Origin of the sequence: Tsukamurella ocularis (assembly GCF_965138335.1) — a bacterium.
GTDB classification, from domain to species: Bacteria; Actinomycetota; Actinomycetes; order Mycobacteriales; family Mycobacteriaceae; genus Tsukamurella; species Tsukamurella ocularis_A.
The window spans coordinates 167395-282075 of sequence record NZ_CBCSDV010000002.1 but is presented as its reverse complement, the minus strand read 5'-3'; the positions used below and the strand labels follow the sequence as shown (position 1 = coordinate 282075).

General features: G+C 70.6%; 99 protein-coding genes and 2 pseudogenes (2 of these 101 cut by a window edge). 43 read left to right on the top strand and 58 right to left on the bottom strand.

Annotated elements, in window-relative coordinates; translation table 11 throughout:
- Positions 1–419, top strand: the 3' portion of a protein-coding gene (locus tag ACNAYW_RS04020) for a hypothetical protein (protein WP_415848460.1). The gene continues 181 nt to the left of window position 1, outside the view; the window shows 419 of its 600 coding nt (coding positions 182–600); its start codon lies off the left edge, out of view; it ends in the stop codon at positions 417–419.
- The gene (locus ACNAYW_RS04015) at positions 416–1003 is read left to right on the top strand and encodes a hypothetical protein (protein ID WP_415848459.1); all 588 of its coding nucleotides are present in this window, start codon (positions 416–418) and stop codon (positions 1001–1003) included. Before ACNAYW_RS04020 ends, ACNAYW_RS04015 begins: the two co-directional genes overlap by 4 nt.
- A gap of 26 nt (positions 1004–1029) precedes the next feature.
- Here ACNAYW_RS04015 and ACNAYW_RS04010 read toward each other — a convergent pair whose 3' ends face one another.
- Together ACNAYW_RS04010 and ACNAYW_RS04005 are read right to left on the bottom strand one after the other, a co-directional pair.
- The gene (locus ACNAYW_RS04010) at positions 1030–2289 is read right to left on the bottom strand and encodes an SPFH domain-containing protein (protein WP_415848458.1); all 1260 of its coding nucleotides are present in this window, start codon (positions 2287–2289) and stop codon (positions 1030–1032) included.
- Positions 2290–2314: 25 nt separating this feature from the next.
- Complete coding sequence (locus ACNAYW_RS04005; RefSeq protein WP_415848457.1) at positions 2315–2746, bottom strand: NfeD family protein; 432 nt, start codon at positions 2744–2746, stop codon at positions 2315–2317.
- Between the two features lie 68 nt (positions 2747–2814).
- On the opposite strand from ACNAYW_RS04005, the gene ACNAYW_RS04000 reads away from it, so the two are divergent.
- On the top strand, positions 2815–3693 hold the full coding sequence (locus tag ACNAYW_RS04000) for an alpha/beta fold hydrolase (RefSeq protein WP_415848456.1): 879 nt from the start codon (positions 2815–2817) through the stop codon (positions 3691–3693).
- Position 3694: 1 nt separating this feature from the next.
- On the opposite strand, the gene ACNAYW_RS03995 is transcribed toward ACNAYW_RS04000, so the two are convergent.
- The 6 genes from ACNAYW_RS03995 to ACNAYW_RS03970 all read right to left on the bottom strand — a co-directional run bounded on the left by ACNAYW_RS03995 (position 3695) and on the right by ACNAYW_RS03970 (position 9156).
- Complete coding sequence (locus tag ACNAYW_RS03995; protein ID WP_415848455.1) at positions 3695–4459, bottom strand: DUF4873 domain-containing protein; 765 nt, start codon at positions 4457–4459, stop codon at positions 3695–3697.
- Entirely contained in the window at positions 4456–5361 is a 906-nt protein-coding gene (locus ACNAYW_RS03990; protein ID WP_415848454.1) for an AurF N-oxygenase family protein, read from the bottom strand. The genes ACNAYW_RS03995 and ACNAYW_RS03990 overlap by 4 nt, the downstream gene beginning before the upstream one ends.
- A gap of 68 nt (positions 5362–5429) precedes the next feature.
- Positions 5430–6053, bottom strand: coding sequence for a TetR/AcrR family transcriptional regulator (locus tag ACNAYW_RS03985; protein WP_415848453.1), 624 nt, complete (start codon positions 6051–6053; stop codon positions 5430–5432).
- Positions 6054–6089: 36 nt separating this feature from the next.
- Positions 6090–6911, bottom strand: coding sequence for a DUF3097 domain-containing protein (locus ACNAYW_RS03980; RefSeq protein WP_415848452.1), 822 nt, complete (start codon positions 6909–6911; stop codon positions 6090–6092).
- Positions 6912–6922: 11 nt separating this feature from the next.
- Positions 6923–8041 (bottom strand): hypothetical protein, encoded by a 1119-nt coding sequence (locus ACNAYW_RS03975; RefSeq protein ID WP_415848451.1) that lies wholly within the window; start codon positions 8039–8041, stop codon positions 6923–6925.
- A complete protein-coding gene (locus ACNAYW_RS03970; protein ID WP_415848450.1) occupies positions 8038–9156 on the bottom strand; it encodes a phosphotransferase family protein in 1119 nt (372 codons plus the stop codon). The genes ACNAYW_RS03975 and ACNAYW_RS03970 overlap by 4 nt, the downstream gene beginning before the upstream one ends.
- Before the next feature lie 106 nt (positions 9157–9262).
- On the opposite strand from ACNAYW_RS03970, the gene ACNAYW_RS03965 reads away from it, so the two are divergent.
- Complete coding sequence (locus ACNAYW_RS03965; RefSeq protein ID WP_415848449.1) at positions 9263–10045, top strand: hypothetical protein; 783 nt, start codon at positions 9263–9265, stop codon at positions 10043–10045.
- 61 nt (positions 10046–10106) lie between these two features.
- On the opposite strand, the gene ACNAYW_RS03960 is transcribed toward ACNAYW_RS03965, so the two are convergent.
- The 8 genes from ACNAYW_RS03960 to ACNAYW_RS03925 form a co-directional block, all read right to left on the bottom strand.
- Positions 10107–11120 (bottom strand): ferrochelatase, encoded by a 1014-nt coding sequence (locus ACNAYW_RS03960; protein WP_415848448.1) that lies wholly within the window; start codon positions 11118–11120, stop codon positions 10107–10109.
- Entirely contained in the window at positions 11117–11959 is an 843-nt protein-coding gene (inhA, locus tag ACNAYW_RS03955; RefSeq protein WP_415848447.1) for an NADH-dependent enoyl-ACP reductase InhA, read from the bottom strand. Before inhA ends, ACNAYW_RS03960 begins: the two co-directional genes overlap by 4 nt.
- Before the next feature lie 119 nt (positions 11960–12078).
- Positions 12079–12804 carry a 3-oxoacyl-ACP reductase FabG1 gene (gene fabG1 / locus ACNAYW_RS03950; RefSeq protein WP_415848446.1) on the bottom strand — a complete coding sequence of 242 codons (726 nt, stop codon included), beginning with the start codon at positions 12802–12804 and terminating at the stop codon, positions 12079–12081.
- Positions 12805–12867: 63 nt separating this feature from the next.
- Positions 12868–13851 carry a VWA domain-containing protein gene (locus ACNAYW_RS03945; RefSeq protein WP_415848523.1) on the bottom strand — a complete coding sequence of 328 codons (984 nt, stop codon included), beginning with the start codon at positions 13849–13851 and terminating at the stop codon, positions 12868–12870.
- A gap of 1 nt (position 13852) precedes the next feature.
- On the bottom strand, positions 13853–14731 hold the full coding sequence (locus tag ACNAYW_RS03940; protein WP_415848522.1) for a DUF58 domain-containing protein: 879 nt from the start codon (positions 14729–14731) through the stop codon (positions 13853–13855).
- 107 nt (positions 14732–14838) lie between these two features.
- A complete protein-coding gene (locus ACNAYW_RS03935) occupies positions 14839–15903 on the bottom strand; it encodes an AAA family ATPase (RefSeq protein ID WP_415848445.1) in 1065 nt (354 codons plus the stop codon).
- A gap of 98 nt (positions 15904–16001) precedes the next feature.
- Positions 16002–17489, bottom strand: a complete 1488-nt coding sequence (locus tag ACNAYW_RS03930) for an NlpC/P60 family protein (protein ID WP_415848444.1) — start codon at positions 17487–17489, stop codon at positions 16002–16004.
- Between the two features lie 241 nt (positions 17490–17730).
- Complete coding sequence (locus ACNAYW_RS03925; RefSeq protein ID WP_415848443.1) at positions 17731–18381, bottom strand: Rv1476 family membrane protein; 651 nt, start codon at positions 18379–18381, stop codon at positions 17731–17733.
- 170 nt (positions 18382–18551) lie between these two features.
- Between ACNAYW_RS03925 and acnA the strand changes: the two genes are divergently transcribed.
- Complete coding sequence (gene acnA, locus ACNAYW_RS03920; protein WP_415848442.1) at positions 18552–21368, top strand: aconitate hydratase AcnA; 2817 nt, start codon at positions 18552–18554, stop codon at positions 21366–21368.
- Between the two features lie 105 nt (positions 21369–21473).
- Entirely contained in the window at positions 21474–22037 is a 564-nt protein-coding gene (locus ACNAYW_RS03915; RefSeq protein WP_415848441.1) for a TetR/AcrR family transcriptional regulator, read from the top strand.
- On the opposite strand, the gene ACNAYW_RS03910 is transcribed toward ACNAYW_RS03915, so the two are convergent.
- On the bottom strand, positions 22034–22819 hold the full coding sequence (locus ACNAYW_RS03910; protein ID WP_415848440.1) for a hypothetical protein: 786 nt from the start codon (positions 22817–22819) through the stop codon (positions 22034–22036). The genes ACNAYW_RS03915 and ACNAYW_RS03910 overlap by 4 nt on opposite strands.
- Before the next feature lie 68 nt (positions 22820–22887).
- On the bottom strand, positions 22888–23712 hold the full coding sequence (locus tag ACNAYW_RS03905) for a VOC family protein (protein ID WP_415848439.1): 825 nt from the start codon (positions 23710–23712) through the stop codon (positions 22888–22890).
- A 99-nt stretch (positions 23713–23811) separates the two neighbouring features.
- Here ACNAYW_RS03905 and ACNAYW_RS03900 point away from each other — a divergent pair, with 99 nt between their 5' ends.
- The gene (locus ACNAYW_RS03900; RefSeq protein WP_415848438.1) at positions 23812–25176 is read left to right on the top strand and encodes a cytochrome P450; all 1365 of its coding nucleotides are present in this window, start codon (positions 23812–23814) and stop codon (positions 25174–25176) included.
- Between the two features lie 13 nt (positions 25177–25189).
- On the opposite strand, the gene ACNAYW_RS03895 is transcribed toward ACNAYW_RS03900, so the two are convergent.
- The 6 genes from ACNAYW_RS03895 to ACNAYW_RS03870 form a co-directional block, all read right to left on the bottom strand.
- Complete coding sequence (locus ACNAYW_RS03895; RefSeq protein ID WP_415848437.1) at positions 25190–25951, bottom strand: YdcF family protein; 762 nt, start codon at positions 25949–25951, stop codon at positions 25190–25192.
- 191 nt (positions 25952–26142) lie between these two features.
- The gene (locus tag ACNAYW_RS03890) at positions 26143–27165 is read right to left on the bottom strand and encodes a glycerophosphodiester phosphodiesterase family protein (RefSeq protein WP_415848436.1); all 1023 of its coding nucleotides are present in this window, start codon (positions 27163–27165) and stop codon (positions 26143–26145) included.
- 55 nt (positions 27166–27220) lie between these two features.
- Entirely contained in the window at positions 27221–30625 is a 3405-nt protein-coding gene (locus ACNAYW_RS03885) for a DEAD/DEAH box helicase (RefSeq protein WP_415848435.1), read from the bottom strand.
- Positions 30626–30687: 62 nt separating this feature from the next.
- Positions 30688–34050 (bottom strand): Swt1 family HEPN domain-containing protein, encoded by a 3363-nt coding sequence (locus tag ACNAYW_RS03880; protein ID WP_415848434.1) that lies wholly within the window; start codon positions 34048–34050, stop codon positions 30688–30690.
- A 1-nt stretch (position 34051) separates the two neighbouring features.
- Complete coding sequence (locus ACNAYW_RS03875; protein WP_415848433.1) at positions 34052–36814, bottom strand: DUF1156 domain-containing protein; 2763 nt, start codon at positions 36812–36814, stop codon at positions 34052–34054.
- 132 nt (positions 36815–36946) lie between these two features.
- Complete coding sequence (locus tag ACNAYW_RS03870) at positions 36947–40351, bottom strand: helicase-related protein (protein ID WP_415848432.1); 3405 nt, start codon at positions 40349–40351, stop codon at positions 36947–36949.
- A gap of 170 nt (positions 40352–40521) precedes the next feature.
- Between ACNAYW_RS03870 and ACNAYW_RS03865 the strand changes: the two genes are divergently transcribed.
- From ACNAYW_RS03865 to ACNAYW_RS03855, 3 genes are read left to right on the top strand one after another with little or no spacing between them, the layout of a single operon-like run.
- A complete protein-coding gene (locus ACNAYW_RS03865; protein ID WP_415848431.1) occupies positions 40522–42024 on the top strand; it encodes a DUF3375 domain-containing protein in 1503 nt (500 codons plus the stop codon).
- A gap of 2 nt (positions 42025–42026) precedes the next feature.
- Positions 42027–42836: a DUF4194 domain-containing protein gene (locus ACNAYW_RS03860; RefSeq protein ID WP_415848430.1), complete on the top strand. Its 810-nt coding sequence runs from the start codon at positions 42027–42029 to the stop codon at positions 42834–42836.
- On the top strand, positions 42833–46195 hold the full coding sequence (locus ACNAYW_RS03855) for an ATP-binding protein (protein ID WP_415848429.1): 3363 nt from the start codon (positions 42833–42835) through the stop codon (positions 46193–46195). The genes ACNAYW_RS03860 and ACNAYW_RS03855 overlap by 4 nt, the downstream gene beginning before the upstream one ends.
- 27 nt (positions 46196–46222) lie before the next feature.
- On the opposite strand, the gene ACNAYW_RS03850 is transcribed toward ACNAYW_RS03855, so the two are convergent.
- Positions 46223–47188, bottom strand: coding sequence for a helix-turn-helix transcriptional regulator (locus ACNAYW_RS03850; RefSeq protein ID WP_415848428.1), 966 nt, complete (start codon positions 47186–47188; stop codon positions 46223–46225).
- Between the two features lie 150 nt (positions 47189–47338).
- Here ACNAYW_RS03850 and ACNAYW_RS03845 point away from each other — a divergent pair, with 150 nt between their 5' ends.
- The 8 genes and pseudogenes from ACNAYW_RS03845 to ACNAYW_RS03810 all read left to right on the top strand — a co-directional run bounded on the left by ACNAYW_RS03845 (position 47339) and on the right by ACNAYW_RS03810 (position 55308).
- Entirely contained in the window at positions 47339–48304 is a 966-nt protein-coding gene (locus ACNAYW_RS03845) for a cyclase family protein (RefSeq protein WP_415848427.1), read from the top strand.
- Positions 48305–48396: 92 nt separating this feature from the next.
- Positions 48397–49837, top strand: a pseudogene (locus ACNAYW_RS03840) (AMP-binding protein); the annotation flags it as partial.
- A 6-nt stretch (positions 49838–49843) separates the two neighbouring features.
- Positions 49844–50653: PIG-L deacetylase family protein (locus ACNAYW_RS03835; RefSeq protein WP_415848426.1), on the top strand; the 810-nt coding region annotated here is incomplete at its 5' end.
- A gap of 31 nt (positions 50654–50684) precedes the next feature.
- The gene (locus tag ACNAYW_RS03830; protein WP_415848425.1) at positions 50685–51296 is read left to right on the top strand and encodes a TetR/AcrR family transcriptional regulator; all 612 of its coding nucleotides are present in this window, start codon (positions 50685–50687) and stop codon (positions 51294–51296) included.
- 28 nt (positions 51297–51324) lie between these two features.
- The gene (locus ACNAYW_RS03825; protein ID WP_415848424.1) at positions 51325–52563 is read left to right on the top strand and encodes a glycosyltransferase; all 1239 of its coding nucleotides are present in this window, start codon (positions 51325–51327) and stop codon (positions 52561–52563) included.
- A 39-nt stretch (positions 52564–52602) separates the two neighbouring features.
- Positions 52603–53892 carry a prealbumin-like fold domain-containing protein gene (locus ACNAYW_RS03820; RefSeq protein ID WP_415848423.1) on the top strand — a complete coding sequence of 430 codons (1290 nt, stop codon included), beginning with the start codon at positions 52603–52605 and terminating at the stop codon, positions 53890–53892.
- Positions 53892–54488 carry a class F sortase gene (locus ACNAYW_RS03815; RefSeq protein WP_415848422.1) on the top strand — a complete coding sequence of 199 codons (597 nt, stop codon included), beginning with the start codon at positions 53892–53894 and terminating at the stop codon, positions 54486–54488. Before ACNAYW_RS03820 ends, ACNAYW_RS03815 begins: the two co-directional genes overlap by 1 nt.
- 25 nt (positions 54489–54513) lie before the next feature.
- Entirely contained in the window at positions 54514–55308 is a 795-nt protein-coding gene (locus tag ACNAYW_RS03810) for an SDR family NAD(P)-dependent oxidoreductase (protein ID WP_415848421.1), read from the top strand.
- A 36-nt stretch (positions 55309–55344) separates the two neighbouring features.
- Here the strand turns inward: ACNAYW_RS03810 and ACNAYW_RS03805 are convergent, their stop codons facing one another.
- The 4 genes from ACNAYW_RS03805 to trpB all read right to left on the bottom strand — a co-directional run bounded on the left by ACNAYW_RS03805 (position 55345) and on the right by trpB (position 60264).
- Complete coding sequence (locus ACNAYW_RS03805) at positions 55345–56973, bottom strand: ABC-F family ATP-binding cassette domain-containing protein (RefSeq protein ID WP_415848420.1); 1629 nt, start codon at positions 56971–56973, stop codon at positions 55345–55347.
- 114 nt (positions 56974–57087) lie between these two features.
- Entirely contained in the window at positions 57088–58278 is a 1191-nt protein-coding gene (locus ACNAYW_RS03800; protein WP_415848419.1) for a GGDEF domain-containing protein, read from the bottom strand.
- Positions 58262–59041: a tryptophan synthase subunit alpha gene (gene trpA / locus ACNAYW_RS03795; protein ID WP_415848418.1), complete on the bottom strand. Its 780-nt coding sequence runs from the start codon at positions 59039–59041 to the stop codon at positions 58262–58264. The genes ACNAYW_RS03800 and trpA overlap by 17 nt, the downstream gene beginning before the upstream one ends.
- Entirely contained in the window at positions 59038–60264 is a 1227-nt protein-coding gene (gene trpB / locus ACNAYW_RS03790; protein ID WP_415848417.1) for a tryptophan synthase subunit beta, read from the bottom strand. Before trpB ends, trpA begins: the two co-directional genes overlap by 4 nt.
- A gap of 181 nt (positions 60265–60445) precedes the next feature.
- Here trpB and ACNAYW_RS03785 point away from each other — a divergent pair, with 181 nt between their 5' ends.
- The 4 genes from ACNAYW_RS03785 to ACNAYW_RS03770 are packed head-to-tail and all read left to right on the top strand — an operon-like array spanning position 60446 to position 63862.
- Positions 60446–61159 (top strand): GNAT family N-acetyltransferase, encoded by a 714-nt coding sequence (locus tag ACNAYW_RS03785; protein WP_415848416.1) that lies wholly within the window; start codon positions 60446–60448, stop codon positions 61157–61159.
- Positions 61156–62070: an amino acid ABC transporter permease gene (locus ACNAYW_RS03780; RefSeq protein ID WP_415848415.1), complete on the top strand. Its 915-nt coding sequence runs from the start codon at positions 61156–61158 to the stop codon at positions 62068–62070. The genes ACNAYW_RS03785 and ACNAYW_RS03780 overlap by 4 nt, the downstream gene beginning before the upstream one ends.
- Positions 62067–62858: an amino acid ABC transporter ATP-binding protein gene (locus ACNAYW_RS03775; protein ID WP_415848414.1), complete on the top strand. Its 792-nt coding sequence runs from the start codon at positions 62067–62069 to the stop codon at positions 62856–62858. Before ACNAYW_RS03780 ends, ACNAYW_RS03775 begins: the two co-directional genes overlap by 4 nt.
- On the top strand, positions 62855–63862 hold the full coding sequence (locus ACNAYW_RS03770; protein ID WP_415848413.1) for an ABC transporter substrate-binding protein: 1008 nt from the start codon (positions 62855–62857) through the stop codon (positions 63860–63862). The genes ACNAYW_RS03775 and ACNAYW_RS03770 overlap by 4 nt, the downstream gene beginning before the upstream one ends.
- A 42-nt stretch (positions 63863–63904) precedes the next feature.
- Here the strand turns inward: ACNAYW_RS03770 and ACNAYW_RS03765 are convergent, their stop codons facing one another.
- On the bottom strand, positions 63905–64639 hold the full coding sequence (locus ACNAYW_RS03765) for a GntR family transcriptional regulator (RefSeq protein ID WP_415848412.1): 735 nt from the start codon (positions 64637–64639) through the stop codon (positions 63905–63907).
- 98 nt (positions 64640–64737) lie between these two features.
- Here ACNAYW_RS03765 and ACNAYW_RS03760 point away from each other — a divergent pair, with 98 nt between their 5' ends.
- Positions 64738–66165, top strand: coding sequence for a sugar porter family MFS transporter (locus ACNAYW_RS03760; protein ID WP_415848411.1), 1428 nt, complete (start codon positions 64738–64740; stop codon positions 66163–66165).
- Positions 66162–67061, top strand: coding sequence for an N-acetylglucosamine kinase (locus ACNAYW_RS03755; RefSeq protein ID WP_415848410.1), 900 nt, complete (start codon positions 66162–66164; stop codon positions 67059–67061). Before ACNAYW_RS03760 ends, ACNAYW_RS03755 begins: the two co-directional genes overlap by 4 nt.
- Here the strand turns inward: ACNAYW_RS03755 and trpC are convergent.
- From trpC to ACNAYW_RS03740, 3 genes are read right to left on the bottom strand one after another with little or no spacing between them, the layout of a single operon-like run.
- Positions 67058–67876, bottom strand: a complete 819-nt coding sequence (gene trpC / locus ACNAYW_RS03750) for an indole-3-glycerol phosphate synthase TrpC (protein ID WP_415848409.1) — start codon at positions 67874–67876, stop codon at positions 67058–67060. The two genes, ACNAYW_RS03755 and trpC, sit on opposite strands and share 4 nt — an antisense overlap.
- A gap of 40 nt (positions 67877–67916) precedes the next feature.
- Positions 67917–68618, bottom strand: a complete 702-nt coding sequence (locus ACNAYW_RS03745; RefSeq protein WP_415848408.1) for a TIGR02234 family membrane protein — start codon at positions 68616–68618, stop codon at positions 67917–67919.
- Positions 68615–70171 carry an anthranilate synthase component I gene (locus tag ACNAYW_RS03740; RefSeq protein WP_415848407.1) on the bottom strand — a complete coding sequence of 519 codons (1557 nt, stop codon included), beginning with the start codon at positions 70169–70171 and terminating at the stop codon, positions 68615–68617. The genes ACNAYW_RS03745 and ACNAYW_RS03740 overlap by 4 nt, the downstream gene beginning before the upstream one ends.
- A gap of 37 nt (positions 70172–70208) precedes the next feature.
- On the opposite strand from ACNAYW_RS03740, the gene ACNAYW_RS03735 reads away from it, so the two are divergent.
- Complete coding sequence (locus ACNAYW_RS03735; protein WP_415848406.1) at positions 70209–70667, top strand: peroxiredoxin; 459 nt, start codon at positions 70209–70211, stop codon at positions 70665–70667.
- Between the two features lie 40 nt (positions 70668–70707).
- On the opposite strand, the gene ACNAYW_RS03730 is transcribed toward ACNAYW_RS03735, so the two are convergent.
- The 7 genes from ACNAYW_RS03730 to hisH all read right to left on the bottom strand — a co-directional run bounded on the left by ACNAYW_RS03730 (position 70708) and on the right by hisH (position 74980).
- Positions 70708–71268 (bottom strand): hypothetical protein, encoded by a 561-nt coding sequence (locus tag ACNAYW_RS03730; protein WP_415848405.1) that lies wholly within the window; start codon positions 71266–71268, stop codon positions 70708–70710.
- A gap of 76 nt (positions 71269–71344) precedes the next feature.
- Entirely contained in the window at positions 71345–71695 is a 351-nt protein-coding gene (gene hisI, locus ACNAYW_RS03725) for a phosphoribosyl-AMP cyclohydrolase (RefSeq protein WP_415848404.1), read from the bottom strand.
- Complete coding sequence (gene hisF, locus ACNAYW_RS03720) at positions 71692–72468, bottom strand: imidazole glycerol phosphate synthase subunit HisF (RefSeq protein ID WP_415848403.1); 777 nt, start codon at positions 72466–72468, stop codon at positions 71692–71694. The genes hisI and hisF overlap by 4 nt, the downstream gene beginning before the upstream one ends.
- Positions 72469–72492: 24 nt before the next feature.
- Complete coding sequence (locus ACNAYW_RS03715) at positions 72493–73356, bottom strand: inositol monophosphatase family protein (RefSeq protein ID WP_415848402.1); 864 nt, start codon at positions 73354–73356, stop codon at positions 72493–72495.
- Positions 73356–74090, bottom strand: a complete 735-nt coding sequence (gene priA / locus ACNAYW_RS03710; RefSeq protein WP_415848401.1) for a bifunctional 1-(5-phosphoribosyl)-5-((5-phosphoribosylamino)methylideneamino)imidazole-4-carboxamide isomerase/phosphoribosylanthranilate isomerase PriA — start codon at positions 74088–74090, stop codon at positions 73356–73358. The genes ACNAYW_RS03715 and priA overlap by 1 nt, the downstream gene beginning before the upstream one ends.
- 9 nt (positions 74091–74099) lie before the next feature.
- Positions 74100–74354, bottom strand: coding sequence for a hypothetical protein (locus ACNAYW_RS03705; protein ID WP_415848400.1), 255 nt, complete (start codon positions 74352–74354; stop codon positions 74100–74102).
- Positions 74351–74980 (bottom strand): imidazole glycerol phosphate synthase subunit HisH, encoded by a 630-nt coding sequence (hisH, locus tag ACNAYW_RS03700; RefSeq protein WP_415848399.1) that lies wholly within the window; start codon positions 74978–74980, stop codon positions 74351–74353. Before hisH ends, ACNAYW_RS03705 begins: the two co-directional genes overlap by 4 nt.
- A gap of 56 nt (positions 74981–75036) precedes the next feature.
- Between hisH and ACNAYW_RS03695 the strand changes: the two genes are divergently transcribed.
- Both ACNAYW_RS03695 and ACNAYW_RS03690 read left to right on the top strand, forming a co-directional pair.
- Complete coding sequence (locus ACNAYW_RS03695; RefSeq protein WP_415848398.1) at positions 75037–75561, top strand: hypothetical protein; 525 nt, start codon at positions 75037–75039, stop codon at positions 75559–75561.
- Positions 75558–76733 (top strand): alpha/beta hydrolase-fold protein, encoded by a 1176-nt coding sequence (locus ACNAYW_RS03690; protein WP_415848397.1) that lies wholly within the window; start codon positions 75558–75560, stop codon positions 76731–76733. The genes ACNAYW_RS03695 and ACNAYW_RS03690 overlap by 4 nt, the downstream gene beginning before the upstream one ends.
- 2 nt (positions 76734–76735) lie before the next feature.
- Here the strand turns inward: ACNAYW_RS03690 and ACNAYW_RS03685 are convergent, their stop codons facing one another.
- Together ACNAYW_RS03685 and ACNAYW_RS03680 are read right to left on the bottom strand one after the other, a co-directional pair.
- Positions 76736–77677: an NADP-dependent oxidoreductase gene (locus ACNAYW_RS03685; RefSeq protein WP_415848396.1), complete on the bottom strand. Its 942-nt coding sequence runs from the start codon at positions 77675–77677 to the stop codon at positions 76736–76738.
- A gap of 507 nt (positions 77678–78184) precedes the next feature.
- Positions 78185–78949 carry an IclR family transcriptional regulator gene (locus ACNAYW_RS03680; RefSeq protein WP_415848395.1) on the bottom strand — a complete coding sequence of 255 codons (765 nt, stop codon included), beginning with the start codon at positions 78947–78949 and terminating at the stop codon, positions 78185–78187.
- Positions 78950–79408: 459 nt separating this feature from the next.
- Here ACNAYW_RS03680 and ACNAYW_RS03675 point away from each other — a divergent pair, with 459 nt between their 5' ends.
- The 7 genes from ACNAYW_RS03675 to ACNAYW_RS03645 all read left to right on the top strand — a co-directional run bounded on the left by ACNAYW_RS03675 (position 79409) and on the right by ACNAYW_RS03645 (position 89328).
- The gene (locus ACNAYW_RS03675; protein WP_415848394.1) at positions 79409–80890 is read left to right on the top strand and encodes an NCS2 family permease; all 1482 of its coding nucleotides are present in this window, start codon (positions 79409–79411) and stop codon (positions 80888–80890) included.
- A gap of 209 nt (positions 80891–81099) precedes the next feature.
- Positions 81100–82590 carry a xanthine dehydrogenase small subunit gene (locus tag ACNAYW_RS03670; RefSeq protein ID WP_415848393.1) on the top strand — a complete coding sequence of 497 codons (1491 nt, stop codon included), beginning with the start codon at positions 81100–81102 and terminating at the stop codon, positions 82588–82590.
- Complete coding sequence (gene xdhB / locus ACNAYW_RS03665) at positions 82587–85031, top strand: xanthine dehydrogenase molybdopterin binding subunit (RefSeq protein WP_415848392.1); 2445 nt, start codon at positions 82587–82589, stop codon at positions 85029–85031. Before ACNAYW_RS03670 ends, xdhB begins: the two co-directional genes overlap by 4 nt.
- A gap of 7 nt (positions 85032–85038) precedes the next feature.
- Positions 85039–85848, top strand: a complete 810-nt coding sequence (gene xdhC / locus ACNAYW_RS03660; RefSeq protein ID WP_415848391.1) for a xanthine dehydrogenase accessory protein XdhC — start codon at positions 85039–85041, stop codon at positions 85846–85848.
- Positions 85845–87128 carry a guanine deaminase gene (gene guaD, locus ACNAYW_RS03655; protein WP_415848390.1) on the top strand — a complete coding sequence of 428 codons (1284 nt, stop codon included), beginning with the start codon at positions 85845–85847 and terminating at the stop codon, positions 87126–87128. The genes xdhC and guaD overlap by 4 nt, the downstream gene beginning before the upstream one ends.
- Before the next feature lie 107 nt (positions 87129–87235).
- Complete coding sequence (locus tag ACNAYW_RS03650) at positions 87236–88510, top strand: DUF6986 family protein (protein WP_415848389.1); 1275 nt, start codon at positions 87236–87238, stop codon at positions 88508–88510.
- Positions 88507–89328 (top strand): bifunctional allantoicase/(S)-ureidoglycine aminohydrolase, encoded by an 822-nt coding sequence (locus ACNAYW_RS03645; protein ID WP_415848388.1) that lies wholly within the window; start codon positions 88507–88509, stop codon positions 89326–89328. Before ACNAYW_RS03650 ends, ACNAYW_RS03645 begins: the two co-directional genes overlap by 4 nt.
- A gap of 401 nt (positions 89329–89729) precedes the next feature.
- Here ACNAYW_RS03645 and ACNAYW_RS03640 read toward each other — a convergent pair whose 3' ends face one another.
- Complete coding sequence (locus tag ACNAYW_RS03640) at positions 89730–90452, bottom strand: aspartate/glutamate racemase family protein (protein ID WP_415848387.1); 723 nt, start codon at positions 90450–90452, stop codon at positions 89730–89732.
- A 10-nt stretch (positions 90453–90462) separates the two neighbouring features.
- Positions 90463–91999, bottom strand: a pseudogene (locus ACNAYW_RS03635) (NCS1 family nucleobase:cation symporter-1).
- A 245-nt stretch (positions 92000–92244) separates the two neighbouring features.
- On the opposite strand from ACNAYW_RS03635, the gene allB reads away from it, so the two are divergent.
- Positions 92245–93594: an allantoinase AllB gene (gene allB, locus ACNAYW_RS03630; RefSeq protein ID WP_415848386.1), complete on the top strand. Its 1350-nt coding sequence runs from the start codon at positions 92245–92247 to the stop codon at positions 93592–93594.
- Positions 93595–93620: 26 nt separating this feature from the next.
- Here the strand turns inward: allB and ACNAYW_RS03625 are convergent, their stop codons facing one another.
- The 4 genes from ACNAYW_RS03625 to hisD form a co-directional block, all read right to left on the bottom strand.
- Positions 93621–95525, bottom strand: a complete 1905-nt coding sequence (locus ACNAYW_RS03625; protein ID WP_415848385.1) for a M61 family metallopeptidase — start codon at positions 95523–95525, stop codon at positions 93621–93623.
- Between the two features lie 130 nt (positions 95526–95655).
- On the bottom strand, positions 95656–96270 hold the full coding sequence (gene hisB, locus ACNAYW_RS03620) for an imidazoleglycerol-phosphate dehydratase HisB (protein WP_068565414.1): 615 nt from the start codon (positions 96268–96270) through the stop codon (positions 95656–95658).
- 8 nt (positions 96271–96278) lie between these two features.
- Positions 96279–97394 carry a histidinol-phosphate transaminase gene (locus ACNAYW_RS03615; protein WP_415848384.1) on the bottom strand — a complete coding sequence of 372 codons (1116 nt, stop codon included), beginning with the start codon at positions 97392–97394 and terminating at the stop codon, positions 96279–96281.
- On the bottom strand, positions 97391–98737 hold the full coding sequence (gene hisD / locus ACNAYW_RS03610; RefSeq protein WP_415848383.1) for a histidinol dehydrogenase: 1347 nt from the start codon (positions 98735–98737) through the stop codon (positions 97391–97393). The genes ACNAYW_RS03615 and hisD overlap by 4 nt, the downstream gene beginning before the upstream one ends.
- A 177-nt stretch (positions 98738–98914) precedes the next feature.
- On the opposite strand from hisD, the gene ACNAYW_RS03605 reads away from it, so the two are divergent.
- Genes ACNAYW_RS03605 through ACNAYW_RS03595 form a run of 3 tightly spaced genes read left to right on the top strand, consistent with a single transcriptional unit; the run spans position 98915 to position 100473 of the window.
- Positions 98915–99628 (top strand): lysophospholipid acyltransferase family protein, encoded by a 714-nt coding sequence (locus tag ACNAYW_RS03605; protein ID WP_415848382.1) that lies wholly within the window; start codon positions 98915–98917, stop codon positions 99626–99628.
- Positions 99594–100055 (top strand): helix-turn-helix transcriptional regulator, encoded by a 462-nt coding sequence (locus ACNAYW_RS03600; protein WP_415848381.1) that lies wholly within the window; start codon positions 99594–99596, stop codon positions 100053–100055. Before ACNAYW_RS03605 ends, ACNAYW_RS03600 begins: the two co-directional genes overlap by 35 nt.
- Positions 100056–100065: 10 nt before the next feature.
- On the top strand, positions 100066–100473 hold the full coding sequence (locus ACNAYW_RS03595) for a VOC family protein (protein ID WP_415848380.1): 408 nt from the start codon (positions 100066–100068) through the stop codon (positions 100471–100473).
- Positions 100474–100488: 15 nt separating this feature from the next.
- Here the strand turns inward: ACNAYW_RS03595 and ACNAYW_RS03590 are convergent, their stop codons facing one another.
- From ACNAYW_RS03590 to nadA, 4 genes are read right to left on the bottom strand one after another with little or no spacing between them, the layout of a single operon-like run.
- Positions 100489–101553 (bottom strand): NAD(P)-dependent alcohol dehydrogenase, encoded by a 1065-nt coding sequence (locus tag ACNAYW_RS03590; RefSeq protein WP_415848379.1) that lies wholly within the window; start codon positions 101551–101553, stop codon positions 100489–100491.
- Between the two features lie 39 nt (positions 101554–101592).
- Positions 101593–102456 carry a carboxylating nicotinate-nucleotide diphosphorylase gene (gene nadC / locus ACNAYW_RS03585; RefSeq protein WP_415848378.1) on the bottom strand — a complete coding sequence of 288 codons (864 nt, stop codon included), beginning with the start codon at positions 102454–102456 and terminating at the stop codon, positions 101593–101595.
- On the bottom strand, positions 102453–103988 hold the full coding sequence (nadB, locus tag ACNAYW_RS03580; RefSeq protein WP_415848377.1) for an L-aspartate oxidase: 1536 nt from the start codon (positions 103986–103988) through the stop codon (positions 102453–102455). Before nadB ends, nadC begins: the two co-directional genes overlap by 4 nt.
- On the bottom strand, positions 103985–105040 hold the full coding sequence (gene nadA / locus ACNAYW_RS03575; RefSeq protein ID WP_415848376.1) for a quinolinate synthase NadA: 1056 nt from the start codon (positions 105038–105040) through the stop codon (positions 103985–103987). The genes nadB and nadA overlap by 4 nt, the downstream gene beginning before the upstream one ends.
- Positions 105041–105088: 48 nt before the next feature.
- Here nadA and ACNAYW_RS03570 point away from each other — a divergent pair, with 48 nt between their 5' ends.
- Positions 105089–105790, top strand: coding sequence for an NUDIX hydrolase (locus tag ACNAYW_RS03570; RefSeq protein ID WP_415848375.1), 702 nt, complete (start codon positions 105089–105091; stop codon positions 105788–105790).
- A 48-nt stretch (positions 105791–105838) separates the two neighbouring features.
- On the opposite strand, the gene ACNAYW_RS03565 is transcribed toward ACNAYW_RS03570, so the two are convergent.
- A complete protein-coding gene (locus ACNAYW_RS03565) occupies positions 105839–106789 on the bottom strand; it encodes an acyl-ACP desaturase (RefSeq protein ID WP_415848374.1) in 951 nt (316 codons plus the stop codon).
- Between the two features lie 166 nt (positions 106790–106955).
- Between ACNAYW_RS03565 and ACNAYW_RS03560 the strand changes: the two genes are divergently transcribed.
- From ACNAYW_RS03560 to ACNAYW_RS03550, 3 genes are all read left to right on the top strand, one after another.
- Positions 106956–107672: a hypothetical protein gene (locus tag ACNAYW_RS03560; protein WP_415848373.1), complete on the top strand. Its 717-nt coding sequence runs from the start codon at positions 106956–106958 to the stop codon at positions 107670–107672.
- Between the two features lie 89 nt (positions 107673–107761).
- Positions 107762–108895 carry an LLM class flavin-dependent oxidoreductase gene (locus ACNAYW_RS03555; RefSeq protein ID WP_415848372.1) on the top strand — a complete coding sequence of 378 codons (1134 nt, stop codon included), beginning with the start codon at positions 107762–107764 and terminating at the stop codon, positions 108893–108895.
- A 2-nt stretch (positions 108896–108897) separates the two neighbouring features.
- Positions 108898–109554, top strand: coding sequence for a CE1759 family FMN reductase (locus ACNAYW_RS03550; protein WP_415848371.1), 657 nt, complete (start codon positions 108898–108900; stop codon positions 109552–109554).
- 585 nt (positions 109555–110139) lie between these two features.
- Here ACNAYW_RS03550 and bsaP read toward each other — a convergent pair.
- Both bsaP and bioB read right to left on the bottom strand, forming a co-directional pair.
- The gene (bsaP, locus tag ACNAYW_RS03545; protein ID WP_415848370.1) at positions 110140–110358 is read right to left on the bottom strand and encodes a biotin synthase auxiliary protein BsaP; all 219 of its coding nucleotides are present in this window, start codon (positions 110356–110358) and stop codon (positions 110140–110142) included.
- Positions 110355–111362: a biotin synthase BioB gene (gene bioB, locus ACNAYW_RS03540; protein WP_415848369.1), complete on the bottom strand. Its 1008-nt coding sequence runs from the start codon at positions 111360–111362 to the stop codon at positions 110355–110357. The genes bsaP and bioB overlap by 4 nt, the downstream gene beginning before the upstream one ends.
- A 191-nt stretch (positions 111363–111553) precedes the next feature.
- Between bioB and ACNAYW_RS03535 the strand changes: the two genes are divergently transcribed.
- Positions 111554–112687, top strand: coding sequence for an acid phosphatase (locus ACNAYW_RS03535; RefSeq protein ID WP_415848368.1), 1134 nt, complete (start codon positions 111554–111556; stop codon positions 112685–112687).
- Here the strand turns inward: ACNAYW_RS03535 and bioD are convergent.
- The 3 genes in view from bioD to ACNAYW_RS03520 are tightly spaced (at most 4 nt apart) and all read right to left on the bottom strand, a layout consistent with a single transcriptional unit that may run on beyond the window.
- Positions 112665–113375 (bottom strand): dethiobiotin synthase, encoded by a 711-nt coding sequence (gene bioD / locus ACNAYW_RS03530; RefSeq protein ID WP_415848367.1) that lies wholly within the window; start codon positions 113373–113375, stop codon positions 112665–112667. The genes ACNAYW_RS03535 and bioD overlap by 23 nt on opposite strands.
- Positions 113372–114529, bottom strand: a complete 1158-nt coding sequence (locus tag ACNAYW_RS03525) for an 8-amino-7-oxononanoate synthase (protein ID WP_415848366.1) — start codon at positions 114527–114529, stop codon at positions 113372–113374. Before ACNAYW_RS03525 ends, bioD begins: the two co-directional genes overlap by 4 nt.
- A gap of 4 nt (positions 114530–114533) precedes the next feature.
- A protein-coding gene (locus ACNAYW_RS03520; protein ID WP_415848365.1) for an adenosylmethionine--8-amino-7-oxononanoate transaminase crosses the window boundary here: on the bottom strand, positions 114534–114681 show its 3' portion. 1124 nt of this gene lie beyond the right edge of the window; only the last 148 of its 1272 coding nucleotides appear in the window; the start codon falls outside the window, past its right edge; the stop codon is at positions 114534–114536.

Genomic DNA, 114681 nt, shown 5'->3' with positions numbered 1-114681 from the left:
CCGACGGGCACTGGAGCGTCGGGATCGGGACCGGGCCCGTCGAGACGCCGCTCCCCGCCCAGACCCGGGCCGGCCGCGGCCGGGCGTTCGAGGCCGCCCGCGAGGCGGTCGAAGCCGCGAAGAGTACAGCCGTCCCTCTGCAGGTCCGGGGCGTCGACGGTGCCGCGGCGGCCCGCGCCGAGGCGATCCTGTCGGTGCTCGGACTTATCGTGGGCCGCAGATCACGGGAGGGACAGGAGGTGACGGCGTTGCTGAACACGGGCATGTCGATCACGGCGGCCGCCGCGGAGCTCGGCATCTCGCGCCAAGCCGCGTCGCAGCGGGCCGCCGCGGCGGGCTGGTCGGTGGAGCCGGCGGGGCGCGCGCTGGCGGTGGAGCTGGTCACGCAGGCCGATCTCGGCGCGGGGGCGGCCCGATGATCGGGGTCGTGATCGCGCTGCTGCTCGCCGCGGCGGTCGCCGGCGTCCTCGCGGCGCGGCGGGATTCGCGCGGTACCGCCGGTCTGGTGTGGGCCGCAGTGCCGGCCGTCCTGCTCGCGGCCGCGGCCGCGGTTGCCCTGGCCGCGCCGGCGGCCACCGGCTTCGGCCTGGCGGCGGTGCGCGTCGCCGCGGTGCTGGCCGCCATGGCGGGCGGCAGCGCCCTGGTCACCGCCGCGTTCGCACTCGCCGGCGCCACCGGAGAGGACGAATCCGAGACCGATGCCGCGCCCCCGAGCGACGACGATCCTGCGCCCGACGGCGCGGACGGGCCCGGCGACGGACCCGTGCCCGCCTCGCCCCTGCGCGGCGGGCTCGCGATCGGGGTGTTGGAGCGCGCGGCGATCGCGGTGTGCGTGCTCGCGAACTTCGGCGGCGGCCTCGCGGTGATCGTCGCCGCGAAGGGGCTCGCCCGCTATCCCGAGCTGCGCCACCCCGGCGCGGCCGAGCAGTTCATCATCGGCACCTTCGTCTCGGTGCTGTGGGCCGTCGCCTGCGCCGGCGTGGCGGTGGCGCTCGGCCGCTGAACGGCGGCGGCGTCGCCGGCGCGGAGTCAGCCCTCCTGCGGCGGCACCTGTCCCGGCTGCGGCACCTCGGACGGCGCGAGGTTCTGCCAGCGGGTGTGCCCCTGGCCCAGCTGGCTCGCCGACTGGCCGGTGGGGAGCTGCGCGGCGGACTCCGCGAGGGATTCCGGCGACGACTCCGGCGCCGCGGACGCGGAGGACGCGATCGGCGCGTCGGGCACCTCGTCCTTCGTCACGACCACGGGCGCCACGGGCTCGGGCGTATCGAACCAGCCCTCCGTGTCGATGTCCGGCGCAGTGCCGGGCGCGTCCTCGGAGGGCTCGAACCGGAACACCCCGTCCGACCCGGGCGTGCCGAGGTTGCGCATGAATCCCTGGAGCGCCGCGTTGAAGTCGCTGGGCACCACCCACACCTTGTTCGCATCGCCCTGCGCCATCTCCGGCAGGGTCTGCAGGTACTGGTAGGCGAGCAGCTCGGGCGTCGGGCGCCCGGACTTGATGGCCGAGAACGTGGTCTCGATGGCCTTCGCCTCGCCCTGGGCCTCCAGGTACGCGGCGGCGCGGCGGCCCTCGGCCCGCAGGATCTCGGCCTGCCGGTCGGCCTCCGCGGCGAGGATCGCCGCCTGCCGCTCGCCCTCCGCCAGGAGGATCCGGCTCGCCTTGTCGCCCTCGGCCGACTTGATCGCGGCCTCCCGGTGGCCCTCGGCGGAGAGGATGGTGGCCCGCTTCTCGCGGTCGGCCTTCATCTGCTTCTCCATCGACTCCTGGATCGACGGGGGCGGGAAGATCGACTTGAGCTCGACCCGGGCGACGCGCAGGCCCCACCGGGACGTGGCCTCGTCGAGCACACCGCGCAGCTGGCCGTTGATCTTCTCGCGCGAGGTCAGCGTCTCCTCCAGCGTCATGCCGCCGACCACGTTGCGCAGCGTGGTCGTGGTGATCTGCTCGACGCCGACCACGTAGTTGCTGATCTCGTAGACCGCCGCCTCGGGCCGGGTCACCTGGAAGTACACGACGGTGTCGATGTTCACCGTGAGGTTGTCCTGCGTGATCACCGGCTGGGGCGGGAACGAGACCACCTGCTCGCGCAGGTCCACCCGCGCGCGGACCTTGTCGACGAACGGGATCAGCAGCGCCAGCTGGCCCGACACCGTGCGCGTGTACCGGCCGAGCCGTTCGATCACCGCGGCCTGGGCCTGCGGCACGAGCACCAGGGACTTCACCAACACGACCACCGCCGCGAGGATCAGTACGAGGAGTACGACCAGTCCGATTCCTATGCCCTCCATGGATCTTCCTCTCCTAGGTCTTCGGTCAGCTGTCGACCACGACGGCGACCGCGCCGTCGATCTCGACGATGGTCACCTCCACGCCCACGGCGATCGGAGCGCCGTCGTACGGCGTCCGCGCGGACCATTCCTCCCCGCCGATCAGCACGCGGCCGGCCTCGCCCGAGACGGACTGCAGCACAGTCGCCTTCATGCCGGGGAGCGATTCCAGGTACGACGGTGCCTCGCCCCGCCGGTTCTCGACGTACCGCCGCAGCGGGGGGCGCGCCAGCAGGAGCAGCAGCACCGACGAGACGGCGAAGACGACGCCCTGCGCCCACATCGGGAGGTCGAAGAGGCCCGTCGCTCCGGCGGTGACGAGCGCCCCACCGCCGAGCATGAGCAGGGTGAATTCGCCGGCCGCCGTTTCCGCCACGGCCAGCAGGATCGCGCCGATGAGCCAGAGCGCTGCTGCCATACCTCGATCCTGCCAGAAACCGGACATCGCCGACGAGCCCCGTCGGTGCGCGTCGCTAGCCTGGGCCCATGACACACACCCAGGGGCGGAGTCGGTACCTCACCACGCGGGACGGCCGGCGGCTGCACGCGGCGGAATCCGACGGGCCGGACGGCGCACCGACCGTGGTCTTCGAGGCGGGCGCCGCCGGCACCCGCTCGTCCTGGGGCGCGGTGCAGCCGCGGGTATCGGCCTTCGCGACCGCGGTCGCCTACGACCGGTCCGGGCTCGGTCGCAGCGAACCCGACGCCGCCGGCCGTACGTTCGGCCGGATGGCCGACGACCTGAACGACCTGCTCGACGGCCTCGCCGACGGCGACGACACCCGGTTCGTGCTCGTCGGCCACAGCCTGGGCGGGGTGATCGTGCGCCTGGCCGCATCGCGTCGGCCGGAGCGGGTGGCCGGGCTCGTCCTGGTCGACCCGTCGGACGAGGCGGCGGAGGACATGTTCCGCGGCAACGTCGAACGGCGGATGGCGATCACCACGGCGATCATGCGGGTCGCGGCGCGCACCCCGCTCCCGCGCCTGCTGGGCGGCATCGCGTTCCGCGGCGCCCCCGCGGACGTCCGGGCCGACCTCGCCCGCGAGGCGGCCACCCCGCGGGCCGTCGACACGATGGCCCAGGAGCTGAAGACCTTCTATCCGGAGCTGCAGTCGTGGCAGCAGGGCGCGCCGGACCTCGGCGACCTTCCCGTCACAGTCATCTCCGGCGCGAAGAGCGGGGGCCTCGGGAAGGCGGTCCGCGCACGGGTCAACGAGGCGCACGCCGGGCGCGCCGCGGCCTCGCCGACCGGACGGCACGTCGTGGCCGCGCACTCGGGACACAACGTCCCGCTGACCGACCCGGAGCTGATCGTCGACGAGATCCGTCGCCTGGTCTCCGGGCCGGCCGCCGAGAAGCGCTGAGTCAGAGCGGGTACGGCGGCGCGCCGACGCCGACGAGGCGGTAGGTGCCCCACACCGTCTTGTCGGTGACCATCGCCGGTGACGCCTCTCCCCCGCCGACGGACACCGTGACGCTCCCGCGGGGCATCTTCTTGAGCGCCGCGCCGATCTCCACGTCGTCGACCGTGCCGTACCAGTGGTAATTGCCGTCGAGCGGCTCGAGGTGCCCGGCCAGCCGGACGGGCGAGACGGCCTCGTAGTCGCCGGAGCGGAGCACCGCCTCTCCGGCGTAGACGCCCTCGTCGCGCACGTGGTCGTTGGACAGATCGATCGCGTCCCGATCGGGCCGCGACGGCACGCGTCGCCCCCGGTGGATCCACCGGGCGGTCACCGGCGGCCGAGACTGCAGGCGGGTCGCCGCCTCGGTGTACATCCACCGCAGCCACGCGTCGAGCGTGTCCAGCTGGTGCTTCGAGCCGTCGGTGAGCACCAGGTTCGGCACCCCGTCGACGAGCATGCCCAGGTAGGCGCGCTCGGCGTCCGCCGGCCCGACGGTGCCGGGCGGCGCGACCCGCGGGTCCAGCGCCGGGACCTCGATCGCGGCGGTGGTCCCCGCGAGCACGACGAGGTCGTAGTCCGTCACGCCCGCCGGGGTCGTCAGCGTCCAGGCGTCGCGGTCGGGCCGGAACCGCAGGTCCGCCACGTCCGACGGTGCCACGAGGGCCCCGTCGAGCCCGGGGACCCGCGCGCCGATGACGACGATGCGCGGCTGCTCCGCGGAGGTCACGCGAGGAACCCCGCCTTCTTCCACGACCACCGCGCGAACGAGCCCATGAGGCCGACGGAGTCGAGGAACCGGCCCAGGTCGCGGAACCCGTCCTGCTTGGCCTTGATGTGGTGCGGGTTGGTGATCGCGGCGCGGTACGCGGCCTTCGCGTCGAGGCCGGCGCGGGCGTACATGCGCGGGTTGGCGAACAGCATCCGGAACCCGAAGGCGGCGCCCGCGTGCAGGTTCCCGACGAGCAGCGTCTGCATCCGGCTCCGGTCGGCCACGCCGCGGCGCGCGCCGTCCCGGGCGTAGCCGATGTGCCGCGCCTCCTCGGTGACGTGGATCTGCATGAGCCGCGCGACGATCGGCTGCAGCTCCGGGTCGTCCTTGATCTGCCGCTGCTGCGCGTCGAAGATCTCCTCGCCGACCAGCGCGGCGATCCACACGGCCTGGCCGCGGATCACCGGCGCGAGAACGTACTTCACGACGCCCAGCTGCCAGCCGCGCAGGCGGAAGGGGCGCTCGCCGACGCGGTCGATGACCTTGCCGAACATCACCATGTGCCGGCACTCGTCGCCCATCTCGGTGAGCGAGTAGAAGGCGTCGCGCGACGTGGGGTCCTTGGCGAGCAGGTCACGCAGGAGCAGGCGGTTGAGCAGGTTCTCGAACCAGATGCCCATCGAGAGCAGGTTGACCATCTCGAGGCGGGAGAGGGCGATCTGCTCCTCCCGGGTCATGCCGTTCCATATGTCCGTGCCGTAGAGGGTGCACATGTGCGGCGGCAGGAAGTACTTGTCGGGGTCGATCGGAGCGTCCCAGTCGATGTCGACGACGGGCGCGTAGGAGCGCTTGACGGAGCCGCCGAGGAGCCGGTCGGCGACCGCATCCCGGGTGCGTTCGGGCAGAGTCGTATCGGTCATGTGGCGAACGTAACACCACTGCCGGACAGTTCGCAATGAACTGTCTATTCGAGCTGTTGAGGGGCGTGTCAGGGAGCGATCGTCGCCCGCACCGGGAGCACGAAGGCCTGGGCGTACCGGCGCCCCGCCTCGACGTTCGCGCAGCTCGGACCCCGATGCTCGGGACCGTCGGCGATGCCGTCGACGGGCGGCAGCGGGGTCAGCAGCAGCGAGTGCAGCTGCCGGACGAAGTAGTCGGCGAAGGCGTGCACGTCGGCGCCGTCGCGGTACTCGCCGCGCCGGATCTCCCCCAGGAAGAAGCGCCGCCCCTGCTGCATCTGCGGCGAGTCACCGGTGATGTACGGCAACAGCAGCGCGGGATTCGAGGCGAGCACGTGCTGCAGCGCGCGGTGTTCCCGCAGGTACGCGTACGCGTAGCCGAATCCGGACGCCAGCCGCTCGTCGTTGTCGGCGATCTCGTCGGCGAAGTCGTGGATCCGCCGGTAGAACTTGTCGAGCTCACTGGCGACGAGCGCCTCCACGAGCGCGTCCTTGCCGGTGAAGTGCTGGTAGAGCGTGGCCCGCGCCAGGCGGGCGCGCTTGGCGAGCGCACCCATCGAGATCCGCGTCAGGCCGGCCTCGTCGACCCAGTCGAGCGCCGCCCGCAGGATCTGCTGCCGGGTGTCGGGTTTCGTCGTCGGGGTCGATGCCACCTGCGGATTCTACAACTGCGACCGCAAGCGGTGGGGTCAGGAATCAGGTTCGGTGACGAAGTCCACGAGCCGCTCGACGGCCCCGATGAGCGAGGCGTCGAGGTCGCGGAACGAGGTGACCGCGCCCTGCACGCGGCGCCAGCCGTCCTGCGGGGCGCCCCAGCCCAGGCGCGTGCAGGTGCCGGTCTTCCAGTCCTCGCCGCGCGGCACGTCGGGCCAGGCGTCGATGCCCACGGACGCGGGCTTCACCGCGGCCCAGATGTCGATGAACGGGTGCCCGGTGACCATCACGTACTTGCCGAGCGACTGCGTCATCCGGGACTCCTTGGAGCCCTCGACGAGGTGGTCGGCGAGCACGCCCACCTTGCGCCCCGGGCCCGGCTGGAACTCGGCGAGCCGTGCGCCCAGGTGGTCGAGTCCCTCGAGCTGCTCGACGACGACGCCCTCGACCCGCAGGTCGTGGCCCCACACGCGCTCGACGAGCGCGGCGTCGTGGATGCCCTCGACCCAGATCCGGCTGGGCAGCGCGACCCGCGCCTTCACCCCCTCGACGCGGGTCGAGCCCGACGCGCTGCGCTGCGGGCCCGACGGTGCCTTCGCCCGCGGCTTCACCAGGGTGACGGGCTTCCCGTCGATGAGGAAGGCCGCCTTGCGCATCGCGAAGACGCGGACCGCGCCGCGGCCGTCCTCGAGCTTGACGAAGTCGCCGTCGTAGCTCTTGTCGAAGCCGACGACGGCGCCGCAGAAGCCGGTGGCCGCGTCCTCGACGACGAGGTCGCGGTCGGCCGCCACCTCGGGAACGACGCGCGCCTTCTTGCTCGCGTGCCCGGCGTAGATGTCTCCATAGCTGTTCGCCACGGCGGGTGATTCTACGGCGCGGGATCCACGTAGTGCTGGAAGCCGTAGCGCGTGTGCGGGCCGATGGCTCCGAACTCGAAGAGCCCCTCGCCCTCCTCGGTGCGCCCGTCCGGGTGCCGGACGGTGCACGTCGCGAGGTACTCGACCGGCACCAGCATCGTGAGGTTCACATCGAGCTCGGAGACGCGGTAGCGCCGCCCCTCGACCTTCTCCTCGCCCTGCCACATGCCGTGCCGCCAGTCCTGGTCGAGGCCGTAGCCGGTGCCGAAGCCGAAGTGGTTGGCCGTGGTGATGCGCACGTCGACGGTGGTGGCGGCACCGTCGGCCCCCGTGAAAACGAGCCGGGCCGCCCGGGCCTGGCGGGTGCCGGGCACGAAGTCGATGTCGTGCGCGACGTGGCCCAGCCAGCGCGGCGCGGAGCCGTCGTGCGGGATCCAGGTGGCGTCCTCGACGACCGGGCGGCCGTGGACGTCATCCTGGAGGACCACGCAGACCGCGGCGTCGGCGGTGGTCAGGACGGAGTAGATCCAGAAGAAGTTGCCGGCCTCGGTCACGCGGCGGCCGGGCGGCTCGGCCTCGCCGACGGGGCGCACGCCCCACGAGCGGTCGCGGTTGCCGCGCCAGGTGCTCGCGTCGAACCTCTCGCCGTCGACGGTGAGCTCGCCCGCCCAGGTGCCGACCTGCACGAACCGCTGGGTGTCGAAGGTGACGCGCTCGAGTTGGCGGTGGAAGTGCCGCGGCTCGAGGTGCGCGGGGCCGGTGCCGGTGAACTCGAGGTCGAAGGCGAGGTCGTAGTCCGCGCCGGGTTCGAGGGTCACGCGCAGCCGGCGCAGCCCGTCGAGCACCTCGACGCGCATCGGGCCGACCGTCGTGTCGGCGCGGTCGGCGCCGAGGGCCTTGGAGGCGCGGAAGACGATCTGGTCGTCGCCGTGCCGCGCGACGGCGAAGCAGTCGACGACGCCCAGATTCGGGTAGACGCCGAGCCCCAATACGAGGAAGGGGTCGTCGGCGGTGCCGTTGTGCGCGTTGAAGTAGTAGCGGTCGTAGAAGTTGCGGTCCGACGTCGCGGGGTGGCGGATCACCTCCGCGACCTGGTGGACGGGAAAGTCGTCGAACGGCGACAGCGTCATAGGACGGTCTCCCAGTACGTGCCGGCGAGCATCTTCTCGATGCTGGCGCGGTGCAGGATCATGTCGTCGGGGTTCTCCGGCGCCACCGCGGCGCCGAAGTCGATGGCGCGGGTCTGGATCCGGTACATGATCACGCCGTGCACGATGGCCGCGTAGGCGGTGTAGAAGTCCATGTCGCGCGGCACGTGTCCGGTGCGCTCGGCGTACCGTCGCTCGACGTCCGCGCGGCGCAGGAACCCGGGCAGGCCGGGGAGGCCGGCGAGCTCGGCGAGGTCCTGGAAGAACCGGTGCAGGTAGACGAACCAGCCGAGGTCCAGCTCGCAGGGGCCGACGGTCGCCATCTCCCAGTCGAGGACGGCGACGGGCGTGTTGCCCGCCGGGCCGCCGTACATGAGGTTGCCGATGCGGGCGTCGCCCCAGGTGAGCACCTGGTCGGCGTGCCCGGGCAGGTGCTGCTCCGCCCAGTCCAGCGCGCGGTCCAGCAGCGGCGCCCCGCCGTGCTTCTCCGCGGCCCAGTCGTAGAAGGCGCGGAGCCGCCGCAGGTGCGCGCCGAGCGCCGTCTCCCCCGGCTCGGGCAGCGGGATCAGGCCCGCCGCGGGCGCCGGCACGGCGTGGATCGTCGCGATCACGTCGACGGACGCATCGGCCAGTTCGCGCAGGTCCGCGTCGGTGGACTCGGGGCGCCAGGCGCCGAAGGTGTAGGGCATGACGTCGGGCGGCACGTCGCCGTCGACCCGCTCCATGACGAGGAAGGGTGCGCCGATCACGGCGGGGTCCTCCTCGACCCACAGGCACCACGGCGCCGCGACCCCGTACGCCGCGACGTGCTGCATCACGGCGAACTGCGCGGGCAGGTCGTAGGTCGGGAAGACGGGATCGGACTCCGGCCTGGGCGCGACGCGGATGACGAGGCACCGCTCGTCGTCGCCGAACCGCACGGTCGCGAGCAGCGTCTCGCTCGACATGCCGTTCCCCTCGGGCAGGTGGAGGTCGAGCACCTCCGCGTCCGGCTCGCGCGCGGCGAACCACTGCTGCAACTGGGCACGCACCTCGTCCGGCGTGCGCTGCGAGGACGCCGGGCGGGCCTGCTCGGCGAAGGTGTCCGATTCGGTCATGCAGGTCAGGGTAGATCCATGGGGCATTTGCTAGAACATGTTTCAGAATTCTCGCCCGCGGTCGCGCATGGGCCGCGCCCGCGCGGCGGGACTAGAGTGGATGCCCATGAGCTCCCCCGTCGCCACCCTCGCCCGTCGCGCCACGGCGGGGCCCGCCCAGGGCTTCGCGGTGTGGTCGGCGGCGTGGCTGGCGGGTTCGGCCGGCACGGATGAGCTGCTCGCGGCGCTCGGCGAGTGGGCGCCGGTGCAGTCCGTCGTCGACGGCGACGTCCCCGACCTGCTCGCCGAGATCCGCGCCCTCGAGCCGCACACCGTCCGGCTGCTCCTGCCCGCGCCCGGCGACGCGCGCGGCCTACCCGCGGGCACCGACCTGGAGCAGGCCGCCATGGCGCGCGGCGAGCTGGTCCTCTTCGACGGCGCGACGTCGACGATCGCCCTGGTGCCGACGCCCGAGGCCGGCGACGTGATGCGCTGGCAGGCCTTCCTGCACGAGCCCGCGCTCGTCGATCCCGACCCCATCTCGCTCGGCGCGGCGGAGCACGCGCTGCGGGACGCCGTGCGGGAGGCACCGTCGGCCCTGGCCAGCCTGCCGCCCGCGCCCGACGCGGCGTCGGACCCGCGGGGCGTGGTGATGGAGCTGACCCGCTACCTGGGCGCGCACCGGCTGCCCCGCGGCGCCACCGAGCGCGCGCACCGCGTGCTCGACAGCGCCGGGATGGTGGAGGCGATCCTCCTGGTCGCGGGCACCGAGAACCCGTACGCCGGACTGACGCTCGCGTCCGCGCAGGGCGGCGACGCCGCCTACCGCGACCTGTGGCGCACCGTCCGCGCCGCGCGCGTCGCCGCCGTCAACGCGGTGTGCCGCGACGAACTGCGCGGAGCGTTCTGAAACCGGCGTTCAGCTGCGACACGATCGAAATACTGCGCCGCGACTGAGCTGAACACCGGTTTCAGGAGCGGACCGGCCGCCGCACCGCGGGGCAGCAGCCCTCGACGCAGGCGGCGCCGTCGACGCTGACGCCGAGCCCGCTGGACCTGCCCGCATCCGCATCGTCCACGAGGTCGGCGACCATCGCCGCGAATCGCGGATCGTGGATCGGGGTGGCGGCGCGGGCGAAGGGCATGCCCAGCTCCCCCGCGAGATCGCGCGCCTCGGTGTCGAGGTCCCAGATCACCTCGAGGTGATCGGAGATGAAGCCGATCGGCACCACCGCGACACCGGGAACCCGCTGGTCCCAGAGACCCTTGACGTGGTCGCAGATGTCGGGCTCGAGCCACGGGACCTGCGGCGGCCCGGAACGGGACTGCCAGACCACGTCGTGATCCACTCCCAGCCGGGCGGCGACGTTCGCGGCCGCGTCGCGGACCTGCCGCGAGTACAGGTTCGACACGCCGGGCGGACCGGCGTTGACGTCCGCGGCCTCCGGGATCGAGTGCGCGGTGAACACCAGCCGCGCGCCGGCGGGCACCCGTGCCAGCGCCGCGGCCGCCGCATCGGCGAAGCACTCCAGGAACAGCTCGTGATCGTGGAACTGCGGCAGCTTCGTCAGCCGCGGCGCGCCCGGGCCCACCGCGGCGAGCGCGCGGGCGATGTCCTCGTCGTACTGCCGACAGCCGGAGAAGCCGCCCCACGCGGACGTGGCGAAGACGAGCGCATCCCGCACGCCGTCGTCCTTCATGCGCGCGACCGCGTCCTCGACCATCGGGTGCCAGTTGCGGTTGCCGAAGTACACCGGCAGGTCCCGGCCGCGCCGGCCGAACTCCGCCGAGACGGCCGCGATCAGCGCGCGGTTCTGCTCGTTGATCGGCGAGACGCCGCCGAACCGCAGGTAGTGCTGTTCGACGGCGTCCAGTCGCTCGGGCGGTACGCCGCGGCCACGCACGACGTTCTCGAGGAACGGTCGGACGTGGTCGGGGTGCTCGGGCCCTCCGAAGGAGAGCACGAGGAGCGCGTCGTGGGTCACGACTGCGCGTTGATCATTTCCTCCGGGAACCAGGTGTTGTGGCTGGCACCGCCGTCGACGTACACGATGGAGCCGGTGGTGCCGGGCAGCCAGTCGGAGAGCAGCGCGCAGATGCTCTTGCCCACGACCTCCGGGTCGTCGACGTTCCAGCCGATGGGCGAGGCGCCGTCCCAGTACTGGTTGAGCATGTTGAGCTTCTTGGCGTCGTCGGTCGCGGTGCCCGAGATCGCCTTCGCGGCCAGGGTCTTGATCGGGCCCGCCGCGACGAGGTTGGAGCGGATCTTCTTGGCGTAGCCGACCTCGCGGGCGACGTAGCGGTTGACCGACTCGAGCGCCGCCTTCTGCACGCCCATCCAGTTGTAGTCCGGCATCGCGGTGCGGGGATCGAAGTCCATGCCCACGATGGAGCCGCCCTCGTTCATGACGGGCAGCACGGCGCGGGCCAGCGAGGCGTAGCTCCAGGCGGAGATCTCGAAGGACTTCGCGACGTCGGGGCCGGGGCCCTCGAGGAAGGGCACCGCGTCCGGGCCCATCAGGGTGCGGGGGGCGAAGGCGATCGAGTGCAGCACGCCGTCGATGCCCTCGGGCGCGAGCTCGCGGACCTTGTCCGCCAGGCCGCCGAGGTACTCCTCGTCGGTGATGTCGAGCGGGATCGCCGGCGGCACCTCCTGCGGGAGGCGCTTGGCGATGCGGTCGATGAGGCGGAGACGGTCCGGGATGCCGGTGATGATCACCTTGGCGCCCTGCTCCTGGGCCACCTTGGCGGCCGAGAACGCGATGGAGGCATCGGTGATGATGCCGGTGATGAGGATGGTCTTGCCTTCGAGCAGTCCGGTCACGGACGTGCCTCCTTCAGTGTGTTCGTGCTGCGTGGCTGGTTCGACGGTGCGCCGTCGGCGTCGGTCCGCAGGGCCTCGTGGCCTGCTGTTCGGGGCCTAGCGGCCTGCTGTTCGGGGGCCTAGTGGCCCATGCCCAGGCCACCGTCGACGTTGATGACGTTGCCGGAGACGTACGACGAGTCGTCCGAGGCGAGGAACGAGACCACGGCCGCGACCTCCTCGGGCTGGCCCATGCGCTTGGCGGGGATGGCCTGCTTGACGGCGGTCTCGGTGTACTCGGCGGGGAGGTCGCGGGTCATGTCGGTGTCGATGAGGCCGGGCGCGATCACGTTGGCGGTGACGTTGCGGGCGCCGAGCTCGCGGGTGACCGACCGCGCGAGGCCGATGACGCCGGCCTTCGAGGACGCGTAGTTGGCCTGGCCGGGCGTGCCCATGAGGCCGACGACCGAGCCGAGGTAGATGAAGCGGCCCCAGCGGTTCTTGAGCATGTCGCGGGTGGCGGCCTTGGTGACGCGGAAGGCGCCGGTGAGGTTCGCGTTGACGACCTTCTCGAAGCTCTCGACGCTCATGCGCATGAGCAGGGTGTCCTCGGTGATGCCGGCGTTCGCGACGACCACCTCGACGGGGCCCTGGTGCTCGGCGACGGTCTTGAACGCGGCGTCGACGGACTCGGTGTCGGTGACGTCGCACTGCACGCCGAACAGGCCCTCGGGGGCGCCGGAGCCACGGTGCGTCACCGCGACCTTGTGACCGTCGGCGGCGAGGCGCTGCGCGATCGCGAGGCCGATACCGCGGTTGCCGCCCGTGACGAGGACGGACCGGGGCGTGAATTCAGATGTCGACATGGGTGCCAACCTATCAATCACGCTCGCGACCCGGGAAATCTCCGGCCGCGCGAGTCGCCGCGGTCACGGCAGGCGCCGGTTCAAAAGCACCGCGCCCGCGGCGCCGAGCACGAGCAGCCCGGTGCCCCACAGCACCCAGATCCTCGAGTTGTCGCCCTTCTGCATCTCCCACCCGATCTCGTCGCGCAGGGTGCCGTAGGCCTCGTTGAGGTCGTTCAGCGACGAGGCGGAGAAGAACTGGCCGTCGGAGAGCTCCGCGATCTTCTTCAGTGATGCGTCGTCGACGGGGACGGGGATGTTCTGCCCCTCGATGTCGACGGTGCCGTTCGGGGTGCCGAAGGAGATGGTGGAGATGGGGATGCCCTCCTCCTTCGCCTTGCGGGCGGCGGTGAACCCGCCGCGGGGATCGTCGAGATCCGTGGGCACGGTCTGCTTGCCGTCGGATTCGAGGATGATCCGGGCCGGCGGCGCGGCGTCCTTGCCGCCGAGCACGTCCCGGATGTTCTTGATCGACTGGATGGCCGCGTAGATGCCCTCGCCGGTCGCGGTGCGCTGCGCCAGGTCGAGGTGGTCGATCGCGTTCGTCGCGAGCGACCGGTCGGGTGTCGGCGAGACGAGCAACTGCGCGGTGCCGGCGTAGGAGACGATGCCGAGGTTCATGCCCTGCGGGAGCTCGCCGACGAACTTCTTCGCGGCCTCCTTGGCGGCGTCCAGCCGGTTGGGGCTGACGTCGGTGGCCTGCATCGACAGCGAGACGTCGACGACGAGCACGACGGTGGCGCGGCTGCGCGGCACCTTGCGCATCGCCTGCGGCCCGGACAGGGCGACCATGAGCAGGACGAGGCCGATACTCAACAGCGCGATCGGCACATGCCGGAAGCGGTTGGGCCCGGGCGGCGCCACCGAGTCGAGCACGGACATGTTCGCGAACTTCAGCGCCCGCTTGCTGCGCCGCCGCTCGTTGTAGACGTACCCCGCCAGGATGGCGAGCACGACGACGATGCCGAGCAGCCAGATCGGGGTGGCGAGCGAGGTCAATCCGCCCATGTCAGGAAGCACCAGCCAATCCACGTCGACGCGCGGCGACGAACCGCACGATGTCGGCGAGCCAGTCGCGGTCGGTGCGCAGTTCGAGGACCGGCGCACCGACGCCGCGCAGCGTGCGGGCCACCTGCGTGCGGTGCTCCTGCGCCGCGGCGGCGAACCGCCGCTGCAGCTCCGGGGTCACGGTCAGTTCGCGCACGGCACCGGATTCGGCGTCGCGGAGCGCGATCTCGCCGACCGCCGGGAGCTCGACGTCGCGCGGATCGAGGACCTCGACGGCCAGCACCTCGTGCCGCGCGGCGATGCCGCGCAGTTCGCGGACGTAGTCCACGTCGCCGAGGAAGTCGCTGATCACCACGACGAGGCCGCGGGGCTGCTCGGGCCGGCGCAGGGCGTCCAGCGCGACGCGGAGGTCGCCCCGGGTGCCCTCGACCGCGCGGGGCGCCGTGGCGACGGCCTTGAGCACCTTCTGCCGCTGTGCACGACCGGATTTGGGCTGCACGCGCACCAGCTGCGCGCCGTTGGTGACGAGGCAGCCGACGCGGTTCGCGGCGCCGCTCACGAGGTGCACGACGGCGGCCGACGCGGCGACGGCGAGGTCGCGCTTGGTGCCGCCCGTCGAACCGAAGTCCATCGACGCGGACAGGTCCACGACGATCCAGGTCTGCAGCTCGCGGTCCGCGATCATCTGCCGCACGTGCGGGTGCGTGGTGCGGGCGGTGACGGACCAGTCCATGAGGCGCACGTCGTCGCCGGGCGTGTACGGGCGCGACTCCCCCGGTTCGGAGCCGGGGCCGGGGAGCAGGCCCTGATGATCGCCCTTGAGGACGCCGTCGAGCCGACGCCGGACGAGCAGCTCGAGCATCTTCAGCGACGCCTGCATGCGGGTCTCGTCGACCTCGCCGCCGGCGAAGCTCGGGAGCGGGCTGTGCCGGGTCCCGGGGCCGGCCGGGGTGCCGTGGTGCGGGCCCGGGGGTGTGGCCGGCATCGTCAGCCCTGCGGCTGCTGCGCGGGCACGTACTGCTGCGGCGCGGCGGGCGCCGCCGACTGCGGCACGGGCTGCCCGACGACCTGCGGCAGCGCGACGGTCTGCAGCACGCGGTTGATGGCCTGATCAGCGGTGACCTCGTCGGCGAGGGCGTCGTAGCTCATGACCAGGCGGTGGCGCAGGACGTCCGGGATGATCTCGACGACGTCCTGCGGGACCACGTAGTCGCGGCCGCGCAGCAGCGCGAGGGCGCGGGCGGCCGCGACGATGCCGAGGGTCGCGCGGGGCGAGGCGCCGTAGGTGATCCACGAGGCCACGTCCTCGAGGCCGAACTCGCGCGGGGTGCGGGTGGCGGCGATGACGCGCACCACGTAGTCGACGAGCGCGTGATGGACGAAGACCTCACTCGCGGCGCGCTGCAGGCGCTGCACCGTGGCGGGGTCGAGGACCTGCGAGGCGACGGGCGGGACGGTGCCCATGCGGTAGACGATCTCCCGCTCCTCCTCGATGGAGGGGTAGCCGACGACGACCTTGAACAGGAAGCGATCGCGCTGGGCCTCGGGGAGCGGGTAGACGCCCTCGTTCTCGATGGGGTTCTGGGTCGCGAGCACGAGGAAGGGATCGGGCATCGGGTAGGTCTGGCCGCCGATCGAGACCTTGCGCTCGGCCATGACCTCGAGCAGCGCCGACTGCACCTTCGCGGGCGCGCGGTTGATCTCGTCGGCCAGCAGGAAGTTCGCGGAGACCGGGCCGATCTCGGTGTCGAACTGCTCCTTGCCCTGCCGGTAGATGCGGGTACCGACGAGGTCGGAGGGCACCAGGTCGGGGGTGAACTGGATGCGGGAGAAGGAGCCGCCGACCACGGTGGCGAAGGTCTCGACGGCGAGCGTCTTCGCGACGCCGGGGACGCCCTCGAGGAGCACGTGGCCCTTGGCCAGCATGCCCACCAGGATCCGCTCGACCAGCTGGTCCTGGCCCACGATCACGCGCTTGACCTCGTAGACCGCCCGCTCCAGCAGCTTGACCTCGTCGCTCGAGGCGGTGTCCTGCCCCTGTGAGTGCGTCACGCAGTGTCCCCTTCGTCGTCGTTCCCCCGGCCCCGCGGGGCCCGTCCGATCCCGGACCGCGGCGGCCCGTTCCCCCGAGCGTACTGAATCGTCCGCGGTCAGCTGTTGATCACGCGGACGCCCTGCGAGAGGAACGTCGAAGCGTCGAAGGGGGCGATGCGCACCGCGCCGCCGGACTGCGGCGACTCGAGGATCTGGTTGTTGCCGAGGTACATCGCCACGTGCTGGGTGCCGCCGGGCCCGCGGAAGACCATGTCGCCGCGCTTGAGCTGGCTGATCGGCACCTTGTTGCCGGTCGTGTACTGGTAGCCCGAGTACTTCGGCAGGGCGATGCCGACCGCGGCGTACATGTACGCCATGAGGCCCGAGCAGTCGAAGCCGACGCGGTTGTAGTCGCCGAAGCTGTCGGCCACGCCGCCGTCGCGCACGCCCTTGGTCGCGCCCCAGGCGTTGCCGCCACCCCAGGCGTACTGCACGCCGATGACCGACATGCCGCGCTGGATGACGGTCTCGATCATCTGGGCACCGCTCATGCTGCCGACGCCGGGCACGGCCTGCGAGGCCGGGGCGGTCGGCTGCTGCGTCCCACCGGACTGCCCGGTGATGGCGCCGAACGGGTTGCTGAACAGCGAGGAAGCCTGCCCGACGATGCCCTGCGCGAAGGTCCGGGCCGCGGCCAACGGATCGGCGCTGTCGACGGTGCCGGCCTGCGCGGCGGGAGCCGCGGGCGCGGCCGCCTGCGCAGCGGGGGCCGCGGGCTGCGCCGCGGGCGCCGCCGGGGCGGCGATCTGCTGGGTCTGCTGCTCGTCGACGACGTACTGCGCGTAGATCCGCTGCTGCGCGGCGCGGTTCTCCGCACTCTTGGCCTGGTCGAGCGCGCGCTGCGCCAGCTCGCGCTGCGTGCTGAGCTTCGTCTGCTCCTGCTGCTGGGTGGTCAGCGCCGCGACGGTCTGCGTGATGGAGTCCTCGGCGGTCGTCTTGCGCTCGGCCGCGGCGGCCGTCGCGGCGTCGGCCTGCACCTTCGCCGCGCGCGCGGCGGTGCGGGAGGCCTCGGCGCGCGCCTTGGCGGCCTTGAGATCGCCGAGGGCGACCTTCTGCTTATCGGCGACGATGCGCAGTGTCGTCGCCCGATCGACGGCCTCGCCGGGATCGTTGCCGCCGAGGGTGTTGACCAGCGCACCGGCGCTGTTGCCCTGCGCGTACGCCGCGCGGACCACCTGGTCGAACGCGGTCTGCGCGGTCGTGATCCTCGCGTCCGAGTCCTTGACCGCGGCCTCGGAGACGGTGATCGCTCCGGAAGCCGCCGTGGCGGCGTCGCGGGCGGACTGGAGGTCGACGACCGCGCGGTTGACCGACTGCCGCTTCGTCGCGACGTCGCCGCGCAGGTCCGCGATGCGCTGATCGGCCTGTGCGATCCGGTCGACGAGCGCTGCGACGACGTTGGCGGGGTTCGCTTCGGGGCCGTTGGGCTCGGCCAGGACCGATCCCGCACCCGCGACGGAGCCGACCACCAGCGAGCCGGTGGCGACTGCCGCGAGCAACGACCGCGCAGCGAGAATCGTGGCGGGGTGTGCCGTACGCCTCAAGGTGTCTCCCTCAACTCAAGACTCGTTCAGACCCGATGAGTACGCATGGGCCACACGCACAACATTGGCTTCAGTCGTACCGTACGGCACTTTCACAACAATAGAAAACACGATTCACAAATTACACAGGTGTGAGCTTCTCATCAGACGCCCTGACCAGGGCGGATCACCGTTCGATGAAACGCTTCCGAAACGGACAGCAGCCGGGAATTACACAGCTGGAATTTCGAATGAATGTGCGCTATTCGTTCGATCGAACAGCGGAGCCGCCATTCTCTTCGGACGCGCGGACCGTCGAATCCGGGGACTCCACGCCGACGGCGGCCGGAGCGCGGTCCGCCGCGGCGGCCTTGCGAGCGGCGTCGACCGCGCGGCTGCGGCGACGGGTCACCACCCGCGCCCAGCCCGCCAGGGCGGCGACGACCAGCACCAGCCCGACGGTGAAGCCCGCCCACGGGAAGGTCGCGTCGTTCGCGACCGTGGCGAAGTCCTCGGCGGCCTTCGGCGGGTTGTTGAGCGCGAGCCGGCCCGTGTAGCCGTCCTGCCCCTTCTCGATCTGGTAGCGCGAGAGCTGCGTGGAGTACCCGGCCACCTGACCGGGCGACATCACCAGGACGGTCAGCGGATGCTCGGCGTCGGCACCCATCTGCCTGCCGAGCTCGGTGCCGAGGTCGCGCAGCGAGGTGTCCGGGTTGTAGTCGTGCGCGAGGACGACCACCTGGAAGTTCTCGATCCCCTGGGCCCGGGCGTCCTTGACGACCTGCACCAGCTGCGGCACCGAATCGGCGTGCGCGGGGTTGAGCACGGCGACGCCGTCGGCGGCGAGATCCGCCTGGAGCGCGGACAGATCCACGTCGGTCGGCACTTCGGTGAGAATCGGCAGCGGGCCCATGCGCCTCACAGTACGACACGCCCGCGGGCACGCCCGGAACGAGGCACAATGAGCTGCGTCGGGAGAGTTTCAGCCCAATGAACTCTCACAGGACAAGCGTACTGTATTATCGACTTCAGGCACCGACACAGCCCGTCGGTGCACACCACAAAACGTTGAGTGGAGCTGACGTGAGCAAGAGCATCGATTCCTTCTCGTCGCGCGGCACGCTCGAGGTGGGCGATCAGTCGTACGAGATCTTCCGCCTCAGCGCCGTGCCCGGCACCGAGAAGCTGCCCTACGCCTTGAAGGTCCTCGCAGAGAACCTGCTGCGGACCGAGGACGGCGCGAACATCACCACCGATCACATCAACGCCCTGGCGAACTGGGATCCCTCGGCCGAGCCGAGCGTCGAGATCCAGTTCACGCCGGCGCGCGTGATCATGCAGGACTTCACGGGTGTGCCCTGCATCGTGGACCTCGCCACCATGCGCGAGGCCGTCACGGCCCTGGGCGGCGACCCCAACAAGGTCAACCCGCTCTCCCCCGCCGACATGGTCATCGACCACTCGGTGATCCTCGACGTCTTCGGCACGGCCGACGCGCTCGAGCGCAACGTCGACCTCGAGTACCAGCGCAACGGTGAGCGCTACCAGTTCCTCCGCTGGGGCCAGGGCGCGTTCGACGACTTCAAGGTCGTCCCCCCGGGCATGGGCATCGTCCACCAGGTCAACATCGAGTACCTGGCGCCGGTCGTCATGACCCGCAACGGCCAGGCCTACCCCGACACCTGCGTCGGCACCGACTCGCACACCACGATGGAGAACGGCCTGGGCGTCCTGGGCTGGGGCGTCGGCGGCATCGAGGCCGAGGCGGCCATGCTGGGCCAGCCGGTCTCCATGCTCATCCCCCGCGTCGTCGGCTTCAAGCTCACCGGTGAGATCCAGCCGGGCGTGACCGCGACCGACGTGGTGCTCACCGTGACCGACATGCTGCGTCAGCACGGCGTCGTCGGCAAGTTCGTCGAGTTCTACGGCAAGGGCGTCGCCGAGGTGCCGCTCGCCAACCGCGCGACCCTGGGCAACATGAGCCCCGAGTTCGGCTCCACCGCGGCGATCTTCCCGATCGACGGCGAGACCATCAACTACCTGCGCCTGACCGGCCGCACCGACGAGCAGCTCGCGCTCGTCGAGGCGTACGCCAAGGAGCAGGGCATGTGGCACGACGCCGACCACGAGCCCGCCTACTCCGAGTACCTCGAGCTGGACCTCGGCACCGTCGTGCCGTCGATCGCCGGCCCGAAGCGCCCGCAGGACCGCATCCTCCTGTCGGAGTCGAAGGTCGCCTTCCGCAAGGACATCCACAACTACGTGGAGGAGCAGCACCCGGCTTCGCACACGCAGCTCGACGAGGCCGTCGAGGAGTCGTTCCCGGCGTCCGACCCCGCCGCCCTGTCCTTCGCGGACGACGGTGCCGTCAACGTCCAGTCGGCCGCCACCGGCGCCGAGGGCCGTCCGTCCAAGCCGGTCACCGTGACCGGTGAGCGCGGCACCTTCGTGCTCGACCACGGCGCGGTCGCGGTCGCGGGCATCACGTCCTGCACCAACACCTCGAACCCGTCGGTCATGCTGGGCGCGGCCCTGCTCGCCCGCAACGCCGTCGAGAAGGGCCTCACCACCAAGCCCTGGGTCAAGACCAACATGGCCCCCGGCTCGCAGGTCGTCAACGACTACTACGAGAAGGCCGGCCTGTGGCCGTACCTCGAGAAGCTCGGCTACTACCTGGGCGGCTACGGCTGCACCACGTGCATCGGCAACACCGGCCCGCTGCCCGACGAGATCAGCAAGGCAGTCAACGACGAGGACCTGACCGTCGTCGCGGTGCTCTCGGGCAACCGCAACTTCGAGGGCCGCATCTCGCCCGACGTGAAGATGAACTACCTGGCGTCCCCGCCGCTGGTCATCGCCTACGGCCTCGCGGGCACGATGGACTTCGACTTCGAGACCGACGCGCTGGGCAAGGATCACGACGGCAACGACGTCTTCCTCAAGGACATCTGGCCGTCGGCGCAGGAGATCGACGACACGATCAAGAGCGCCATCAACCAGGACATGTTCCGCAAGTCCTACTCGACCATCTTCGCCGGCGATCACCGGTGGCAGAACCTCGCCACCCCCGAGGGCGACACCTTCCAGTGGGACGAGAACTCGACCTACGTCCGGAAGGCGCCGTACTTCGACGGCATGACGATGGAGCCGGAGCCCGTCTCCGACATCTCGGGCGCCCGCGTCATGGCGCTGCTCGGCGATTCGGTCACCACCGACCACATCAGCCCGGCCGGCCCGATCAAGCCCGGCACCCCGGCGGCGCAGTACCTCGACTCGCACGGCGTGGCCCGCAAGGACTACAACTCGCTGGGTTCGCGGCGCGGTAACCACGAGGTGATGATCCGCGGCACGTTCGCGAACATCCGCCTGCAGAACCGGGTGCTCGACACCATCGGCCTCGAGGGCACGCAGGGCGGCTACACCCGCGACTTCACGCAGGAGGGCGGCCCGCAGTCGTTCATCTACGACGCGTGCCAGAACTACCAGGCCGCCGGCACCCCGCTGGTCGTCCTGGGCGGCAAGGAGTACGGCTCGGGCAGCTCGCGCGACTGGGCGGCCAAGGGCACCAGCCTCCTGGGCGTCAAGGCCGTGATCGTCGAGTCGTTCGAGCGCATCCACCGGTCGAACCTGATCGGCATGGGCGTGGTCCCGCTGCAGTTCCCGAAGGGCGAGTCGTGGAAGTCCCTGGGCCTCGACGGCACCGAGACCTTCGACATCGCGGGCATCACGGAGCTGAACAACGGCGTGACCCCGAAGACGGTGCACGTGACCGCCACCAAGACGGACGGCACGAAGGTGGAGTTCGACGCGGACGTCCGCATCGACACCCCCGGTGAGGCCGACTACTACCGCAACGGCGGCATCCTGCAGTACGTGCTGCGGAACATGGTCCGCGGCTGATCGCTGCAGTCTCGACCAGTGACGGCGGGTCCGGCCCCAGCGGCCGGGCCCGCCGTCCGCGTCGCGGACACCGACTACCGTCCCCGTTCGATCAGGAGCTTCCACATGCCCAAGGTGAGCGACGACCACCTCGCCGCGCGGCGCCGCCAGATCCTCGACGGCGCGCGGACCTGCTTCGCCGAGTACGGGTACGACGGGGCCACCGTGCGGCGCCTCGAGGCCGCGACCGATCTGTCCCGCGGTGCGATCTTCCACCACTTCCGTGACAAGGACGCGCTCTTCCTCGCGCTGGCCCGCGAGGACGCGGAGCGGATGGCCGACATCGCCGCCGAGGAGGGCCTGGTCCAGGTCATGCGGGACATGCTGAGCCACCCGGAGCGTTTCGACTGGCTGGGTACGCGGCTGGAGATCGCCCGGCGGCTCAAGAACGACGGCGACTTCCGCGCCGAATGGACCGAGCGCAGCGCCGAGCTCACCGACGCCACCCTGCGCCGGTTGGAGCGACAGAAGCAGCGCGGCCGGCTGCGCGACGACCTGCCCACCGATGTCATCCTCGGCTACCTGGACCTGGTGCTCGACGGGCTGGTCACGCATCTCGCGTCGGGCCGTCCCACGGCGGGCCTCGAGGCCGTCCTCGACCTGGTCGAGGAGAGCGTGCGCCGTCGCTAGCGCTTCACGACGGCCGAGATGATCGTCGCGATGCCCAGGCCCAGGATCGCGATACCCGCGAGCAGGGTGAGGTAGAGCCCGATCCCGGCTGAGACGTCGACCAGCTTCGAGTAGGTCGACGTCAACTTCACCACGTTCGCGAGGTCGTAGCCGGCGAGGCCGGTGATGACGAGGCCGGCGACCGTGGCCGTGATCCCGGAGATCAGCCGGAGCGGCACCCCGGACGGCGGGACCAGCGCGGCGGCCACCGCGACGCCGGCGGCGATCAACGCCACGAACAGCGTGATCCAGCCGTCGCTGCCGTCGATCCCCGACGCCGAGTTGCGGATCGACGAACCGCCGATCTTCGCGGACGCCGTGGCCCACGGCAGGAAGGCACCGAGGATCACGAGCGCTCCGGCGCCGGCGATGAGGAACTGCAGGATCGTCCCGAGTCCGCCCCGCGCGCCCGACGGTGCGGCACCGCCCGGCCCCGTCGGACCGGGCGCACCGAACTGCCCCGGCTGCCCGTACGGACCGGGTTGCCCGCCGTAGGGCCCCGGCCCGCCGAACTGCTGCTGACCGAACTGCGGTGGTCCCGGCGGGGCGTACTGCGGTCGCCCCGGCTGCCCGTAGCCGGGCTGCGGCGCACCCCACCCCGGGCCGGGCTGCGCCGGTGCCCGATGCTGCTGCGGATTGCCGTACGGCGCTCCCTGCGGCGACTGCCCGGGATACGACGACGGCCGACCGCCGCCCTGCGGGGAGGGGCCGCCCGGCGGGTATCCACCCTGGTTGTAGGTCATGCGGCGAGCGTAGCCCTGCACACCTTGTGATCCGGTTGCCGTCGCCTGAACGTGATCCTCGGTTCCGCCTAGCGCCCTTCCGGCGGCGTCGCGTACAGGAAGACCGCGCCGCCCGGGTCCTTCGCCGAGCCCATGGTCGCCCACGGCGTCACCTCGGCGGCGCGGAGGATCTGCCCGCCCGCGGCGACGATGCGCTCCTCCGCGGCCGCCGTGTCCTCCACGGTGAGGTACACCTGCCAGAACGAGGGCATACCCTCCCCGAAGACGCCGGAGTCGAAGAGGGGTGCGGCGTCCATGATTCCGGCGACCGCCTCCCGGTGCCCGTCCGTCCCGGCGAGGACCTGGCTGTAGCGATCGGGGCCGAAGGAGCCCTCCTCTCCCCCGCTGCCGATCTCGTCGAGCTCCCAGCCGAAGACGGAGCGGTAGAAGGCCTTGGTCGCGTCGTAGCTGCGACTCATGCAGTCGAACCAGTACGGAGTGCCGGGCACGCCGCGCTCGACGAAGCCCTCATGCTTCCCCGGTTCCCAGATGCCGATCGCGGCGCCGACGGGGTCGATGACGAAGGCGAAGCGGCCGAGGTCCGCCACCGGCACGACCGGGACCACGAGCGAGGCGCCGGCATCGGTCGCCGCGCGGAGCGACTCCTTCGCGTCCGCGACCCGCAGGTAGGTCGACCAGACGTCGCCGGGACCACCGCCGCCGTCGGGCGGCGACATCACGCCTGCCACGAGGTTGCCGTTCGCCCGGAAGTTGCGGTATCCGCCGAAGTCCTCGTTGGGTGGATCGGCCTCCCAGCCGAAGACGGTGCCGTAGAACTCGACCGCCGCGTCGATGTCGGAGGTCATGAGGTCGATCCACACGGGTGCGCCCAGCGGGGCGTCGTACGCGGTCATGGCGACAACGGTGGCACACCGGGCCGACAAGTTCCACCCTTCCCGGCACATCCGGTTGCGATCGCAGTTCGCGCCGTGCGCTCCGATTACAGTGAGCGGGTGACGAACCCGCTGCCGACACCGCCCCGCCGCCTGCCGATCCTCGGCGACGTCCTTACCGTGACGCGACACAATCCGGTCACGGCCGAGGCGTCGATGTTCGGCGAGTTGGGCGTCCCGGTCTTCGAGCGCGTCGTCGGGCCGAGCAGGCTCGTCATGGTCGGCGGCGGCGCAGCCGCGCACGAGGTGTGCGATGAGGCTACGTGGTCGCACGCCACGCTCGGTCCGGCGCAATACTTCCGGCGATACGTCCCCACCGGTCTCTTCACCGCCGCGAACTCGGACCCGCTCTGGCACGCCGCGCGCGAGGTCCTCACCCCGGCGTTCTCCCGCGAGGCCATGATCGGCTACCACTCGACCATGCGCGACGTCAGCGACGGCGTCATCGACCGCTGGTTGGCGCACGGCGCACTCGACGACGTCACAGCTGAGACCACGAAGCTCACCGTCGAGATCATCGGCCGCATCGGCTTCGGCACCGACGTGGGCGTGCTGGAGGGCGATCTCCGCGACAGCGAGACCTACCGCTCATTGGAGACCGTCCTGCAGTGGGGCAACGACACGGCGAACTCCATCCCGGTCGTCGGCCTTCCCCGGAAGATCCTCCAGACGCGCCGCACTGACCGCGCGGCCGCGCAGCTGCGCGGATTCGCCGACGACCTCATCGCCCGGCGCCGAGCCGACGGGGCCACCGTCACCGACGGCGCCTCGATGCTCGACCGGATGCTGTCCGTCCCGGACTCCCACGGCGACCTGCTGCCGGACGCGAACATCGCCGAGAACGTGATCACGCTCCTCATCGCCGGACACGAGACGACCGCGGCCCTGCTCAGCACCGCCCTGTTCTACCTGGCCCGCACCCCGGAGCTGCAGGAGACGCTCCGCGCGGAGGTCCGCGAAGCGACGTCCGACGGCTGGTCCTACGAGGGCGTCAACCGCATGCGCGGCATCGCCTCGGTGCTCCAGGAGTCGCTGCGCGTCCATCCGCCGGCCCCTGCGATCTTCCGGATCGCCAAGCAGGACACGACCGTCGGCGGGCACCCCGTCGCGCGCGGATCGGTGGCCCTCCTGGTCCTGATCGCAGTCCACACCGATGCGTCGGTGTGGGGACCGGATGCGGACCGGTTCGACGGCCTGCGATTCACCACGAAGACGCCTCCGGGGGTGTTCCACCGGCCGTGGGGCGTGGGCCCGCGCAGCTGCATCGGGCGGCAGTTCGCTCAGCACGAGGCGGCGGTAATGCTCGCGCGCCTCCTCGACCGCGCCCGGCTCCTGCCGGGCGGCGGTCCCGCGGACCGTCCGGAGATGCTCGAACGCGGCCTGATGCGGCCGGGGCCGCACCGCGTCGTGCTCGAGCCGCTCTGACGGCACCGCCGGGCTAGATCTTCGCGACGCCCCGGGCGTCCCGGTAGACGCCCGCCACACCGCTAGCGGACATCGGCCCGGACTGGATCTTGGCGTCGGAGGCGACGACCGCCTGCAGGGTGATGCCCGCGACGAGGAAGTCGGCGACCGAGCGCCGGGTGTGGTCGGCGGAGGTGACCAGCACCGCGCCGTTGCCGAAGCCGTTCTGCCGCATGAGGACCGCCGTGTTGATGGCGTTGCCCTGGGTGGAGCCGGCCTTCTCCTCGGTGTAGATCCGCGTGCCCGAGACGCCCTGCGCCAGCAACCACTCTTTCATCGCCGCGGCCTCGGTCTTGCCCGCCTTGGGCGCGCCGCCGGTCACGACGATCGGGAACGCCGGGTACGCCTGCGCGACGGCGAGGCCCTTGGTGAGCCGCTCGACGAGGATCGGCCGCATGGCGCCGTTGTCCTCCAGGCCGAAGCCGAGGATGACGATCACGGTCCCGGGGGCGACGCCGCCGGGCACCTGATCGGCGAGCGGGAACGTGAGCGCCTTGTTGACGTTGGTCATCAGCGCCACGACCTTCTGCGCCTGGTCGATCGGCATCTGGTTGACGGCGGCCTGCGCGCCCGCGGTGTCGCCCGCGGCCTGGCGGTCGATCGCCTGGTCGGTCAGGGACGCCGTCGACGTCGTGGTCGACGGTGCCGCCCCCGCCGTCCCCGTCGCCAGGGTGGCGGCGACCGCAACGGCGGCCGTCAGCGAAACGATCGAGCGGAAGAAACCAGAGACACGCATGTTGCCCTCCGTGACAAATGAGTCTATCGGTGGAAAACTACACCACTGAGCCGTGTGTTGCACACGTGAATGTTGAATCGTGCCGGAGCCACGCGCGCCGGCACCGTCGCCGGGGCGCGGAGCCTCGGTGGATTCCGGCGGTGCACTACGTGCGTGTCGTCGCCGACACGCACCGAAAGTGCCGGTCCGCCCTACGACGAGGCGGGCAGCGCCATCCCGAGCTCGCGGAGCACCGCGCGGGCGCGATCCGGGTAATCGGTGATGAGCCCGTCCGCTCCGTCGCGCAGCAGTGCGCGCATCGTCGCGGGGTCGTTGACCGTCCACGGGACGACCCGCAGCCCCAGGTCGTGCGCGCGGCGGATCAACGCCGGCGTCGTGAACCGCACGAAGTCCGGGTCGCCGACGCCGCCGTCCTGCGGGTCGCCCTGCACCGGCGAGACCGCGGTGAGCCCGGGGATGGTCGCCTTCGCCGCCCGCACCCAGTCGCCGCCGTAGGCATCGACGTCGAGCCCGAGCCACGGCGACGCGCCCGGCTTGCCCGTCTGCAGGAACTGCTCGCCGTTGGTGAGCGCGATCAACCCGACTCCCGGCAGCAGCGGGCCGATCTCCCGCAGAGCCGTCCAGTCGAAACTCTGGATCGTGACCTGCCGGGCGAGGCCGGAGCGCGTGATCTCCCCCGCCACCGCGCGCACGAACTCGCCCCGCGGCGCCGTCTCCGACGGTGCCCCCGCCTCCACCTTCGTCTCGATGTTCATCCGCACCGGCGAGCGCCGGGCGCGGACGAGGTCGAAGAGCTCGCGCAGTTCGGGGATCCGGGCGCCCGCCACGACCCGCTGCGTCGCCGCGACCTTCTCGTACCCGCAGTTCATCGTGCGGATCTGCGCGTACGTCAGGTCGCGGACGTACTTGCCGACGTACGGGAACTGCGGGTCCCCGGGACTCGTGGGCGCGGTGTCCGCGCACTTGCGCGGATCCACCTTCCGGTCGTGCGTGATCACGACCTTCCGGTCCTTCGTCACCTGCGTGTCCAACTCCAGCGTCGTGACGCCGAGCCGCATCGCCGCGCTGAAGCCCTCCAGCGTGGACTCCGTCTGCAAGCCGAGCCCGTCGCGGTGCGCCTGCAGGTCGACGGTCCGCGGCGCCGCCCCGGCATGCGCGGTCCCCGCCAGCAGCGCAAGAGACAGAGCGATGATCAACGGACGCCGCAGCTTCATGGTCTGCAGGCTATGCCGCGGCCATGAACCCCACCTGACCGCGAGGTTGCCGTGGTCATTCTGTTTTCAGGGGTATCCGGCTCGCAGCCCGAACAGCGCGCTGCATAGCGCCTGACGGCACTGAGATCTGGATCAACCTAGCAACTCGTTCGATCAACTCCTCCTCAGCGAGCGACGTCTCCCCGGTCGACACGATCCTGCAGTACTGCGCGACCTCGTTCGGCGGAACGACGTCGATCGTCCGCGGTCCAAGCTCACGGGCGACAACCATTGGTTGCGTGGGGAGTCTGAAGGTAAGTGGCTTGTTCCCGGATTGCCCGAGGGGATTGTCGGAATTGATCAGCCCGCGACGCTCAACATCCGAGATGGCCCGATTGATGAGGCGAGACAGCTCATCGCGCGACCTATGGCTCGATACAAGTTCTTCATACAACTGGTGGATTCGCCACCCTGTCATAGGACCCTCCGCGGCAACGATGGCCACGACATTCTCCGCGATCACATGCGCGGATGACGTAGCAATATCCGGCAAGGATCGGCGAAAGACCGGGTAGCGAGCTAGCGTCACAGCCGTCGCCGGTGGATGGCGCGGCGTAACCTGAGGTCGCGTTGGCATCTGCGTCGACACCGAGCCGCGTTCTCGAAGAGGAAGCGCCGGCCGCCCACCACCGGCAGGTCCTTGGCGCGTCCCGAGGTCCGACGCTGCGCGTCTCCGCGCGGATGCATCGGACTCGTCCGCCTCGTCCGGTGAACGCGTTGCCTCGCTCGTGTCGTCAACTCCTGGACTCGCCCCTCGGGACGCCGACTCAGCGTTCTTCCCCTGCCCGAACAGCCGTTCGCGCTCCTCCGCAATGATGTCTCGCGCGAGTTCCGCCTCGGTGACGTCGTACGCTTCGGGCGCGCTCGCTGCGGTTTCACTTTCCCGCGCGAAACTCTCGAACAGTTCTTTCTTGCGAGCGAGAATTTCTCGGACGCGTCGATCTACCCCCTCGTCCGACAACAGTCGGTGCACCTGGACCGATTGCAGTTGCCCCATCCTGTGAGCGCGTGCAATTGCCTGCCACTCCGTCGTCGGTTTCAACTGCGGTTCACAGATCACCACCACGGATGCGGACTGAATGTTCAGTCCGACACCACCTGCAACAATCTGCGCGACGAGCACGGCACCGCCATCGGCGGTGGAGAAGTCGTCCACCATCGCCTGGCGCTTGCCCGCAGCGACCGATCCCGTGAGCGGACCGAAGACTCGACCGGGCAACTGGCCGTGCACATCGTTGAGGACGTTCAAGAAGTGGGAGAACACAATTACGCGGCGGCCGTTGGCTTCTGCCTCGCCGACAAGTTCGATGAGGCGCTGTATCTTGGCCGACTTGCTTCCTTGTTTCATCGCGGCCTGGCGCATCCCCATGAAGTTCCTGTCGCTCACTGCGGAGCGGTAGGCAGCAGCGTCCGAATCAGACATAGCGACCCACTCGTTGACCTCGACGAGTTCCGGGAGCTCCGTCAGGACGTCCTCTTGATTGCGCCGCAGGTAAGCGGGGGCGACCTGACGACGGAATCTGGTGGGAGTGTATTCATCGGCATTCACGGTGAGATCGGGGCGAAGGTATCCGACGAGGTTGCGAAACTCGTCCAACCGGTTCTCGAGCGGTGTTCCCGTAAGAAGAATCGCACGTTCACATGAATCGAGAATTCGGGCGACTCTACGAGATCTGAGCGTGCTGGGGTTCTTAATGTAATGCGCTTCATCGACCACGACGCAGCCGAGCTCCGGCACCGAGACGTTCTCGGTCAGCCACGGAAGGGTTTCGAACGTGGTTACCGCAACGCCTCCGACACGGAGCCACTGCTTAGCCGCAGCGCTGCGGTCCGAGCCGTGAAGGCGGTACGCCGAGAGCTTCGACTTGGTTCCCACCTCGCGCACCCAGTTCGTCACCACTGCGGCGGGACATATCACGACGAAATGGTTGTCCCCTTTGGCACGCAGATGCGCCAGGACCGCAATGGATTCCACTGTCTTCCCAAGGCCCATCTCGTCGCCGATAATCACTTTGCGCTGAACCAGCGCAAAACGCGCGGCGAAGTTCTGGTAGCCTCGCAACGAGGCGACGAGGTGGCCTGCTTTCAGCTCAAACCCGCGGATAGCCTCCACGATTTCCTGAGGCAGCTCACCCTGTGCCTTCTCATCGTCTTCTGTGATGAATCCCAGTTCAGCGAGAAGAGCAAAGTAGTCGGCTGGACGTAAGAGGAAATCATCCCATGTATCCCCGATCAGCGCGGTGCTGTCGGCGTCGGCAATCGCATTTGCCACCTGGATGACCTCACGAACCGCGTGGTCGAACTCCGCGACCGTGGATGATCCGGACGGCACGACGACGGCGTGTGTGGTGTGCGAGTCCACGGCTGCGGCGAATGGTGCCAACCCGACAGCTCGCTCGAGCAAATCGGGGGACGCACTTGCTCGACGTGCTGCATCCCACCCTCGGAGTCGACTCAGAAGGGTTGTGAGGAGGGTCGTACGGTTGTTGATATCAATTCGTATCGGCATCTCTTCGAACGTATTTTGACGCAGCGTCTGGGCTGCGCCGCGAATTCGAGTGGCCGATGTCGCACCGATCCCATCAAGCTGCTCCAACCGTTGCTCGTTCCGGAGCACTGAGAGTACATCGGTGATACCGTTCTCGGTAAGTACGCCGACCCGGATCCTGTCCCTGCTCGCCTCGCGAAGACGATCAACCGACATTTCGGCGAGCATCCGGTCGGTTTCGGCATTCCTTACAGAATTGCCAGCTTTCAGCGCAGCGCTGCGACGCTGGGCCTCGTCACCGGCCGCTCCCTGGATCACTGCCACGGCCTGAGGAAGTTCCACGAAGGACTCAACTGTCTCGACGACCGCGTTCCTGCCCTGTTCGGGAAGGATGGGTGCGAGGCCCACCCAAGGCTCGAGAGCATCGGCAACACCCAATGCACGAACCCGAGGATCGTCATTCGGCCGAGCTCGATCAATACTCGACCGCAACCCGCTCGTAAGGAACCATGCGCGGTACTCCGGCAGGAATCGTGCAGCCTGGTTGGCCTTGTCGCGTGTGCCACCGAAAAGCAGCAGACGACCGAACCCTGAGCCCTTTCGGAGGTCGGCAACAGCTTGCCCCACCTCGCTCACCAGGCGGTTAAGTTCCCGCTCGACCTCGACCGGGATCGCGGGCAACGCGTTCCCGGCGGCGATCGACCGGATCGACTCAAGAGTGTCCGGGCGAATTGGAAGGACGTACCAGCGGACCCCATCGCCCCCGCCGGCCCGTACCACCCGCTGTTTCAATGAAGTCGCTGCACGGTTGGCAGCGACGATTACTTGCGCTCTAGCATCGATCATTCCGCGTGCATCGTCGACCCAGGCCTGAACCTCATCGGCGATTGATGACTGCTCGTCGTTACCCATCACTTCCGGACGGACTTCCATTTCCTATTGACAGAATGTTCAATGCCGCACTGGCAAGCCACAACAGTTGTTCACACGGAAGCTCAGCTTTCCTCAAACCCGGACTGATCAAATTTGAGCGTCCTCGCGTTCTCTGCAACGGTTCGGACACGATTCTCGTTGAACCCCTCTGTGTCTGTCGCTTCGATCTCGATCCGCACCGTCACACTGGTGTTCTCGCCGGAACGAAGGTGCGCGAGAACCTCCTCGGCAACGTTCTTGAACTCAAGCGCGATCTTGTCCGAGTTGAGCGTCTTGACTCCGAAGTAGCGTGTAGGCCAGGCGATATCGACCTTCCCAGGGGCAGGTTCAGGAGTCGGACCTGGCTCTGATCCGGGTTCCACATCTCCGTCGCCGCCGGCCCCTGGCATCTGCGCGTTGGCTACCTCGGCTAAACGCTGCTTCTCGGCAACGTCGGGACGAACCAGAAGTAGAGAGTCGGTTGCGGGAGGCGAACTCTCCTTGTCGTCCGGCGTCCATAGGCCAACGTACCGACCGGCTTCCTCGTCGTAGCTGGCAGCGAGGGCGAAAGCGTCTGTCTGCCAGATCATCGGCAGATCGACAATTCCTGCATCCAGAACAGAGCGATCGCGCAGACGCGGCATGTACGGGTACTGCGAGTAGAGCCCCCACAGCGAACCCAGCGAGACGTGGCCGTCCTTCCAGATCTGTGGCACCTTACCGATCGCGAGCCGAATGGTCGCAGCCGCGTGGCGCGTCGACAGATCGCCGTCGTTCCCAAGTCGACGAGAAACTCGGTCTGCAAGCGAGTCGGACTGCCCTTCGACCTTGGTTTCCCGGATGACAAACGGCGCGCCGGGGTCCGGCTGGGCCGGCACAAGTGCCCACGTGAACGTCTGGAGCAGGCGGGACGTCACTGTCTGGTCGGCCTGAGTCGCCCGCTGCGACGCCTGGTTCTTCTGGTTTTGCGTCAGATCGAGATCGGACTCGTTCAACAGGACGTGCTTCCAGCCGAGGTAGTCGCGCGTCGCGTTATCGAGCTCTTCGAGCCGAGCCTCGTCAGCCGCGAGATACACCAAAGCGTTGCGGTGCGTGCGGTTCGAGCTACCGCGGCGTTCGGTCGCCTGGTGAGCGAACTCTTTGGCCGGCGATTCTGCGCCCCGCTTGTTGGCGACCTTAGGGTGCACGATGACGAGGCGCGCCTCGTCGGTATCGGGGATGTCAGCGGTGGACTCAGGGCACACGTGAACGCCGGCCAAGTCGCCACGCTTGCGGCCCTGGTCCTGAAGCCGTCGGACGATCTCAGCCCAGACGTCTTCCTTGTGAAGGCGTTCGGCCTGATCCTTCGCAGTACGGGTTATGTTCGGCTGGACGTCGTACCAGTACTTGCCCGAACCCGAGTAGAAGTACGTCGCGCGATCACCGAGCTGGGTCAGCGCGGAATGGAAATTGCCTGGGACATCGCCCGGAATCGCGGTTCCGAGGAACACTCGCTGCGTGCCGATGCCTTTGTGCACAGATCCGGGCGCGATCGTCGGAGCGGCGCCGAAGAACACGGTCCGGGCCAGCCGCTTGGTCAGGGCCCGCTGGCCGAAGAGCGGCTTCTCCTTGTCGATGCGAGCTGGTTCGGAGTTCACTCCGTCGACGTCCGCGTCGATGATCGTCTTCCAAGAGTCTTGAAGATACTGCGTGAGTTCGGAGTTCACGTTTGACGTGGCGAGTGGAATTGATGCCGGCATGATCAGCGGCGACTGGTCTTCACCGGTCCACAACGCATGAATGACCGTGCTCATCAGCCGCAGGACGCCGCGAGTGCGCTGAAAACGTTCCAACGACGACCACTCTTCGTAGAGGGTGTCGAACAGCTCTGGGTGGATCGGGTACGTCTGCTTGATCCGATGTTCGTAAGCAGCGTCACGTGCTTCACGCGGGAAGTCGTCGGAGTACTTGCGATACATCTCGACGTACGCCCGAGCCGTCGCACCTATCGCTGCGAGCGCGGTCGCGTCGGGCTGCTTGAAGAGCCGTTGCTTGACGATGTGATACGCCTCGTCGGACGACGCAGGGCGCCACTGGTCCGCGACGCGGCGAACGACGTTCTGGAGGCGCTTGAGTGCCTCCAGTCCGTTCTGGCCGCCGACCTCTTCAGCGTTTCCAGCCACGATTTTTTCGTTGGCGTCGCCAGTCTCCGAAGCAGGGATCGAGATGGCGAGAAGGACGCCCTTGGAGCCTTTGGCTGCCTCCGTAAGAGACTGGGCGAACGTGAACTGGTCGTCGAAGGTACCGCCGGCGAGGTCGTCACGGCCCACGAGCGAGCGCGCGTAGGCAACCCACTCGTCGATAAGGATTACGGCCGGTGCGTACGCGGTAAGCAGCTCGTGGAGGGCATCGCCGGGGTGGGTCCGGTCCCTGTCTGCCTTGGCCACGACCGCGTAGGCCTCGGGCCCTCCGAGCTGCCAGGCGAGCTCGCCCCAGATCGTGTTGACGTGGGTGCCGTCGTCCTTGGTCACGCCGGACGGGCTAAAGTGATTGCCGACGACCGCGACACGGTTGATCCTCGTCGCCGAGTAGCCATTCGCGGTCAGGAGTTCCTGCGTCTCCTGCGGGAAACGGCTGACTGGCAGGCCCGCAGCCACGTGCCACAGCGAGAGCATCGAGTGGGTCTTACCGCCGCCGAAGTTGGTCTGAAGGTTGATGACCGGTGAGGCGTTGTTGTCTCCAGCGAGACGACGTACCGCCCTACCGATGAGGTCCCGCAAACCCTCGGTCAGGTAGGTCCGGCGGAAGAATTCGACCGGGTCGGCGTAGTCGGCGTCGACCTCGCCGCCGGTCGCGACCTTGTAGAGGTCGGCGGCGAACTCAGAGGCGTGGAAGTTTCCGGTGGCGACGTCGTCATGAGGCTGAAGAACTTCGCGCCATGGACGCAGGCCAGCGGCTTCGGGGTTGTCAACGGCGGCCTTGAGAACCTTCTTGTCATCCTTGTCAGCCGTGACACGGCGAAGATTCTGTCGAATGCCGCGAACCTCGTCGGCTTCCTTCGCGGCACCGATCAGCTTCAGCAGTCGTTCGCCGGTATCGAGCGCCCGGTAGGCATCGTCGTCCGTGAAGGTACCGTTGTGCGCCCATTCATTGCGCACCTCGCGGAGTTCGCTCGCGAAGGTCTCACCGGTACGACCGATGGCCTGATTGAACGGGTACCAGCGGGGCTTGAACCCGGCAGTGATGTTGCCTTCGGTCAGGATCCTGAACTGGACCTGCGGATCCAACGCGTCGTAGGTCTTCGTCGACGGAGCACCGTTCTTGCTGTCCTTCGCCTGCACAAGCTTCGTCCAGACGGCACCGAGCGCAGGATCACCCTGGCCTACGACTGTGGAGATGAAGTCATCCAGTGCAGGTGCGAGCACCTGGAACATACGGTCAATGCGGTCACGGTTGCTTAGTGCCATGTCAATAGTCTCCCTCGTCGAAGTCGAGTGCACCCTGCTGCGCAGACGCCTCATTCACGGACCGTGCCACTTCGAGGATCTCGGGCCAGGTTGTGACCAGTGTGTTGAAGCTGAGCGCGTCCTTCGTCCACCCGTTGCCTTCAGCAATACGGAACAGGAGGTGAGCAAGCTCCTTGACCAGGTCGGCCTCAACCGCGCCATCGGGACGCCCCAGTGCGCTCTCGAGAAGGTCACCGGCTGGCGCGATTCCGTCTCGCTCCAGCACCTTTATTGTGTGGTGGAGCACCTCCCAGTTGCTGGTATGCAGGTCTTTGAGAACGTCATAGTCCCAGGCCAGGTCAATCGGCCTGATCAGCTGCACGTTGCCAGCGCGACTCGTAAGGATTGCGTCGCGGTCCATGGCTTCTACGCTGGTATTGCGAGCACGGGCGAGGTTGTCTGCGTCACCGAATTTGCCCACGCCATAGCCATACTGGCGATACCAGGCAACGGCGAATCGAGACGTCGGATCGAAATCACCCTCTTGCTCGTTTAGGACCTGATCCAGGATCTCGTTAATCCGAATTAGAGCTGAACGTACAGCCATTGGCGAACCATCGGCCTCGATGACACTCGAGTAGCGACTGAACACCGCCATCCCAGGACCGATAGCGGCCTGAGGCAAGTCGACCGGCGCAACCTGCCCCTGCTGAAGTCTCCGCAGGGCGTCGGGCAGCTCTGCCGTCAACGCATCGATCAGACCGCGGCGATCTGTGGTCGGCGCGTCAGCTGGCCTCGGGCGCAGAGAAAGAACGATAGACGAGGCCAGCGCGTTGGACCCAACATCCCGAGACCTACCCCCGCGCTCACTGCGAAGTGGCCACGTGGAGGTGATCTCCCAGCCCGATTGAATCATGCCATCAAGGAGGGTCTCCCAACCGGTTGAGGCCTCACCGCTCTCGTCAGCCTCGGACTGTTTGAAGGCATAATAGACGGTGATGGGTAGATCGGCATGAGCTGCTGCCCTGGCATGGGAAAAGACCTCGCGGAAGCCTCGCTCAAAGAACGCCTCGGCGCCCTTCCTTCCCTCATGCCGATAAGGATTTGCGACCAATTCCTCGACCTTCGGAACGAGCATGGTCGAGAGCAAATCGGGATAAACGCTTCGGAGCGAGCGTCGAAGCCAGACATAGAAGAAGTCCGAGAGGTCGGAGTAGTCGATGTTGTCATAGTAGGGCGGATCAGTGCTAACGACGGCACCGTCGAAGCTGCGACTCGTCGCTGATATCTGCGAGACCGTCGCCGGCACGGACCCGACGAGCGCTTCCATCCCCTGACTCACCACCTGTACGCAGCGTTCCCAAGACCCCCCAACCGAACAGAACGGGTTCACCTCGGGATAGTCCCAGACCATGGGGATGGCCTGGAGTGCGAAAAGGTTCTTCGGTCGGTCTTCCTTTGGATACCAGACCGCCAAAGTGTTACTGAAGTCCGCTAGTTTGTCCACTGCGAACGCAAGGAACGTCGCGACAGCATCAGCGTATAGGTCCGATCCTCCGTCGACTTTTACCTGTTTCCTCGCCTCTGAGATGAGATCACTGAAGGTCGTCAATGCGACCAGTTGCCGGTTAGAAAAAAGGTCCGACCACTGGGTCATTCCATACGCCTGAACTCGGAAACCGAGCGCTTCGTCGGGCAGCTCAGCGTCAGGCACATCGTCGGGGCGCTCAATGGCGGCGCAAGCCTCGTGTTCCGGCGTCACCGGAAGGTAATGTCGCTGCCGGTTGCCTTCAGCAACCAGCGCGGTAAGTTGGGCGCCGATGCGCCCCTTCTTGCCTTGCTCCCGCACATAGGCGAGCGGGGCAACTGTCGAACACGCCACACATCTCGCTCCCGACTTCGAGGCGGTGCCGTCTTCCGAGCCAGACGGTCCCCCACCTTTCCCTTGACAAACCGAAAACGTCACCCGGAGTCCGGAGGAATCGGCCGCGTCGACTACCACAGACGGGGAAAGAAATACTTCTTTGCCCCTTTTCTTACTAAGCCACCACGAACGCGCGAGCGGCATAGTAATCGCGCACGCCGGGTTCGGGCACCTAACTGTCCGCACCCACATCCAAGCAAGGACCGTCGCGGGTGCTCCGTCTCCGAGCTCGACAGCAGGAAAGTGGTGTCCGATCCGCTCTACGGCTCGATCACGAATCCAAGAACCGTACGCGCGGACGTCCGCAGCAAGGCCGTCCGCTCCTGTCCAGGTTCGAATCTCCGAGTCTGCCATGCCAGGGAAGACGGGTGGGCACCCTTTGAAATTCGGCGGAATTTCAATCAAAGCCTTGTTGAGGAGGACCGCAACGGGGTTGAGATCCGATGCTTCAGCCTCCAGGCCGAGCCTCTGGGCCTCAAGGGGAATGGTGCCTCCGCCTGCGAACGGATCAAGGATTCGCGGTGGTCGACCGGCGGTCGACTTCAAGATCTCTCGATGCGCTTCCGCGAGGAGACGCTCGTCCCTCGCATTCTCCCACACGACCAGGCGCTCGAGAATTGAATGGAGGCGCTCCCGTTCATTGCGTTGCTCCGACTCAGTCGGGAATTCCTCCGGCAATGCCGACGGATCGTCGACAAGTTGCGCAAAGATTACGGCGCGGGCGGCGGCCAGCGGACGTTGAGCCCACCACTTGTGAACCGACGAAGGGTTGCCACGGTAAATGTAGTTCTCGCGTGTTGACTCACGGTTGATCGCCTCCAGCGGCAGGGCCACCTCAATCAATTTTCGCTTGTGCACCATAGTTCCTCGTACCTCTGAGCCCGAGACGTCGGGCGACCTCGCCGGCAATGCGGCGCGTATACCTATGCATGAACTTACCGTGGGGTTCCGTCCGCTTGAGAGGAACGCGACTGGTCCGTGGGATCAGGAGCATCAGAAAGGCGCTTCTCCCTTAGTCCAGGTTTTGACCCAGTCACCCCGGATGCCTGTGGCCTCGAAGTCGCCGAGGTCGGTCGTCGCAAATGGGTCGCCGTGGTAGCGGACCTCGTCGTACTGCGCGCCGCGAGGGTCAACCCGGACGAGCGCCAGCCGGTAGCGCGGAACAGCGTTCTTACCGGTCATGACCTCGTTGTGGGTCACGAAGAAGTCTCTCGAACCCTCGATCCGTGCCTTGACCTCGATCCGGTAGGTGTCACCGTTTGAATCCGTCGAAAGGATATCGAAACCGGGGTTGTTGAAGGGTTGCTCGATAGGTTTGCGGCCGAGTTCTCGCTCCCGTGCCATTACCAGTTCGACACCGCGGCGTTCGACCTCCTTCGTCTCTTTGGCGTGCATCGGCGCCATGGCCGGGATGTCAGTGTCGAGCTGGCCGATTGGCAGCACCAGGGCCGCCGTAACGATGCGCGGCGGCTTCGTCGACATCAGCCGCTGCTGGTCAAGCAGCGCTAGGCGCTTGCGCAGCCGGCCATCCAGCTCCACTGCTTTGCGGTTGAGGCTATCGGACGACTCCTTGGGCTTGTCGCCCTTCTGTTCCTTCTCCGAAGCGACTGCAGCATCAAGCAGGAGCCGTTCACTTTCAGAGCTGAGTCGATTTGTGACTAGGTCGCGGGCCTTGTCGAGCTCGGCGAGTCGCCGCGGCTGTACCTCTTTGAGGTACTCCGGCAGCTGGTTGGCAATGATCCAGCTCAGTGCCCTGTCCTCGGCATCGCCGAGCCACTGAAGTCCGCGGGCCGCAGCAGGCCCAGTTGGCGCGGCGACGCAGTCGAGGTAGGGCGCGGGGCCGGCCTGGCTGACGGTTCCGAACGAGTCGACGTACGCATATCCGAACCGCTTCGCCACAGTATCACCCGTCGCGTCGGTGACTTCTTCGACGACACCCACGAGGAGTTGTGGCTCTTCGAGCGTCGATGAGACAAGCACGGTTCCCTGGTTGAGAGCGCCGCCGAAGCTACGGATCGCCTCGGCCATGACGGCGTCGTGCAGCGGGTGGCCAGGTGCAAGTAGGTCGGCGCGGCTGAGGTCGCCGGGTTGGGCGTGGCTGAGGTCGAAGGTGACCCGGTCGTACTTGGTAGCTATCGGACCCGTGCCCGCCGAACGGATGCGCTGCGGGACGTTTGCGATCTCGTATCGACCCCGCTCGCGCTTGACGATCCGGCCGCCGAGTTTGGTAAACGCTGCCCTGAAGGCGAGTTCGATGTAGTGCGGCTGGAGCCGCCGTGCGCGGGCCTCGTCCATCGCCGCGCGAAGGGCATGCAGGTCGGCGTCAGCGATGTGCTCTGAGGCGAGCGCGCGCTCGTCAAGGAGTCCTTTGAGTCCTTCGCCGACGGAGGCGTCGATGACGTCGTGCATCTTGGCCTTCACGTCAGCCCGTTCGCCGTACTTAATGGCATCAAGGAGCAGGCTGCGTAGCGGCGTTTCGCTGAAAGCTTCGCCGAGGACGTCGAAGACCTTGCCGCCGTATGTCTCGCGCATTTGGTCGAGCTTCTCCAGCAGGCGCGTGAATACCTCGCCCTCGCGGGTGTTCGCGGCGACGAGGTTCCACAGCCGGCAGACCTCCTCCTGCCCGATGCGGTGAACGCGGCCAAAGCGCTGCTCAATGCGGTTAGGGTTCCATGGCAGGTCATAATTGACCATGAGGTGCGCAGCCTGAAGGTTGAGACCCTCCCCTGCGGCATCTGTGGCGAGAAGAAACTGACAATCGCGATTCTTCGTGAATTCCTCGGTTATCTGGCGGCGATCCTGGCGGCGTACGCCTCCGTGGATTGCCCGGACCGCTTCGGGCCTCCCGATCAGTGAGCCGATTCGGCCCTGCAGATAGTCCAGGGTGTCGCGATGCTCGGTGAAGATGATGAATTTGCGCGGCGAACCGTTCCTGTCTGTGAGAAGGGCGTTGTCCTGGAGAATGTTCGATAGTTCGGTCCACTTGCGGTCCGTGCCAGCCTCGCGAACCAGACGAGCGGTCTTGATGAGGTCGGCTAGTTCGAGGAGTTCCGCGTTGAGTTCCGCGACGGTCTGGGACGCGGTCGCTGAGTCCATGACGTCTTCCTCGAACTGCTCGAGTTCTTCAGCGTTGAACTCACCCTCGTCGATGTCTGTGATGTCGAAGGTGGGCTCGGAGTCCCTATAGGTGCCGTTCTCGATCTCGAGTTTCTTACGCTCGAGGCGATCCGCGCGACGGACGAGGCTCTTGTAGATCGCCTCGGGGCTCGAGGCGAGGCGGCGCTGGAGGACCGTGAGCGCGAACCCCACCGTGTTCTTACGCTTGCCACCAATGCGCTCGGCACGATTCATGCCCTCGCGAACGTAGTGGGTAACGTCCTCGTAGAGGTCATATTCGAGCGCGGTGAGCTCGTAGGGCACAGTTTCTGCGATGCGCTCAGGAAAGAGCTTCTTACCCTCGAACGTCAGGAGCTCCTCCTTCACCATGCGCCGCATGATGCCGCTGACATCCGCGCTCGTCTTCTGCTTGCCCTCGAAGCGGTCGCGGTCGATCAGGGTGAGGAACAGCTGGAAGTCCTCCTCCTTGCCCGAGTGAGGCGTTGCCGTCATCAGGAGGAGGTGGCGGGTGATCTGGCCGAGGATCTCGCCGAGAAGAAAGCGCTTGGTCTTGCGCAGTTCCCCGCCGAAGTAATGGGCGCCCATTCGGTGCGCCTCGTCGACGATGACCAGATCCCACTCGGTCTCCTTGAGCTGCGCCTGGAGTTGCTCATTGCGGGAAAGTTGATCCATCCGAGCGATGAGCAGCGGGTTGGACTCGAAGACATTGAAGTTGGCGTTTGCGTCGATAAGCTGGTTGGTCAACAAGTCGAAGCGCAGCCCGAACTTGAAGAAGAGTTCGTCCTGCCACTGTTCGACCAGTCCTCCCGGAGCAATGATCAGGCACTGCTTCACGTCGTCACGAAGCAGCAACTCCTTGATGTAGAGGCCAGCCATGATCGTCTTGCCCGCGCCCGGGTCATCGGCGAGTAGGAAGCGGAGCGGCGTGCGTGGCAGGAGTTCGCCGTACACGGCGCGGATCTGATGTGGCAGCGGCTGGACGTCGCTGGTTGCGACGGCAAGCATAGGGTCGAACAGTCCCGCGAGGGAGATTCGCTGAGCCTCCGCGACCAGCTTGAAATCACCCGCGTGGGCGTCGAACGCGCGGCTGCCGCTCTGGGCGATGCTCAGCTTGCCCTCATCCTTGCGAAACACGACCTGCTGGCCGAGGCCACCTGATGCAGTCTTGTACGTCAGCTCAAGCGCGGACGTGCCGTGCCACTGCGCCGCGATCACGGTGATCACCTCGGCGGGTATGAGACCGTCGATCCGCAGACCGGCTTTCAGCTCTTCAAGCTGCACGATTGAACCTCCTGATTACTCGACCCGAACGCTACCCGGCACCACCGACATATTGGACACCGCCAGGACAGACTGAGGACTTGTTCCGCAAGCCGCGGGCAGGTGCCGTCCATGCCATCCCGGTGTCCGTCGATACACTGGACCGTCGCATACGCAAGGGGAGGTACACGATGGCGCAGTCGGCCGCGCAGCTGTACGCCGCGTTCACGGACAACGCCGACAACGACGTCGCGCTCCGGCTCCTCCGCTCCCCCCACGCCGTCGCCTACCTGGCGCTGATGGCGGCGCGGCTGGGCACGGGCCCCGTCGACGCGGAGGACCTGGGTGACGCGCTCACCGTCGACCTCCAGTCGCTCGCGCACCACTTCACCGAGCGCGCCCGCCCCGTCCCCGCCGGCGCGGACGTCCTCGACCAGTGGGTCAAGCACGGCTACGTCTCCCGAACCCTGGACGAATCGGATCGCGAGGTCATCCAGCTCACCCGCGGCGCCACGACGGCCCTCGGCCAGGTGCAGGCCGTCTCGCTGGACCGCAACGTCGCCACCGAGACCGCCCTCGAGCTGGTCACGGCGCGCCTGTCCGCGGTCGCGGTCACCGTCAGCGCCGATCCGGACGATCACCTCCGCGCCCTGGACCAGCAGATCGCCGAGCTCACCCAGCGCCGGGAGGCACTGCGCCAAGGCCTCATCCCCGAGTACGACCGGGACAAGGTGGTCGACGACCTCAAGATCGTCAGCTCGCTCGCCGAGCGCATGCCTGCCGACATCCTGGGCTACGGCGAGAAGCTGCGCGAGCACACCCGCGCGCTCCTCACGCACGGCCTCGACGCCTCCGACTCCACCGAGGCCGAGGCGTACGCGAAGACCCTGCAGCGCCTCTTCGACGGCCACGACGAGCTCGCGAACACCCCCGAGGGCAAGGCCTTCGACGCCTTCTACACGCTGCTCTCCGACCACCGCCTGCGCCGACAACTGGAGACCTCGGTCGCGTCCGTGGTCACCGAGGTCCAGCTGCCCGACGACCTCCGAGACTCCCTCACCGGCTTCCTCGACCGCATGTGGATGCAGGTCCAGCGCGTCGACGAGATCCGCGGCCAGGTCTATCGGCGCATCAACACCTTCGTCAAGGACGGCGACTTCCTGCAGTACCAGTCGCTGCGCGCCCGCATCACCGAGGCGCAGCGCGCGGCCGTCGACGCCTTCGACGCCGCGTCGGCCGGCCGCGACACCGGCCTCGCGGTGCCCATGACCGCGGTCGACACCAGCTCCGTCGGCGCGCTGCGGTTCCACGACGGCATCGTCACCCTGCCGCCCGAGGTCCGCGAGACCTCCGGCGAGTTCACCATCGACCCCGCCCGCCTCGTCGGCCGTGAGGCGATCGACTGGGACGCGCTCGCCGCCGCCGTCAACGAGGCCGTCAGCACGTCCGACGGTGCCGACATCACCGAGATCCTCGCCACGATCGACGCGCCCCGCGCGGGCGACGTGGTCGGCGTCTGGTCGCTCGGCGCGCGGTACGGCACCGTCGACGCGGAACGGTCCGTCACCGTCGTCGCGCACACCACACGGGGGCCCCGCGAGCTGACGGTGCCGCACGTCGCGTTCGCCGCCGCGCTCCCGCCCCTGACCCCCGCCTCGGCCGCGCCCGAGCCGACCACCCTGTTCGAGGAGTGACCGTGACCGACGAGACGCAGCTCGACGAGACGCTGGACGTGCCCGCCGACGAGGGCCTGCCGGAGATCGACCTCGCCGACTTCAGCATCGCCGACGACGAGGCCGTGAAGTCGCTCCGCGGCGCCGACACCGCGCCCCGCTTCGACGGCGACACCTCCGCCCTGCCGAACTCGGTCTGCTACGCGCTGCAGGAGCTGATCGCCGCGCCGCACGTCTCGGCGCGGTCGAAGAACTGGGCCGTGATCGAGGCCGAGGAGACGCTGCTGCGCAGCCGGCTCTCCGAGCTGAACCTGCTGCTGGAGATCAACCGCGAGACCAAGCACGCCTTCACCCGCCAGGTCAGCGAGAACGATCCGCGGCAGCGGAATCTGCTGCGCGCGCAGAGCCTCTCGCTCGCCGCGTCGGTGCTGGCGCTGTTCCTGCGGCTCAAGCACCTCTCCAGCCCGGACGAGACCGCGGTCGTGGAGCGGCAGGAGATGATCGATCACCTGCTGACCTTCCGCCCCGCCCGCGACACCGACGAGGCCGGCTTCGTGAAGAAGGCCGACGCGGCGATCAACCAGCTGGAGACCCGGCGGCTGATCCGCCGCGTGGGCACCAGCGACCGGTACGCCGTGCACTCGGTGATCGCCTCCCTGCTCACCCCCGAGCAGGTGGACCTGTACACCGCCGCGTACCGCGACCTCGCCAGCACCGATCAGGACCTGGGCGAGGCGGCGGCGCCCGTCGACGGGGCGGACGAGCCGGACGGCGAGGACGGCACCGTCGAACCGGAGGCCCAGCGCGAGAACGAGACCGAGGAGCAGCAGTGACCCGCAGGCATCTCGGCCAGTACCGCCTCACCCGCCTGCAGGTGGTCAACTGGGGCACCTTCGACGGCTACAAGGACTTCCCCATCGACGAGCGGGGCGTGATCCTCACGGGCCCCTCGGGTTCCGGCAAGTCCTCGCTGATGGACGCGCACTCGGTGGTGCTGCTGCCGACCTACGACCAGTCGTTCAACGCCTCCGCCGACATGACGGCCAAGGGCGCCAAGCGGGCCGCCCGCTCCATGGCGGACTACGTACGCGGCGCGTGGTCGGTCAACGACGACGAGCACCAGCAGTCCAAGGTCCAGTACCTGCGCGGCGACTCCGCCACGTGGTCGGCGGTCGCGGCGACCTACGACAACGGCGCGGGCAACGTCACGACCGCCGTGGCCGTGAAGTGGTTCCCCGGTTCCGGCACCGACGGCGCCTCGCTCAAGTCCTGGTACCAGATCCACTCCGGCGGCTTCGACCTGCTCGACCTGCAGGACTGGGCGACGGCCGGCTTCGACACCCGCGGCTGGCGCGCGCGGCACAGCGGCGTCGAGTCCTTCGACACCCAGGCCGCGTACCAGGACGCGCTGCGCCGCCGCGTGGGCATCGGCACCTCCAGCGCGGCGCTCGCGCTGTTGGGCAAGGCGAAGGCGATGAAGAACGTCGGCGATCTCGACGCCTTCATCCGCACGTACATGCTCGACCGGCCGCAGACCTACGCCCGCGCCGAGCGGCTGGTGGAGAACTTCACCCAGCTCGACGAGGCCTACCGGGCCGCGGCCCGCGCCGAGGCCCAGGAGAAGGTCCTGCGGCCCATGCCGGAGGCCTACGAGACGTACCGCTCCGCCACCGTCGGCACGACGCGGGCGGCCGACCTGCTCGGCGCCCCCGTGCGGTCCTACCTGCGCGGGCACAAGCTGCGGCTGCTGCAGGAGCAGATGGACCGGATCGAGGGCGAGCGCGCCGCCACGGACGCGCAGATCGCGCGCTGGGAGGACCGGGCCGAGGAGCGCAAGATGCGCTACAACGACCTCCTGCACCGGCTCCGGCAGGAACAGGGCGAGGTGGGCGTGCTCGAGGCCGAGCTGCAGTCCCGCGAGCTGCAGACGCAGGCCCGGCAGCGCGCCTACGAGCGGTTCGCCGCGGCCGTGGAGAAGCTGGGCGAGCGCGCACCCGAATCGGCGGAGGAGTTCGCCGCGCTGCGCGAGCAGATCCCCGGCATCCGCGACCGCGCGACCGAGGCCGCGGAGGCCCTCGCCGCCCGGGTGCACTCCGCCTACACCGACGAGTCCGACGCGCGCCGGGCCGTCAAGTCCGTCGACGACGAACTGTCGGTGCTGGACCGGCGCGCCTCGCTGCTGCCGCCCGCGCTGCTGGACCAGCGCGACGTGATCGCCCGCGCCACCGGCGTTCCCGCGGAGGAACTCCCGTACGCCGCGGAATTGATCGACGTGAAGCCCGCCGAGCAGGCGACGTGGGCCGGCGCCGCCGAGCGCGTGCTGCGTCCGCTGGCCACGACGCTGCTCGTCCCCGCCGCGCACCAGCGGGCCGTCGCCGACCACGTCAACGCCCACCGCGTGCAGGGCGTGCTCACCTACCAGGTGGTCGACGGTGCCGACGCCACCCGCCCGGAGCCCGGCTCCCTCGCGGCCAAGCTGACGGTGGACGAGTCGACCGAGGCCGGGCGGTGGCTGGCCGGGGCGGTCGCCCGGGCCGCGCGGCACACGTGCGTCGACTCCCCCGCCGAGCTGGAGCGGCACGAGCAGGCCGTGACCCCCGAGGGCCTGGTCAAGGGCGCGGGCGGCCGGTTCCGCAAGGACGACCGCCGGGCCGTCGCCGACCGCTCGCAGTGGGTGCTGGGCACCAACACGGGCAGCAAGCGCGAGGCGCTGCAGCGCCGCCGCGACGAGCTGGCGGCCGTGCACGCCAAGGCCGCCGAGGCGTCCGCGACCCTGCGCGACGACCTCGCCGAGCACAAGGCCGTCGCCGACAGCGCCGCGGGGGTCCTCGGCTACTCGTCGTGGGCCGAGCTGGACCACTGGGCGGCGCGGGCCGAGGCCGAGGAGCTGGCCGACCGGATCTCCGACGCCCGCTCGGGCAACGCCGACCTCGGCGAGCTGGAGCTGCAGGCCGACAACGCCTACGGCGAGCTGGCCGAGGCGCAGACCCGCATCGGCGCGCTCACCGAGACGATGAACCGCGCCGGCACCGAGTTCGACGACCTGCTCGCCGAGTTCGAGAAGATCGACGCCGAGAGCGCGCCGAAGCTGTCGGAGCCCGACGAGGACTTCCTCGCCACGGCGCTCTGGCACCTGCTCACGGCCGACGAGGCCAAGCCCCGCCGCCTCACGCTGGACACCTTCGGCGAGGTGCGCGCCGACCTCCGGGCCGAGCTGGAGCGCCAGCAGGCCGCGGCCACCGCGGAGCGCGACGCCGCCGAGGCGCGGATCGTCCGCACCGCCGAGCAGTTCCTCCGCGAGTGGCCCGACGCGTCGACCGAGCTGTCCGCCGACGCCGCCTCCGCCCCCGATTTCGTCGCGGTCCACGAGAACCTCGTCGCGCACGGCCTCGCGGCGGCGACGGAGAAGTTCCGCCGGCTCATCACCACGGACGTCAGCCACTCGGTGTCCAACCTGTTCAAGGAGGTCGACGACACCCACCGGGCCATCACCCGCGGCATCGCCGACGTCAACGCGGGCCTGCGCCGGGTCGAGTTCAACGAGGGCACGTACCTGCAGATCGCGTACGCCGCCCGCCCGACGCCGGAGGCCACCGAGTTCGCGAAGCTCGTCGACGACATGGTCCGCGACGCACCCGCGGCCAAGCGGGCCGAGCCCGCCGCGATGGCGGCGCAGTTCAAGCGGATCCGCGGGCTGGTGCTGCGCCTGACCGGCGACGACCCGGAGTCGCGCCGCTGGACCGAGAACGTCCTCGACGTGCGCACCGGCTACTCGTTCTACGGCCGCGAGAACGCCGTGGGCGCCGAACCGGACGCCCCCGCGGTGGTCACCTACCGCAACACCGCGACCAACTCGGGCGGCGAGCAGGAGAAGCTGGTCGCGTTCTGCCTCGCGGCCGCGCTGAGCTTCGCCCTGGGCAGCCACGGCATCGACGGGTCCAACGAGCCGGCGTTCGCGCCGCTCATGCTCGACGAGGCGTTCAGCAAGTCGGACGAGCGGTTCTCCGCGCAGTCGCTGCGGGCCTTCGAGCAGTTCGGCTTCCAGCTGCTCATCGCGGCCCCGATCCGCATGGTCGGCATCGTCGAGCCCTTCATCGGGCAGGTGATCCTGGTGGACAAGCAGGTCACGCCCGACGGTGCCCGCTCCGACGCCCGGTACGCCACGTTCGGCGAACTCGCCCCGTCGCGCTGACCGGTCCGCGGACCCCGCGCGAACCCGTCAGTGCCCGCGTCGGTCCGCGGTCGCCGCGCGGTGCGCGCGCGGCGACCGCCCGAACCGGCGGCGGAACGCCGTGCTGAAGGCGCTCGCGGAGCCGTAGCCCACGGAGTCGGCGATGAAGCCGACCCCGCGCGCGGCCCATCTGGGGTCGGCCAGCCGGTCGCGGGCCAGCTCGAGACGCTCGCCGCGCACGGCGTCGGAGAACGTCTCGCCCGTGCGGGAGAGCACCGCCTGGATGTGCCGAGCCGACCAGCCGACGGCCGCAGCGACCCCGGCGAGGCTGAGGTCCGGCTCGGTGGCGTGCGCGCGCACGTGGCGGAGCACCGCGGCCCGGACCTCATCGTCGGCGGTGCCGGCACCGTCCGCCTCCCCGCTCGCGGCGAGGCAGAACAGGTCCACGGCCCGGTCACAGGCGGCGTCGAACTCGGCGGCGGTGAGCTGCTCCCGCTCATCGATCAGCGCCGCCGCCAGGTCCCGCGTGACGCGGCCGAGGCCGCGACCGCCGCGCAGCCGCACGCCCTCCTTGGCGACCGAGCCGAGCGTCCGGGAGACCCGATGCTCGGGGATGAGCAGGGCCAGCGCCGAGGCGTCGTCGTCGTGCGCGAGCACGAAGGGCGAGTCGATGGAGACGAGCACCATCTCCCCCGGCAGCAGGGCGCCCTCCGTCACATCGCCGCCGACGTGCAGCGCGCCCTTCAGGGGCATGAACAGCTCGTAGTGGCCGCGCGGGTCGTTGCGGATGCCGCGGGCGTCGCGGCGCACGTGCTCGCGCTGGCTGGTCCAGGAGACGAGCTGGTACTCCTCGGTGCGCTGGCGCAGCACGTCGCCGCGGTAGCCGTCGCCGTCGAAGGAGATGTCGAACTCGCCGTGGACGCCGCTGCACCAGTCGCGCCACGCGCCGTGCGCGCGGGAGCCGGTCAGTCGCCGCTCGGCCCCGGTGACCAGGCCGTCGATGGTGTACGGCACGCCCTGCTCCTCCCCTCCCGCGGCGCGTGCGCCTGCGCGAAAGAACCGTGCGCGCGGGCGAACGTTCCGCCGTCGCGCGCTTCCTACCTTCGATTGTGACACGCGTCACCACCGGGCCGGGCCCGGTGCACCATCGACGGAGGAGAACCGATGACCGAACAGACCGTGACCGCGCCCGCCCTCGGCGACCTGCTCGCCGAGGCACCGTCGAACTGGGGCAAGTGGGGCCCGGACGACGAGGTCGGCTCGCTCAACTACCTCGGCCCCGACCAGGCGATCGCCGCCGCGGCGCTGGTCCGCAGCGGCAAGGTCTTCACGCTGCAGCGGCTGATCGGCGACCCGAAGGGCGACCCGGTGTGGCCGGGACGCAGCCCCGCGGTCCGCACGCAGATCATGGACGAGGCCACCTGGGACGGCGCGGAGGCACCGCAGTTCCCCGGCGGCCTGCACTACGCGGACGACAAGATCGACGCCTTCCTGCAGGGGTCCACGCAGTACGACGCCCTGGGCCACGTCTGGTACGACGGCAAGCTGTGGAACGGCTTCGACGCGCGCACCACCGTCGGCGGGATGGACGTCGCCAGTGTGGAGCCGATCGCGCAGCGCGGCGTCGTGGGCCGCGGCGTGCTGCTCGACATGGCGCGGTTCCGCGGCAAGGAGCACCTGGACACCGCGGAGACCTTCGACCACACCGACCTCGAGGCGTGCGCCGCCGCGCAGGGCGTGGAACTGCGCCCGCGCGACGTGCTGCTCATCCGCACCAACTACCTGCAGCTGTTCTTCGAGCTCGGCGACGCCTTCTACGAGGGCTTCTGCGAGCCGGGCCTGCAGTACAGCCCCGAGCTGGTGCAGTGGTTCGCCGACAACGAGATCCCGAACCTGGTGACCGACACCATCGCCAACGAGGTGACCACCGACCAGAACAACGGTGTCGCGCTGACGCTGCACTGCGCTCTGATGCGCAATCTCGGCGTGGTCTTCACGGAGATCACCGACCTCGAGGCCCTGGCCGCGGACTGCGCCGCCGACGGCGTCTACGAGTTCATGTACACCGCGGCCCCGCTGAAGATCGCCCAGGGCAGCGGCGCGCCCGTCAACCCGGTCGTGGTGAAGTGACCGCGACGACGGGATCCGCGCAGCGGCCGTGGCTGGGCCGGTACGCGTCGCTGCCCGCGGAGGTGGACATCGCCTTCGACAGCGCGCTCGACATGTTCCGGGCGGGCGTCGCGAGCCACCCCGACCAGGCGGCGATCCGCTACTTCGACGGGACGATCACCCGCCGCGAGCTGGACGAGCTGACGGACGCGCTGGCGGCGGGGCTGCTCGCCGAGGGCTTCGCCCCCGGCGACCGGCTGGCGCTGTACCTGCAGAACGTGCCGCAGTTCGTGATCGGCATGATCGCCGCCTGGAAGGCCGGCGGGTGCACGGTGTCGATCAACCCGATGAGCCGCGCCCGGGAACTGGAGAACCTGCTCCTCGACTCGGGTGCGACCGCCCTCCTCGCTCTCGACGACCTGTACGAGGACGTCGCGCGCGACGTGGTGCCCGGCACCGCGGTCCGCACGGTGTTCACCACCAGCGGGCTCGACCTCCAGAGCCGGGCCGATCCGCGACTCTTCCCGGCGCCCCGGCGCGCGACACCGGACGGGGCGACGGACCTCCTGGAGTTCGTCGCGGCGCACCGCGGCGAGGCCCCGCCGCCGGTCACCCTCGCGCCCGGCGACACCGCCTTCCTCACCTACACCTCGGGGACGACGGGCAAGCCGAAGGGCGCGATCAACACCCACCGCAACGTGGTCTTCACGGCCACCGTCTACCGGGACGCGGCGACGTTCGCGCCGGGGCCCGACGCGGCGGTGCTGGCGATCGCTCCCCTGTTCCACATCACGGGCCTCATCGGGCACATCGCGCTGAGCCTCCTCGCCCCGATGCCGATGATCCTGGCCTACCGCTTCGACCCCGCGGTGATGCTGGAGACGATGCGCGAGCACCGCCCCACGTGCACGATCGGCGCGGTGACGGCCTTCAACGCGCTGCTCAATCACGCCGACTACGACCGGGACGCGTTCGCCTCGCTCACGTCGGTGTACTCGGGCGGCGCGCCGATCTCCCCCACCGCCGCGCGCCGCTTCGCCGAGGCCACCGGCCGGCCGCTGCACAACGCCTACGGGCTCACGGAGACGACGAGCCCGATGACGCTGTCGCCGTTCGGCGTGGAGATCCCCGTCGACCCGGACTCCGGCGCGCTGTCGGTGGGGCTGCCCGCCCCGTCGACCGTGGTGCGGATCCTCGGGGACGACGGTGCCGACCTCCCGCTCGGGGAGATCGGCGAGATCGTCGCGGAGGGGCCGCAGGTGGTCGCGGGGTACTGGAACAAGCCCGAGGAGACCGCGGCCGGAATCCCCGGCGGCGCGCTGCACAGCGGCGATGTGGGCTTCATGGACGAGCGCGGCTGGGTGTTCATCGTCGACCGCAAGAAGGACATGATCAACGCCTCGGGCTACAAGGTGTGGCCGCGCGAGGTCGAGGACGTCCTGGCCGAGCATCCGGCCGTCCGCGAAGCGGCGGTCGTCGGCGTGCCCGACGAGGTCCGCGGTGAGACCGTCCGCGCCTTCGTCAGCCTGATGCCGGGCGCGGAGGCCGCCCCGGNGGCGNGCCCGGCGGCGGTGGAACTGCTATACAGAGCGCATGGCCTCGGTCGTCGCGCTCAACGCCCACCCCGACGACGAGACGCTGCTCGCGGGCGGCACGCTCGCGCGGTTCGCGCGGGAGGGGCACCGCGTCGTGATCGTCGTCGCCACCGACGGGATGATGCGCGGCGACGACGAGGCCGAACCGCGCCTGCGTCTCGACGAATTGTCCGCGGCCGCCGCGGAACTCGGTGTCCACGAGGTGCGGTGGCTGGGCTACGCCGATAGCGGGCACGGCGGGGAGCTGTACCCGGACCCTCCGGGACGTGTCCGGCTGGTGCGCGCCGGCGTCGAGGAGCCCGCGGAACGACTCGCGGACATCCTGCGCGAGACCTCCGCCGACCTCCTGCTCGGCTCCGACGAGGCCGGCGGGTACCGGCACCGCGACCACCTGGCCGTGCACCACATCGCCCGCCGGGCGGCGGAGCTGACCGGCGTCCGGCTCGCCGAGGCGACGGCGCCGCGCGAGTCCATCCTCCGCATCCTGGCGCTGGCGGTCCGTCTCCGATTCCTGCGCCCCGAGCACCTCGACCAGGCGCGCACCTGGTTCACGCCCGCGGCGGAGATCACGCACCGCATCGACGTGCGCAGGCACGTCGCTGCCAAGCAGCGCGCGCTCGCGGCGCACCGCTCCGAGATCGCGAAGCCCGGGGCCGTCCCGCGGATCCTGCGGCTGGTGCTGCGCCTGCCCGCGTGGACGCTCGCTCCGCTGTTCGGCACCGAGTACTACCTGGAGCCGGCGGGCGCCACGTCGCCGGTGGACCGGCTCCTCTGACACCGTTGATCAAGTGATCTACAATTAGATCATGCGATCTACGGAGACCTTCACCGAGCAGGCCCGCCGCGCCCAGATCACCGCGTGCGCCATCGATGCGATCGCCGAGCTCGGCTACGCCCAGGCCTCCGTCCGCAAGATCGCCGACCGCGCCGGCGTCGCGATGAGCGTGGTGCTCTACCACTTCGGCGACAAGGACAGCCTCATCACGGCGGTCGTCTCCGAGTGCTACCGCACCCTCTTCGAGACGATGGTGCCCGCCGTCGACGCCGCGCCGACCGCCGCCGGCAAGCTCGAGGCGCACATCCGCGCGCACCTGGGCTACCTGAGCACGCACCCCGCGCACCAGCTCGCGATCACCGAGATCGGCAACGGCTTCCGCGGCAAGGGCGGTATCCGGCTGTGGGACCTGCCCGTCGATCCCGAGCACGACGGGGCCCGCGCACGCGTCGAACTCGAGGCGATCCTGGGCGCCGGCGTCGAGAGCCGCGAGTTCCGCCCGCTCAACCCCGCGTCGCTCGCCTCCGCCATCCGCGGCGCGATCGGCACCGCCCTGTTGCGCCGCCTCGTCGACCCCGCGTTCGACGTGGCCGGCTACGCCGACGACCTCGTCGACGCCTTCCTCCGCGCGTGCGCACCCTGACCCGCATCCCGGCCCGGAGCGAGGCACCATGGCCCACGTCCTGATCGCCACCTACGGCTCGCGCGGCGACACGACGCCGCTCGCCGGGCTCGGCCTGCGGCTGCAGCGCGCCGGCCACGCCGTCACCATCACCACGAACACCGAGCTCGCCGCCGAGACCTCCGCCCTGGGCCTCGACGCCCGTCCCGTCGACGTCGATCTGGGCGAGCCCTCGGCCGAGCCCTCACTCGGGGACGCCATGGCGCTGGTCAAGCCCTCCGGAATCGGGCGACTGAGCCGCAGCCTGCTCGACGCCGTCCACGACGTCCCCGCCGACGTCGTGCTCATGACGCCCTTCGCGGAACCCGCGGGCCAGGCCCTCGCCGAAGCCCGTGGGGTCCCGGGGATCCCGCTGCGGCTGCAGCCGATCTCCGCCACCCGCGCGTTCCCGCCGAGCCTGCTCGCCGCGCGGTCGGCGGGAGGTGTGCTCAATCTCGCGGCCGGACGGGCGGCGGAGCGCGCCGTCGATGCGCTGTACAACGGCGTGACCGCGGGCCTGCGCCGCGACCTCGGGCTCCCGCGGCGCTCGGCCCGCCGACTCCGGCGCGACCGCGCGGCGGCGCGGCAGCCCATCCTCGGCGGCTGGTCGCCCGCCGTGCTGCCCCGCCCCGCCGACTGGCGCCCGGGGATCGACGTCACCGGCTACTGGTGGTCGCCCGAGCCGGCGGGCTGGGCACCGTCGGCCGAACTCGCCGCCTTCCTCGAGGACGGCCCGCCGCCCGTCCTCATCGGCCTCGGCTCGCTGATGGTCCCGTCCGCCGAACGCGACCGGCTCTCCGCGGTTCTCGACGAGGCCCTCTCCCGCGCCGGCGTGCGCGGGATCGTCCAGTCGGGCGGCGCCGGGCTGCGCGTCCCCGAGCGGGAGGGCGTCCTGAACCTCGGCGCCGTCCCGTACTCGTGGCTGTTCCCGCGCGTCGCCGCCGTCGTGCACTCGTGCGGCGCCGGCACCGCCGCGTCCGCCCTCCGCGCCGGTGTCCCGACGGTGCCGCTCCCCTCGCCCGGCGCGGATCAGTTCTTCTGGGCGAATCGGGTGCACGCCCTCGGCGCGGCGACCGCCCCGATCCCGCGGACGAAGGTCACGGTTTCCGACCTCGCCGACGCGATACGTACCGCCGTGGACGATCCGCGGTATCGCGCCGCCGCCGGCGCCCTGAGCAGCGCGATCGCTGTGGAGGACGGCGCGTTCGCGGTGCTCGCGGCGGTGGAGCGGGCCATAACGATCTCGTAACAGGGCTAACGGAATCCGCGCCGCGTCGCGATCTCCCTCATGCCGGCGGACATCGCCGCAGGGGGAATCGACAACGAGGAGGCCGCGATGCGGAACCCGAACCGGAGGAACCGGATCCGAAGCGCGCTGACGCTGCCGGCCGTGCTCATCCCGATGCTGGGCCTGGTGCCCGCCGTCGCGGGGGCCGAGCCGACCACACCGGCGCCGGCGCCCGTCACGACGCAGGCGCCCGCCACCACGACGACGACCTCGCCGCCCGCACCCACGTCGCCCCAGAAGCCGACGACCACCACGCCGGCCCCGACGCCGAGCACCCCGGCGACCACCCCGTCACCGACGATCACGCTCCCGACCACGCCGCTGCCGACCACCACGACACCGCGCCCGCCCGGCCGCCTCACCACGGCCGCGGTCCAGATCATCGACGCGAAGACGCAGGGTATCGGCGTCCCCGGCGCCACGGTGCGGGTGCAGGGCTGCACCGGCGGCCCCGCGGCGACGCTCGCGCACAGCGGCGCCACGACGGTGACCGGCCCCTGCGTCCGCGCCACCGTCGAGAACGTGCCGACCAACTGGCACCTCGTCGGCCCGTCCGTACAGACCAGGACGTCGAACGCGGGGCGCGTCGACTTCCTCTTCAGCCTCGAGCGCGGCGGCATCGTCCCGCCGACCTCGACCACGCCGCCGCCGAACCGGCACGTCCGCTTCACCCTGGCCGCACGCGATCAGGACGGCCGCGGCGTCGCCTCGGAGTACGCGGTCGCGGAGTGCGACACGTGGCGGCCGCTGGGCGGCGCGCGCACCGACAGCGCCGGGAACGGCGGCGGAACCTTCCCGCGCGACTGCGTCAGCGTCGTACCGACCGCGTGGCCGTCCTCGTGCGTCCTCCTCGGGCCGAACGCGTACGCCCGCGTGGAGGGCAACGGCGTCAACCGCCTCGCGTTCCGCTTCCGCTGCGGCGTCACGATCCCGCCCGGCGAGGTGGAGACGAACGGCACGCTGGTCAAGACCGACCGCATCACCGGCGCACCGCTCCCGGGCGCGTCGTTCGTGATCTCCCGCTGCGGCTCCGACGAGGCCGTCCGCGCCGTGACGACGGGCGAGAACGGCGTCGCCGCCTTCTCGCTGCCGTCGGGCTGCTACCGGGCGATCGAGACCGCCGCCCCGGCGGGCTACGTCCGGGACGCCGCGGCCGTCGCCTTCGAGGTCCGCCTGACGCCGCAGTTCCAGGTCCGCGTCACGAACTCGAAGATCGGCGCCGGCCCCGTGGTGCGCAACCTCGAGACCCGCGTCCCGATCGCGTCGATCCCGTCCGGACGGACCGCCTGATGCTGCGCCGCACGGGGTCCCTCGGCGTCGCCGCAGCGGCGGTGCTCGCCCTCGCGGGCTGCGGGAGCACCGTCGAGGGGACGGCGGCGGCACCGTCGTCCGACCCGAGCGCGCAGAGCGATCTGCGGCCCCCGGTCAGCGCGACCGCCGCGGAACCGACGGCGCCGGTCGCGGTCACCGTCGACGGGGCGCAGGCCCCGGTCGACGCGGTCGCGACGGACTCGCAGGGCGCGCTGTACCCGCCGACCGACGTGAACCGGCTCGGTTGGTGGGTGGATTCGGCGCTCCCGGGATCCGGGGCCGGGTCGGTCGTCGTCACCGGCCACGTCGACGACGCCCGGCAGGGCGCCGGCTACGCCCGGCGCTTCTCCGGCCTCGCCCGGGGCGCCGAGGTCACACTGACGGGCAAGGACGGGGCGGCCGTCCGGTACCGGGTCACCCGGACCGCCTCCGTGAGCAAGGGCGTCCTCCCGACGGACGACCTGAACCGACTCGACGGCCCCGAGACCCTGATCCTCGTCACGTGCGGAGGGAGGTTCATCGGCCCGCCGCTGGGGTACGAGAACAACGATCTCGTCTACGCGGAGCGCGCCTGACGCCTCCGCGGTTAGGGTCGAAGGCATGGAGATCGATCTCAGCGGACGGACGGCACTCGTCACCGGATCCACCCAGGGGATCGGGCTCGCCATCGCCGCCGGACTCGCGCGGGCGGGAGCGCGGGTGGGCATCAACGGCCGATCGGAGGGCCGCGTCGGCGGCGCCATCACCGCACTGCGCGAGCAGGTGCCGGGCGCGGAGCTCGTCCCCGTCGTCGCCGACGTGACCGTCGAGGTCGAGGCCGAGCACGCGGTGTCCGAACTCGGGCCGGTCGACGTCCTGGTCAACAACCTGGGCGTCTTCGGCGCCGAGGATCCGCTCGAGGTCACCGACGAGGAGTGGCGCCGCTACTTCGACGTGAACGTCCTTGCGGCGGTGCGGCTCACGCGCCTCGTCCTGCCGGAGATGATGGACCGCGGCTGGGGCCGCGTGCTGAACATCGCGAGTGACTCCGCCATCGTCATCCCCGCCGAGATGATCCACTACGGGGTCTCCAAGACGGCCCTGCTCGGCGCCTCCCGCGGCTTCGCCAAGGCGGCCGCGGGCACGGGCGTCACGGTCAACTCGGTGATCGCCGGCCCGACGCACACCGGCGGCGTCGAGGACTTCGTCTACCAGCTGGTCGACAGGAACCTGCCGTGGGACGAGGCGCAGCGCGAGTTCATGCGCCTGCACCGCCCGCAGTCGCTGATCCAGCGGCTCATCGAGCCCGAGGAGATCGCGAACATGGTCGTCTACCTCAGCTCGCCGCTGGCCTCCGCCACGACGGGCGGCGCCGTCCGGGTCGACGGCAGCTACGTGGACGCCATCCTGCCCTGACGGGCGCGCCCGACGGCATCGTCGGACGGGACGGGGTCACGCGAGCTCGATGAGCTCCTGGTACTCCTCGTTCCAGTGATCCTCGGTGCCGTCGGGCAGCAGGATCACGCGCTCCGGGTTCAGCGCCTCGGCGGCACCCGGGTCGTGCGTCACCAGCACGACGGCGCCCTCGTAGGAGCGCAGCGCCTCGAGCACCTGCTCGCGGCTGACCGGGTCCAGGTTGTTGGTCGGCTCGTCGAGCAGCAGCACGTTCGCGGCCGACGAGACGAGCCCGGCCAGCGCGAGACGCGTCTTCTCACCGCCGGACAACGTGCCCGCGGGCTGCTCGAGCTGCGGGCCGGTGAACATGAACGCGCCCAGCAGGCCGCGCAGGTCCTGCTCCCCCGCGTCGGGTGAGGCGTGCCGGATGTTGTCCCACACCGAGGCCTCGTCGTCGAGTGTGTCGTGCTCCTGCGCGAAGTAGCCGATCTTCAGGCCGCGGCCCGGTTCGAGGCCGCCGGTGTCCGGCGTCTCGACTCCCGCGAGCAGCTTGAGCAGAGTGGTCTTGCCCGCGCCGTTGAGCCCGAGCACCACGACGCGGGAGCCCTTGTCGATCGCGAAGTCGACGCCGGTGAAGATCTCCAGCGAGCCGTAGGTCTTGGTGAGGTTCTTGACCATGAGCGGCGTCTTGCTGCACGCGGCCGGCGCGGGGAACTTGATCCGCGCCGTCTTGTCCTCGACCCGCACGTCGTCGAGCTCGTTCATCATGCGTTCGGCACGCCGGAGCATGTTCTGCGCGGCGACGGCCTTGGTCGCCTTCGCGCCCATCTTCGCGGCCTGCACCCGCAGGGCGCCCGCCTTCTTCTCGGCGTTGGCGCGCTCGCGGCGCCGGCGCTGCTCGTCGGTGGCGCGGGCGTCGATGTACTTCTTCCAGCCCATGTTGTAGACGTCGGCCTCGCCCCGCACCGCGTCGAGGAACCACACGCGGTTCACCACGTCGGCGAGCAGGTCCACGTCGTGGCTGATCACGATGAGCCCACCGTCGTGGTTCTGCAGGAAGGTGCGCAGCCACCCGATGGAGTCGGCGTCGAGGTGGTTGGTGGGCTCGTCGAGCAGCAGCGTGGTGTCGGACTTGCCACCGGAGCCGTCGGAGGCCGCGAACAGGATGCGAGCCAGCTCCACGCGGCGGCGCTGACCGCCCGAGAGGGTGCGCAGCGGCTGCTCGAGCACGCGCTCGGGCAGGGCCAGGCTGTTGCAGATCCGCGCCGCCTCGGACTCGGCGGCGTATCCGCCGAGCGAGGAGAACCGGTCCTCGAGGTTGCCGTACTTGCGCACGGCGGTGTCGAGCTCGTCGCCGACCAACTCGGCCATCCGCACCTGCTGCTTGGCCATCTGCGCGACGATCTGATCGAGTCCGCGCGCCGAGAGCACCCGGTCCTTGGCGAGCACGTCCAGGTCGCCCTCCCGCGGGTCCTGCGGCAGGTAGCCCACGTCGCCGGAGGAGATGATCCGCCCGGCATAGGGCTCGCCCTCGCCGGCGAGGATCCGCATGGTGGTGGTCTTGCCTGCGCCGTTGCGGCCGACGAGGCCGATCCGGTCGCCCGCCTGCACGCGCAACTGGTCGCCCGGCGCGGTCAGCAACGTGCGGACGCCGGCGCGCACTTCGAGGTCGGTCGCGGTGATCACAACGGGCCAGCCTACCGCCCCGGGCGCCCGGTTCTCACCTCCGTTTCCCGGTGGGTGATGCCGGTCACCGTGCTGATCGGGGCCGTCGCCGGTCGGCGAGGGAAGGCCGCCGTCTCACCCGGGCTTGGTGGTGAGGTCGCGCACGATGAGCGAATCCGACGACGACCTCTTCGCCTGGTAGAGCAACTCGTCGGCGATCTCGGCGAACTCGGCGAGGCGGCCGCGGTCGCGCGCGGGGGCGATCACCACGCCGACGCTCCCCGGGATGCGCATGTCCTCGGGGTGCGTCCGTTCGCCGAGGAGCGAGCGCACCTCGGCGACGGTGTTCGCGGCGTCCTCGGGCCCGTCCCGGAACGCGAGGAACCCGAACTCGTCACCGCCGTAGCGGCCGACGACCATGCGCGGCACCGTCTTGAGGAGGGCGGTGACCTCCTGGAGCAACTGGTCGCCCGCGCCGTGGCCATAGGTGTCGTTGTACTGCTTGAAACCGTCGAGGTCCAGCGCGCCGACCAGCACGAGCGCGTCCTCGCCGGCGCGGCTGGCCATGCGGTGACTCGCCACGCGCATGGCGCGCCGGCTGTACGCACCGGTCAGGCCGTCGACGTTCCACTCCTCCGTGATCGTGGCGACACCGTGCCGCCCCGCCTCCACGATCACCTGGATCACCACGGGAAGGCCGACCACGGTGGTGATCGCGGGCGTGGTGTAGACGTACAGGTCCAGGAGCGTCCGCCCCTCGGCGAGGATCGCGTAGCCGGTCAGTCCCCCGATGAACAGCAGTGCGTACACGCAGTGCAGCAGCAGGATCCGCCAGCCCAGGAGGAAGCCCGCGTACAACCCCATCATGGCGAGGTGCAGCGTGCCGCAGATCCGGGCCGTCGGGTCGGAGAGGATGCCGACGCCGACGCTGAGCAGCACGTCGGAGACCACCAGGAACCAGGTCGCCTGGCGCACCGTCGGCCACCGCCCCACCAGCCATCGGATCCCGAGCAGGAGGCCGAGGACGGCGACGCTCATGTGCACGATCCGGGCCGGTACCCCGTGCGGGCCCATCGGGTTGAACTGCATCACCAGTGCCAGCGGGAACATCATCATGGCGAGCAGGCCGATCGCCACCCGAAGGGCGCGGTCGGCTCGCAGGTAGCCGATCGCCATCCGGACGTACGAGAACTCCTGCTTTCCCGCGTCGCGCCACTGCCCGACGTCGGACAGCTCGCGCCAGGCGCGCCGAACCAGCCGCACCCAGGACGGGCGCCGCCGTCCGCGCCGCGCTGCCGCGGCGGAGGTCTCAGTCTCCGCGGACACCGGCGGCGAGCTCGGAGGTCAGGGAGCGCACGGCGTCGAGCGACTCACCCGCGGGCGTGACCAGGGCGGACCCGACGATCACCGCGTCCGCGTAGGCGGCGATCTCGGCGGCCTGCGCCCGCGAGCGCACGCCCAGCCCCACCCCCACGGGGATGTCGGAGACGGCGCGGATCCGCGCGACCAGCTCGGGAGCGACGTTGTCGACCGTGTCCCGAGCTCCGGTGACGCCCATCGTGGACGCGGCGTAGAGGAAGCCCGACGAGGCCTTCGTCGTCAGAGCGAGCCGCTCCGGCGTCGACGAGGGCGCCGCGAGGAAGATCTTGTCCAGCCCGTGCCGGTCGGCGGCCTCGATCCATTCGCCCGCCTCCTCGGGGATCAGGTTCGGCGTGATCAGGCCCCTGCCCCCCGCAGCGGCGAGGTCCCGGGCGAACGCCTCGACGCCGTACTTGAGCACGGGGTTCCAGTACGCCATGACGACCGGCGCTCCGCCGGCGCCGGCGACGGCCTCCGCGTAGGCGAAGATGTCGTGCACCCGGATGCCGCCGCGCAACGCGTCGTCGGCGGCGCGCTGGATCACGGGGCCGTCCATCACGGGATCGCTGTACGCGACGCCGAGCTCCACGATGTCCGCGCCGGCCTCGACCATCGCGACCACGGTGTCGATGCCACCCTGCTTCGACGGGTAGCCGCACGGGAGATACGTGACGAGTGCGGCGCGGTTCTCCGCCCGGCACTGCTCGAAGACCGGTGCCAGTGCACTCACTTGTTCTCCCCCTCGTACTCCGCGTTGCGCAGTTCCGTGTTCAGGTCCGCGCCGACCACCTTCTGGCCGACGACGTCACCCTTGTCGTCGAGCAGGCCGAACCAGGTTCCCGCGGTGTCGACGTCCTTGTCGCCACGCCCGGAGAGGTTCACCACGATCACGGCGTCCGGGCCGAGTTCGCGGCCGAGCTGCAGCGCGCCCGCGACGGCGTGCGCGGACTCGATCGCCGGGATGATGCCCTCGGTCCGGCACAGCAGCGCGAACGCGTCCATCGCCTCGGCGTCGGTGATCGGCACGTACTCGGCGCGCCCCGACTCCTTGAGCTGCGCGTGTTCCGGTCCGACGCCGGGGTAGTCGAGGCCGGCCGAGATCGAGTGCGATTCGATGGTCTGCCCGTCCTCGTCCTGCAGCAGATACGAGTAGGCGCCCTGGAAGGCACCCGGGCTGCCGCCGGTGAAGGTCGCGGCATGGCGCCCGGTCTCGACGCCGTCGCCCGCGGCCTCGCACCCGACGAGGCGCACGCCCTCGTCGGCGATGAACGGGTGGAAGATCCCGATCGCGTTGGAACCGCCGCCCACACAGGCCACGACGGCGTCGGGCAGGCGGCCCTCCGCCTCGAGGATCTGCTCGCGCGCCTCCATGCCGACGATGCGCTGCAGGTCCCGCACCATCAGCGGGAACGGGTGCGGGCCCGCGGCGGTGCCGAAGCAGTAGTACGTGGTGTCGGCGTTGCTGACCCAGTCGCGCAGGGCCTCGTTGATCGCGTCCTTGAGGGAGGCCGAGCCGGAGGCCACGGCGATCACCTCGGCGCCGAGAAGGCGCATCCGGGCGACGTTGAGCGCCTGCCGATCGGTGTCGACCTTGCCCATGTACACGACGCACTCGATGCCGAGCAGCGCACAGGCGGTCGCCGTCGCGACGCCGTGCTGGCCCGCGCCGGTCTCCGCGATGACCCGCGGCTTGCCCATCCGCTTCGCGAGCAGCACCTGGCCGAGCACGTTGTTGATCTTGTGGCTTCCGGTGTGGTTGAGGTCCTCGCGCTTGAGGTACACCCGGGCGCCGCCGGCGTGCTCGTTCAGCCGCACGCACGGGTACAGCGGCGAGGGCCGTCCGGTGTACTGGCGCTGCAGTCGGTCCAGCTCCGCGAGGAACTCCCGGTCGGAGCGGACCTTCTCGAACTCCGCCGTGACCTCCTCGATCACCGCCATCAGTGCCTCGGGCACGTGCCGTCCGCCCCAGGCACCCCAATGACCGGTCCCGTCGGGCTCGAAGGCCGATCGTTCGGACAATCCGGTGCTGGCTTCTGGGAGGCTCACAGCAACGATTATCCCCACTCCGTCAAAGTGGAATCACGCCGACGCCAAACATTCCGCGAATCCCATTCCGCGACGAATGTTTCCGGGCATGACCACCACGCTCGGCCACGTCCTCGACGATCCCGTCCGGGCCTCGCTGTACGGGGCGCACGCCCGCTTCCGGATCGGCGACGGGCCCGTCGTCCGGTACCGGCCCGACGTGGCGCGGTTCGTCGGGCACCCGCCGCGGCCGACCGCCGAGGACTTCGCCGCGCTGGCCGGCCTCGCGGTCCCCGGCACGCCGCTCTCCCTCCGCGGCGTGCGCGGGCCGCTCCCCGCGGGCTGGCGCGTCGTCGACGAGGTCCGGCTCGTGCAGTACGACGGTGCCGGTCTCGCCACCGCGCCGGATCCGGAGGCCGAGACGCTCGGCCCGGCGAACACGGACGAGATCCTGCACCTGGTCGCGCGCACCCGCCCCGGACCGTTCGAGCGGCGCACCGTCGAACTGGGCCTCTACCTGGGGCTGCGCGACGATGCGGGGCGCCTCATCGCGCTCGCCGGCGAGCGCCTGCGGCCGCCCGGATGGACCGAGATCAGCGCCGTGTGCACCGCCCCGGAGCACCGCGGCCGGGGCCTCGCGGCGCGCCTCGTCCGCGCCGTCGGACACCACATCCGTGCCCGCGGCGACGTCCCCTTCCTGCACACCTCCGCGGACAACACGGGCGCCCGCGGGGTCTACGAGCACCTCGGCTTCCGCCTACGCGCCGCGCTCCCCCTGCTGCTCGTTCAGCCGCCACCCACCGACCCGACCGGAGCCTCATGACCCTCGCCCTCACCCGGCCGCAGCCGGCGACCTCCGACCCCGAGCTCGCGGTGCTCGCCGAACTGCCGGTCCGCCACCGCGTCCAGTGGGGGCGGTGGCTCGCCGTCGCGATCGCGGTCGTCCTGTTCGCGCAGCTCGCGACGTCCGCGGTGACCAACCCCCGCTACGACTGGCCCACCTTCGGCGCCTACCTGTTCAGCCCCACGGTCCTCGAGGCGCTCTGGTTCACGGTGCAGCTCACCGCGATCGGCGCCGTCCTCGGCTTCCTGCTCGGCGGGGTGCTCGCCCTCGCCCGCCTCTCCGGCAACCGGGTGCTCGCCGCGTTCAGCTTCGGCTTCGTCTGGCTGTTCCGATCCGTGCCGCTCATCGTGCAGATCCTGTTCTGGGGCTACCTCGGCGCGCTCTACCCGACGATCGGCCTGGGCATCCCGTTCGGCCCGACCTTCGCGGACGCGCCCACCAAGGACCTCCTGTCCCCCTACACCGCTGCGGTCGTCGGCATCGTGCTGCACCAGGCGGCGTACGGCTCGGAGATCGTGCGGGCCGGCATCCTCGGCGTCTCGCCGGGCCAGCACGACGCCGCACGGGCCCTGGGCATCCCGCCCGCCGCGCACCTGCTGCGGATCACCCTGCCGCAGGCCCTGCGCACCATCGTGCCGCCCGCGGCGAACGAGGTGATCGGCCTGCTCAAGGGCACGACGGCGGTCTTCATCCTGGCGCTGCCGGACCTGTTCTACCAGGTCCAGGTGATCTACGGCCGCAACGGCCGGATCATCCCGCTGCTGCTCGTGGCGGTCGCCTGGTACGCGGTGCTCACCACGGTCCTGTCGATCGGCCAGCACTACCTCGAGAAGCGCCTCGCGCGCGGCTACGGGGCCTCCGCATCCGCGAAGAAGGAGAAGTCCGCATGACGAGCACCGCGCCGCGCCCCCGCCTGGAGGCGGTGGGCCTGACGAAACGCTTCGGCCACGACGAGGTGCTCCGCGGCGTCGACCTCACAGTGGCACCGGGCGAGGTGGTCTCGATCATCGGGCCCTCGGGATCCGGGAAGTCGACCCTCCTGCGCCTGATCAACCACCTGGAGGAGCCCAGCTCCGGAGTGGTCCGGGTCGACGGTGACCTCATCGGGGTCCGGCGCTGCGGCGATCACCTCGTCGCGCTGCGCGAGCGGGAGCTGCGCCGCCAGCGGGCCCGCATCGGGTTCGTCTTCCAGCAGTTCAACCTGTTCCCGCACCTGACCGCGGCGGAGAACGTCGCCCGGCCGCAGCGTCTGACACTCGGACGGAACCGCTCCGAGGCGGAGGACCGCGCGCGCGAGCTGCTGGAGCGGGTCGGGCTCGGCGCGCACGCCGGCCACTACCCCGGGCAACTCTCCGGCGGCCAACAGCAGCGCGTCGCGATCGCCCGGACCCTCGCGCTCGATCCGGACCTGATCCTGTTCGACGAGCCGACGTCCGCGCTCGATCCCGAGCTGGTGGGCGAGGTGAACGCCGTGATCGCCGAGCTGGCGGCCGAGGGCCGGACCCTCGTCGTGGTCACCCACGAGCTCGCCTTCGCCCGCCGGATCTCGGACCGCATCGTCTTCCTCGACCGGGGCCGCGTCGTCGCCGTCGGTTCGCCCGCCGCCGTGCTCGACCGCCCCGCCACCGACCGCACCCGCACCTTCCTCGCCCACTGGACCGCCAAGGAGACCGCATGACCATCCGCACCACCGCCCGCCACCGCCTGCCCGCCCTCGCCGCGGCCGTGGCCCTCGCGGGCGCCGTCCTGGCGGGCTGCGGCGGCCAGACCACGGAGTCGACCACCGCGAGCGTCACCGGCACGGCCGGACAACAGCTCAACCTGACCAGCAAACAGGACCGCATCGCGCCCGCCAAGAACGAGGCCGCGGCGGCGCTGCTCCCCCCGGCGATCCGCGACCGCGGCACGCTGCGCGTCGCCCACGGCTCGGGGGCCGGCAACGCGCCGTTCTACTTCCCCGCCACGGACGACGAGCGCGTCTTCATCGGCGACGAGTCGGACATCGCCCACCTCATCGCGGGCGCCCTCGGGCTGAAGCTCGAGGAGTCCAACACCTCGTGGGAGGGCCTGTTCCTGGGCATCGACAGCGGCCAGTTCGACCTGGGCGTCTCGAACATCACCGTCACCGAGGCGCGCAAACAGAAGTACGACTTCGCCACCTACCGCAAGGACGACCTCGCCGTCGAAGTGCAGGAGTCCTCGACGTTCACCTTCACGGGCGGGGACTCGTTCTCCGGGAGGACGGTGGCCGTCGGGTCCGGCACCAACCAGGAGCGCATCCTGCAGCGCTACGACGCCGACCTGCGCGCCGCCGGTAAGCCCGGCATCACCATCAAGAACTACCAGGACAACACCGGCGTCTACGCTGCGCTCGCGTCCGGGCAGATCGACGCCTACTTCGGCCCGAACCCGGTCTCGGCCTTCCACGTCGCGCAGACCAAGGGCACCCCGAACGCGACCAAGATCGTCGGCCGGGTGTCCGGCGCCGGTTCGACGCTGCAGGGCCTGATCGGGGCGACGACGAGGAAGGACAGCGGCATCATCCGCGCCGTGCAGGCCGCCCTGGAGTCGACGATCCGCAGCGGCGACTACGCGAAGGTCCTGCAGCGCTGGGGGCTGGAGGCCGAGGCGGTGCCCGCCTCGGAGATCAACCCGCCGGGTCTGCCGATCACCGACAAGTGACGCTCGGCGTCCCCATCGTTCCGCCGGCGCGGCCGCGACGTCCTACGTCGCGGCCGTGTTCGTCGCGCGGGCGACGAACTTGAACCGGTCACCGCGGTAGATGCTGCGCGTCCACTCGAGCGCGAGGCCGTCCGCGTCGCGGCCCAGCCGGTGCACCATGAGCAGCGGGTGGCCCGCGGTGACCCCGAGCAGCTCCGCCTCGGACGGCGAGGCGAGCGCCGTCTCGACGGTGTCCTCCACGCCGGTGATCGACCGCGCGTACTGCTCCCGGAGCACCTGGTAGAGCGACGCCTGCTCCTCGAGGCGGGCGGCGAGGCCGCGGAGCGGGCCGCGCAGGTGCGCCTCCTCGATGGCGAGAGGCTCGTCGTCGACGATGCGCAGCCGCGTGACGCGGTAGACCCGTGCCCCGCGCGGGAGCTCGAGCGCGGCCTGGGTCTCCGCGTCCGCGGTGACGTGGTCGCACGAGAGCAGGCGCGAGCTCACCTGCTTGCCGTCCACGCCGAAGTCCTCGCTCAGCGACGTCAGCTGCCGGACCCGCACCACCTTGGGCGGCGCGACGTAGGTGCCGCTGCCGTGCTCGCGGCGGAGCACCCCCTCGGCGGACAACTCCGCCAACGCCTTCCGCAGCGTCGTTCGCGAGACCCCGAGCTGCTCCGCGAGGCGGCGCTCGGCGGGCAGCGTGTCCCCGTGCCCGAGGTCGCCGATGCGGCGCTGCAGCTCGAGTTTGGCGCGGAAGTACCGCGGCGGCTCGGTGTGCGACGTACGAGGGAGCGTCATGTGGTCCACATTACCTCTTGACGCCGAAAGTGGTCTATGCCACTCTTGGTCTACTTCAATTGGTATAGACCACTTGGAGTCGACTTCAAGGAGATGACATGAGCAGTACGCAGGCTGGGAGATCGAGCGCGGTCCTCGTCGGTGTCGCCGCAGCGAGCCTCGGCGTGATCTACGGCTACGACACGTCGAACATCGCCGCGGCGAAGGACTTCATCCGGGCGGACTTCGGGCTCGGCGACGGGATGACCCAGGCCCTCGCCACCGTCGTCGTCGTGGGCGAGATCCTCGGTGCGATCGTCGGCGGCTGGTTCGCCAACAAGATCGGCCGCCGTAAGGCGATGATCTCGGTGGGCGCCGGCTACACCCTGTTCGCGCTGTTCGGCGCTCTCGCGCCCACGGTCCCGCTGTTGTTGGTCGCGCGGTTCCTACTCGGCCTCACCGTCGGCGTCTCGGTCGTGGTGGTCCCCGTCTTCGTCGCGGAGTCCGCCCCGGCGAAACGCCGCGGCGCCATGCTCGTCGCGTACCAGTTCGCCACGATCGTCGGCATCATCCTCGGCTACATCCTGGGCTACCTGCTCGCCGGGATGGGCACGAGCTCGTGGAAGTGGATGCTCGGCATGGCCGCGGTGCCGGCGATCATCGTGACCCTGCTCCTGGTCCGGCTGCCCGACACCGCCCGCTGGTACATGACCCGCGGCCGCGAGCACGAGGCCCGCGCCGCCCTCATCTCCGTCGAACCCGATTCGACCGCGGCCGACATCGAGGCCGAGCTCGACGAGATGCGCGCGCAGCTCTCCGACGAGTCAGGTGGCAAGCTGAGCCAGCTCTTCCGCCAGCCCTACCTGCGCGCCACCTTCTTCGTCGTCGTCCTCGGCTTCTTCATCCAGATCACCGGCATCAACGCGATCATCTACTACAGCCCGGACATCTTCGCGTCGATGGGCTACGAGGGGAACTTCGGCAAGTACATGCTGCCGGCCTTCGTGCAGCTCTTCGGCCTGCTCGCCGTCGTCATCTCGATCTTCACCGTCGACAAGTTCGGCCGCCGCCCCATCCTGCTCGGCGGCATCGGCACCATGATCCTGGCCTTCGCCGTGATGATCCTCGCCTACCAGATGGCCGACGGCGACTTCAAGAACCACGAGACCGCGGGCGTCGTCGGCTTCGCCGGACTGGTCCTCGTCGTGATCGGCTTCTCCTTCGGCTTCGGCTCCCTGGTCTGGGTCTACGCCGGTGAGGCCTTCCCCGCCCGGCTCCGCGCGTACGGCTCCTCGGCGATGCTCACCTCGGACCTCGTCGCGAACGCCATCGTCGCCCAGATCACGCTCACGATGCTCAACAGCCGGCTGCTGGGCGGGACGGGCACCTTCGCGGTCTTCGGGGCCCTCTCGGTGGTCGCCTTCCTCTTCGTGCTCAAGTTCGCGCCCGAGACCAAGGGCCGCAAGCTCGAGGACATCCAGTACTACTGGCAGAACCACGGCACCTGGCCCACCGACGCCCACAAGACGGAGGCCGCGTCCCAGTGAGCACCGCGGTGATCGGCCTCGACATCGGAGGCTCCAAGACGCAGGCGGTCCGCGCCGAGAACGGCGTCGTCGTGGCCGAGGCCCTCGCAGGCAGCGCGAACATCTCCTCCGTCGGCCGGGTCGAGGCCGGTCGCCAGCTCGACATCGCACTCGGCCGGCTGGGTGTGCACGACGTGGGCGCGGTGTGCGCGGGTGCCGCCGGGGTGGAGACCCCGGCGGGGGCCGCGACGCTCACCGCGCTCCTGGCCGAGCGCATCCCGGGTGCACGGATCCGGGTGGTGCACGACAGCCAGCTGATCCTCGCCGCCGCCGGCGTGCGCGACGGGGTGGCGGTCATCTCCGGCACCGGCGCCGTCGCCTGGGGCCGGGCCGGCGACAGGCACGCGCGGGCGGGCGGCTGGGGCTACCTGCTCGGCGACGAGGGCAGCGGGTACTGGGTGGCGAAGGAGGCGGTGCGCCGCACCCTCATCCGCCTGGACCGCGAGGAACCCGCCGATCACCTCGGGCAGCAGCTCGCGGCGGACTGCGGCCTCCAGGACCCGGACGAGTTGCTCGATCACTTCTACGCGCAGCAGGAGCGGCGCTACTGGGCGGGCCGGGCCCGCGTGGTCTTCGAGCTCGCCCAGTCGGGCGATCCGGTGAGCACCGACATCATCGATCAGGCCGCGATCGCGCTGACGGACATCGCCGCCTCCGTCGCGGAGCGGATCGGCTCCACGGGGCCCGTCGTGCTCGCGGGCGGCCTCGCGGTGCATCAGCCCGCGCTGCAGCGGCGAGTGCGGCACCACTTGGGAATGCGCGGCATCTCCGACCTGCGCGTACTCACGGTGGACCCCGTGCGCGGCGCGATCCAGATCGCCCTGCGCGAGCTGGAGCGCCGGGGCGCCAGGGACTAGCGCGCCGGGCGCGGGCAGCTGGGGTGCGAGCCGGCGGTCACGAGGTCGGCGACGGCCGTCCGCGGATCGCCGGCCGTGACCAGGCCCTCGCCGACGAGCACCCCGTCGGCGCCCTGGCCGGCGTAGGTCAGCAGGTCGCGGCTGTCGCGCACGCCCGACTCGGCGATCTTGATCACCGAGGAGGGCAGCCCGGGCGCGATCCGCGCGAACGAGTCGCGGTCCACCTCGAGGGTCTTGAGGTTGCGCGCGTTCACGCCGATGACGGTCGCACCGGCCTCGAGTGCGCGGTCCGCCTCGTCCTCGGTGTGCACCTCGACGAGGGCGGTCATGCCGAGCGACTCGATCCGGTCGAGCAGGGAGACCAGCACCGGCTGTTCGAGCGCCGCGACGATGAGCAGCACGATGTCGGCACCGTGCGCGCGCGCCTCGTGGATCTGGTACGGCGTGACGATGAAGTCCTTGCGCAGCACCGGGATCCGCACCCGCTCACGCACCGCGTCCAGGTCCGCCAGCGAGCCCTTGAAGCGGCGCTCCTCGGTGAGCACGCTGATCGCCCGCGCTCCCCCGGCCTCGTACTCGGCGGCGAGCTCGGCGGGATCGGCGATGCCGGCCAGGTCGCCCTTGGACGGGCTGGCGCGCTTGACCTCGGCGATGACCGCGATGCCGGGCTCGCGGAGCGCGGCGGTGGCGTCGATCGCGGGCGGGGCGGCCTTGGCGGCGGCCTTGATCGCGGCCAGGTCGATGAGGGCCTCACGGGCCGCGAGGTCCGCGCGCACACCCTCGATGATCGAGTCGAGAGCAGTGGGTGAAGTCACGGCTGCGGGCCTTTCGTGGGTCGTGGAGCGTGCTCCAACATTAGCCCTCGGCCCGCGGGCGCTCGGGTCCGGCCCCCTCGCCCGCGCCGGGACGGTCGCCGCCCGCCGCGGTGGGGTCGTCGCCGCCGTCGAGGGCGTCCCACAGGTCGCGCTCGGAGGCGGGCTCCGCGCCGGCGTCGTCGAAGACGCGCTGCTCGAGTTCCGCGCGCCGCGCCGCGGGCGAGACGTACTTCGAGCCCATGCCGCCACTGCGCAATCCGCGCATCAGCAGGGCCGCCGCGAGCACGGCGAGGAGGGCGCCGAGGAGGGCGACGGACGGTCCGGCCGCAGTCGGGTCGACCTGCGAGATGTAGTCCTTGTTGCCCATGACGGCGGTGCCCGCGTCGCCGTTCGCCGGGGCGTCGCGGAGGATCTTCTCGAGGTAGCCGATGTCCGGTTCCTGCGTCAGCACCGTGACCGCGGGATAGGCGGCGCCGATCGCGGCGACGGCGACGATCACGGCGACCACGCCGCGGGCCCAGTTCTTCAGGGCGAGGGCCGCCGCGATCGCGGCGAGGAAGACCAGCCAGAGCGCCGAGAGCGCGGGCGCCCAGGTGCTGCCGGCGACGTCCATCGTCCGCTCGGGCGAGAGGCCGTCGGCGATGGTCACGCCCATCCACGACATGCGGCCGGAGCCCCACACGGCGCCCGCGGCGCCGGCGAGCAGCACGGCGGCCACGGCGAGGTTGCGCTTGGCGTTCATCGGGCCTCCTCCGACACGGCGCGCATGGTGTTCGCGGCGGCCACGGCCTTGAGCGCCGCGAGGGCCTTGTTGCGCGACTCGTTGTACTCGTACTCGCCCACCGAGTCGGCGACGACGCCGCCGCCCGCCTGGACGTACGCGGTGCCGTCCTTGAGCACCGCGGTGCGGATCGCGATCGCGGTGTCGGCGTCGCCCGCGAAATCGAGGTAGCCCACGATGCCGCCGTAGAGCCCGCGGCGCGTGATCTCGGCCTCGTCGATGAGCTCCATGGCCCGCACCTTCGGCGCCCCGGTGAGGGTGCCCGCGGGGAAGCACGCGGCGACGGCGTCGACCGCCTGCCGGCCTTCCGCGAGGTCGCCGGAGACGGTCGAGACGAGGTGCATGACGTGGCTGTACCGCTCGATGCGCCGGTAGTCGGTCACCCGGACGGTGCCCGGCGTGCACACCCGGCCGAGGTCGTTGCGGCCCAGGTCGACGAGCATCAGGTGCTCGCTGTTCTCCTTCTCGTCCGCCTGCAGGTCCTTCTCCAGCAGCAGGTCCTCCTCGGCGGTGGCGCCCCGCCACCGGGTGCCGGCGATCGGGTGCGTCGTGGCGGTGCCGTCGGAGACGGTGACGAGCGCCTCGGGGCTGGAGCCGACGATCGAGAAGGCGACGGAACCGTCGGGCGCGGGGACCTGGACGAGGTACATGTACGGGCTGGGGTTCGAGGCCCGCAGCACGCGGTAGACGTCGATGGGGTCGGCGTCGGACGGCACGGAGAAGCGCTGCGAGGGCACCACCTGGAAGGCCTCGCCGGCCTCGATGTCGCCGACCAGCTTCTCGACGATCGCGCTGTACTCCTCGACGGTCCGCTGCGCCGTGACCTCCGGCTCCGGTCGGGTGAAGGAGGCCACGGACGACGCGAGCGGCGCGGCCAGCGCGGCCTCCATCGCGTCGAGCCGGGTGACGGCGTCGGCGTACGCCTCGTCCACCCGGTCGGCGGAGCCGTCCCAGTTCACCGCGTTGGCGATGAGGGTGATCGTGCCCTCGTGGTGATCGATCGCCGCGAGGTCCGTGGCGAGCAGCCACACCATCTCGGGCAGGTGCAGGTCGTCGACGGTGGTGTCGGGCAGTCGCTCCAGGCGCCGCACCGCGTCGTAGGCGAGGTACCCGACCATGCCGCCGTTGAGCGGGGGCAGACCCTCGATCCGCTCCGAGCTGAGCAGCCGGAGCACCTCGCCGAGGGCCTCGATCGGATCGCCCCCCGACGGTGCGCCGGCGGGCGGCTTCCCGATCCAGGCGGCGGCCCCGTCGACGACGGTGAGCGCCGCGGGCGCGGGCGCGCCGACGAAGGACCACCGGCTCCACGACTGCCCCGCGGCGGCGGACTCGAGGAGGAAGGTCCCGGGGCGTCCGCCGGCGAGCTTGCGGTACGCCGAGAGCGGGGTCTCGGCGTCGGCGAGCACCGTGCGGATCACGGGCACCACGCGGTGCCGGTCCGCGAGCGCGCGGAACTCGTCCAGGCTGGTGGTCGCGCCGTCGGGCTGCAGGTTCGACTGCTGTGCGGTACTCATCGTCTGTCAGTATCCCAGCGCCGGTAGGTTCGTGGCCATGCGCATAGGCCAGCAGGCCCCCGAGTTCGCACTCCCCGACCGCACCGGCACGATCCGGACCCTCTCCGAGCTCCGCGGCGACGGCCGCGCCGCGGTCTTCTTCTACCTCACCGCCGGTCTACCGGTGTGCGTCGCCGAGGTCGGGCGGTTCCGCGACGCGGGCGAGGAGTTCGACCGCCGGGGGACGGCCCGGATCGGCATCAGCATGGACCCGCTGGTGCGGACGCAGGCCTTCGCCGACGTCATGGAGCCCGGCTTCCCGCTGCTCACGGACGCGGACGGTGCCGTCGCGGCCGAGTACGACGTCAAGCGCGGCAAGTTCGCGGTGGCGCCGGTGCGGCGGCAGACCTTCCTCATCGACGCGGACGGGACGGTGCTCCACATCGTCGTCGGCGAGTTGCGGGCGGTGGCGCACGTCGAGGAGACGCTCGCCTTCCTCCGCACGCTCAGCGCCTGACGCCGGCCCCGCGGGCCACCGGGCCCGCAGGTCGGCCGGGTCAGCGGGTGGCGACCAGCCCGGACTCGGCCGCCGCGGCCTGCGCCTGGCGGTCGGTCGCCTCGACCGGCACCTGCGAGACGAAATAGGTCTCCGGCTTCGTGTCGACCACGGTGATCCGCAACCGCTCCGCGCGGGTGGGAGCGTTCTGGAGCACCACGTTCGCGGTCGCCCGCGCGGCGGGGATACCGGAGACCCGCGTATCGGTGACCTGCAGGCCCTCGAGGCGGGCGTTGTGGCCGTTGTAGCCGCCGTCCTTGACGATCTCCGCGGCGAAGGCCTTGGCGAGCACCTTCACGTCCAGGCCGGAGCGGCCGAAATCGCCGATGCTGATCTGGGACGCCCACGTCGTGCCCGCGGGGCCGAACGGAGCGCGCGCGAGTCCCACGCCGCCCGCCTCGGCGGGATCGATGGTCCAGCCGGGCAGGGCGGACGTCGGGAACGACAGCGACGCCGCGCTGAGTCGGGCGGGCGCCGCCGACACGGGCGCAGCGACGCCGGCGGCGACGGCCACCGCCGCGGTGGTGACGGCGATACGACGGAGAAGGGTCACGGTAGTCATGAACAATATGAATACCGGATTCACCAACGAAGATCCAGATGACGCTCGTCACGACCGGCGGTGACGACGCGCCGGATCAGCCCTCCGGGCCGAGCAGCAGATCCCCGTCGAAGCACGTGTGCGTGCCCGTGTGGCATGCGGGCCCGGTCTGCCGGACGGTGAGCAGGATGGTGTCGCCGTCGCAGTCGAGCCGCACGTCGCGGACCTCCTGCACGTGCCCCGACGTCTCTCCCTTGACCCACAGCTGCTTCCGCGAGCGCGAGTAGTACGTGCCCTTGCGGGTCGCCAGCGTGCGCGCGAGCGCCTCGTCGTTCATCCACGCCATCATGAGGACGTCGCCGGTGCCCTCCTCCTGGGCGATCGCGGCGACCAGGCCGTCGGCGTTGCGCTTGAGGCGGGCGGCGATGGCCCCGTCGAGCGCGGTCACCGTCGGACCACCAGTCCGTGGCCGGCCATCTCGTCCTTGACCTGCCCGATCGTCATGTCCCCGAAGTGGAAGACGCTGGCCGCGAGCACGGCGTCGGCGCCCGCCTCGACGGCCGGCCCGAAGTGATCGACCGCGCCCGCGCCGCCGGAGGCGATCACCGGGATGTGGACGGCCGCGCGGGCCGCGGTGATCATCCGCAGGTCGAAGCCCGCCTTGGTGCCGTCGGCGTCCATCGAGTTGAGCAGGATCTCCCCCACGCCGAGTTCCTCACCGCGGCGGGCCCATTCGATCGCGTCGATGCCGGTGCCCTTGCGGCCGCCGTGCGTGGTGACCTCCCAGCCCGACGGTGTCGGCTTCTCACCGTCCGGGACGGTGCGGGCGTCGACGGAGAGCACGATGCACTGGCTGCCGAACCGGTTGGACAGCTCGCGGAGCAGTTCCGGGCGGACGATCGCGGCGGTGTTCACGGAGACCTTGTCGGCACCGGCGCGCAGGAGGGTGTCGACGTCCTCGACCGACCGGACGCCGCCGCCGACGGTGAGCGGGATGAAGACCTGCTCGGCGGTGCGGCGCACCACCTCGAGCATGGTGCCGCGGCCGGAGCTCGAGGCGGTCACGTCGAGGAAGGTCAGCTCGTCGGCGCCCTGCGCGTCGTACGCAGCGGCCAGCTCGACGGGATCGCCCGCGTCGCGGAGGTTCTGGAAGTTGACGCCCTTGACGACGCGCCCGTCGTCGACGTCCAGGCACGGGATCACGCGCACGGCCACCGTCATCGGTACGACCTCCTTCGAAAGTGTCTAGTAGCTCAGGGTTCCGGAGTGCCCGGGGTCGCCGCGGTAGTCCGACGGTGCGCCCACGGAGCGGACGATGGCGAGCAACTCCTCGTGGACGCCGGGGGCCCCGGCGAGCACCGAGTCGGAGCCGACGTGCCAGTCCTCGCCCGCGAGGTCGGTGACGCGACCGCCGGCCGCGATGACCAGGGCCGCGCCCGCGGCGTTGTCCCACGGATGGTGACCGAAGACGACGGCGCCCCCGAGCGCGCCCGACGCCGTGTAGGCCAGATCGACGCCCGTCGAACCGAACTGTCGTACCCGGGCCACGCGTCGGGAGACCTCGCCGAGGATCGCGTACCGGTAGTCGCCGGGGAAGTGCCCGTTGCTGCCCCGGCTGAAACTGCCGACGGCGATCATCGCGTCGTCGAGCCCCGCGTCGCCCAGCGGGGGCAGCGCCTCGCCGCGGTTGCGGACCGGACCGGCGACGTGCCCGGCGAAGGCGTCGCCGACGAGCGGGAACCACGCGAGGCCCGCGACGGGCCGGCCGTCGTGGAGCAGCCCGAGCAGGGTGCCGGTGGCCGGGTACCCAGCGGAGTAGTTGAAGGTCCCGTCGATGGGGTCGAGCACCCAGACGGTGCCCTCGTCGACGGCGGGGCCGCCGAACTCCTCGCCGTGCACCGGCACGCCGGTCGCCTCGGCGACGGCCGCGGTGATGCGCCGCTCGAGTTCGAGGTCGAGGTCGGTGGCGAAATCGGCGGGTCCCTTCGCGACCGAGGCGGGCGCGCCGACGCCCTCCACGAAGCGGGGCGCGGCGGCGTCGAGGGCCTCACCGGCGAGGGCGAGGAGGCGGTCGGGGTCGGCCGTGAAGCCGTCCGGCAGGGCGGCCACTAGCGCGACACCGCGTCGAGCGCCTCGGGAAGGGTGAACCGTCCGGCGTAGAGCGCCTTGCCGATGATCGCGGAATCCACGCCCTGATCGACGAGCGTGGCGATCGCGGTCAGGTCCTCGAGCGCGGAGATGCCTCCGGAGGCGACGACGGGCGCGTCGGTCGCGGCGGCCACGGCCGACAGCAGATCGAGGTTCGGGCCGGTGAGGGTGCCGTCCTTGGAGACGTCGGTGACCACGTAGCGGCTGCAGCCGTCGTTGTTCAGGCGCTCGAGGACCTCCCACAGGTCGCCGCCGTCGGTGACCCAGCCGCGGCCGCGCAGCCGCCACTGACCGTCGAGCTGCTTGACGTCGAGGCCCACCGCGATCTTCTCGCCGTGGCGGGCGATCGCGCTCGCGCACCACTGCGGGTTCTCGATCGCCGCGGTACCGAGGTTCACGCGGGCGCATCCCGTCGCGAGCGCCGCCGCGAGGGAGTCGTCGTCGCGGATGCCGCCGGACAGCTCCACCTTGACGTCGAGCTCGCCGATGACGCCGGCCAGGAGCTCACGGTTGCTGCCCTTGCCGAAGGCGGCGTCGAGGTCGACGAGGTGGACCCACTCCGCCCCGTCGTTCTGCCAGGCGAGGGCGGCGTCGCGCGGCGAACCGTAGGCCGTCTCGCTGCCGGCCTCCCCCTGTACCAGGCGCACGGCCCGGCCCTCGGCGACGTCGACTGCGGGAAGAAGTACCAGACTCACGCGACCAGCCTAGTGCGTCGTGTCATCCGACTTTCCGGGCTCCCGGTCGTCGGCGTCCGCAGCGGCGCGCGCGACCATCGCCTTGGAGACGACGCCCATCGCCGCGACCGCGCCGAACAGGCCCACCGCGACGATCAGCAGCGAGATTCCGGTGCCCGGCCGCAGTACGTTCAGCAGGAGCACGCACAGTCCCAGGACCGCGACGGCCGCACCGACCGAGAACAGGGCGAGCCGGCCGAGCGAGAGTCCCTGCCGGCCGCTCACAGCGTGTCCACCCAGTTCCTCAGCAGCACCGCGCCGGCGTCGCCGCTCTTCTCGGGGTGGAACTGCGTGGCCCACAGCGGCCCGTTCTCCACGGCCGCGACGAACCGGCCCCCGTGGTCGGCCCACGTGACCTTCGGCGCGCGGATGTGATCGGCGATGTCGAGCTCCCACGTCTGGGCCGCGTACGAGTGCACGAAGTAGAAGCGGGTGTCGGCGTCCGTGCCGGCGAAGAGCTTCGACCCCTCGGCGGCCTCCACGGTGTTCCACCCCATGTGCGGCACGACCTCGGCCTGCAGGCGTTCGACGGTGCCTGGCCACTCGCCGCAGCCCTCGGTCTCGACGCCGAACTCGATGCCCTTCTCGAAGAGGATCTGCATGCCCACGCAGATCCCCATCACGGGGCGGCCGCCCGCGAGTCGCTCCCCGATGATCCGGTCGCCCTGCACCGCCTTGAGGCCCGCCATGCACGCCTCGTAGGCGCCGACGCCCGGGACGAGCAGGCCGTCGGCGGCGAGCGCGGTCTTCGCGTCCGCGGTCACGGTGACCTCGGCGCCGGCCCGCTCCATCGCGCGATGCGCGGACCGGATGTTGCCGGAGCCATAGTCGAGGATCGCCACCTTCTTCATGCAAGCAGCGTAATCGGCGCCGTTCACCGGCCGCACCGCAGTATTACGCTGGCGGCGTGGGGGTGTTCGACAGGGCGGACGAGGGCAGCGACGAGGCGCAGGCCTATCGCGCTGAGCTCGCGGCGGAGAACGACCGCCTCGCTGCGAAGGTGCTGCCGGTGCTGGCGATCGTGATCGGCGTCCTCGCCACCTGGGGCGCGATCACGATGGGGACGAACGTCGTCCGCGGGTTCGGCGAGCCGGTGCGCTGCGAGGGGCGTCTCATGGGGCCGTCGGATACCTGTTGGGCGGTCCTCACCAAGGGGAGGGCGACGTTCGAGTTGTTCGCGCCCACCGATGCGGCACCGGTCACCGACGTCGACGTGCAGCGGATCGCGGTCTCGCGCGGCAGCTACACCGCACCCTTCCCGTACGACTACGCGCGCACCCGGAGCATCCGGAAGAACGAGAAGTCGAACGACACCTTCGGCGCCGTCGTCCTCAGCGCTGCGGGAGCAGGGGCGTTCCTCGGGGCCTACGCGATCCGTCGCGGCGCACGTCGATCGCGCGATGACTCCGCACAGGCAGCCCGTCCCGCGTGAGCGACTACCCGCCGCGAACCACGGAAACGGGGCGTCGCAGCGTCACCGGCGGAGCGGATCCGATCCCCGGGGAGGAGCCGGCGGCACCGCGCGCGATCGGCAACCCAGTCATCACCGATCACCCGAGCGATCCGCAGCTGGTGCGGGCGCTGTTCGTGTGGCACGAAGAATCCGGTGATCCGCCCAGCGGCGTGTACCTGTGGGTGAACCGGCTGACCGACAAGGGGCATATCGATCGCGGCATGATGCGACCGCGCGGCGGCGGACTGTGGTTCGCCGAGCTCACCGTTCCCCGCGACGTCCTCGCCACGTATCGGTTCCTGCCGCTCTCAGCGGGTCAACCAGGGCAACAGCAGGTGCCCCCACCGCGCGAGTTGCTGCGCTTCGCGGAGGTCGATCCGGAGAACGCGACCGCCGCCGCGGGGTCGCCTTTCGGATCGGTCCTTGCGGGCCCTGCTGCGCCCGGAGTCGATGCCTGGACGTCGCCGGCGGCCGTCGCGTCGACCGTGGTCGACCGCACCGTCGATGTGGGCCCGGTTTCGGTGCGGTACCGGCTCGCCGTGCCACGCGGGCCGGTACCAGCGGATCTGCTCGTCGTCTTCGACGCGGACTCCTGGTTCGACCGGTTCCGCCTGCCGGACGTCCTCGCCGCCGCGGGCCGACGGTGCGCCGTCCTCGGGATCGACTCCCCCGCCGATCCCGCTGCGCGCCTCCGGTTTCTCAGCGCCCACGACGGCCTGTTCGAAGCGATGGAGGCGCAGGCGGTCCCCGACGCGCGTCATCGGATCGGCTCGGGCCGGGTGGTGGTCGCCGGTCAGAGCCTGGGTGGCCTCGCAGCACTCGCGTTCGCAGCGCGGAACCCCGATCTCGTCGACGAGGTCCTCACCTACTCGCCCTCGGTGTGGTGGCGCCCCGGCATCATCGGCCGCCCGGCGGACGTCACTGCGCGGCAGACCTGGGTCCATGATCTGGTCAGCCGGTGCCCGCCCGGCGCGTTCTCGATCCGTCTGGCGTCCGGGGCCTTCGAGGAGGAACTCACGCCGGGCGTGCGCGATCTGGCCACGACGGCCCAGGCCGCGGGCCACCTCGTCGAGCACACCGTCTACTCCGGCGGACACGACGAGGTCCAGTGGGCCGCTCACCTTCTCGCACATCTGGCGGCCACGCCGTAGTACTACGGGATCAGGATGAACTTCCCGATCGGGTGCGCCGCTTGCAATTCGGTGTGGGCGCGCGCGGCGTCGGCGAGGGGGAAGGTCTTCGCGACCGCGTTCACCAGCTTCCCCTCGCCTGCGAGGTCGAGCAGCGGTCCACGGGCCTCGTCGCGGATGCGGGCACTGTCCGGGTCGGGCCCACCGATCGCGCGGAAGCCGTCCTGCGCGGCGCGGCCGAACCCCGCGATCGTGACGATCCGCTTCCGGTCGGCGACGAGCGTGAGGGATACATCCGCCGCCTCGTCGGTGCCGACCGTGTCGATGGCCGCGCTCACGCCCTCCGGCGCGGCCGCGCGCACGCGTTCCGCCAGTCCGTCGCCGTACTCGACGGGGATCGCTCCGAGGCCGCGGAGGTACTCGTGGTTCGCCGCGCGCGCCGTACCGATCACCGTGGCGCCGCGCAGCCGCGCGAGTTGCACGGCCAGCAGGCCGACCCCGCCGGCGGCGCCGTGGATCAGTACGGTGTCGCCCGCAGCGACGCCGATGCGCTCGATCGCATCCCACGCGGTGGCGCCCGTGAGCAGGAGCCCTGCCGCGTCCTCCCAGCTCACCCCCGCCGGCTTCGGCAGCACCGCCTGCGCCGGTTGGATCGCGGCCGAGGCGTAGACACCGTTGCCCCGGTAGACGACGACCTCATCGCCGACGGAGATCGGCCCCCGAGGCCCCACCGGGTCGGGGCCGACGGCGGTCACCACCCCGGCGCCCTCGCTCCCGACCGGTTGCGGCAGCGTCGACGGGTCGTCGCCGTACGCTCCGCTGTAGAGCTTGTAGTCGATGGGGTTGACGCCGATCGCCCGGAATTCGACGACCACCTCGCCCGGGCCCGGAGCGGGCAGCTCCCGCTCGATCACCGCGAGGACCTCCGGCCCTCCGAACGCCTGTGCCACTACTGTTTTCGCCATGCTCTACCCAACCGCGCCCGGCCTCGGTCCATTCCGGTTCGGCTCATCGGGACGGAAATCGGCGTACACACCTACGCTGTCCTCGCGGAGACGGGAGATGCATCGAGGCGACACGTGCCTCGTCGTCGACCGCTCACGCTCGACGGACGTCGAGGATCTCGTCCGCGCCGGCGAGGCGCCTCGGGAACTCAGGGTTCTCCGCGAGAACGGGAGCATCAGCGTCGGCACGCCGATGTCGTACGACCGGATGAGCCACAAGCGATCCGGGGACGGACGCGCCGCGTTGGCGGTCTCGGTCGTCCTCTTCGCGATGGCGGCCGTCACGACAGCGATCTTCGCGGGGACGTTCGCACCCGTCCGTCGCACGATGGGCCGTCTCCGCGCCTCGGCACGGTCCGCTCGACGAGCGAGGCCCCGTAGCCGGACCGCACGGATCCTCTGGGGGCGCGGCACCGACGCGGATCCGAACTGATCCCGCGCGCACACGTTCCGCGCCGAAGGAGCGACTCAGATCTCCCGGGCGCCGATGAGGGCGTCGGAGATGATGCCGGTGGCGCGTTCGAGGGCGGGGATCGCACGGTCGACGAAGTCGTCGCTCAGGCGGGAGACGGGGCCGGAGATGCCGACGGCCATCGGGGTCGGCGCGCCGGGCACCGCCATGGCGTAGCAGCGCACGCCCACCTCCTGCTCCTCGTCGTCGATCGAGTAGCCCCGCGCGCGGACCTTCTCGACCTCGGCGAACACGCCGGACAGCGTGCTGACACTGTTCGGGGTCGGCGCGGGGATCCCGGCCTGCCCGATGAGCTTGACGATCCGGGCGTCGTCGAGTTCGGCGAGCACCGCCTTGCCGACCCCGCTGTTGTGCAGGTTGACGCGGCGCCCGGCCTCGTTGTTGGTACGCATGCTGTGCTGCGACGGCACCTGCCCGGTGTAGATCACCATGTCGCCGTCGAGCACCGCGAGGCTCGCGGTCTCCTCGAGCTCGTCGACCAGGGCCTGCAGCACGGGCACGGCGACGGCGCCGAGTTGGCGGTTGGCGACCTCGCCGAGCCGGATCAACCGCGGCCCGAGCGCGTAGCGCCGGTTGGGCAGTTGCCGGACGTACCCGATCCCCACGAGCGTCCTCAGCAGGCGGTGAATCGTCGGCGGGGGCAGCGGCGTGCCGGCCGACAGTTCGCTGAGCGAGCACTCGCCGCCGGCGCGCCCCATGAGCTCGAGCAGCTCGAACGCGCGCTCCACCGACTGCACGCCGGACGTGGATTTCCCCGCCATGATCGCCTCCCCGGACGTCTGGTCGTTTGCTGTTCCAATCCCGACGGTACGCGCACCATTCCATCTTGCGTTCCGTATTGCGGTATTGATTTCACTCCACCGTCGACGACGCCGCCGAACCATGCCTGTCGACCGAAACTTCTGCGCCACGATACGGAAGCGTCCTCGGCCAGTGCGACTCGACAGAACGTCGCTCGATCCGGCCCGCCCGAGCGGCAAGCGTTGTCGCACGGCGGAAGTCGCCGAGAACCGTGGACAACTTCTTCTTGACAGCCCTTGAGGTGCGTGCTTCACTCGACGTGATCGGAATCACATTTCCGATGGGCGGAACGCACATCTGCGGAGCCCCGCACGATCGCCACCACGCATCGTCTTCGATCATCCCCATCTGTACATCGCTCCCCGGAGCGCCTGAACGCGACGGGCCCGTGCCCGGCGTTCCGGACCGAGAGGACCATCATGACCAGCCAGCAAGAGCAGAGCGGGGCCGACGAACGCGTCGAAGCTCCCCCGAGCGCCAGCTCGCCGTTCCTGGACCGCTTCTTCGAGATCACCCGCCGCGGGTCGACGATCCCCAGGGAGATCCGGGGCGGACTCGTCACCTTCGTCGCCATGGCGTACATCGTCGTGCTCAATCCGCTCATCCTCAGCAGCTCGTCCGACGCGCTCGAGAACAAGCTCGGATTCGTGCAGGTCACGGCGGTGACCGGCCTGACGGCGGGCGTCATCACGATCCTGTTCGGCCTCGTCGCGCGACTGCCGTTCGCGCTCGCCGCCGGCCTCGGCATGAACTCGTTCCTCGCGGTGGCAGTGGTCAAGGACGTCACGTGGCCCGAGGCGATGGGCCTGGTGATCATCAACGGCGTCATCATCGTCGTGCTGGGCGCCACGGGCATCCGGACCGCGATCTTCCGCGCCGTACCCGCCGAGCTGAAGACGGCGATCACCGTCGGCATCGGCCTCTTCATCGCCTTCATCGGCTTCGTGAACTCGGGCTTCGTCACGCGGACGCCCGCGGGCCCGCCGGTGCAGCTCGGCCACGACGGATCGATCGACGCGATCCCCACGGCCGTCTTCATCTTCGCCCTGCTGCTGATCGCGGTCCTCGTCTCGCGCCGCGTGCCGGGCGCCATCCTCATCGGCATGATCGTGGCCACCCTCGCGGCGATCGTCATCCAGCACTTCGCGAAGCTCGGCACCGTCGGCGACCCGAACCACCCGGACCCCAAGGGCTGGAACCTCAGCGCACCCGAACTGCCGAGTCAGATCGTCGCCCTCCCCGACTTCGGCCTGATCGGCCAGTTCGACCTGTTCGGCGCCTTCGAGCGGGTCGGCGCGCTCGCGGCCACGATGCTCGTGTTCACGCTGGTCTTCACCAACTTCTTCGACGCCATGGGCTCGATGACGGGCCTGGCCCGTCAGGCGGGCGTCGGCCAGGCGGACGGAACCTTCCCCCGGATCCGCTCCGCCTTCGTGGTCGAGGGCCTCGGCGCGGTCGCCGGCGGCGCGTCGTCCGGCTCGTCGAACACCGTCTTCGTCGACTCCGCGGCCGGTATCGCGGAGGGCGCACGTACCGGGCTCGCGGCCTGCGTCACCGGAGTCCTGTTCCTGGGCTCGATGTTCTTCGCGCCGCTCATCGGCGTGATCCCGATGGAGGTCGGCGCGGCGGCACTGGTGGTCGTCGGATCGATGATGGTCGCGCAGATCCGGGAGATCGACTTCACCCACTTCTCGGTGGCGCTGCCCGCCTTCCTCACCATCGTCACCATGCCGCTGACCTACTCGATCGCCAACGGCATCGGCGTGGGCTTCATCACCTGGGCGCTCCTGAGCGTCCTCAGCGGTCGCGACGAGAAGTCGCACTGGCTACTGTGGGCGGTCTCGGTCGGCTTCATCCTGTACTTCGTCCGAGGACCCATCACCACGCTGATCGGAGGCTGACCTGCAACGACGCAGGAGCCAGCCAGACAACCCCATCCTGCAACTCCGTGATGCGGAAAGAAGATTCCGAAATCCCTTTCCAGATGTGACCCCCATCACGTACTATGAAATGCACTGGATCGTGTTCGCATGGAAAACCAGCGGTCCAGCTCAGCCTCGCAAACCATGCCTGTCGGAACCGCGTGCCGCGGTTCAGTAGGGATGCAGCGGTGACCGAAACGCTGACCGGATGTCATGTGACCGTGAACGGTCGATCCCGACCCTTCACCGGCCCGGCGCACACGAGTGCCCTCGACTGGCTGCGCGATCAAGGCCTCACCGGGGCCAAGGAGGGCTGCGCCGAGGGGGAATGCGGCGCCTGCTCGATCCTCGTCGCCCGTCCGGGGGACGCCGACACTGCGGACGACCGCACCCGGTGGACCGCGATCAACGCCTGCCTCACCCCCGCCGCCGCCCTGGCCGGCCAGGAGGTGATCACCTCCGAGGGACTCGGCGGGCCCGACGACCTGCACCCCGTGCAGACCGCGATGGCGCTGCGGGGCGGCTCCCAGTGCGGCTACTGCACTCCCGGCTTCGTCTGCAGCATGGCAGCCGAGTTCTACCGCCCCGATCGAGCCCCGTCCGGCGCAGCAGCCGGCGAAGGCGGCGCCTGCGGCGGACACGACGAGGAGCACGGCTCCAACGGCTTCGACCTGCACTCGCTCTCCGGAAACCTCTGCCGCTGCACCGGCTATCGGCCGATCAAGGACGCGGCCTACGGCCTCCCCGCGGAGCCCGGGGCCGACGATCCCCTCGCCGCCCGCCGCACGACGCCGGCCCCCGCGGCCGCGCCCACGACGGTCTCGGGCCCGCAGGGACGTTTCGTCCGGCCCGCGGCCCTCGACGACGTCCTCGAACTCCTCGCCGGCGAGGAGCCCCCAGTCCTCGTCGCCGGATCCACCGACTTCGGCGTCGACGTGAACCTCAAGGGGCGCCGGGAACCCTTCGTCGTCGCCATCGACCGCCTGCCGGAGCTCCGCGAGTTGCGCTGGGAACACGACGAACTCGAGATCGGAGCGGCGCTCACGCTGTCGGAGATCGAGCGCCGCCTCGGCGGCCGCGTGCCGCTGCTCGCGCAGACCTTCCCGCAGTTCGCCTCGCGGCTGATCCGCAACGCCGCGACGCTGGGCGGCAACCTCGGGACGGGATCGCCGATCGGCGACACCCCGCCCGCGCTGCTCGCGCTGGACGCCCGCCTCGTGCTCGCCTCCCGCGGCGGGGAGCGCACCGTCGCACTCGCCGACTACTTCACCGGTTACCGCGCGACGGTGCGCCGCCCCGACGAGCTCATCAAGGCGATTCGCATCCCGCTGCCGCTGAGTCCCGTCACCGCGTTCCACAAGATCGCCAAGCGGCGTTTCGACGACATCTCCAGCGTCGCGGTCGCCTTCGCGCTGACCGTGGAGGCCGGAACGGTCACCCGCGCCGCGATCGGGCTCGGCGGCGTCGCCGCGACGCCGCTGCGCGCCACCACCACCGAGCAGGCCCTCATCGGGCGCCCCTGGTCCGAGGCCACCGTGCGCGACGCCGCCGCGGTGCTCAGCGCCGAGGGGACCCCCATGGACGATCACCGCGCCTCCGGCCGCTACCGCACCGCCATGCTCGGCCGCTCGCTCGAGAAGCTGTTCACCGACATCACGGCTCGAGGGGAGCTGTCATGAGCCACCTGTCCGAACGTCCCGCGAATCCCGTCGTCGGGCAGGACGTCCCGCACGAGAGCGCCACTCTCCACGTGACCGGAGCAGCCCTGTACACGGACGACCTCGTCGGCCGCACCCCCGGCGCCCTGCACGCCCATCCCGTCCAGTCGAACTGCGCCCACGCCCGCATCGTCTCGATCGACGTCGAACCGGCGCTCCGCGTTCCGGGCGTCGTCCGCGTCCTGACCGCGGCCGACGTCCCCGGCGTCAACGACGCCGGCGTCAAGCACGACGAGCCCCTGTTCCCCGAGAACGAGGTGATGTTCTACGGGCACGCCGTGTGCTGGGTGCTCGGCGAGACCCTCGAAGCCGCGCGCCTGGGCGCCGCCGCGGTGCGGCTCGACCTGGAACCGCTCCCCTCGCTCATCGCCGTCGGCGACGCCATCGCCGCGGAGAGCTTCCACGGCGCCCGCCCGACGGTGCGCCGAGGCGACCTCGAGGCCGGATTCGCCGAGGCGGCGCACGTCTTCAGCGGCGAGTTCGAGTTCGCGGGCCAGGAGCACTTCTACCTGGAGACGCACGCCTCCCTCGCCCAGGTGGACGAGAGCGGCCAGATCTTCGTCCAGTCCAGCACCCAGCATCCGTCGGAGACGCAGGACATCGTGGCGCACGTGCTGGGCCTGCCCAGCAACGCCGTCACGGTGCAGTGTCTACGCATGGGCGGCGCCTTCGGCGGTAAGGAGATGCAGCCGCACGGCTTCGCCGCCATCGCCGCCCTCGGCGCCACGCTCACGGGTCGCCCGGTGCGGCTGCGCCTGGACCGCACCCAGGACATGACCATGTCCGGCAAGCGGCACGGCTTCCACGCCGCCTGGCGCGTCGGCTTCGACGCCGACGGGCGCATCACCGCCCTGGAATCCACGCTGACCGCTGACGGCGGGTGGAGTCTCGACCTCTCCGAGCCGGTGCTCGCCCGCGCCCTGTGCCACATCGACAACGCCTACTGGATCCCGAACATCGCGGTCCACGGTCGGATCGCCAAGTGCCACAAGACCTCGCAGACCGCGTTCCGCGGATTCGGTGGACCGCAGGGCATGCTCGTCATCGAGGACATCCTCGGCACGTGCGCCCCGCGCCTCGGCGTGCCCGCGCGCGAACTGCGGCGCCGAAACTTCTACGGCGACGGCCAGACCACGCCGTACGGCCAGCCCGTGCGGCACGCCGACCGCGTCCGCACCGCCTGGGAGCAGGTCGTCGATGCGGGCGAGGTCGAGGCGCGCGAGGCCGAGATCGCCGCGTTCAACGCGGCGCATCCGCACGTCAAGCGGGCCCTGGCGCTGACCCCGGTGAAGTTCGGAATCTCCTTCAACCTCACCGCGTTCAACCAGGCCGGCGCACTGGTGCTCGTCTACAAGGACGGGTCGGTGCTGATCAATCACGGCGGCACCGAGATGGGGCAGGGCCTGCACACCAAGATGCTGCAGGTGGCCGCGACGACGCTGGGCGTGCCGTTGTCGCGGGTCCGGCTCGCGCCGACCCGGACGGACAAGGTGCCCAACACCTCCGCCACGGCCGCCAGCTCGGGCGCGGACCTCAACGGCGGCGCCGTGAAGAACGCGTGCGAACAGATCCGGGACCGCCTCGCGGCCGTCGCCGCATCGCTCATCGGCACGAACCCCTCGGACGTGCGGTTCAGCGACGGCGCGATCAGCGGGCTCGGCGCGTCCGCGCAGACGCTCACGTGGGAGGAAGTGGTGCACGCCGCCTACTTCCAGCGCGTGCAGTTGTCCGCCTCGGGCTACTACCGCACCGAGGGCCTGCACTGGGACGCAAAAGCGATGCAGGGCGAGCCCTTCAAGTACTTCGCCTACGGCGTGGCCGCCAGCGAGGTCGAGGTGGACGGCTTCACCGGCGCCTACCGCCTGCGGCGCGTGGACATCGTGCACGACGTGGGCGACTCGCTCTCCCCCATGATCGACATCGGGCAGATCGAGGGCGGCTTCGTCCAGGGCGCCGGATGGCTCACCCTCGAGGATCTCCGCTGGGACAAGAGCGACCGTCCCACGCGAGGCAGGCTGCTCACGCAGTCGGCCAGCACCTACAAGCTGCCGAGCTTCTCGGAGATGCCACCGGACTTCCGAGTCTCGTTGCTGGACAAAGCGCACGAGGACGGTGCGGTGTACGGATCGAAGGCCGTCGGCGAACCGCCGCTCATGCTCGCCTTCTCCGTCCGCGAGGCCCTGCGCCAGGCGGCCGCCGCCTTCGGCCCGCCCGGGACCTCCGTCGAGCTGGCCTCCCCCGCGACGCCGGAGGCCGTGTACTGGGCGGTCGAGGCCGCGCGCGCCGCGGCGCCGACGCCCGCGCCCGCCCCGGCCGGGCCGGAGGGGAACGGGCACCGTCGGACCGCGGTTCCGGTGGCCGGATCCGTGCCGGCGCCGACGGCTCCCGCCCCGCTCGGCTGAGTCCGCCATGACCTGGCTGGGCGACGCCGCCCGCCTGCGCCGGCAGCGCGTCCCCGCGGTCCTGATCACGCAGATCGGGGTCCGCGGGCACGCACCGCGGGAGGCGGGCGCCAAGATGATCGCCACCGCCGACGGCGAATTCGGCACGATCGGCGGCGGCAACCTGGAACTGACGGCCATCGACCGGGCCCGGGAGATGCTGCGCGACGCTGTCACGGCCCCCGAGACCGTCACCCTGCGACTGAACGACAAGGCCCGCAACCGGCACGGGCGCCAATGCTGCGGAGGCGAGGTGGTCCTCTTGTTCGAACCGCTGCCGGTGGTACCGGCCGTCGCGATCTTCGGGGTCGGCCACGTGGGCCTCGAACTCGCGCGCATCCTCTCCCGCCACGACGTCGAGCTGTACCTCACCGACTCACGTCCCGAGCAGATCGACGCCGCGCGGGCCCTGGAACCCGGCGAGGCGACCGTGCACCTCCGGCACTCGATGCTGCCCGAGGAGGTCCTGGAGGACCTGCCGCAGGGCTGCCACGTGCTCATCATGACCCACGACCACGCCGAGGACTTCAGCCTCTGCGACCAGGTGCTGCGCACCGCCGGTCTCGGCAGCGTCGGGCTGATCGGCTCGGCCGCGAAGTGGACCCGGTTCCGCGCCATGCTCGCCGACGCCGGACACGACGCACCGACCATCGACACCATCCAATCCCCCATCGGGCTGAGCACCCTGGGCGGCAAGCACCCGGCGACCATCGCCGTGAGTGTGGCCGCGGACCTGCTCACCCGCTTTCCCGCCCTCGCTCAAGGAGACCCCGCATGATCATCTACCGCTGCCGCGTCCTGGACACCCCCGACGACCCGTTCACGGGTGGCGCACTCCGCGCGGCCGACGACGCGGGGCTGGCCGTCGAGGACGGCGTCATCGTCGACCGCGGCGACTTCCGGGCCGTCGCGGACCGCCGCCCGACGGCGGAGGTCGTGGACCTGCGCGACGGCGTGCTGCTGCCCGGCATGGTGGACACGCACGTCCACTACCCCCAGATCCGCGCGATCGGCGGGCTGGGCATGCCGCTACTGGACTGGCTCGATCAGTGCGCACTGCCCGAGGAGTGCAAGCTCGCCGACACGGAGTACGCCCGCACCGTCGCGCAGGAGTTCCTCACCGGCCTCACCGCCGCCGGCACCACGACCGCGCTGGTCTTCGGCTCGCACTTCGCCGATGCCGTCGATGCGCTGTTCACGGAGGCCGACCGCGTCGGGGTGCGGGTCACCGCGGGACTGGTCACCAGCGACCGGAACCTCCCGGAGCCGCTGCTGAGCACCCCGGAGCGGTCCTACGACGAGGGCCGCAAACTCGCGGAGCGCTGGCACGGGCACCGTCGACTCCGCTACGCCGTCACGCCGCGATTCTCGTACTCGACGTCGCCCGAGATGCTGGCGAGCGGCGCGGCGCTCATCGAGGACGTCCCCGGACTCTGGTTCACCTCGCACGTCAACGAGAACCCCGCGGAGATCGCGGCGGTCATCGAGCAGTTCCCGGGTTCGGCGAACTACCTCGACACCTATCACCGGCACGGACTGATCCACGAGCGCTCCGTCCTCGCCCACAACGCCCACCCGTCCGACTCCGAGCTGGCCCTGATGGCGTCGACCGGCGCCTCCGTCGCCCACTGCCCGACGTCCAACTCGGCCCTCGCCAGCGGCTCCTTCCCGCTGCGCCGGCATCTCGATCACGGCGTCCAGGTCGCCCTCGGCACGGATGTGGGTGCGGGCAGCGGCTTCTCGCTGTTCAAGGAGGGCCTGCAGGCCTACTTCATGCAGCAGCTCCTGCAGGGGGACGGCGTCCCCCTCACCGCGGCGCACCTGCTGCACCTCGCGACCCGGGCCGGCGCGACCGCCCTGGGGCTCGACGAGGTGGGCGACCTGTCCGTCGGGCGCGAGTTCGATGCGATCCTGGTGCGGCCGTCGGCCGGCTGTCCGCTCGACGTGTGTCTGCGGCACGCCGAGTCCGCCGAGAACGCCCTCGCGAAGATCTTCTCCCTCGCCACGCCGAACGACGTCGTGCGCGTGTGGATCGGTGGCGACGAGGTGGCCGCGTAACCCGCAGCGTCGGGGACCACGTCGCGAAAATCCTTGTGTGGAGCACAGAACCCGCGTAGACTCCACCATACGGAATTACTTTTCCATTCACTTCAGACGGAGGTCCCATGCCCAGCCGCTCGCTCACCGACGACGCCCTGGCCGCGATCGAGCGTCGGCTGGCCGCCACTGACGACCTCCTGGCCCGGGGCTATCCGGGCGACGACGGCCGCCGCCAGCCGGTGCACACCGTCTACCTGCCGGCGGACCGGTTCACCCCCACGACCGCACAGGAGTGGGGCGAGCAGGCCCTCGCGGCGGCGGACGCCGCGGGCGGCCTCGCGGAGGTCGCGCGCACCGTCGGCCTGGACGACCCCGATCTTCCGGACCTGGTGCGGCGCAAGCTGACCGACGAGCCGATCGAGGACCTCCGACTCGACTTCGAGGACGGCTACGGCGATCGCGGCGACGAGGCGGAGGACGCCGACGTCGCCCGCGCCGTCGAAGCCGTCGCGGCCGCAGTCCGCGGGGGCTCCGCACCGCCCTTCGTCGGCATCCGGTTCAAGTGTCTGGAGGCTCCCGTCCGCGCCCGCGGCCTGCGGACCCTCGACCTGTTCGTCAGCGGCCTCGCCGCCGGCGGCCCCCTGCCCCAGGGCCTGACCATCACGCTGCCGAAGGTCACCACGGTCGGCCAGGTCGAGGCGATGGTCGCCGCCAGCCGGGCGCTCGAGGAGGCCCTGGGCCTGGACGAACGCCGGCTCCGGTTCGAGGTGCAGGTCGAGACCCCGCAGGTGATCCTCGGCGCCGACGGCACGGCGCCCGTCACGACGCTGCTGCACGCCGCCGACGGCCGGGTGACCTCGCTGCACTACGGCACGTACGACTACTCCGCCTCGCTCGGCATCGCCGCGCAGTACCAGTCGATGGAGCACCCGGCCGCGGACCACGCCAAGAACGTCATGCAGCTCGCGATAGCCGGCACGGGCGTGCACATGTCGGACGGCTCGACCAACATCCTGCCGATCGGCGACCCCGCCCATGTGGCCGACGCCTGGCGGCTGCACGCCCGTCTCGTCCGACGTCACCTCGAGCGCGGCATCTACCAGGGCTGGGACTTGCACCCGGCACAGCTCGTCACCCGCTTCCTGGCGACCTACGCCTTCTACCGCGACGGCTTCCCCGCCGCCGCGACGCGGCTGCGGAACTACGTGCACCGCATCGATTCCGCGATCCTCGACGAGCCTGCCACGGCCCGCGCGCTCGCGTCCTTCATCCATCGCGGCGTGACCTGCGGGGCGGTCACCGCCGCCGAGGTCGCGTCGGCCGCCGAGGTCGCCGTCGAGACGGTGCGCGACCTCGCCCTGAACCGCTCCACCACCATCCAGTCCGAGGAGACCCGATGAGCTCGTCCGCACCCGTCTACTACTCGCCGCAGGGCGGCCATCCGCCGCAGACGGACCTGCTCACGGATCGCGCGATCGTGACGGAGGCCTACACGGTGATCCCGCGCGGCGTCATGCGCGACATCGTGACGTCGGTCTTCCCCGGCTGGACGAACACCCGCGCGTGGGTCCTCAACCGGCCCGTCGCCGGCGGGTCGACCACGTTCGCGCAGTCCATCGTCGAGGTCTCGCCCGGCGGCGGCTCGGAGGCTCCGGAGCCCCAGGCCGAGGTGCAGAGCTTCCTGCTCGTCACCCAGGGCGCGCTGCAGGTGACCATCGACGGCGAGGCGCACACGCTCACCGAGGGCGGCTACGCCTACATCCCCGCCGGCACCCCCTGGTCGGTCGCGAACACCGCCGACGGCGCCGCCGTCTTCCAGTGGATCCGCAAGCGCTACGAGCCGCTCGCCGGGCACACCCCCCGCGTCGCGGTCGGCAACGAGCGCGACATCGAGCCCTCGCCCATGCCGGGCACCGACAACAAGTGGCGCACCACCCGGATCCTGGATCCGCAGGACCTCGCGTACGACATGCACTGCAACATCGTGACGTTCGAGCCGGGCGCGTCGATCCCGTTCGCGGAGACGCACGTGATGGAACACGGGCTGTACGTCCTCGAGGGCAAGGCCGTGTACCGCCTCAACGGCGACTGGGTCGAGGTGCAGGAGGGCGATTACATGTCGCTGCGCGCCTTCTGCCCCCAGGCCTGCTACGCCGGCGGACCGTCGAACTTCCGGTACCTGCTCTACAAGGACGTCAACCGCCAGATCGTCCTGTAGGACGCCGATACGACGGTGCCCCTCCCGATTCCGGGAGGGGCACCGTCGTTCTCTGAGCCCGGGTGCGTCACCGGGTGAGCAACGGCCCGGTCGGCGCCTCGGTCGCGAACCGCGCCGCCTGGGTCCCACTCCGGCACGGCACGGCCACACGCGATATGAGGGTCCACGGCCCGGCTGAACGCCAGTGCCGCTCTCCCGCGGGAGGTTTTCACCGAGGTACGGGTTGCAACCCGATGTCGAGTCCGAAGTCCCCGCGGGAGCGGGCCGCACCGTCGGGCATGCCCGACGGTGCGAAGACCAGCGCGCGTCCGGCGACTGCGGGACCGGCTCCGTCGGACACCCGGCCGGACGCACCGCTGCGCCGGTGAGTCGGTCTGTCGTGCGCGCGTGCACCGCCCGCGTCAGCGGGCGATGGGCCAGCCCGTCACGACCTTGGGCCGCGGGGTGGCGTACGTGCGGACCTTGGAGGTCTTCAGCCCCATGCGCACGAGCCCCTCGGCGATCGTCACGGCGGACCGCACACCGTCCACGATGGGGACGCCCGTCGCAGCGGAGACCTTCTCCTCCAGCTCGGCCATGCCGCCGCAGCCCAGGCAGATCACCTCGGCGTGGTCGCGCTCGACGGCCTCCCGGGCCTGCGCGACGATGGCGTCGACGGCGCGCTCGGGGTCGGACTCGAGCTCCAGCACGCCGAGGCCCGAGGCGCGCACGGAGGCGCACCGGGCGTCGAGCCCGGCCAGCTTGAGCCGATCCTCGATCAGCGGGACCGTGCGGTCGAGCGTGGTCACCACGGAGTACTTGTGCCCCAGGTACATCGCGGTCGAGGCGGCGGCCTCGGTGATGTCCACGACGGGCACCTCCAGCAGCTCCTGCAGGCCCTCCCGCCCGTGTTCGCCGTACCCGGCCTGGATCACGGCGTCGTACGGGCCCTCGTAGCGGGTGATGGCGTCCATGACGGCGATGGCCGCGAGATAGGACTCGAAGTTGCCCTCGCACGAGTCCGCGCCGAAACGCGGCGTGATCCCGACGATCTCGGTGCCGGGCGCTGCGGCGGAGCGCGCGGATTCGGCGATCGCGGCCGTCATGGACTCGGTGGTGTTGACGTTGGCGACGAGGATGCGCATCGGGGTACTCCTAGTGCTTGCTGGGGACGGCGATCGGCTCGCCCGAGACGTCGACGAACGGGCCCTTGCGGTCTGCCACCACCAGATACACGAGCGCGCCGAGGCCGGCGCCGATGAACCACGAGTAGTTCGAGACCACATGGAAGGCGGGCACGAAGGCCATGAGCAGCGCCGGCGGTGGGTACGAGCGCGATGACGGCGCGCGGGTTCACACCGCTGGTGTAGAAGTACGGGGCGTCGGGCAGGTCGCAGTACAGGTCGGGCACGTTGACCTTGCTCTTGCGGATCAGCCAGTAGTCGGCCATGACGATGCCGAACAGCGGGCCGAGGAGCGCACCGAGACCGCCCAGGAAGTAGGTGATGACCGCGGGCGAGTTGTAGAGGTTCCAGGGCAGGATGACCAACCCGATGACGCCGGAGATGAGGCCTGCGCTGCGGAAGTTCAGGTGCTTCGGGAACAGGTTGTTGAGCGCGTAGATCGGGGCCACGAAGTTCGCCATCAGGTTCACGGCGACGGTGAGGACGAGCAGGGCGAGGCAGGCGAGCACCAGGAGCAGCGTGTTCGGCACCGTCTGGACGATGTCCGCGGGTGACTCGATGACCTGGCCGTTGATCTTGAACTGCGCGCCGGCGAGCGTGATCACGATGGCGCCGAACAGGAGCATGTTGAGCGGGATGCCGAAGAAGTTGCCGCGCACGATGGACTTCTTCGAGGTCGCGTTGCGCGTGAAATCGCAGAAGTTGAGGACGAAGGTGCCGTAGATCGCGACCCAGAGGCTCGCGCCGCCGACGATCTGCAGCCACATGTCCAGGCCCGTCTTGGACTCCGGCGTGGTCCAGGCGATCGACCAGTCCGCCTTGCTGAGCATCCAGACCGCGAGGGCCGCCATGGTCACCAGGATGACCGGGCCGGCGAAGGCCTCGTATTTGCGGATCATCTCCATCCCGTAGCTGACGATGACCAGCTGGACCACCCACAGGACGAGGAACGAGATCCAGCCAAGGGTGGAGAGGCCGAGGAAGCGGTTCGTATCGAGGTTCGCCGCGCCGGGCGCCACCGCGATGATGAGGATGCGCAGGACCACCGATGCCAGATAGGTCTGGATGCCGAACCAGGCGATCGCGACGACGCCGCGGATCAGTGCGGGGATCTGCGCCCCGCGGATGCCGAAGGAGATGCGGCTCATCACGGGGAAGGGCACCCCCGTCTTCTCCCCCATGAAGCCGGAGAAGTTGAGCAGGACGAACAGGAAGACCCCGCCCAGACCGAGGGCCAACAGGATCTGCCAGCCGCCGAGCCCCAGGGCGAACAGGCCGATGGCGAAGGCGTAGTTGCCGAGGCTGTGCACGTCGTTCGCCCAGAGGGTGAAGATGTTGTAGCCGCCCCAGGTCCGCCCCGCCCGCTTCGTGGGCGCCAGGTCCTGGTTGTAGAGGCCCGCGCTGAGCCGGTTCAGGGCGTCCACGTCGGGCACATCGGCGACGTCGGCGTCGCCGAGCCGGATCGGATTCGCCTCCACCGCGCCGCGGGGGGTGAGTTCTTCTGTCATGCTGGGCCTTCGTTCCTGCTGGCTGACCGCTCGAATCTGTTCCGTTGTGCGGAAGTTTTGTTCCACTTGTAGCGATAAGTAAGACCTATCCCAGCGCGCGTGTCAAGGCCCTTGTCGCATGTCGGAATATGATCGTCACACGACGGAAACGACGTTCTTGACGAGTGGCGCAGGTCACACCTACTGTGGCCCCAGGATCGAGACGAAATTCCGCCTCTCGGAATTTCTAGCGAAGGAGAACCTGCATGAGCACCGACACCGCCGAGTACGACCTGGTGGTCCGCGGCCGCCGCATCGTGACGACCGCCGGGACGGTGGCGCGCGAGGTCGGCGTCCGCGACGGCCGGGTGGTCGCCATCGAGCCCCTCGGGAACGGTCTCGCCGGCCGCGAGGTGATCGAACTGACCGACGAGCAGGTGCTGATCCCCGGCCTCGTGGACACGCACGTGCACGTCAACGAACCCGGTCGCACCGACTGGGAGGGCTTCGAATCCGCCACGAAGGCAGCGGCCGCGGGCGGCGTCACCACGCTGGTCGACATGCCGCTCAACTCCATCCCGCCCACCGTGGACCGCGAGGCCCTGCGCGTCAAGCGCGAGGTCGCGGGCCCCAAGGCGTACATCGACGTGGGCTTCTGGGGCGGTGCGGTGCCCGGCAACAAGGGCGAGTTGCGCGGCCTGCACGACGACGGCGTCTTCGGCTTCAAGTGCTTCCTGCTGCATTCCGGCGTCGACGAGTTCCCCCACCTCACCGCCGACGAGATGGAGGAGGACATGGCCGAGCTGGCCACGTTCGACTCGCTGATGATCGTGCATGCCGAGGACTCCCGCGCGATCGATCACGCCCCGGAGCCCGAGGGCGACAAGTACGCGAAGTTCCTCGCCTCCCGCCCCCGCGGCGCCGAGAACGTGGCCATCGCCGACGTCATCGAGCGCGCCCGTTGGACCGGGGCGCGGGCGCACATCCTGCACCTCTCCTCGTCCGACGCGCTGCCGATGATCGCGACGGCGCGACGCGACGGGGTCAAGCTCACGGTCGAGACCTGCCCGCACTACCTGACACTGCTCGCCGAGGAGATCCCGAACGGCGGCACCGCCTACAAGTGCTGCCCGCCGATCCGCGAGGCGTCGAACCGCGAGTTGCTGTGGCAGGGGCTCCTGGACGGGACGATCGACTGCATCGTCTCCGACCACTCCCCGTCGACCATCGACCTCAAGGACGTGGAGAACGGTGACTTCGGCGTGGCCTGGGGCGGCGTCGCGTCACTCCAGCTGGGGCTGCAGCTCATCTGGACCGAGGCCAAGAAGCGGGGGATCTCCCTCGAGCAGGTCCTCGAATGGATGTCGGCGAACCCGGCGAAGCTGGCGGGCATGACGCGCAAGGGCCGCATCGCCCTCGGTTTCGACGCCGACTTCGCGATCTTCGAGCCCGAGGCGGCCCAGGTCGTCGACGTGCACCACCTCCATCACAAGAACGCGATCTCCCCCTACGACGGCCGCGCGCTCGCCGGCGTCGTCAGCGGCACCTGGCTCCGGGGCGAGAAGGTCGATTTCGAGACCCCGCACGGCCGCCTCCTCCGCCGCGGCGAGGCCTAGGCCGCCCCGAGGCCCCTGGGCCCCGGCTACGGACGGCTCGCCAGGATCTGGCTGAGGTAGTCCGGGGTGCCCTCGATGCGCTGCAGGTGCGGGTAGCGCAGGCCGTCGTGGTAGTCGATCTCGATGGTCCGCGTCTGGTCGAAGTCCTTCACCTGCAGCCGGATCGGAGCGGGGTTCGTTTTGGCGCCCTCGATCGCGGTCTGCATCGTGGCCTGCGAGTAGGCGGCGTCGTTGACCGCGAGCACCGTCATCCCCGTCCCGACCTTCGCCGTGAACGCGGGGCCGTCCCACCGGACGTCGGTCACCTTGCCCGTCGCGGAGACGTTGAGGCCGAGGGAGTAGGTGTAGTTGGCGGCGCCCTGCGCCGCCTTCATCTGCTCCGTGAGGAAGGCGCCCGGGTTGTTGTCGTACACCAGCTTCCACCCGGTCTTCTCGACGGTCGAGGCGAACGGTTCCCTACCGTCGAGGCGATCGCGCAGGTACGTCGCCCAGTCGTCGGCGACGACACCGTTCAGCGCTGCGACCACCTTGTCGAAGTCGTAGGTGTTCTGCGTCCTCCACGTTCCCGCGTCGACGCCGAAGAAGGTGCGAGCGAAGTCGTCCAGCGACTTGGTGTTGCCCGTGAGCTCGCGGATGCGCGCGTCCACACCGAGCCACACGAGCTGACCGCCCTGGTAGTAGTCCTCGCTGAGCTGCCACGAGCGGTACGGCTTGGTGCGGCGCTGGGCGATGATGGGGTCGTTCGTCGTGTCCTGCAGGCTCCGCCAGCTCAGCCCCGGGCGACCGTCGGTGTACGTGGCCACCACGGACGCCAGCGCGTCGCGGGAGACCTCCGCCGGCCGCAGGCCTGCCCGGCCCGTGAGCACGTTGCCCCAGTACTGGGTCTGCCCCTCGTACACCCACATCAGGCTGTCCTGCATCGGGGTGTTGAAGTCGGGCGTCCAGAGGTCGGCCGGGCGCCGGAACTTGCCGTTCCACGAATGGGTGTACTCGTGGCCGAGCAGATCGTCGCTCCCCACCGCGGGGTTCCACCCGGTGAAGTAGTCGGTCGGCTCGCCGTTCTCGCTGGAGCGCTGGTGCTCGAGCCCGTTCGAGCTGAGTTGGTCCGAGAGCGAGAGCAGGAAGTCGTAGTGGTCGTAGTGCTGCGATCCGTACAGCTTGACCGCCTGTTGTACGAGCGCCCGGTGCTGCTCGATGTGCTCGGGCTTGGCCTCGAGCTGTTCCGGTGCGTCGGCGAAGACCTGGAGCCGCACCGGGACGTCGGCACCGGGGGCCAGATCGATCTGCTTGTGGAACCGGCCCGCGTAGACGGGCGAATCGACGAGGACGTCGAGCGGAACGGTCTTGTACCCGACGGTGTCCCCCTCGCGGCGGTCGACATCGAGGGCGGTCCCGGCCTCGAAACCCGGCGGATAGGTCACGCTCGCGGTGAACGGGATCTCCGCGGCGGGCTTCCCCGCCGGGTACAGCAGCACCGCGTTCCACTGGAGGTTCAGCATGTTCGGCGTCATGACGACGCGGCCCTGAGTGCTGTCGGTGGGTGTCAGGTACGAGAACGCCGCGTCCACGGTGTCGACGCCGTCGGGCACCGTGACCTTCAGGGCGTAGACGTTGAGCGGATCACGCTTCCACGCCAGCTTCTTCCCGCCGCCGGAGAAGGCGATTCCCGCGATCTTGTCGATCGGCCCGGACGGCGAATGGTTGCCCGGCAACCACTGCGGGTAGAGCAGAGTCACCTCGCCCGCGCTGACGGGGATGGACTGCTTCACCCCGATGATGCGCTGCGGCAGGTTGGTGACGTCCACGGACACCGAGACGGGCTTCTGCCCCCCTGCGCCGTCCCCACCGCGGTCCGGCGAACCGCAGGCCAGCAGGCCCGCCAGGAGGGCGATCACGATGCTGACGGCGCTGACGCCTCGGACCTTGGACATCGCCTCTCCCGACTCCCGCAAACAATTTCGTTGATACTACGAAATTGTTGTGCTCCGCGCGCGCCGAAAGGGCGGATCCCGCGGAGCAGGATCAATGAGTCGTCGTACCGCGGCGGGCGGGCACGGCTGCCTAGAGCGTTCCCTTGGTCGACGGGACGCCGGTGACCCGCGGGTCCGGCTCGACGGCGGCGCGCAGAGCGCGGGCGACGGCCTTGAACTCCGCCTCCGTGATGTGGTGCGGGTCGCGGCCGTAGAGGACGCGCACGTGCAGCGCGATCCGGGCGTTCATCGCCAGGGACTCGAAGACGTGCCGATTGATCACCGTCGAGTACGGCACGCCCGGGTAGCCGCCGATCACGGAGCTCACCAGGTAGTCGGGCTCCCCGGTGTGCACGGCGTAGGGCCGGCCGGAGACGTCCACGGAGGCGTGCGCCAGCGTCTCGTCCATCGGGATGAAGCAGTCGCCGAACCGGCGGATGCCCTTCTTATCGCCCAGCGCCTCCGCGAACGCCTGGCCCAGCACGATCGCGGTGTCCTCCACCGTGTGGTGCGCGTCGATCTCGATGTCGCCCTTGGCCTGCACGGTGAGGTCGAAGCTGCCGTGCTGGCCGAAGGCGGTGAGCATGTGGTCGAAGAACGGGACGCCCGTGGAGATCTCGGTCCTGCCCGTCCCGTCGAGGTTCAGCTCCACCACGATGGAGGACTCCCTCGTGGTGCGCTCGATGCGGGCGATGCGGTCGGTCATGACGTCACTCACTTCTTCTCGGGTGCCAGCTTCTCGCTGATCGCGAGGAAGGCGTCGTTCTCGTGGTCCAGCCCCACCGACACGCGCAGGTGCCCCGGGATGTGCATGTCGCGCACCAGGACCCCTCCGTCGAGGTAGGTGCGCCACGCGGCCGCCTCGTCGGCGAAACCGCCGTACAGGATGAAGTTCGCGTGCGATTCGATCACGTCGTAGCCCAGCTCCCGCAGGCGGGCGGAGATCCGGTCGCGCTCCGCCGACAGATGCGCCACCGACGCCAGCGTCTCCGCGCGGTGGTCGATCGCCGCGATCGCCGCGGCCTGCGTGAACACCGAGAGATGGTAGGGCAGGCGTACCAGCTGGATCGCGCCCACGATCGCGGGCGCCGCCACCAGGTACCCCACACGGCCGCCCGCGAAGGCGAAGGCCTTGCTCATCGTGCGGCTCACGATCAGCTTCTCGCCGAAGCGATCCAGCAGCCGCACCGCCGACGGGCCGGCACTGAACTCGCCGTAGGCCTCGTCGACGATGACGATGCCCGGCGCCACCTCGATCAGCCGGATCAGATCGTCCTCGGCGATGAGGTGCCCCGTCGGGTTGTTCGGGTTCGTCAGGAACAGGACGTCGGGGCGCAGTTCGTCGATCGCGCCGACGGCGTAGTCCACGTCGAGACCGAAGTCCGCCGTGCGCTTCCCCGGGATCCAGTGCGTATCGGTGCCGTCCGAGACGATGGGGTGCATCGAGTAGCTCGGGACGAAGCCCATCGCCGTGCGGCCGGGACCACCGAAGACCTGCAGCACCTGCTGCAGGATCTCGTTGGAGCCGTTGGCCGCCCACACGTTCTGCGGTCCGACGACGGTGCCGGTCCGCTCGGTCACGTACTCCGCCAACCGGTTCCGCAGCGCCGCGAGGTCGCGGTCCGGGTACCTGTTCATCGCGGCGGCCGCCTCGCCGACGGCGGTGGCGATGTCGGCGACGAGCGCGGGGCTCGGCGGGTGCGGGTTCTCGTTCGTGTTCATCGCGGCGGCCACCGGCAGCTGCGGAGCACCGTAGGGCTCCTTGCCGCGCAACGTGTCCCGGATGGGCAGCTGATCGAGGCTCACCGCCTCGCCGGGCAGCGGGTTCACGCGCGGCCGCCCTTCAACGACTCGAACCGCAGCCGCACCGCCTCGCCGTGCGCCGGCAGGTCCTCCGACTCGGCCAGGGTGATCACGGTGCCCGCGATGTCCTTGAGCGCGGCCTCGTCGTACTCGACCACGTGCACGCCGCGCAGGAAGGTCTGCACGGACAGCCCCGAGCTGTGCCGCGCGCAGCCGGCGGTCGGCAGTACGTGGTTGCTGCCGGCGGCGTAGTCGCCGAGGCTCACGGGCGAGTGCGGGCCGACGAAGATCGCGCCGGCCGCGCGGACCCTCCCGGCGACGGCCCGCGCGTCCGCGGTCTGGATCTCCAGGTGCTCCGCGGCGTAGGCGTTGACGACGGCGAGGCCCTCGTCGACGTCGTCCACGAGGACGGTGCCGGACTGCGGGCCCCGCAGCGCGGTGTCCACCCGCTCGCGGTGCCGGGTGATCTCGAGCTGGGCGGTGAGCGCCTGGTCGACGCGGTCCGCGAGCTCGGGCGAGGTGGTGACCAGGACCGATGCGGCCATGACGTCGTGCTCGGCCTGACTGATGAGGTCGGCGGCCACGTGCACCGGGTCGGCCGTGTGGTCGGCGAGGATCGCGATCTCGGTCGGGCCGGCCTCCGCGTCGATGCCGACGAGGCCGCGGCACAACCGCTTCGCGGCGGTGACGTAGATGTTGCCGGGGCCGGTGATGAGGTCGACGGGGGCCAGTTCGGCACCGTCGAGGTCGGTGCCGCCGTGCGCGGCGAGGGCGATGCCCTGCGCGCCTCCCGTCGCCCAGACCTCGTCGACGCCGAGCAGCGCGCACGCCGCGAGGATGGTCGGGTGGGGCAGCCCGTCGAAGTCCTTCTGCGCGGGCGAGAGCACCACGAGCGAGCCGACGCCGGCGATCTGCGCGGGAACCACGTTCATCACCACCGACGACGGGTAGACGGCGTTACCGCCGGGCACGTAGAGCCCCACCCGGTCGACCGGGATCCACCGCTCGGTGACGGTGCCGCCGGGCACGACCTCGGTGACGGTGTCGACGCGCTTCTGGTCCGCGTGCACGGTGCGGACCCGGCTGATCGCCGTCTCCAGCGCCTCGCGGATCGCGGGGTCGAGCTCGGCGAGAGAACGCTGCAGCGCGGCAGCGGGAACCCGGACGGTGCCCGGGCGGACACCGTCGAACTTCTCACCGAACTCGAGGGCCGCCTCCGCGCCCCGCTCGGCGACCGCGTCCACGATGGGCCGCACCTGTGGCACCACCGCGTCGACGTCGACGCCGCCGCGCGGGAGCGCCGCGCGCAGCTCGGTGAGCGACGGACGCCGACCACGCAGGTCGAGACGGCTCAGCTGCAGATCAGACATGGCTCCATTCTATGGGTCGCGCGCCACCCGGTTTCCGGCCGGGCGTCGGCCGGGCGTCGGCTCCGCGTCGGCCGTGCGGAGCGACGACCGGTCACCGGTGTGGGTACCGTCACAGGCCCCTCGCGCACCGCGCCTTCACCCCTCACCGGCAGCTGACGGTCCGGTAAGTTATCCGCCATGGCTGAGACCAACCACGGCGACCAGGGCCTCCTGTACTGGCTGATCAAGCACGTGTCGGTGGGACCGACGATCCGGCTGGTGAACCGGCCGACCGTCGAGGGCCTGGAGAACATCCCGGCCGAGGGCCCGGCGCTCATCGCGGGCAATCACCTGTCCATCGCCGACTGGTTGTTCGTGCCGCTGGTGGTGCCGCGCCGGATCTCCTACCTGGCGAAGAGCGACTACTTCACCGCGCCGGGCCTCTCCGGCAAGCTGCAGAAGTTCTTCTACACGCAGACCGGCCAGGTGCCGATCGACCGCTCGGGCGGCGACGCCGCGACCGCGGCCCTGAACACCGCGAAGAAGCTCCTCGACGAGGGCCGCCTGGTGGGCATGTACCCCGAGGGCACCCGCTCCCCCGACGGCCGGCTGTACCGCGGGCGCACCGGCCTGGTCCGGATCGCCCTCGAGGCGAACGTGCCGATCATTCCCGTCGGCGTCATCGGCACCGATAAGGTCTCGCCCCCCGGGCCGTTCAGCTGGCACGCCGAGCGGGTCCAGGTGAAGTTCGCCAAGCCGATCGAGCCCATCGAGTACGACATCCCGTCGGATCCCGACGAGCGGCACGCACTCGAGCGCTCCATCACCGACCGGCTCATGTTGGAGATCCAGGCGCTCACCGGGCAGGAGTACGTGGATGAGTACGCCAAGAAGTGGCGCCCGGAGTCCTGATCCGGCGCAGCGGGCGCGCGACCTGGCGGTGCTGCGCCGGGTGCGCGATCGCATCGACCGCGAGTTCGCGCGGCCGCTCGACGTCGAGGAGCTGGCGCGCGGCGCGCACCTGTCCGCGGGACACCTGAGCCGGGAGTTCAAGCGGGTCTACGGCGAATCGCCGTACTCGTACCTCATGACCCGCCGCATCGAGCGGGCGATGATGCTGCTGCGCCGCGGCGACGTCTCGGTGACCGACGCCTGCTTCGCGGTGGGTTGCTCCTCGCTGGGCACCTTCAGCACGCGGTTCACCGAGCTCGTGGGCGTGCCGCCCAGCGTGTACAAGCGCGACCACAGCGCCGCCGCCGAGGGCATTCCCGCGTGCCTGGCCCGGCAGGTCATGCGACCGGTCAGGAATCGAGAAGCACCGCACGCCCCGCCGCAATAACGTGGGCCGCATGAACCTCACGATCTCGCTCGCCTACCTCCCCCACACCGATGCCGAGGCGGCTCTCGCCTTCTACCGCGACCTCCTCGGCTTCGAGGTCCGCAAGGACGTCGGGTACCAGGACATGCGCTGGCTCACCGTCGGTCCGGCCGGCCAGCCGCAGACGTCGATCCTGCTGCATCCGCCGGCGATGGACCCGGGCGTCACCGAGGACGAGCGGCAGACGGTGCTCGACCTCATCGCCAAGGGCGCCTACACCGCGGTCACGCTCTCGACCGACGATCTGGACGGCCTGTTCGAGCGGGTCGCCGGCGCGGGCGCGGACGTGGTGCAGGAGCCGATGGACCAGGACTACGGCGTGCGCGACTGCGCCTTCCGCGACCCGGCGGGGAACCTGATCCGGATCAACCAACTCTGAGCGAGCCGCTCGGGCTCAGGCGGTGGCGGGCGCCTCGAGCGTCGCGGTGTCGATCACGAAGCGGTACCGCACGTCCGAGGCGATCACGCGCTCGTAGGCCTCGTTGATCTGATCGGCGGAGATCAGCTCGATCTCGGAGCCGATGCCGTGCTCGGCGCAGAAGTCGAGCATCTCCTGCGTCTGGGCGATGCCGCCGATCATCGAGCCCGCGAACGAGCGCCGGTTGCGGGTCAGGTCGAAGACGTTGACCGGCACCGGGTGCTCGGGCAGGCCGACCTCGACGAGCGTGCCGTCGACGGCCAGCATCCCGAAGTACGGATGCATGTCGAGGTTCGCCGAGACGGTGTTGATGATGACGTCGAAGCGGTTGCGCAGCACCTTGAAGGTGTCGGGATCGGAGGTCGCGTAGTAGTGCTGCGCGCCCAGGCGCAGGCCGTCCTCCATCTTCTTGAGCGACTGGCTGAGCACCGTGACCTCGGCGCCCATCGCCGCGGCCAGCTTCACGCCCATGTGGCCGAGGCCGCCGAGGCCGATGATCGCGACCTTGCTGCCCGGGCCCACGTTCCAGTGGCGGAGCGGGCTGAACAGCGTGATCCCGGCGCACAGCAGCGGCGCGGCCGCGGCGTAGTCGATGCTCTCGGGCACCCGGAGCACGTAGTTCTCGTCCACGACGATGCCCGTCGAGTAGCCGCCCTGCGTGGGCAGCCCGTCGCGGCCCTTCGCGTTGTAGGTACCGACCATCCCGCGCTCGCAGTACTGCTCCTCGCCGCGCAGGCACGCCGCGCACTCGCGGCAGGAGTCGACGAAGCAGCCGACGCCGACGCGGTCGCCGACCGCGAACTTCGTGACCTCGGAGCCGATCGCGGTGACCTCGCCCGCGATCTCGTGGCCGGGAACCACCGGGTACCGGGCCGGACCCCACTCGCTCCGGACGGTGTGGATGTCGCTGTGGCAGATGCCCGCGTAGCGGACGGCGATCTGCACGTCGTGCGGTCCCGGATCGCGGCGCTCGATCGTCATCGGCTCGAGCGGCTCGGTTGCGGACACGGCTCCATATGCGTTCACGATCATGCTTCCCATTGTGCGCCCTCCGCGGCGTCCGCCGCCGTGCGCCCCTCGCTACAGGTCGAGACCGAGGTCGAGCGCCCGCACCGAGTGCGTGAGCGCCCCGACGGCCAGGTAGTCGACGCCGGTCCGGGCGTAATCCGCGGCGGCCTCGAGGGTCAGCCCGCCCGACGACTCCAGCTTGGTGCGCGGGGCGAGCTTCTTGCGTCGCTGCACGGCGGACTGCGTCATCCACAGCGGCATGTTGTCGAGCAGCACCAGATCGACGCCGAGGTCGAAGGCCTCCTCGAGCTGGTCGAGCGAGTCGACCTCCACCTCGAGCGGCACGCCCGGGGCCCGGCGCCGCACCGCCTCGATCGCCGCGGTGACGGAGCCCGCCGCGACCACGTGGTTGTCCTTGATGAGCGCCTCGTCGCCGAGCCCCATCCGGTGGTTGACTCCCCCGCCCGCGCGGACGGCGTACTTCTGCAGCGCGCGCATGCCGGGAAGGGTCTTGCGGCTGTCGCGGATCTTCGCGCCGGTGCCCTCGACCTCGGCGACCCACGCCGCCGTCGCGGTCGCGATGCCCGAGAGGTGGGTCACGATGTTGAGCAGCGTGCGCTCGGCGGTGAGCAGGGCGAGCGTCGGCCCCTCGATGGCCATGGCCACATCGCCCGGCGCGATCACGGTGCCGTCGGCGATCTTGGCGGGCACGCGGTAGTTGCCGGGCCCGACCACCTCGTCGAGCACCCACTCCGCGACGGGGATCCCCGCGAGCACCCCGTGCTCGCGACTGATGACCTTGGCGAGGGTCGTCGCCCCCGCGGGCACGGTGGCCTCGCTCGTGACGTCGGGGCCGTAGCGGAGGTCCTCGTCGAGCGCGGTGCGGATGAGGCGCACCACTTCCGCGCGATCGGGCTCCAGCGTCAGCTCGGTCACGGGCCTACCTCCACTACTGCTTCACCACGCCCACACGCGGGCACGGTCACGGATTCCTGTCGGGCGAGGGCCTGCCCCGCCATCCGCCGCGCCACCGCGGTGAGCACGGCGTCCTCCCGGTCCCGGGAAGATACCGCGGGGGCATCGGCGACGAAGGCCGGATCGGCCAGCAGGGCGGTCAAGCCGGACAGCCCGTCGACGGTGCGCCGCACGCCGCACGACCGGGTCATGGCGTCCTGCAGGGCATCCCGCTCCGCGCGTGCATGCGGCGGCGCGACCTCGCGGATCGCGTCGGAACGCACGAGGGCGGGCGCCGACTGCGCAGCGGTCGCCACGCGCAGGCCCATCACCAGAGCCTCGAGCAGGCTGTTGGAGGCGAGCCGGTTGGCGCCGTGCAGCCCGGTGCGCGCGACCTCCCCCGCTGCGTAGAGGCCGGGGACGCCGGTCGCGCCGTGCAGGTCGGTGACCACGCCACCGCACAGGTAATGCGCTCCCGGCACAACCGGAACGAGGTCGGTCTGCGGGTCGATGCCCGCGGCGCGGACGGCCTCGGTCACCGTCGGGAAGCGCTGCGCGACATCGGGGATCATCGTCGCGTCGAGGTACACGCAGGGCGCGCCGGTGCGCTCCATCGCCTCGGTGACGGCGCGGGCCACCACGTCGCGCGGCGCGAGGTCGCCCATCGGGTGCACGCCGTCCATGACGGCGTCGCCGTTCGCATCGACGAGGTGCGCGCCCTCACCGCGGACGGCCTCGGAGATGAGCGGCCGCCGGCCGCGCGCGCCCGGGGTGTAGAGCATCGTCGGGTGGAACTGGACGAACTCGAGTTCGCACACCTCCGCGCCCGCCGCCTCCGCCAAGGCGATCCCGTCGCCGGTGGCTCCCAACGGATTGGTGGTGCTCGAGAACAGGTGACCGGCGCCGCCGGTGGCGAGCAGGACGGTACGCCCGAACGCATCGCCCTCGGCCGTACGGACCCCGACGATGCGGTCACCGTCGGCGAGCAGCGCGTACGCCTGCGCGGGGCGGGCGGAGAGGGTGGGCCGCGTCTTCGCGGCGGCGGTGAGGGCGCGCTGCACCTCTGCGCCGGTGGCGTCGCCGCCCGCGTGGATGATCCGCGAGACGGTGTGGCCGCCCTCGCGGGTCCGCTTGAGACGGCCGTCGGCCCGACGGTCGAACTCCGCACCCCAGCCGATCAGCCGGTCCACGGCGGCGGGCCCGTCCGCCAGGATCGACCGCGTCGCGACCACGTCGACGAGCGGCCCGCCGGCGCCGACGGTGTCGGCCACGTGCCGGTCGATCGAGTCCTCGGGGTCCGAGGGGTCGACCACGGCGATCCCGCCCTGTGCGTACGCCGTCGAGGTCGACGGTGCGCCACCGGTCGCGGGCTTGAACAGCACCGTGACCGTCAGGCCCGCGTCCGCCGCGGCCACCGCGGCGGTCAGGCCCGCGACGCCCGCGCCGACGACGAGCAGGTCGGCGACGGCGGTCACACGCACCCCGCTCGCTCCGCTCCCGACGGTGGTGGTCATTCCCCGCCGCCGGGCTGCCCGATCCCGATCATCCGCGTCACGGCCTTGCGGCCGGCGTCGGCCATGGCGGCGTCGACGAAGACCTCGTCCTTACCCTCCACGAGACAGCGCAGCAGCGCCGCGGGCGTGATCATCTTCATGTACTTGCACGAGGCGCGGTCGTTGACGGCGCGGAACTCGACGCCGGGCGCCGCCATCCGCAGCTGGTGCAGCATGCCGACCTCGGTGGCCACGAGGACCTCCTTGGCGCCGGTCTCGCGGGCGGCGTCGAGCATGCCGCCGGTGGAGAGGATCTTGACCCGGTCGTCCGGGACGGCACCCTCGCCGGCCAGATAGAGCGCGGAGGTCGCGCAGCCGCACTCGGGGTGCACGTACAGGTCGGCGTCGGGGTGGGCCTTGGCCTGCGCGGCGAGCTCGTCGCCGTTGATGCCGGCGTGCACGTGGCACTCGCCCGCCCAGATGTGCATGTTCTGCCGGCCGGTGACGCGCTTGACGTGCGCGCCGAGGAACTGGTCGGGCAGGAACAGGATCTCCGTGTCCTCGGGGATCGACTGCACCACCTCGACGGCGTTCGACGACGTGCAGCAGATGTCGGTAAGGGCCTTCACCTCGGCCGTGGTGTTGACGTAGGAGACGACGACGGCGCCGGGGTGCTCGTCCTTCCACTCCTGCAGCTCGACGGCCTTGATGGAGTCCGCCAGCGAGCAGCCCGCCCGCTGGTCCGGGATCAGCACCGTCTTCTCGGGGCTGAGGATCTTCGCGGTCTCGGCCATGAAGTGCACACCGCAGAAGACGATCGTCGACGTGGAGACCTCGGCGGCGATCCGCGACAGCGCCAGCGAGTCGCCGACGAAATCGGCGACGTCCTGGATCGCGGGCAGCTCGTAGTTGTGGGCGAGGATCGTGGCGTCGCGGAGCTTCGCGAGACGCTTGACCTCGGCCGCCCACTCCCGGTCGCCGTCGACGCCGGTGTACATGCCACCGCCCTCGACGATCCGCTCCGAGAGCGGCGAGCTGAATTCCGTGGTGGCGGCGGACGTGGCTGTGGTCATCTCGCCTCCCTTTCTCGATCCGATGATTTATCGACCTATGATCGATATATGGCCGATGTTAGCACCGCCCCGCCGCCCCGTGTCGCACACGAAGTCCTTTCCGTCGTGTTCCGCGTGAGCGAGGGCACCGTCGAGGTCCTGCTGTGGCAGCGCGCCCTCGCCCCCGACCAGGGCGCTTGGTCGCTTCCCGGCGGGCTCCTGGACGCGCGGGAGGACCTCCCGACGAGCGCGCGCCGACTGCTCGCGGAGAAGGTCGACCTCACCGAGGTCGCGCATCTCGAGCAGTTCGCCGAGTTCTCCGATCCGCACCGCGTGCCCGCGAACCAGTACGCGGACCGCACGCTCGCGTCGGTCTTCCTCGGCCTCGTCCGCTCGGGAACCGACCCCCGCCTGCCCGACGACACCACCTGGCACCCGGTCGAGGCGCTCCCGACCATGGCCTTCGACCACGCGGCGATGGTGCACCGCGCGCGGGCCCGGCTCGCATCGCGACTGTCCTACTCGAACATCGGCTTCGCGCTCGCCCCGCGCGCCTTTCCCGTCTCGCAGCTGCGCGACATCTACGTCGCGGTGTTGGGCTACCCCGTGGATTCGACGAACCTGCTCCGCATCCTGTCCCGCCGATCGGTGATCACCGCGACGGGCGAGACCGGTCAGGCGACGCGCGGCCGCCCGCCCGCGCTCTACCGGTTCACCGACTCCTACCTACGGATCACCGACGAGTTCGCGACCCTGCGCCCGCCCGGCTGACCGGCGCGCGGGGCACCGTCGAACCGGGAGACTCCGGGCCCGGGCACCTCAGGCCGACCTGCGCTCCGCGCGCGCCCGCTCCCGCTCGACGGCGCGCGCCCGGCTCTCCTCGAACCGCACCACGTCGGCCTCGAGGCGCTCCAGGTAGCGCCCGAGCTCGTCGCGGTACTGCTCGCCCGCTGCCGAGACGTCGGTCCGGTCGAACAGGCCCCAGACCTTGAAGATCGGCCGGAGCACGTCGTCGAGGTGCTGCCGCAGGTCGTAGATCCCGTGCTTGACCATGAGCACGCCGTTGCGCCGGAAGTCGGGTTTGCCCTCGCCCGGCATGACGAAGTTCGTGGTGACCTTGACGATCGACTTCAGCACCTGGTCCGGTGCGATCTCCAGCGCGGCGGCCGTCAGGTTCCGGTAGAAGATCATGTGCAGGTTCTCGTCGGTGGCGATCCGCTTGAGCAGCGCATCCGCCACCGGCTCGTCGCAGACGCGCGCCGTCTGCCGGTGGCTGATACGGGTCGCGAGCTCCTGGATGGTCACGTACACGACCTGATCGAGCACGCCGCCGTAGTTCTCCGGCGCCTCGACGCCGAGCTCCAGGTGCGTCATGCGGTCGCGCTCGAGCTTGACGGGGTCGACCGAGCGGGTCACGAGCAGGTAGTCGCGCATCGCGATGCTGTGCCGGTTCTCCTCCGCCGTCCAGCGGCCCACCCAGGTGCCCCACGCACCGTCGAGGGAGAAGTTGTCGGCGATCGTGCGGTGGTACGACGGGAGGTTGTCCTCGGTGAGGAGGTTGGTGATCATCGCGACGCGCGCCACCTCGGAGAGCGGGGACTGCGCGAGCTCCCAATCGGTGCCGCCCAGCGCGGCGAAGTTCCTGCCGTCGTCCCACGGCACGTAGTCGTGAGGATTCCACGCCTTCGCCACGCCCAGGTGGCGGTTGATGTTGTTCTCCACCACGGGTTCGAGCTCGGTCAGCAGTTGCAGGTCGGTGAGTGTCGACATGTTCAGCGCCTCGGTCGGGTACGGACGATTCCGATGGTAGGACGCCCCTCCCGGTTCCCGCAGGAAGAATTGCGGTACGAAAGCAACGTTCGCGGCTCCGTCGTCGCACGGAGCGAGAGCCCGCGATCGCAACCACGGACGGCGCCACCGCGCTTACGATCCGCGTGTGAGCGATGCGCAGGCGGACGATGCGGACCAGAACCGCGCGATCGCGAAGAAGCTCGCGGACGCCACCGACGCCCGGATCGTCCGCACGCTCGGCACCGGCGCGAGCGTCGCGGTGCTGTTCGTGGTGCTCCGCCTGCTCGTCGTCTCGGAATGGGACTGGCGCGTTGCCTCGCGCATCATGGCGGTGACCGACGTCAACAGCGCGCTGACCATCGTGCTCGGCACCCTCATGAGCGATCCCGAGTTCACGAGCGCGCTGGTGATGATCCTGCTGCCGCTCTCGGCGGTGCGCCTGGTGTGGCGGATGCACACCGACTCGCCGACGAGCGTGTGGTCGGCCCTGCTCGTCGCGGTGCTCGCGACGGCGTGCATCGCGCTCACGATCACCTACGGCTACGTCTGGGTACCCCTCGGCGCCGCCGCGATCGCGCTCGCGATCATCGCCGTGAAGCGCTGGTCAGCCGAGGGGATCAGCGGGCGGACCGTCGACTTCGCGGTGCGCGAGGTCGGTTCCATCGCGGCCATCGCCGTGCTGCTGCTCGCCGCCGTCGAACGCACGCCCTGGTCGCCGGCGGAGCGGCTGCACACCAAGACGGGCGTCGTGACCGCGCACGTGCTCAAGGTGGAATCCGGGTTCCTCACCGCGCTCACCGAGAGCGACCGCGAGGTGCTCATCCTCAACTCGTCCGACGTGGTGCGCCGCGAGCCGATCTGACCCCGGCCGACCCACGGAAATAGATCCGGACCGCAGTCCGTTACAGTTCTCGAAGGGCCCGAACAGGGGCCCGATCGGGAAGGATGGACATGCAGTTCGGAATCTTCAGCGTCGGCGACGTCACCACGGATCCGACCACGGGCACCACCGTCAGCGAGCACGAGCGCATCGAGGCGATGACGAAGATCGCGCTCAAGGCCGAGGAGGTGGGCCTCGACGTCTTCGCCACGGGCGAGCACCACAACCCGCCGTTCGTCCCCAGCTCCCCCACCACGCTGCTCGGCTGGATCGCCGCCAAGACGCAGCACCTCACGCTCAGCACCGCGACGACGCTCATCACCACGAACGACCCGGTGAAGATCGCCGAGGACTACGCGATGCTCCAGCACCTCGCCGAGGGTCGCGTCGACCTCACCCTGGGCCGCGGCAACACGGGTCCCGTGTACCCGTGGTTCGGCAAGGACATCCGCCAGGGCATCCCGCTGGCCATCGAGAACTACCACCTGCTGCGGCGCCTGTGGCGCGAGCCCGTCGTCGACTGGGAGGGCCAGTTCCGCACGCCCCTGCAGAGCTACACCTCGACGCCGGCACCGCTCGACGGCACGCCGCCCTTCGTGTGGCACGGCTCGATCCGCTCGCCCGAGATCGCCGAGCAGGCCGCCTTCTACGGCGACGGCTTCTTCCACAACAACATCTTCTGGAACAAGGAGCACACCGAGCAGATGGTGCGCCTGTACCGGCAGCGCTTCGAGCACTACGGGCACGGCTCCGCGGACCAGGCCATCGTCGGCCTCGGCGGCCAGGTCTTCATGGCCGAGACCGAGGCCGAGGCGAAGCGCCGCTTCCGCCCGTACTTCGACGAGGCCCCCGTGTACGGCCACGGCCCGTCGCTGGAGGACTTCGAGCAGATGACGCCACTGACCGTCGGCACCCCCGAGCAGGTGATCGAGAAGACCCTCGGCTTCGCGGACTTCGCCGGCGACTACCAGCGCCAGCTGTTCCTCCTCGACCACGCCGGACTCCCCCTGGACCAGGTGCTCGAGCAGGTGGAGATCCTCGGTACGCAGGTGGTCCCCGTGCTCCGCAAGGAGTTCGAGCTGCGCCGCCCGGCGCACGTCCCGTCGGACCCGCCGAACCACGCGTCCCTCGTCGCCGCCGGCCCGGACTCGCCGCACCGCCTGGTGCTGCCCGCCCAGGACCTCGCCGTCACGAAGGAGGCCTGACCATGGCACGCTCCCTGGTCGTCGTCGCGGCCGGCGTGTCCGAGCCGTCGTCGACCCGCCTGCTGGCGGACCAGCTCGCCGACGCGACGCGGGCCGCGGTGTCGGCCCGCGGCGAGGCGGTGGACGTGACCGTGATCGAGGTGCGCGAGCTCGCTCGTGACCTCGCGACCGTCATGACCACCGGCGTCCCGACCCCCGCGCTGAGCGCGGCGAAGGACGCCATCGCCGCCGCGGACGGCCTGATCGCCGTCTCGCCCGTGTTCACCGCGAGCTACAGCGGGCTGTTCAAGATGTTCTTCGACGCGCTCGACCCCGATGCCCTCACCGGCGTCCCGGTCCTCGTCGCGGCGACCGCCGGGACGGCGCGGCACTCGCTGGTGCTCGACCACGCCCTGCGGCCCCTGTTCAGCTACCTGCGCGCGCAGATCCTGGCGACCGGCGTCTTCGCCGCGACCGAGGACTTCGGCTCGTCCGAACTCGCGGCCCGCATCTCACGGGCCGGGGCGGAGCTCGCCGGGGCGCTCGTCCAGGCCGACGGTGCCGTGGCAGGCTTCGGCGGACCGTCGGACCTCGGCGCCCCCAAGCGCTCCGGGAAGTCCCTCGACCTGGGACCCGTCGCCGACTTCGCGGACCTGCTCCGCGGGCACACCGGCGACTGACACCTCCGGCAGCCGCCCGACCAGCGCGGACAGGGTGCACCACAGGGCGGCGCACGCCGGCCACACGAGCACGAGGACCCACGACGCGAGGTCGCCGAGCACACCACCCGAGTGGTCCGCGGGCGCGACGACGTTGGCGCCGCGCAGCCGGATCGACGGCGCGGCCGTGAAGTCGAGTCCCGGAGCTCCGGGCCCGGTGAATCGCGCGTCGACCACGGCCTGGCCCAGGACGACGGCGAGCAGGACCCCCACCACGGCCGCTCCGAGCGTCATCGCCACTCCCCGGGGCGTGCGCCGAGCGCCGCGGAACAGGCCCAGGCCGGTCAGCAGACCGCCGGCCGCGGACACCGCCACGAACAACGCCGTCGCGAGGAAGAAGTTGTCGAGCTGGTCCGACCGGAGCACGGGCTGGCCCGAGGAGAGTACGACCCCGCGCACGCCCGGCACCGTCGTCCCCCAGATCAGCGCGGCGGCGGCACCCAGGACCGCCCCGACCACGACGGGCACCACCACCTGGGAGGCCGGCCGGGCCGACGTTTCAACAGACATCGGCAGCAGCCTATCGAGTGCGACCGAGAACCGGCGTCAGCGTTCGCCGCTCGACGAATCGAACTCGCCGTGCCGCGAGCACCGTGCGGTCCAGCCGTGCGGGCTGACCTGGACGATCATCCGGCGCGCGCAATAGGTGCAGTACCGCGGGGGCTCGAGCCCGAGGAGCGCCGCCGCGAAGACGGGCGCCACCTCGGCGAGCGGCTTGCCGGTGTACACGTCGTACACCGGCTCCTTGTCGGCCACGATCGTCACAGCGTGTCGTTCAGGGCCTTGATCGGCATCTTGAGCTCGCCGAGCAGGTCCAGGTCGGTCTCGGCCGGACGGCCCAGGGTGGTGAGGTAGTTGCCCACGATGACGGCGTTGATGCCGCCGAGAATGCCCTTCTCGGCACCCAGGTCACCGAGCGTGATCTCCCGGCCGCCGGCGAAACGCAGGATGGTGCGCGGCAGCGCCAGCCGGAAGGCCGCGACGGACTTGAGCGCCTCGTTCGGCTCGAGGACGTCGAGATCGCCGAAGGGCGTGCCCGGGCGCGGGTTGAGGAAGTTGAGCGGCACCTCGTCGGGCTCGAGCTCGGCGAGGTTCGCGGCGAACTCGGCGCGCTGCTCCAGCGTCTCCCCCATGCCGAGGATGCCGCCGCAGCAGACCTCCATGCCGGCCTCCCGCACCATCTGCAGCGTCCCCCAGCGCTCCTCCCACGAGTGCGTGGTCACGACGTTCGGGAAGTGCGACTTCGCGGTCTCCAGGTTGTGGTTGTAGCGGTGCACACCCATCGCCTTGAGCTCGTCGACCTGTTCCTGCGTGAGCATGCCCAGGCTGCAGGCGATCTGGATGTCGACCTCGTTGCGGATCGCCTCGATGCCCGCGGCCACCTGGCTCATGAGGCGCTTATCGGGGCCGCGGACGGCGGCGACGATGCAGAACTCCGTCGCGCCGGTCTTGGCGGTCTGCTTCGCGGCCTCGACCAGCGACGGGATGTCGATCCAGGCCGAGCGCACGGGCGACTCGAACAGGCCCGACTGGCTGCAGAAATGGCAGTCCTCGGGACAACCGCCGGTCTTCAGGCTGATGATGCCCTCGACCTCGACCTCGGGACCGCACCACTTCATGCGCACCTCGTGCGCGAGCTGCAGGACCTCGTCGAGCTTGTCGTCCGGCAGTTGCAGCACGGCCAGCACCTGCTCCTGACTCAGCCCTTCGCCGCGCTCGAGCACCTGCTCGCGCGCGACCTCGATGATGTCGGCCAGGACCCCGGTCATGTGATCTCCCTCGTCGGCTGTGGTCGGTCGGCTGTGGTCCGCGACACCGCGGTGCCGCTACTACCGAGCACTGTACAGCGTTCAATTCATGAACAGTGTTCAAGGCTCACCTCGTGGTGACGGGAAACGTTCACCGACTCGCCCGATATCGTTTCCTTCCCTTTTCTATGTATCGACGCGACAGTGTTCCCATGACGCTGCGCACGAAGAAGATCCTGGTCACAGCCCTCGCAACCGCCGCCCTCGTCACGCCGCTCGGCGGGGCGACCGGTCCCGCCGCAGCCGCGCCGACCGCCACCTGCGCCGCGGCACCGAAGCCGGCACCCGCAGCGAGCCCGATCGCCGTCGACACGAGCGCCGCGGAGACCACGCCGAACTCGTACATCGATCAGCTGGCGGCGTTCTCGCGCCTGCCGACGTCCGTGCTCGCCGCGAACCTCGACAGGGCCGTCGCGACCAACCGCGCCGCTACCCCCGCGGAGCAGCGATACGCCGTCAACGACAACTACGGCATCCTCGACGACTCCGTCTTCAACGCCCTCGGCAGCCGCCTGACCCCCGCCTTCCGGGCGGCCGAGCGAGCCGGCGAACTCCCGCGGACCACCGCGTTACTGGTGGGCAAGAAGGCACTGATCAACGCCTACGTCGACACCTCCGCCGCGAAGAAGCACTTCCACTACCGGCGCCCGTTCGAGGTCGCCCCGGATCGGATCACGAAGTACGGCGACGGTCGCGCCGACCTGTACGACTCGGTGCGCGGTTCCGGCTCGTACCCGTCCGGCCACACCGCCTGGGGCTACGCCGAGGCGCTCGTCATCGCGACGCTGCTCCCCGAGCTGGGGCCGCAGCTCCTCGCGCGCGGCGCCGACTACGGCCGCCACCGCGTGATCCTGGGCGTGCACTATCCGCTCGACGTGATCGGCGGCCGGATCCTGGCGCAGGCCGCGGTCTCCGACGCGCTCGCGGACCCGCGGTTCGCCGGCGCCGTCGCCGCAGCGCGGACCGAGTTGCGGGCGGTACTGTCCGCGCGGACCGGCGGTGGGATCGCCGAGGTCGTCGCCTGCCAGCAGAACTACGTCGACACCGCGTCGGGCGCCGCCGCCTACCGGGCCGACCTCGCCTGGGGCCTGCCGCGCGTGGGCGGGGACGCGCCCGTCCAGGTGCCCGCCGGCGCCGTCCGGCTGCTCCGCGCCGCGCACCCCGGTCTCTCGGACGAGCAGCTGCGGGAGCGGATCGCGCGCACCGCAGGCCCCGCCGGCTACCCGCTGGACGTGCCGGGCGGCTGGCAGCGGATCGACCTGCTCAGCGCCTGGATCGCGCGCTGAGCCAGGCGGCGTCGAACCACGACGGCGCCGCGGCCGCGAACCGCTCCGGCGGGAGGGACGCGGCACCGTCGGGGATCCGCCCGACGATCGGCACGCCCGTGACCTCGGGCAGGTCGACGAGGTTGCACTGTTCGGCGAGGCCCGGGGCGTCGGGCCAGCGCGAGAGCACGATCCCCGCGCAGGTGACGCCGCCCGCCCCGAGGGCGCGGACCGTCAGTTCGGTGTGGTTGAGCGTGCCGAGCGCGGGGTCGGCGACCACGACGACCGGCGCCGCGAGATCGGCGGCGAGGTCGACGAGGGTGAACGGCGTTCGAGTCCCGTCGACGCCGAGCCGCACCAGGACGCCACCCGCGCCCTCGACGAGCACGGCGCCCTCCGCCCGCCGGACCACGTCGGCGGCCTCGGCCCGCCCGAGGGGCTCGAGGCCCGCACGACGGGCGGCGGTCAGCGGCGCGAGCGGTTCGGGATACCGACGGTGCTCGACGGCGGCCGCCCCCGGCGCGAGGCGGGCCACCTCAGCCGCATCGGCGAGCTGGCCGTCCTCGTCGCGCACGGCGTCGTCGGCGAAGCCCGTCTGGGCGGGTTTGACGACGGTGACCGGCCCGCTCGGCAGCAGCGCTGCGGCGAGGGCCGCCGTCGCCACGGTCTTGCCGACGCCCGTGGACGTGCCGGTGATGCAGAGGATCACGCGACAGCCGCCCGGATCACGCCGACGGCGGTGGCGACCTCGGAGTCGGTGAGGTCCGCGCGCACGGTGATGCGCAGGCGCGAGGTGCCCTCGGGCACCGACGGCGGCCGGAAGCAGCCGACGAGCACGCCCTGCGCGGCACAGGCGTCGCGGGCGGCGACCGCGCGCTCGGGATCACCGAGGACGAGCGAGACGACCGCCGAGGTGGGCTCGGGCGCGCCGACGCCGGCGGCGACGGCGCGCGCCCGGTCCAGGACCCGTGCCGCCAGGGCCGGGTCGGCGCGGAGTGCGGCGAGGGCGGCGTCCGCGGCGGCGACGGCCGCGGGAGCGAGGCCGGTGTCGAAGATGAAGGGGCGCGCGGCGTCGATGAGGTGCGCGCGCACCCGCTCGGGACCGAGGACGACGCCTCCCTGGGAGCCCAACGCCTTGGACATGGTGGCGGTGACCACCAGGTCGGGCGCGCCCGCGAGGCCCAGCTCGTGGACGAGACCGCGGCCGCCGTCGCCCCGGACGCCGAGCCCGTGCGCCTCGTCGGCCACGAGCGCGGCGCCGTGCGCGCGAGCCGCGGCGTACAGCTCGGCGACGGGCGCGAGCACGCCGTCGGCGCTGTAGACCGAGTCGGTGAGGACGATCGCCCGCTGCTCGGAACGCTCGGCGAGGGCGTCTCGAACGGCGTTCACATCGCCTCGCGGGGTGACCACGACGCGGGCGCGGGACAGCCGGCAGGCGTCGACGAGCGACGCGTGCGAGCCGCCGTCGGAGACGACGAGGGCACCCCGCCCGGCGAGCGCGGTGACGACGCCGAGGTTCGCGAGGTACCCGGACGAGAAGCACAGGGCCGCCTCGGCGCCGACGAACGCGGCGAGCTCGCGCTCGAACCGTTCGTGCAGCTCGGTCGTGCCGGTGACCAGGCGGGATCCGGTGGCGCCGGCGCCCCAGGTGCGGAGCGCGTCCGCGGCGGCGGCGAGCACCCGGGGATGGCGGGTCAGGCCCAGGTAGTCGTTCGAGGCGAGGTCGAGGCCGGACTCACCGGGCCGACGAGCGCGCAGGGAACGTCGCAGGCCCGCCTCCGCACGGTCGGCCGCGTAGCCGTCGAGCCACGCCAGCGCATCGTCCTGCAGACCCTGGCGCGCCGAGAGTTGAACACCGTTCATGTCCTCACTGTAGCGCCGCGCGCACCGCGGCCGAGACGCCGCCGCAGATCGTCGCGACGTCGTCGGGTGTGCTGATGAACGGCGGCATGGTGTAGACGAGGTCGCGGAAGGGGCGCAGCCACACGCCCGCGGCGACGGTCGCATCGGTGGCG

What these genes read in the sequence shown, in the direction of transcription:
- ACNAYW_RS04015 (WP_415848459.1), top strand. Translation starts at nt 416, where the DNA reads ATGATCGGGGTCGTGATCGCGCTGCTGCTCGCCGCGGCGGTCGCCGGC.
- ACNAYW_RS04010 (WP_415848458.1), bottom strand. Translation starts at nt 2,289, where the DNA reads ATGGAGGGCATAGGAATCGGACTGGTCGTACTCCTCGTACTGATCCTC.
- ACNAYW_RS04005 (WP_415848457.1), bottom strand. Translation starts at nt 2,746, where the DNA reads ATGGCAGCAGCGCTCTGGCTCATCGGCGCGATCCTGCTGGCCGTGGCG.
- ACNAYW_RS04000 (WP_415848456.1), top strand. Translation starts at nt 2,815, where the DNA reads ATGACACACACCCAGGGGCGGAGTCGGTACCTCACCACGCGGGACGGC.
- ACNAYW_RS03990 (WP_415848454.1), bottom strand. Translation starts at nt 5,361, where the DNA reads ATGACCGATACGACTCTGCCCGAACGCACCCGGGATGCGGTCGCCGAC.
- ACNAYW_RS03975 (WP_415848451.1), bottom strand. Translation starts at nt 8,041, where the DNA reads ATGACGCTGTCGCCGTTCGACGACTTTCCCGTCCACCAGGTCGCGGAG.
- ACNAYW_RS03970 (WP_415848450.1), bottom strand. Translation starts at nt 9,156, where the DNA reads ATGACCGAATCGGACACCTTCGCCGAGCAGGCCCGCCCGGCGTCCTCG.
- ACNAYW_RS03965 (WP_415848449.1), top strand. Translation starts at nt 9,263, where the DNA reads ATGAGCTCCCCCGTCGCCACCCTCGCCCGTCGCGCCACGGCGGGGCCC.
- fabG1 (WP_415848446.1), bottom strand. Translation starts at nt 12,804, where the DNA reads ATGTCGACATCTGAATTCACGCCCCGGTCCGTCCTCGTCACGGGCGGC.
- ACNAYW_RS03945 (WP_415848523.1), bottom strand. Translation starts at nt 13,851, where the DNA reads ATGGGCGGATTGACCTCGCTCGCCACCCCGATCTGGCTGCTCGGCATC.
- ACNAYW_RS03940 (WP_415848522.1), bottom strand. Translation starts at nt 14,731, where the DNA reads ATGCAGGCGTCGCTGAAGATGCTCGAGCTGCTCGTCCGGCGTCGGCTC.
- ACNAYW_RS03925 (WP_415848443.1), bottom strand. Translation starts at nt 18,381, where the DNA reads ATGGGCCCGCTGCCGATTCTCACCGAAGTGCCGACCGACGTGGATCTG.
- ACNAYW_RS03915 (WP_415848441.1), top strand. Translation starts at nt 21,474, where the DNA reads ATGCCCAAGGTGAGCGACGACCACCTCGCCGCGCGGCGCCGCCAGATC.
- ACNAYW_RS03910 (WP_415848440.1), bottom strand. Translation starts at nt 22,819, where the DNA reads ATGACCTACAACCAGGGTGGATACCCGCCGGGCGGCCCCTCCCCGCAG.
- ACNAYW_RS03905 (WP_415848439.1), bottom strand. Translation starts at nt 23,712, where the DNA reads ATGACCGCGTACGACGCCCCGCTGGGCGCACCCGTGTGGATCGACCTC.
- ACNAYW_RS03895 (WP_415848437.1), bottom strand. Translation starts at nt 25,951, where the DNA reads ATGCGTGTCTCTGGTTTCTTCCGCTCGATCGTTTCGCTGACGGCCGCC.
- ACNAYW_RS03890 (WP_415848436.1), bottom strand. Translation starts at nt 27,165, where the DNA reads ATGAAGCTGCGGCGTCCGTTGATCATCGCTCTGTCTCTTGCGCTGCTG.
- ACNAYW_RS03885 (WP_415848435.1), bottom strand. Translation starts at nt 30,625, where the DNA reads ATGGAAGTCCGTCCGGAAGTGATGGGTAACGACGAGCAGTCATCAATC.
- ACNAYW_RS03880 (WP_415848434.1), bottom strand. Translation starts at nt 34,050, where the DNA reads ATGGCACTAAGCAACCGTGACCGCATTGACCGTATGTTCCAGGTGCTC.
- ACNAYW_RS03875 (WP_415848433.1), bottom strand. Translation starts at nt 36,814, where the DNA reads ATGGTGCACAAGCGAAAATTGATTGAGGTGGCCCTGCCGCTGGAGGCG.
- ACNAYW_RS03865 (WP_415848431.1), top strand. Translation starts at nt 40,522, where the DNA reads ATGGCGCAGTCGGCCGCGCAGCTGTACGCCGCGTTCACGGACAACGCC.
- ACNAYW_RS03845 (WP_415848427.1), top strand. Translation starts at nt 47,339, where the DNA reads ATGACCGAACAGACCGTGACCGCGCCCGCCCTCGGCGACCTGCTCGCC.
- ACNAYW_RS03830 (WP_415848425.1), top strand. Translation starts at nt 50,685, where the DNA reads ATGCGATCTACGGAGACCTTCACCGAGCAGGCCCGCCGCGCCCAGATC.
- ACNAYW_RS03825 (WP_415848424.1), top strand. Translation starts at nt 51,325, where the DNA reads ATGGCCCACGTCCTGATCGCCACCTACGGCTCGCGCGGCGACACGACG.
- ACNAYW_RS03820 (WP_415848423.1), top strand. Translation starts at nt 52,603, where the DNA reads ATGCCGGCGGACATCGCCGCAGGGGGAATCGACAACGAGGAGGCCGCG.
- ACNAYW_RS03815 (WP_415848422.1), top strand. Translation starts at nt 53,892, where the DNA reads ATGCTGCGCCGCACGGGGTCCCTCGGCGTCGCCGCAGCGGCGGTGCTC.
- ACNAYW_RS03810 (WP_415848421.1), top strand. Translation starts at nt 54,514, where the DNA reads ATGGAGATCGATCTCAGCGGACGGACGGCACTCGTCACCGGATCCACC.
- ACNAYW_RS03785 (WP_415848416.1), top strand. Translation starts at nt 60,446, where the DNA reads ATGACCACCACGCTCGGCCACGTCCTCGACGATCCCGTCCGGGCCTCG.
- ACNAYW_RS03780 (WP_415848415.1), top strand. Translation starts at nt 61,156, where the DNA reads ATGACCCTCGCCCTCACCCGGCCGCAGCCGGCGACCTCCGACCCCGAG.
- ACNAYW_RS03775 (WP_415848414.1), top strand. Translation starts at nt 62,067, where the DNA reads ATGACGAGCACCGCGCCGCGCCCCCGCCTGGAGGCGGTGGGCCTGACG.
- ACNAYW_RS03770 (WP_415848413.1), top strand. Translation starts at nt 62,855, where the DNA reads ATGACCATCCGCACCACCGCCCGCCACCGCCTGCCCGCCCTCGCCGCG.
- ACNAYW_RS03765 (WP_415848412.1), bottom strand. Translation starts at nt 64,639, where the DNA reads ATGACGCTCCCTCGTACGTCGCACACCGAGCCGCCGCGGTACTTCCGC.
- ACNAYW_RS03760 (WP_415848411.1), top strand. Translation starts at nt 64,738, where the DNA reads ATGAGCAGTACGCAGGCTGGGAGATCGAGCGCGGTCCTCGTCGGTGTC.
- ACNAYW_RS03745 (WP_415848408.1), bottom strand. Translation starts at nt 68,618, where the DNA reads ATGAACGCCAAGCGCAACCTCGCCGTGGCCGCCGTGCTGCTCGCCGGC.
- ACNAYW_RS03740 (WP_415848407.1), bottom strand. Translation starts at nt 70,171, where the DNA reads ATGAGTACCGCACAGCAGTCGAACCTGCAGCCCGACGGCGCGACCACC.
- ACNAYW_RS03735 (WP_415848406.1), top strand. Translation starts at nt 70,209, where the DNA reads ATGCGCATAGGCCAGCAGGCCCCCGAGTTCGCACTCCCCGACCGCACC.
- ACNAYW_RS03730 (WP_415848405.1), bottom strand. Translation starts at nt 71,268, where the DNA reads ATGACTACCGTGACCCTTCTCCGTCGTATCGCCGTCACCACCGCGGCG.
- hisF (WP_415848403.1), bottom strand. Translation starts at nt 72,468, where the DNA reads ATGACGGTGGCCGTGCGCGTGATCCCGTGCCTGGACGTCGACGACGGG.
- hisH (WP_415848399.1), bottom strand. Translation starts at nt 74,980, where the DNA reads ATGAAGAAGGTGGCGATCCTCGACTATGGCTCCGGCAACATCCGGTCC.
- ACNAYW_RS03685 (WP_415848396.1), bottom strand. Translation starts at nt 77,677, where the DNA reads ATGGCGAAAACAGTAGTGGCACAGGCGTTCGGAGGGCCGGAGGTCCTC.
- ACNAYW_RS03680 (WP_415848395.1), bottom strand. Translation starts at nt 78,949, where the DNA reads ATGGCGGGGAAATCCACGTCCGGCGTGCAGTCGGTGGAGCGCGCGTTC.
- ACNAYW_RS03675 (WP_415848394.1), top strand. Translation starts at nt 79,409, where the DNA reads ATGACCAGCCAGCAAGAGCAGAGCGGGGCCGACGAACGCGTCGAAGCT.
- xdhB (WP_415848392.1), top strand. Translation starts at nt 82,587, where the DNA reads ATGAGCCACCTGTCCGAACGTCCCGCGAATCCCGTCGTCGGGCAGGAC.
- xdhC (WP_415848391.1), top strand. Translation starts at nt 85,039, where the DNA reads ATGACCTGGCTGGGCGACGCCGCCCGCCTGCGCCGGCAGCGCGTCCCC.
- guaD (WP_415848390.1), top strand. Translation starts at nt 85,845, where the DNA reads ATGATCATCTACCGCTGCCGCGTCCTGGACACCCCCGACGACCCGTTC.
- ACNAYW_RS03650 (WP_415848389.1), top strand. Translation starts at nt 87,236, where the DNA reads ATGCCCAGCCGCTCGCTCACCGACGACGCCCTGGCCGCGATCGAGCGT.
- ACNAYW_RS03645 (WP_415848388.1), top strand. Translation starts at nt 88,507, where the DNA reads ATGAGCTCGTCCGCACCCGTCTACTACTCGCCGCAGGGCGGCCATCCG.
- ACNAYW_RS03640 (WP_415848387.1), bottom strand. Translation starts at nt 90,452, where the DNA reads ATGCGCATCCTCGTCGCCAACGTCAACACCACCGAGTCCATGACGGCC.
- allB (WP_415848386.1), top strand. Translation starts at nt 92,245, where the DNA reads ATGAGCACCGACACCGCCGAGTACGACCTGGTGGTCCGCGGCCGCCGC.
- ACNAYW_RS03625 (WP_415848385.1), bottom strand. Translation starts at nt 95,525, where the DNA reads ATGTCCAAGGTCCGAGGCGTCAGCGCCGTCAGCATCGTGATCGCCCTC.
- hisB (WP_068565414.1), bottom strand. Translation starts at nt 96,270, where the DNA reads ATGACCGACCGCATCGCCCGCATCGAGCGCACCACGAGGGAGTCCTCC.
- hisD (WP_415848383.1), bottom strand. Translation starts at nt 98,737, where the DNA reads ATGTCTGATCTGCAGCTGAGCCGTCTCGACCTGCGTGGTCGGCGTCCG.
- ACNAYW_RS03605 (WP_415848382.1), top strand. Translation starts at nt 98,915, where the DNA reads ATGGCTGAGACCAACCACGGCGACCAGGGCCTCCTGTACTGGCTGATC.
- ACNAYW_RS03600 (WP_415848381.1), top strand. Translation starts at nt 99,594, where the DNA reads ATGAGTACGCCAAGAAGTGGCGCCCGGAGTCCTGATCCGGCGCAGCGG.
- ACNAYW_RS03595 (WP_415848380.1), top strand. Translation starts at nt 100,066, where the DNA reads ATGAACCTCACGATCTCGCTCGCCTACCTCCCCCACACCGATGCCGAG.
- ACNAYW_RS03590 (WP_415848379.1), bottom strand. Translation starts at nt 101,553, where the DNA reads ATGGGAAGCATGATCGTGAACGCATATGGAGCCGTGTCCGCAACCGAG.
- nadB (WP_415848377.1), bottom strand. Translation starts at nt 103,988, where the DNA reads ATGACCACCACCGTCGGGAGCGGAGCGAGCGGGGTGCGTGTGACCGCC.
- nadA (WP_415848376.1), bottom strand. Translation starts at nt 105,040, where the DNA reads ATGACCACAGCCACGTCCGCCGCCACCACGGAATTCAGCTCGCCGCTC.
- ACNAYW_RS03570 (WP_415848375.1), top strand. Translation starts at nt 105,089, where the DNA reads ATGGCCGATGTTAGCACCGCCCCGCCGCCCCGTGTCGCACACGAAGTC.
- ACNAYW_RS03565 (WP_415848374.1), bottom strand. Translation starts at nt 106,789, where the DNA reads ATGTCGACACTCACCGACCTGCAACTGCTGACCGAGCTCGAACCCGTG.
- ACNAYW_RS03555 (WP_415848372.1), top strand. Translation starts at nt 107,762, where the DNA reads ATGCAGTTCGGAATCTTCAGCGTCGGCGACGTCACCACGGATCCGACC.
- ACNAYW_RS03550 (WP_415848371.1), top strand. Translation starts at nt 108,898, where the DNA reads ATGGCACGCTCCCTGGTCGTCGTCGCGGCCGGCGTGTCCGAGCCGTCG.
- bioB (WP_415848369.1), bottom strand. Translation starts at nt 111,362, where the DNA reads ATGACCGGGGTCCTGGCCGACATCATCGAGGTCGCGCGCGAGCAGGTG.
- ACNAYW_RS03535 (WP_415848368.1), top strand. Translation starts at nt 111,554, where the DNA reads ATGACGCTGCGCACGAAGAAGATCCTGGTCACAGCCCTCGCAACCGCC.
- ACNAYW_RS03525 (WP_415848366.1), bottom strand. Translation starts at nt 114,529, where the DNA reads ATGAACGGTGTTCAACTCTCGGCGCGCCAGGGTCTGCAGGACGATGCG.